The organism is Collinsella aerofaciens (genome assembly GCF_018785265.1).
GTDB lineage: Bacteria > Actinomycetota > Coriobacteriia > Coriobacteriales > Coriobacteriaceae > Collinsella > Collinsella aerofaciens_AI.
In genome coordinates this window covers 57,672-173,014 of sequence record NZ_WQPK01000045.1, presented here as the reverse complement: position 1 = coordinate 173,014, position 115,343 = coordinate 57,672, and the positions used below count along the sequence as shown (strand labels likewise).

The 115,343-nt window shown below is 60.9% G+C and carries 108 protein-coding genes, 1 pseudogene and 1 riboswitch (2 of these 110 cut by a window edge); of the genes and pseudogenes, 17 read left to right on the top strand and 92 right to left on the bottom strand.

Annotated elements, in window-relative coordinates; all coding sequences use genetic code 11:
• The 10 genes from GPK42_RS08225 to GPK42_RS08180 form a co-directional block, all read right to left on the bottom strand.
• On the bottom strand, positions 1-834 hold the 5' portion of the coding sequence (locus tag GPK42_RS08225) for a transketolase family protein (protein WP_215694744.1). The gene continues 108 nt to the left of window position 1, outside the view; 834 of the gene's 942 nt are visible here — the first part of the coding sequence; the start codon lies at positions 832-834; the stop codon falls past the left edge of the window.
• 1 nt (position 835) lies between these two features.
• Positions 836-1,666, bottom strand: a complete 831-nt coding sequence (locus GPK42_RS08220; protein WP_055285663.1) for a transketolase — start codon at positions 1,664-1,666, stop codon at positions 836-838.
• Positions 1,667-1,873: 207 nt separating this feature from the next.
• Positions 1,874-2,764 carry a YitT family protein gene (locus GPK42_RS08215; RefSeq protein ID WP_035137417.1) on the bottom strand — a complete coding sequence of 297 codons (891 nt, stop codon included), beginning with the start codon at positions 2,762-2,764 and terminating at the stop codon, positions 1,874-1,876.
• A 165-nt stretch (positions 2,765-2,929) separates the two neighbouring features.
• Positions 2,930-4,078 (bottom strand): peptide chain release factor 2, encoded by a 1,149-nt coding sequence (gene prfB / locus GPK42_RS08210; RefSeq protein ID WP_215694743.1) that lies wholly within the window; start codon positions 4,076-4,078, stop codon positions 2,930-2,932.
• Positions 4,078-6,885, bottom strand: a complete 2,808-nt coding sequence (secA, locus tag GPK42_RS08205; protein ID WP_215694742.1) for a preprotein translocase subunit SecA — start codon at positions 6,883-6,885, stop codon at positions 4,078-4,080. Before secA ends, prfB begins: the two co-directional genes overlap by 1 nt.
• 309 nt (positions 6,886-7,194) lie before the next feature.
• Positions 7,195-7,620 (bottom strand): 50S ribosomal protein L31, encoded by a 426-nt coding sequence (rpmE, locus tag GPK42_RS08200; RefSeq protein ID WP_006235303.1) that lies wholly within the window; start codon positions 7,618-7,620, stop codon positions 7,195-7,197.
• A gap of 367 nt (positions 7,621-7,987) precedes the next feature.
• Positions 7,988-8,332 carry a hypothetical protein gene (locus tag GPK42_RS08195; RefSeq protein WP_138375117.1) on the bottom strand — a complete coding sequence of 115 codons (345 nt, stop codon included), beginning with the start codon at positions 8,330-8,332 and terminating at the stop codon, positions 7,988-7,990.
• Position 8,333: 1 nt separating this feature from the next.
• Positions 8,334-10,148 carry an ABC transporter ATP-binding protein gene (locus GPK42_RS08190; protein ID WP_215694741.1) on the bottom strand — a complete coding sequence of 605 codons (1,815 nt, stop codon included), beginning with the start codon at positions 10,146-10,148 and terminating at the stop codon, positions 8,334-8,336.
• Between the two features lie 153 nt (positions 10,149-10,301).
• The gene (locus tag GPK42_RS08185; protein WP_117769450.1) at positions 10,302-11,042 is read right to left on the bottom strand and encodes an ABC transporter ATP-binding protein; all 741 of its coding nucleotides are present in this window, start codon (positions 11,040-11,042) and stop codon (positions 10,302-10,304) included.
• 5 nt (positions 11,043-11,047) lie between these two features.
• Positions 11,048-13,270, bottom strand: coding sequence for a hypothetical protein (locus GPK42_RS08180; protein ID WP_215694740.1), 2,223 nt, complete (start codon positions 13,268-13,270; stop codon positions 11,048-11,050).
• Positions 13,271-13,404: 134 nt separating this feature from the next.
• Here GPK42_RS08180 and GPK42_RS08175 point away from each other — a divergent pair, with 134 nt between their 5' ends.
• From GPK42_RS08175 to GPK42_RS08150, 6 genes are all read left to right on the top strand, one after another.
• Positions 13,405-13,917 carry a DUF2975 domain-containing protein gene (locus GPK42_RS08175; RefSeq protein ID WP_006235293.1) on the top strand — a complete coding sequence of 171 codons (513 nt, stop codon included), beginning with the start codon at positions 13,405-13,407 and terminating at the stop codon, positions 13,915-13,917.
• Between the two features lie 9 nt (positions 13,918-13,926).
• A complete protein-coding gene (locus tag GPK42_RS08170) occupies positions 13,927-14,178 on the top strand; it encodes a helix-turn-helix domain-containing protein (protein ID WP_006235292.1) in 252 nt (83 codons plus the stop codon).
• Positions 14,179-14,196: 18 nt separating this feature from the next.
• Positions 14,197-14,904 carry a site-specific integrase gene (locus GPK42_RS08165; protein ID WP_255360342.1) on the top strand — a complete coding sequence of 236 codons (708 nt, stop codon included), beginning with the start codon at positions 14,197-14,199 and terminating at the stop codon, positions 14,902-14,904.
• Between the two features lie 396 nt (positions 14,905-15,300).
• Entirely contained in the window at positions 15,301-15,588 is a 288-nt protein-coding gene (locus GPK42_RS08160; protein WP_006235289.1) for an ACT domain-containing protein, read from the top strand.
• A gap of 77 nt (positions 15,589-15,665) precedes the next feature.
• Complete coding sequence (locus GPK42_RS08155; RefSeq protein WP_118079450.1) at positions 15,666-17,084, top strand: citrate synthase; 1,419 nt, start codon at positions 15,666-15,668, stop codon at positions 17,082-17,084.
• Positions 17,085-17,171: 87 nt separating this feature from the next.
• Positions 17,172-18,014, top strand: a complete 843-nt coding sequence (locus GPK42_RS08150) for a Cof-type HAD-IIB family hydrolase (protein WP_215694739.1) — start codon at positions 17,172-17,174, stop codon at positions 18,012-18,014.
• 110 nt (positions 18,015-18,124) lie between these two features.
• Here the strand turns inward: GPK42_RS08150 and GPK42_RS08145 are convergent, their stop codons facing one another.
• The 4 genes from GPK42_RS08145 to GPK42_RS08130 all read right to left on the bottom strand — a co-directional run bounded on the left by GPK42_RS08145 (position 18,125) and on the right by GPK42_RS08130 (position 24,509).
• Entirely contained in the window at positions 18,125-18,919 is a 795-nt protein-coding gene (locus tag GPK42_RS08145) for a Cof-type HAD-IIB family hydrolase (protein WP_215694738.1), read from the bottom strand.
• Between the two features lie 206 nt (positions 18,920-19,125).
• Positions 19,126-20,946, bottom strand: a complete 1,821-nt coding sequence (locus tag GPK42_RS08140) for an adenine deaminase (RefSeq protein WP_215694737.1) — start codon at positions 20,944-20,946, stop codon at positions 19,126-19,128.
• A 278-nt stretch (positions 20,947-21,224) separates the two neighbouring features.
• Positions 21,225-22,436 carry a tyrosine--tRNA ligase gene (tyrS, locus tag GPK42_RS08135; RefSeq protein WP_215694736.1) on the bottom strand — a complete coding sequence of 404 codons (1,212 nt, stop codon included), beginning with the start codon at positions 22,434-22,436 and terminating at the stop codon, positions 21,225-21,227.
• Positions 22,437-22,532: 96 nt separating this feature from the next.
• Complete coding sequence (locus tag GPK42_RS08130) at positions 22,533-24,509, bottom strand: U32 family peptidase (protein ID WP_215694735.1); 1,977 nt, start codon at positions 24,507-24,509, stop codon at positions 22,533-22,535.
• Between the two features lie 160 nt (positions 24,510-24,669).
• On the opposite strand from GPK42_RS08130, the gene GPK42_RS08125 reads away from it, so the two are divergent.
• Complete coding sequence (locus GPK42_RS08125; RefSeq protein ID WP_215694734.1) at positions 24,670-26,868, top strand: transglycosylase domain-containing protein; 2,199 nt, start codon at positions 24,670-24,672, stop codon at positions 26,866-26,868.
• Between the two features lie 215 nt (positions 26,869-27,083).
• Here GPK42_RS08125 and GPK42_RS08120 read toward each other — a convergent pair whose 3' ends face one another.
• The 23 genes from GPK42_RS08120 to yqeB all read right to left on the bottom strand — a co-directional run bounded on the left by GPK42_RS08120 (position 27,084) and on the right by yqeB (position 41,775).
• Positions 27,084-27,521, bottom strand: a complete 438-nt coding sequence (locus GPK42_RS08120; protein ID WP_215694733.1) for an arginine repressor — start codon at positions 27,519-27,521, stop codon at positions 27,084-27,086.
• A 132-nt stretch (positions 27,522-27,653) separates the two neighbouring features.
• A complete protein-coding gene (locus GPK42_RS08115; protein WP_215694732.1) occupies positions 27,654-28,730 on the bottom strand; it encodes a glycosyltransferase in 1,077 nt (358 codons plus the stop codon).
• A gap of 119 nt (positions 28,731-28,849) precedes the next feature.
• Positions 28,850-29,674: a tRNA pseudouridine(38-40) synthase TruA gene (gene truA / locus GPK42_RS08110; protein WP_215694731.1), complete on the bottom strand. Its 825-nt coding sequence runs from the start codon at positions 29,672-29,674 to the stop codon at positions 28,850-28,852.
• A gap of 92 nt (positions 29,675-29,766) precedes the next feature.
• A complete protein-coding gene (gene rplQ / locus GPK42_RS08105) occupies positions 29,767-30,234 on the bottom strand; it encodes a 50S ribosomal protein L17 (RefSeq protein WP_006235277.1) in 468 nt (155 codons plus the stop codon).
• 30 nt (positions 30,235-30,264) lie between these two features.
• Complete coding sequence (locus GPK42_RS08100) at positions 30,265-31,206, bottom strand: DNA-directed RNA polymerase subunit alpha (RefSeq protein WP_195246761.1); 942 nt, start codon at positions 31,204-31,206, stop codon at positions 30,265-30,267.
• A 32-nt stretch (positions 31,207-31,238) separates the two neighbouring features.
• On the bottom strand, positions 31,239-31,835 hold the full coding sequence (gene rpsD / locus GPK42_RS08095; protein ID WP_006235275.1) for a 30S ribosomal protein S4: 597 nt from the start codon (positions 31,833-31,835) through the stop codon (positions 31,239-31,241).
• Positions 31,836-31,854: 19 nt separating this feature from the next.
• The gene (rpsK, locus tag GPK42_RS08090; RefSeq protein ID WP_006235274.1) at positions 31,855-32,259 is read right to left on the bottom strand and encodes a 30S ribosomal protein S11; all 405 of its coding nucleotides are present in this window, start codon (positions 32,257-32,259) and stop codon (positions 31,855-31,857) included.
• A 14-nt stretch (positions 32,260-32,273) separates the two neighbouring features.
• Positions 32,274-32,648 carry a 30S ribosomal protein S13 gene (gene rpsM / locus GPK42_RS08085; protein WP_022094275.1) on the bottom strand — a complete coding sequence of 125 codons (375 nt, stop codon included), beginning with the start codon at positions 32,646-32,648 and terminating at the stop codon, positions 32,274-32,276.
• A gap of 14 nt (positions 32,649-32,662) precedes the next feature.
• Entirely contained in the window at positions 32,663-32,776 is a 114-nt protein-coding gene (gene rpmJ, locus GPK42_RS08080) for a 50S ribosomal protein L36 (protein WP_006363204.1), read from the bottom strand.
• Positions 32,777-32,923: 147 nt separating this feature from the next.
• The gene (gene infA / locus GPK42_RS08075) at positions 32,924-33,142 is read right to left on the bottom strand and encodes a translation initiation factor IF-1 (RefSeq protein ID WP_035137443.1); all 219 of its coding nucleotides are present in this window, start codon (positions 33,140-33,142) and stop codon (positions 32,924-32,926) included.
• Positions 33,143-33,374: 232 nt separating this feature from the next.
• A complete protein-coding gene (map, locus tag GPK42_RS08070; RefSeq protein WP_006235270.1) occupies positions 33,375-34,163 on the bottom strand; it encodes a type I methionyl aminopeptidase in 789 nt (262 codons plus the stop codon).
• Positions 34,160-34,786, bottom strand: a complete 627-nt coding sequence (locus GPK42_RS08065; RefSeq protein WP_215694730.1) for an adenylate kinase — start codon at positions 34,784-34,786, stop codon at positions 34,160-34,162. Before GPK42_RS08065 ends, map begins: the two co-directional genes overlap by 4 nt.
• An 18-nt stretch (positions 34,787-34,804) precedes the next feature.
• The gene (gene secY / locus GPK42_RS08060; protein WP_117734357.1) at positions 34,805-36,091 is read right to left on the bottom strand and encodes a preprotein translocase subunit SecY; all 1,287 of its coding nucleotides are present in this window, start codon (positions 36,089-36,091) and stop codon (positions 34,805-34,807) included.
• Entirely contained in the window at positions 36,085-36,534 is a 450-nt protein-coding gene (gene rplO, locus GPK42_RS08055) for a 50S ribosomal protein L15 (protein WP_006235267.1), read from the bottom strand. Before rplO ends, secY begins: the two co-directional genes overlap by 7 nt.
• A 3-nt stretch (positions 36,535-36,537) precedes the next feature.
• Entirely contained in the window at positions 36,538-36,720 is a 183-nt protein-coding gene (gene rpmD, locus GPK42_RS08050) for a 50S ribosomal protein L30 (protein ID WP_006235266.1), read from the bottom strand.
• Between the two features lie 2 nt (positions 36,721-36,722).
• A complete protein-coding gene (gene rpsE / locus GPK42_RS08045) occupies positions 36,723-37,247 on the bottom strand; it encodes a 30S ribosomal protein S5 (protein ID WP_006235265.1) in 525 nt (174 codons plus the stop codon).
• A gap of 14 nt (positions 37,248-37,261) precedes the next feature.
• Positions 37,262-37,630: a 50S ribosomal protein L18 gene (rplR, locus tag GPK42_RS08040; protein WP_055252235.1), complete on the bottom strand. Its 369-nt coding sequence runs from the start codon at positions 37,628-37,630 to the stop codon at positions 37,262-37,264.
• Between the two features lie 75 nt (positions 37,631-37,705).
• A complete protein-coding gene (gene rplF / locus GPK42_RS08035; protein ID WP_006235263.1) occupies positions 37,706-38,242 on the bottom strand; it encodes a 50S ribosomal protein L6 in 537 nt (178 codons plus the stop codon).
• 33 nt (positions 38,243-38,275) lie between these two features.
• A complete protein-coding gene (rpsH, locus tag GPK42_RS08030; RefSeq protein ID WP_215694729.1) occupies positions 38,276-38,674 on the bottom strand; it encodes a 30S ribosomal protein S8 in 399 nt (132 codons plus the stop codon).
• Between the two features lie 119 nt (positions 38,675-38,793).
• Positions 38,794-38,979, bottom strand: coding sequence for a type Z 30S ribosomal protein S14 (locus tag GPK42_RS08025; protein WP_022094280.1), 186 nt, complete (start codon positions 38,977-38,979; stop codon positions 38,794-38,796).
• Positions 38,980-39,058: 79 nt separating this feature from the next.
• Positions 39,059-39,616 (bottom strand): 50S ribosomal protein L5, encoded by a 558-nt coding sequence (rplE, locus tag GPK42_RS08020; protein WP_152073525.1) that lies wholly within the window; start codon positions 39,614-39,616, stop codon positions 39,059-39,061.
• Positions 39,617-39,927: 311 nt separating this feature from the next.
• The gene (locus tag GPK42_RS08015) at positions 39,928-40,971 is read right to left on the bottom strand and encodes an XdhC family protein (protein ID WP_215694728.1); all 1,044 of its coding nucleotides are present in this window, start codon (positions 40,969-40,971) and stop codon (positions 39,928-39,930) included.
• Positions 40,972-40,980: 9 nt separating this feature from the next.
• The gene (yqeB, locus tag GPK42_RS08010) at positions 40,981-41,775 is read right to left on the bottom strand and encodes a selenium-dependent molybdenum cofactor biosynthesis protein YqeB (RefSeq protein ID WP_215694727.1); all 795 of its coding nucleotides are present in this window, start codon (positions 41,773-41,775) and stop codon (positions 40,981-40,983) included.
• A gap of 102 nt (positions 41,776-41,877) precedes the next feature.
• On the opposite strand from yqeB, the gene yqeC reads away from it, so the two are divergent.
• The gene (gene yqeC, locus GPK42_RS08005; protein ID WP_215694726.1) at positions 41,878-42,615 is read left to right on the top strand and encodes a selenium cofactor biosynthesis protein YqeC; all 738 of its coding nucleotides are present in this window, start codon (positions 41,878-41,880) and stop codon (positions 42,613-42,615) included.
• 20 nt (positions 42,616-42,635) lie between these two features.
• Here the strand turns inward: yqeC and hydA are convergent, their stop codons facing one another.
• The 5 genes from hydA to dpaL form a co-directional block, all read right to left on the bottom strand.
• The gene (gene hydA / locus GPK42_RS08000; RefSeq protein WP_215694725.1) at positions 42,636-44,003 is read right to left on the bottom strand and encodes a dihydropyrimidinase; all 1,368 of its coding nucleotides are present in this window, start codon (positions 44,001-44,003) and stop codon (positions 42,636-42,638) included.
• An 8-nt stretch (positions 44,004-44,011) separates the two neighbouring features.
• The gene (locus GPK42_RS07995) at positions 44,012-44,626 is read right to left on the bottom strand and encodes a nucleotidyltransferase family protein (RefSeq protein WP_195232232.1); all 615 of its coding nucleotides are present in this window, start codon (positions 44,624-44,626) and stop codon (positions 44,012-44,014) included.
• A gap of 149 nt (positions 44,627-44,775) precedes the next feature.
• A complete protein-coding gene (gene ygeW / locus GPK42_RS07990; RefSeq protein WP_055287465.1) occupies positions 44,776-45,978 on the bottom strand; it encodes a knotted carbamoyltransferase YgeW in 1,203 nt (400 codons plus the stop codon).
• Between the two features lie 201 nt (positions 45,979-46,179).
• On the bottom strand, positions 46,180-47,565 hold the full coding sequence (locus GPK42_RS07985; protein WP_215694724.1) for a YgeY family selenium metabolism-linked hydrolase: 1,386 nt from the start codon (positions 47,563-47,565) through the stop codon (positions 46,180-46,182).
• Positions 47,566-47,639: 74 nt separating this feature from the next.
• Complete coding sequence (gene dpaL, locus GPK42_RS07980; RefSeq protein WP_215694723.1) at positions 47,640-48,854, bottom strand: diaminopropionate ammonia-lyase; 1,215 nt, start codon at positions 48,852-48,854, stop codon at positions 47,640-47,642.
• A 277-nt stretch (positions 48,855-49,131) separates the two neighbouring features.
• Here dpaL and GPK42_RS07975 point away from each other — a divergent pair, with 277 nt between their 5' ends.
• From GPK42_RS07975 to GPK42_RS07965, 3 genes are all read left to right on the top strand, one after another.
• Positions 49,132-49,785 (top strand): helix-turn-helix transcriptional regulator, encoded by a 654-nt coding sequence (locus tag GPK42_RS07975; RefSeq protein ID WP_035137462.1) that lies wholly within the window; start codon positions 49,132-49,134, stop codon positions 49,783-49,785.
• A 123-nt stretch (positions 49,786-49,908) separates the two neighbouring features.
• Positions 49,909-50,895 (top strand): hypothetical protein, encoded by a 987-nt coding sequence (locus tag GPK42_RS07970; RefSeq protein WP_195232244.1) that lies wholly within the window; start codon positions 49,909-49,911, stop codon positions 50,893-50,895.
• Between the two features lie 266 nt (positions 50,896-51,161).
• Positions 51,162-51,252, top strand: a riboswitch (SAM riboswitch).
• 8 nt (positions 51,253-51,260) lie between these two features.
• Positions 51,261-51,683 carry a hypothetical protein gene (locus tag GPK42_RS07965; protein WP_215694721.1) on the top strand — a complete coding sequence of 141 codons (423 nt, stop codon included), beginning with the start codon at positions 51,261-51,263 and terminating at the stop codon, positions 51,681-51,683.
• Here GPK42_RS07965 and GPK42_RS07960 read toward each other — a convergent pair.
• From GPK42_RS07960 to GPK42_RS07930, 7 genes are all read right to left on the bottom strand, one after another.
• On the bottom strand, positions 51,680-52,009 hold the full coding sequence (locus GPK42_RS07960; RefSeq protein WP_252200215.1) for a DUF4143 domain-containing protein: 330 nt from the start codon (positions 52,007-52,009) through the stop codon (positions 51,680-51,682). The two genes, GPK42_RS07965 and GPK42_RS07960, sit on opposite strands and share 4 nt — an antisense overlap.
• 308 nt (positions 52,010-52,317) lie before the next feature.
• Positions 52,318-53,709 carry an AAA family ATPase gene (locus GPK42_RS07955; RefSeq protein WP_215694720.1) on the bottom strand — a complete coding sequence of 464 codons (1,392 nt, stop codon included), beginning with the start codon at positions 53,707-53,709 and terminating at the stop codon, positions 52,318-52,320.
• Between the two features lie 343 nt (positions 53,710-54,052).
• Positions 54,053-56,830 carry a selenium-dependent xanthine dehydrogenase gene (gene xdh, locus GPK42_RS07950; RefSeq protein WP_215694719.1) on the bottom strand — a complete coding sequence of 926 codons (2,778 nt, stop codon included), beginning with the start codon at positions 56,828-56,830 and terminating at the stop codon, positions 54,053-54,055.
• Between the two features lie 12 nt (positions 56,831-56,842).
• Positions 56,843-57,322: a 4Fe-4S binding protein gene (locus GPK42_RS07945; RefSeq protein ID WP_195364342.1), complete on the bottom strand. Its 480-nt coding sequence runs from the start codon at positions 57,320-57,322 to the stop codon at positions 56,843-56,845.
• An 11-nt stretch (positions 57,323-57,333) separates the two neighbouring features.
• On the bottom strand, positions 57,334-60,333 hold the full coding sequence (gene ygfK / locus GPK42_RS07940; protein ID WP_215694718.1) for a putative selenate reductase subunit YgfK: 3,000 nt from the start codon (positions 60,331-60,333) through the stop codon (positions 57,334-57,336).
• 148 nt (positions 60,334-60,481) lie between these two features.
• Positions 60,482-61,837, bottom strand: a complete 1,356-nt coding sequence (gene ssnA / locus GPK42_RS07935; protein WP_215694717.1) for a putative aminohydrolase SsnA — start codon at positions 61,835-61,837, stop codon at positions 60,482-60,484.
• A 195-nt stretch (positions 61,838-62,032) separates the two neighbouring features.
• Positions 62,033-63,427, bottom strand: a complete 1,395-nt coding sequence (locus GPK42_RS07930) for a uracil-xanthine permease family protein (RefSeq protein ID WP_006235052.1) — start codon at positions 63,425-63,427, stop codon at positions 62,033-62,035.
• Between the two features lie 351 nt (positions 63,428-63,778).
• Between GPK42_RS07930 and GPK42_RS07925 the strand changes: the two genes are divergently transcribed.
• Positions 63,779-64,435 (top strand): helix-turn-helix transcriptional regulator, encoded by a 657-nt coding sequence (locus tag GPK42_RS07925; RefSeq protein ID WP_338404350.1) that lies wholly within the window; start codon positions 63,779-63,781, stop codon positions 64,433-64,435.
• 112 nt (positions 64,436-64,547) lie between these two features.
• On the opposite strand, the gene GPK42_RS07920 is transcribed toward GPK42_RS07925, so the two are convergent.
• Entirely contained in the window at positions 64,548-64,925 is a 378-nt protein-coding gene (locus GPK42_RS07920) for a RidA family protein (protein ID WP_035137477.1), read from the bottom strand.
• Between the two features lie 299 nt (positions 64,926-65,224).
• Between GPK42_RS07920 and GPK42_RS07915 the strand changes: the two genes are divergently transcribed.
• Positions 65,225-67,717, top strand: coding sequence for a U32 family peptidase (locus tag GPK42_RS07915; RefSeq protein ID WP_215694716.1), 2,493 nt, complete (start codon positions 65,225-65,227; stop codon positions 67,715-67,717).
• Positions 67,718-67,732: 15 nt separating this feature from the next.
• Positions 67,733-68,392, top strand: coding sequence for an RluA family pseudouridine synthase (locus GPK42_RS07910; RefSeq protein ID WP_338404349.1), 660 nt, complete (start codon positions 67,733-67,735; stop codon positions 68,390-68,392).
• A 342-nt stretch (positions 68,393-68,734) separates the two neighbouring features.
• Here the strand turns inward: GPK42_RS07910 and GPK42_RS07905 are convergent, their stop codons facing one another.
• The 27 genes and pseudogenes from GPK42_RS07905 to GPK42_RS07775 form a co-directional block, all read right to left on the bottom strand.
• Positions 68,735-69,481, bottom strand: a complete 747-nt coding sequence (locus tag GPK42_RS07905) for a DeoR/GlpR family DNA-binding transcription regulator (protein WP_215694715.1) — start codon at positions 69,479-69,481, stop codon at positions 68,735-68,737.
• 3 nt (positions 69,482-69,484) lie between these two features.
• Positions 69,485-70,564 (bottom strand): Gfo/Idh/MocA family protein, encoded by a 1,080-nt coding sequence (locus GPK42_RS07900; protein WP_215694714.1) that lies wholly within the window; start codon positions 70,562-70,564, stop codon positions 69,485-69,487.
• Positions 70,565-71,067: 503 nt separating this feature from the next.
• Entirely contained in the window at positions 71,068-71,373 is a 306-nt protein-coding gene (gene rplX / locus GPK42_RS07895) for a 50S ribosomal protein L24 (protein ID WP_215694713.1), read from the bottom strand.
• A gap of 13 nt (positions 71,374-71,386) precedes the next feature.
• Positions 71,387-71,755 (bottom strand): 50S ribosomal protein L14, encoded by a 369-nt coding sequence (gene rplN, locus GPK42_RS07890; protein ID WP_006235041.1) that lies wholly within the window; start codon positions 71,753-71,755, stop codon positions 71,387-71,389.
• 118 nt (positions 71,756-71,873) lie between these two features.
• Positions 71,874-72,134 (bottom strand): 30S ribosomal protein S17, encoded by a 261-nt coding sequence (gene rpsQ, locus GPK42_RS07885; protein ID WP_006235040.1) that lies wholly within the window; start codon positions 72,132-72,134, stop codon positions 71,874-71,876.
• A 16-nt stretch (positions 72,135-72,150) separates the two neighbouring features.
• Positions 72,151-72,366, bottom strand: a complete 216-nt coding sequence (gene rpmC / locus GPK42_RS07880) for a 50S ribosomal protein L29 (protein ID WP_006235039.1) — start codon at positions 72,364-72,366, stop codon at positions 72,151-72,153.
• Positions 72,367-72,452: 86 nt separating this feature from the next.
• Positions 72,453-72,869: pseudogene (rplP, locus tag GPK42_RS07875) on the bottom strand (50S ribosomal protein L16); the annotation flags it as partial.
• Complete coding sequence (rpsC, locus tag GPK42_RS07870; RefSeq protein WP_006235037.1) at positions 72,869-73,579, bottom strand: 30S ribosomal protein S3; 711 nt, start codon at positions 73,577-73,579, stop codon at positions 72,869-72,871. The gene rpsC and the pseudogene rplP, both read right to left, overlap by 1 nt.
• Before the next feature lie 6 nt (positions 73,580-73,585).
• On the bottom strand, positions 73,586-73,957 hold the full coding sequence (gene rplV, locus GPK42_RS07865) for a 50S ribosomal protein L22 (RefSeq protein ID WP_006235036.1): 372 nt from the start codon (positions 73,955-73,957) through the stop codon (positions 73,586-73,588).
• Between the two features lie 14 nt (positions 73,958-73,971).
• Positions 73,972-74,232: a 30S ribosomal protein S19 gene (gene rpsS / locus GPK42_RS07860; RefSeq protein ID WP_006235035.1), complete on the bottom strand. Its 261-nt coding sequence runs from the start codon at positions 74,230-74,232 to the stop codon at positions 73,972-73,974.
• Between the two features lie 32 nt (positions 74,233-74,264).
• On the bottom strand, positions 74,265-75,095 hold the full coding sequence (gene rplB, locus GPK42_RS07855) for a 50S ribosomal protein L2 (protein ID WP_022094198.1): 831 nt from the start codon (positions 75,093-75,095) through the stop codon (positions 74,265-74,267).
• A gap of 179 nt (positions 75,096-75,274) precedes the next feature.
• Positions 75,275-75,562: a 50S ribosomal protein L23 gene (gene rplW, locus GPK42_RS07850; protein ID WP_022094197.1), complete on the bottom strand. Its 288-nt coding sequence runs from the start codon at positions 75,560-75,562 to the stop codon at positions 75,275-75,277.
• Positions 75,563-76,189: a 50S ribosomal protein L4 gene (gene rplD, locus GPK42_RS07845; RefSeq protein ID WP_006235032.1), complete on the bottom strand. Its 627-nt coding sequence runs from the start codon at positions 76,187-76,189 to the stop codon at positions 75,563-75,565.
• Between the two features lie 46 nt (positions 76,190-76,235).
• Positions 76,236-76,856 carry a 50S ribosomal protein L3 gene (gene rplC / locus GPK42_RS07840; protein ID WP_035137484.1) on the bottom strand — a complete coding sequence of 207 codons (621 nt, stop codon included), beginning with the start codon at positions 76,854-76,856 and terminating at the stop codon, positions 76,236-76,238.
• 459 nt (positions 76,857-77,315) lie between these two features.
• Complete coding sequence (locus tag GPK42_RS07835) at positions 77,316-77,936, bottom strand: histidine phosphatase family protein (RefSeq protein ID WP_215694712.1); 621 nt, start codon at positions 77,934-77,936, stop codon at positions 77,316-77,318.
• A 39-nt stretch (positions 77,937-77,975) separates the two neighbouring features.
• Positions 77,976-79,130: a cation diffusion facilitator family transporter gene (locus GPK42_RS07830; protein ID WP_215694711.1), complete on the bottom strand. Its 1,155-nt coding sequence runs from the start codon at positions 79,128-79,130 to the stop codon at positions 77,976-77,978.
• Between the two features lie 150 nt (positions 79,131-79,280).
• Positions 79,281-80,495 carry a PTS sugar transporter subunit IIC gene (locus GPK42_RS07825; protein WP_215694710.1) on the bottom strand — a complete coding sequence of 405 codons (1,215 nt, stop codon included), beginning with the start codon at positions 80,493-80,495 and terminating at the stop codon, positions 79,281-79,283.
• A 40-nt stretch (positions 80,496-80,535) separates the two neighbouring features.
• Complete coding sequence (accD, locus tag GPK42_RS07820; protein WP_252200213.1) at positions 80,536-82,260, bottom strand: acetyl-CoA carboxylase, carboxyltransferase subunit beta; 1,725 nt, start codon at positions 82,258-82,260, stop codon at positions 80,536-80,538.
• A complete protein-coding gene (locus tag GPK42_RS07815; protein ID WP_117765058.1) occupies positions 82,247-83,590 on the bottom strand; it encodes an acetyl-CoA carboxylase biotin carboxylase subunit in 1,344 nt (447 codons plus the stop codon). The genes accD and GPK42_RS07815 overlap by 14 nt, the downstream gene beginning before the upstream one ends.
• Positions 83,591-83,599: 9 nt before the next feature.
• Complete coding sequence (gene fabZ, locus GPK42_RS07810) at positions 83,600-84,022, bottom strand: 3-hydroxyacyl-ACP dehydratase FabZ (protein WP_006235025.1); 423 nt, start codon at positions 84,020-84,022, stop codon at positions 83,600-83,602.
• A gap of 9 nt (positions 84,023-84,031) precedes the next feature.
• A complete protein-coding gene (gene accB / locus GPK42_RS07805; protein WP_215694709.1) occupies positions 84,032-84,508 on the bottom strand; it encodes an acetyl-CoA carboxylase biotin carboxyl carrier protein in 477 nt (158 codons plus the stop codon).
• 3 nt (positions 84,509-84,511) lie between these two features.
• The gene (gene fabF, locus GPK42_RS07800) at positions 84,512-85,759 is read right to left on the bottom strand and encodes a beta-ketoacyl-ACP synthase II (protein ID WP_215694708.1); all 1,248 of its coding nucleotides are present in this window, start codon (positions 85,757-85,759) and stop codon (positions 84,512-84,514) included.
• 39 nt (positions 85,760-85,798) lie between these two features.
• Positions 85,799-86,572: a 3-oxoacyl-[acyl-carrier-protein] reductase gene (gene fabG / locus GPK42_RS07795; protein WP_215694707.1), complete on the bottom strand. Its 774-nt coding sequence runs from the start codon at positions 86,570-86,572 to the stop codon at positions 85,799-85,801.
• A 30-nt stretch (positions 86,573-86,602) separates the two neighbouring features.
• Positions 86,603-87,529 carry an ACP S-malonyltransferase gene (locus GPK42_RS07790; protein ID WP_138113093.1) on the bottom strand — a complete coding sequence of 309 codons (927 nt, stop codon included), beginning with the start codon at positions 87,527-87,529 and terminating at the stop codon, positions 86,603-86,605.
• Positions 87,517-88,461, bottom strand: a complete 945-nt coding sequence (gene fabK, locus GPK42_RS07785; protein WP_215694706.1) for an enoyl-[acyl-carrier-protein] reductase FabK — start codon at positions 88,459-88,461, stop codon at positions 87,517-87,519. Before fabK ends, GPK42_RS07790 begins: the two co-directional genes overlap by 13 nt.
• Before the next feature lie 2 nt (positions 88,462-88,463).
• Complete coding sequence (locus GPK42_RS07780) at positions 88,464-88,700, bottom strand: acyl carrier protein (RefSeq protein WP_006235019.1); 237 nt, start codon at positions 88,698-88,700, stop codon at positions 88,464-88,466.
• 51 nt (positions 88,701-88,751) lie between these two features.
• Positions 88,752-89,711 carry a 3-oxoacyl-ACP synthase III family protein gene (locus tag GPK42_RS07775; protein WP_215694704.1) on the bottom strand — a complete coding sequence of 320 codons (960 nt, stop codon included), beginning with the start codon at positions 89,709-89,711 and terminating at the stop codon, positions 88,752-88,754.
• A gap of 176 nt (positions 89,712-89,887) precedes the next feature.
• Here GPK42_RS07775 and GPK42_RS07770 point away from each other — a divergent pair, with 176 nt between their 5' ends.
• Positions 89,888-90,664 carry a biotin--[acetyl-CoA-carboxylase] ligase gene (locus GPK42_RS07770; RefSeq protein ID WP_215694702.1) on the top strand — a complete coding sequence of 259 codons (777 nt, stop codon included), beginning with the start codon at positions 89,888-89,890 and terminating at the stop codon, positions 90,662-90,664.
• A 116-nt stretch (positions 90,665-90,780) separates the two neighbouring features.
• Here GPK42_RS07770 and rpsJ read toward each other — a convergent pair whose 3' ends face one another.
• From rpsJ to GPK42_RS07720, 10 genes are all read right to left on the bottom strand, one after another.
• Entirely contained in the window at positions 90,781-91,089 is a 309-nt protein-coding gene (gene rpsJ / locus GPK42_RS07765) for a 30S ribosomal protein S10 (protein WP_022094184.1), read from the bottom strand.
• A 60-nt stretch (positions 91,090-91,149) separates the two neighbouring features.
• The gene (gene fusA, locus GPK42_RS07760; RefSeq protein WP_022094183.1) at positions 91,150-93,249 is read right to left on the bottom strand and encodes an elongation factor G; all 2,100 of its coding nucleotides are present in this window, start codon (positions 93,247-93,249) and stop codon (positions 91,150-91,152) included.
• Between the two features lie 19 nt (positions 93,250-93,268).
• A complete protein-coding gene (gene rpsG, locus GPK42_RS07755) occupies positions 93,269-93,742 on the bottom strand; it encodes a 30S ribosomal protein S7 (protein ID WP_006235013.1) in 474 nt (157 codons plus the stop codon).
• A gap of 73 nt (positions 93,743-93,815) precedes the next feature.
• On the bottom strand, positions 93,816-94,193 hold the full coding sequence (gene rpsL / locus GPK42_RS07750) for a 30S ribosomal protein S12 (protein WP_006235012.1): 378 nt from the start codon (positions 94,191-94,193) through the stop codon (positions 93,816-93,818).
• An 824-nt stretch (positions 94,194-95,017) separates the two neighbouring features.
• Complete coding sequence (locus GPK42_RS07745; RefSeq protein WP_215694700.1) at positions 95,018-99,493, bottom strand: DNA-directed RNA polymerase subunit beta'; 4,476 nt, start codon at positions 99,491-99,493, stop codon at positions 95,018-95,020.
• A gap of 6 nt (positions 99,494-99,499) precedes the next feature.
• Positions 99,500-102,991: a DNA-directed RNA polymerase subunit beta gene (gene rpoB, locus GPK42_RS07740; protein WP_199408647.1), complete on the bottom strand. Its 3,492-nt coding sequence runs from the start codon at positions 102,989-102,991 to the stop codon at positions 99,500-99,502.
• A 287-nt stretch (positions 102,992-103,278) separates the two neighbouring features.
• Complete coding sequence (locus tag GPK42_RS07735; protein WP_006235006.1) at positions 103,279-104,187, bottom strand: UTP--glucose-1-phosphate uridylyltransferase; 909 nt, start codon at positions 104,185-104,187, stop codon at positions 103,279-103,281.
• Positions 104,188-104,501: 314 nt separating this feature from the next.
• Entirely contained in the window at positions 104,502-104,879 is a 378-nt protein-coding gene (gene rplL / locus GPK42_RS07730; RefSeq protein WP_006235005.1) for a 50S ribosomal protein L7/L12, read from the bottom strand.
• A 102-nt stretch (positions 104,880-104,981) separates the two neighbouring features.
• Complete coding sequence (gene rplJ / locus GPK42_RS07725; protein WP_006235004.1) at positions 104,982-105,503, bottom strand: 50S ribosomal protein L10; 522 nt, start codon at positions 105,501-105,503, stop codon at positions 104,982-104,984.
• A 506-nt stretch (positions 105,504-106,009) separates the two neighbouring features.
• Entirely contained in the window at positions 106,010-107,146 is a 1,137-nt protein-coding gene (locus GPK42_RS07720; RefSeq protein WP_215694699.1) for a pyridoxal phosphate-dependent aminotransferase, read from the bottom strand.
• Positions 107,147-107,239: 93 nt separating this feature from the next.
• Here GPK42_RS07720 and GPK42_RS07715 point away from each other — a divergent pair, with 93 nt between their 5' ends.
• Positions 107,240-107,902, top strand: coding sequence for a hypothetical protein (locus tag GPK42_RS07715; protein WP_215694697.1), 663 nt, complete (start codon positions 107,240-107,242; stop codon positions 107,900-107,902).
• A 1-nt stretch (position 107,903) separates the two neighbouring features.
• Here the strand turns inward: GPK42_RS07715 and GPK42_RS07710 are convergent, their stop codons facing one another.
• The 5 genes from GPK42_RS07710 to GPK42_RS07690 form a co-directional block, all read right to left on the bottom strand.
• Positions 107,904-108,467, bottom strand: a complete 564-nt coding sequence (locus GPK42_RS07710; RefSeq protein WP_215694695.1) for a DNA-deoxyinosine glycosylase — start codon at positions 108,465-108,467, stop codon at positions 107,904-107,906.
• Positions 108,468-108,470: 3 nt separating this feature from the next.
• Entirely contained in the window at positions 108,471-109,847 is a 1,377-nt protein-coding gene (locus tag GPK42_RS07705; RefSeq protein ID WP_215694694.1) for an alpha-amylase family glycosyl hydrolase, read from the bottom strand.
• Positions 109,848-110,000: 153 nt separating this feature from the next.
• Positions 110,001-111,197, bottom strand: coding sequence for an MFS transporter (locus GPK42_RS07700; protein WP_215694692.1), 1,197 nt, complete (start codon positions 111,195-111,197; stop codon positions 110,001-110,003).
• 120 nt (positions 111,198-111,317) lie between these two features.
• Positions 111,318-113,678, bottom strand: coding sequence for a ferrous iron transport protein B (gene feoB / locus GPK42_RS07695; protein ID WP_215694690.1), 2,361 nt, complete (start codon positions 113,676-113,678; stop codon positions 111,318-111,320).
• Positions 113,679-114,150: 472 nt separating this feature from the next.
• On the bottom strand, positions 114,151-115,050 hold the full coding sequence (locus GPK42_RS07690; RefSeq protein ID WP_161160737.1) for an alpha/beta hydrolase: 900 nt from the start codon (positions 115,048-115,050) through the stop codon (positions 114,151-114,153).
• Between the two features lie 243 nt (positions 115,051-115,293).
• Here GPK42_RS07690 and GPK42_RS07685 point away from each other — a divergent pair, with 243 nt between their 5' ends.
• Positions 115,294-115,343 carry the start of a PTS sugar transporter subunit IIA gene (locus GPK42_RS07685; protein ID WP_040359007.1) on the top strand. 514 nt of this gene lie beyond the right edge of the window, so 50 of the gene's 564 nt are visible here — the first part of the coding sequence; it begins with the start codon at positions 115,294-115,296; the stop codon falls past the right edge of the window.

The window sequence follows — 115,343 nt, the reverse complement described above, 5'->3', positions numbered from 1 at the left end:
GATCTTCTTGAGCGGCGTCGGGCACTGCTCGCACAGGACGTCGGCAACGGCGCTGCCCAGGCCACCGATCACAGAGTGCTCCTCGACGGTCACGACGTGGCCGGTCTTGGTGGCGCTCTTGACGATCAGGTCGGCATCGATGGGCTTGATGGTGTGCATGTTGATGACCTCGGAGTCGATGCCATCGGCGGCGAGCTGCTCGGCGGCCTCGAGAGCCTCGCCGACCATCAGGCCGCAGGCGATGATGGTCACATCGGAGCCCTCGCGCATGACAATGCCCTTACCCAACTCGAACTTGTAGGTCTCGGGGTCGTTGATAACCGGCGAGGCCAAACGGGCGAAGCGCATGTACACCGGACCGTCGCACTCGTAGGCGGCGCGCGTCACGGCACGGGCCTCGATGTCGTCGGCGGGAACGATCACGGTCATGCCGGGGATGACACGCATCAGGGCGATATCCTCGCAGCACTGGTGCGTGGCGCCATCCTCGCCCACCGAGATACCGGCGTGCGTGGCACCGATCTTAACGTTAAGGTGCGGGTAGCCGATGGAGTTACGGACCTGCTCAAAGGCGCGACCGGCAGCGAACATGGCAAAGGTGCTCGCGAAGGCAACGCGGCCGGTGGTCGCGATACCGGCGGCGACGCCCATCAGGTTGCTCTCGGCAATGCCCACATCGAAGAAACGATCGGGGCAGGCGGCCTTAAACTTACCGGTCTGCGTAGCGGCGGCCAGGTCGGCGTCGAGGACCACAAAGTCATCGTGCTCGTTGGCGAGCTCGACGAGGGCCTCGCCGTAGCTTACACGCGTGGCGATTTTCTTGACGTCTGCCATCCTAGAGCTCCTCTCCGGCGGCCGTGAGCTCTGCCATGGCCTGCTCAAACTGCTCATCGTTGGGGGCCTTGCCGTGCCAACCCACCTGGTTTTCCATAAAGGAAACGCCCTTGCCCTTCATGGTCTCGGCGATAATGGCGGTCGGCTGGCCCTTGGTAGCGCGAGCCTCGGCAAAGGCGGCGCGGATCTGGTCGAAGTCGTTGCCGTCGGCGAGCTCCACCACGTGGAACTTGAACGCGCGGAACTTGTCGGCGAGCGGCATGGGGTCGTTGACCTCCTCGACGGGGCCGTCGATCTGCAGGCCGTTATGGTCGACGATCACGCAGAGGTTGTCGAGCTGCTGGTTGCCGGCAAACATGGCGGCCTCCCAGACCTGGCCCTCCTCGCTCTCGCCGTCGCCCAGCAGGGCGTAGGTGCGATAGTCGTCGCCCCAGTGCTTGGCGGCAACGGCCATGCCCACGGCGGCGGAAATGCCCTGGCCGAGCGAGCCGGTGGACATGTCGACGCCCGGGGTGTCGTTCATGTTGGGATGACCCTGCAGGTGGCTGCCGATATGGCGCAGTGTCTCGAGATCCTCCTTGGGGAAGAACCCACGCTCGGCGAGCACGGCGTACAGGCCCGGAGCGCAATGGCCCTTGGAGAGCACAAAACGGTCGCGATCGGCCTTGCGGGGATCTGCCGGGTCGACGTTCATTTCCTCAAAGTACAGATAGGTCATGATGTCGGCAGCGCCGAGCGAACCGCCCGGATGGCCGGACTTGGCAGCGTGCACGCCGGTGACGATGCCCTTCCTTACCTCGTTGGCAACCTTTTTGAGCTCTTCGTCGCTCATTGTGCCTTCCTTTCATCCTCATTAGACAAAATGCGCACGGCACCGAAGGTAATCCCAACACAGCCGCAATGCACGTACGTCATTCATTATGCTGGAAACTGATGGCTTTACCAGAGTTTTTATCATTATTTGAACAATTTAGCAGGCAGAACCGCTGATGAAACGGTTTATCAATGTGAACGTCTTTTGGATGGAACGCGGTCGACCCTACGCGCTAATGTCCTTGAATCCCTCGCCGAAGGCTTCCGTAACGTCAGCGACCGTCACAATGGCGTGAGGATCGCGCTCGCGCACGATCGTCTTGAGGGTATTGAGCTCTCGACGGCTCACGATGACCATAATCACCGGCTTCTCGGCACCCGAATACATGCCAGTCGCCTTAAACTTGGTACAACCACGACCCAGGCCATACATGATATCGGCAGCGATATCAGGGAACTTGTCCGAGATGATGAGTACCATACGGCGTTTGTTGCCACCATCGACCACGGCATCGATCACGTAGCCGCTAATGACCATCGAAAGGCCTGCATATAGTGCGTTTTCGATTGAAAAGACCGGAGCCGACAGCGCGCATACGGCAACATCGATCGCCATGACGGTCGAGCCCACGGGCAGTGAGGTATTACGCGAGATGATTTGGCCAATCGTGTCCGAACCGCCGGTGTTGGCGCCGGCGCGCAGCACCATGCCGTAACCGATGCCCGTAATAATGCCGCCCCACATGGCAGGGAGCATCAGGTCCGCATCCGCCAGAGGTGCTACAAACGGGGCGAACAGATCGGTAAAGAAGCCCAGCAGCACAAAGCCCGTCGCGGTCTGCACCACGTAGAACATGCCGCCCTCGCGCATAACGACCAGCAGCAGCAAGGCGTTCATCACGATCGTCTGAATACCAACGGGAAGCGATAGGCCGCGCGATGCGCCGACCGCCTGGATAATGGTGGCAAGGCCCGTAACGCCACCGGCAGCAAGGCCGTTGGGAATCAAAAACAGGTCGGTCGCGATGGCGGCCAAGGCACACCCCAACATGATCTGGGGCAAATCGTGAAAGAAGTTCATCGAAAGAATGCGCTTGATGTCCAGACGATATGCCATGCTGCCTCCCTCAAAAAAGCGCACCCCATCGGATGCGCTTTGAACTTCTTCTTGTATTCGATTCTACCGATTCGCCGAACAAAAACCACCCCTGCGCAGGGTTTATTCTGGATACAAACCCGTCCAACCGTTGGGCTTGGCATCGGCTTGAAGCCGCCCGATGTTTTAGACCTCCGAGCCTTCTGCATCGGCGTTGCCGGTGGCCCAGCGATGGTAGCCAATAACAAACGGGTCCAGGTCGCCATCGTCAAGAACGGCCTCGACATTGCTGGTCTCCACGCCCGTGCGTAGGTCCTTGACCATCTGGTACGGGTAGAGCACGTAGCTGCGAATCTGGTTGCCAAAACCGATCGTGGTCTTGGGTCCACGAATCTCATCCAGGGCCTCGGCGCGCTTCTCGAGCTCAATCTCGTACAGGCGAGCCTTGAGGATCTGCATGCACGCGGCCTTGTTCTGGATCTGGCTGCGCTCGTTTTGGCAGGTGACCACAATGCCGCTGGGGAAATGCGTCACGCGCACGGCGGAGTCGGTGGTGTTGACGCCCTGACCGCCCGGGCCGCTCGCGTGGTACACGTCCACGCGGATGTCATCGGGACTGATCTCGATGTCGATATCATCGGGTAGCACGGGGATGACCTCGACGCCGGCAAACGTGGTCTGGCGGCGCTTCTTGTCGTCGGTGGGGCTAATGCGAACCAAGCGGTGGACGCCGGCCTCGGCGCGCAGCATGCCAAATGCGTCCTTGCCCTCGACGGTAAAGGTCGCGCGGTCGATGCCGATGACCTCGGCCGCGGGACAGTCGTTGATGGTGACCTTCCAGCCGCGACGCTGGCAGTACTTCATGTACATCTTAAAGAGCATGAAGGTCCAGTCCTGGGCCTCCAGACCACCCTGTCCAGGCTTGATAGTCACAATGGCATCGCCGTGATCGAACTCACCGGTAAACCAGCTCGAAAGCTCAAGCTCATCGATGGCACGGGCCAGGCGCTCAGCCGTGGCTGTAGCCTCCTCGCGAAGGGCGACGGCGTCGGGGTCATCCCCCATCTCCTCGACAAGCTCCAGCGCGGCGCGGGCATCGGAAAGCTCGCCGCGCGCGGTGTCCACGGCAGCGATATCTTCCTTGGTACGCGCGATCTCCTCCATGGTGGCACGGGCGGCGTCGGCGTCATCCCAAAAGCCAGGGGCAACGCTTTTGGCCTCGAGCTCGGTCACACGGGTACGCTTCTCGTCCAGGTGGAGATACGACTCGACCTCGCCGAGCCGGTCCGCGAACGCGTCCAGCTCGGCGGGCGTTATCTCTAAAGCCTCAGCCATTAACGATTCCTGCCGTGGCAGTACTTAAACTTCTTGCCGCTACCGCAGGGGCACGGGTCGTTGCGGCCCACGTTGACGTACGGATCGTCGCTCTCGGACTTGCGATAAGTGGTCACCTTGCCACCGTTGTTGACGGCAGCCGGACCACCCTGGACAGCCGTGCGGGCCTGCACCTGCGCCTGCTTGCGCAGCACCGAGTCGCCGTTATCACCATCGACCTCGGCAGGACCGGAGAAGCGCGCGCCCTCGAGCGCGGGCTCCTCCTTGTGCTCCACGGCACGCGGGGCAGCCTTGATCTCGATACGCAGAACCGTGCGCAGGTAATCCTCATACATGGTATCGACGAGCATCTGGAACGCGCCGTAGGCCTCGGTCTTGTACTCGACCAGCGGGTCGCGCTGGCCAAAGCCGCGCAGGCCGATGCCGGTCTTGAGGTAATCCATCTCCTGCAGGTAGTTCATCCAGCGGGTATCGATGACGCGCAGCATGACCTGGGTGTTGAGCTCGCGCATCAGGTCCTCGCCCAAGCGCTCGGCCTTCATGTTGTAGCACTTCTCTACGTAAGCCAGGACATCGGCAGCCAGGGCCTCATAATCCTCGTCGGGGAACTTCGGCGTATCGATGTGGCCGGTGAGCTCCACAACCCACTTGCGCAGGCCCTCCAGGTCGCGCTCGCCATCGTGACTGTCCTTGGTGCAGAACTCCTGCACGCAGCGGTACACGGTGTCGTGCATGACCTCGGTGATGTGGTCGGTCAGGTCCTTGCCGTCAAGAATCTTATTGCGCTCGGCGTAGATGACCTGGCGCTGCTTGTTCATGACGTCGTCGTACTCAAGGACACTCTTACGCATGGAGAAATTGATGCTCTCGACCTTGTGCTGGGCGCTCTCGACGGCCTTGGAGATGATCTTGTGCTGGATGGGCATGTCGTCGCCCATGTCGGCCGTGACCATCATCTTGGAGACGCGGTCCATCTTGTCGCCACCGAACAGGCGCATGAGGTCGTCCTCGAGCGACAGGTAGAACTGGGTCTCGCCCGGATCGCCCTGACGGCCGGAGCGGCCGCGCAGCTGGTTGTCGATACGGCGGGACTCGTGGCGCTCGGTGCCGATAACGGTCAGGCCACCGGCGGCAAGCACGCGCTCGCGCTCGGCCTTGCAAGTCTCCTTGGCCTCGGCGTTAAACTGCTCGAGCTGCTCGGGCGTCACGTCCTCCATGGTCAGGCCCTCGTACTCCAGGCGCTCGCGCACCAACTCGTCGGGGTTGCCGCCCAGCAGGATGTCGGTACCACGACCGGCCATGTTGGTGGCGATGGTCACGGCGCCGTAGCGTCCGGCCTGGGCCACGATGTGGGCCTCGCGTTCATGGTGCTTGGCGTTGAGGACCTCGTGTGCGATGCCGCGCTTGGTAAGGGCGGCGGACAGCTTCTCGGAGCTCTCGATGGAGACGGTGCCCACCAGGACCGGCTGGCCCTTGGCGTGACGACGCTCAACGTCGTCGGCAACGGCGTTGTACTTGGCCTGAATGGTGCGGTACACCAGGTCCTCGTGGTCCACGCGCTGCACGGGCTTGTTGGAGGGGATGACCTCGACGGGCAGCTTGTAGATCTCGCGGAACTCGGCATCCTCGGTAAGTGCCGTGCCGGTCATGCCGGAGAGCTTGTCGTACAGACGGAAGTAGTTCTGCAGGGTGATGGTGGCCAGGGTCTGGTTCTCCTCGCGTACGAGCACGCCCTCTTTGGCCTCGATGGCCTGGTGCAGGCCCTCGGAATAACGGCGGCCTTCCATAATGCGGCCGGTGAACTCGTCGACGATCTTGACCTCGCCGTTGGTGACCACGTACTGCTTATCGCGGTGGAACATGTACTGGGCCTTCAGCGCCTGCTGCAGGTGGTTGACCAGCTGGCCAGAGAGATCGGCGTAGATGTCCTCGATGCCCAGGCGGCGCTCGATCTTCTTAAGACCGCGCTCGGTAGCGGCAATGGTGTGCTTGGCCTCATCCATGACATAGTCGCCCGTGGGCTCCACGTCCTCGGTGGCGGTGAGCATGTCGTGCGACACGTCCTCGCCGCGCTCAAGGCCACGCACGGCACGCGCGAAGTCCTTGTAGGTGCTGGCGGACTTGGTGCCGGCGCCCGAGATGATGAGCGGGGTACGCGCCTCGTCGATTAGGATGGAGTCAACCTCGTCGACGATGGCGTAGTTGTGGCCGCGCTGCACACGCTGCTCGGGGCGGGTGACCATGTTATCGCGCAGGTAATCGAAACCGAACTCGGAGTTGGTGCCGTACGTGACGTCGGCCTGGTAGGCCGGGCGCTTGAGCTCGAGCGGCATGTTGTTCTGGAGCAGACCGACGGTCATGCCCAGGTACTTGTAGATGCGGCCCATCCACTCGGAGTCGCGCTTGGCAAGGTAATCATTGACAGTAACGACGTGCACGCCCTTGCCGGCAATAGCGTTAAGATAGCCGGCCAACGTGGAGACGAGGGTCTTACCTTCGCCGGTCTTCATCTCGGCGATGTGGCCCTCGTGCAGTGCCATGGCGCCAATGAGCTGCACGTCAAAGTGGCGCATACCCATGGTGCGCTTGGAAGCCTCACGCACGGTGGCAAAGGCCTCGGGGAGCATGTCGTCGAGCGACTCGCCGTTGGCGTAACGCTCGCGGAACTTATCGGTCTGGGCGCGGAGTTCCTCCTCGGTCATCTTCTCAAACTGGGGCTCAAGACCGTTGATCTGGTCGACGATCTTGTAGTAGCGCTTAAGGTCCTTATCGGATCCAAAGGACAGCAGCTTTGACATGAATCCCATGTGGTTTTCCTTTTTGGCCATCGCCCACGCCGTGCAGCTGCGGACGAGTTAAACACAGATGATTGTACTTTAGCCAAACAAGGCGCGGCCTATACGGTCGAGCTCGACCGCCACGTAATAACTACGACCAACCTGCCACAATGGGACAGGTTAATTTTGGCAGGTCTATCTGGGCAAACGCCGCCTCTCTGCCATGTGGTGCCATGGGGACAGGTTAGTTCGCACTAATTTAAAAAGAAAAAGGGCCGCGCACCCAAATGGATGCACGGCCCTCATGCCATGAATGCGAGTGATTCCGCGGCGAGCTATTTACTCAGCAGCCTCGGTGGTCTCGGCCTCGGCAGCGGCCTCCTCGACGGGAGCCTCTGCGGGAGCCTCGGCGGCCTGCTTGGCAGCCTCCTCGGCAAACTTAGCAGCACGCTTAGCCTTCTCGGCAGCCTTAGCCTCAGCGGCAGCCTTGCGAGCGGCCTCGGCCTCAGCAGCCTTGGCGGCCTTGGCAGCCTTGGCCTCCTCGGCCTTCTTGAGCTGGGCGGCAGCGGCGCCACCGAACTTGTCGGCGAAGCGCTGGACGCGTCCACCGGTGTCGACGAACTTCTGCTGGCCGGTGTAGAACGGGTGGCACTCGTTGCAAAGCTCGACCTTCATCTCGGACACGGTAGCGTGCGTCTTGAAGGTGTTGCCGCAGGAGCACGTCACCGTGCACTCGACATACTGGGGATGGATACCCTGCTTCATGGTAGGACTCCTTATTGGTCAGGCGCTGGTTACCGATCAGCGCATAAGGCGTCTTGGTTTCCGACCAAGACAACAAACTCGGCTATGGTACCACGGCGCCGCGCGTCCCACAAAAGGTTCACGGTCTTTTCGGAACGACACGAATCTGACCCATCGAAACACATCTCCACCGTTCCTTCAACTGGGAAAATGCCGTCCCCGGGGCCTGAGAAGGGCCCCGGGGACGTTCGACTGACTGCGGGAACGGCCTTTCCGCTCAATGTGTTCGGCTGAGATCGGAAATTAACCAAACTGAACTAGGTTCAGTTGACATGGTTAAAAACGAGGGGCGACGCTTTTGCGTCACCCCTCGTCCCGGCCGGTTGCTTTAGTTGTACACACGGTAGTTACACTTGAACTGGGTTATGTGTCCATAGTTGGAGCGGTACCAACCCGACGTATAGCTGATTGCCTCTGCGCCTAGATAGTCGTAGCCCTTGTTGTAGCGAAGCTGACGGTAGGTCGTGTCGTACCCTGCTACGTAAAACGTGTCTCCAGAGAAGGCTTTGTACCGGTCCTTAACCGTCGAAGCCATGTACGCGGGTTCGACATCGCCTTTCTCCCCGTTGAGCGCATAGACGGGTGCCGCGATTCCGCATAAAGCCGTTGCCACGAGGATGGCGTAGACAGCCATGCGCGACGCATTGGACTTCAGCTGTTCAAATAGTTTCATGTCATTCACCTCGCTCGTATGTATCGAGGTATTCCTGCTTGAGCGTCTGCGAGGACGACTTGATCTTTTCCACAAGCGTGCCGGCCTCGATGAAGTAGAACGAGTTGGTAAGGTCTGCCAGGTCGTCGAGCAGGTGGCTTGAGATGAGCACGCTGCGTCCCCGCGCCACCTCGCTGCACATCGCGTCGCAGGAGGTTTTCCGCTTTCCCGGATCGAGGCCGTTCAGCGGTTCATCGAGGATGAGGTACGGGCAATCGGTCGATATCGCCATGGCAAGCTTTACCTGCTGCTTCATTCCTGTCGAGAGTTTACGGGTCGGCTTGTCGAGATATGGGGAGATTCCGAGGGAGCTGCAGAGCGAGTCGATGTCGGTGGCCGATTTCCACGCCTCCCTAACGAAAGCAAGGTGCTCGAGGGACGATAGCGTGGGGTAGAGATCCGTGCCGCCTGAAGAGCTCAGGTAGACGAGTTCTGCGAATTCGGCTGATCGACGTTGGTAGATTCCGTCTGCCGCCAGGCTTCCCGAGCGGATGCGGGTGGGAAATTGGCCCGACAGCGCTTCAAGAAAGGTGGTTTTCCCCGAGCCGTTGGGGGCAATGAGGCCCGCCGCCGTTCCCGGGCTCAGGAAAAGCGATCCGATCGAAAGTATCGTCGTGCTCCCGTATCCCACGCTCACGTCCAGAAGCTCGAGCCCATGGTGCTTTTTCGCGGGTCCAGACTGTTTGGGCGAACGTGTCGCAACGGCGCCGACCGCGAAAAGGACCGCGACGTATACCAGGGCCACGGCAAGCATCGATGCGCCGCCCGAACCGGAGCCAATGAATTCTGTCGGGAAGCATCCTACGTAACCCGTTGCCTCGATAGGCGAGAACACGGCCAGCGGCAGGAACTCGAGCGCGGCATTATGCCCCAGTGCCGAATCGGACAATAACGGGAATGCCGGGGCCGCGACAAGCAACGCGGAGGTAAGGGGGCCCGCGAAGACGCGCCTCGTTGCGGTCGATAGGACGACGGAACAAACGGATATCAAGGTTCCACCCGCGAGCAGCGCGAGAAGTATGGTCGTGAAGACGTTTCCCGCGGTCGTGGTAGTGAGCGCGCCGTTATGGAAGAAGGCGATCGGGTACCCGATCTGCCCGAAGCCGTTTAGGGCCAAGGCGTAAATACTCCCGGGCGCAAGGCCGGCGAGGAGCATCGCGGTCCCCGCGCCAATTATCGAAAACACGGTTTGGATAAGGCGCCGGAATTTGGGCACGGGCGCCTTTGCCGCCAGGGTCCCGGGCCTTGTGGCGCCGAGCACGAGTATCGACGAGAGAAGGAAGGGGATGAAGGGAAGGAAGGACGGCGCCTGGGCAATGGCGTAGGGCAGGAAGGAGAGGAACGGCAGGTCGTTTGCGGAGGCCGGGATATCCGCGATGCCGGAGCTGCTCAGAGCGCGGCAATATGCGAGCTCTGCGTCATTGGTCTCCTGGTCCCCCACGATGGACCCGGATTGGAAGCCCTCGTCCATGAGCGCGTAGTAGCTCTCGGCAGAGTCGAGAAAGGCGGCGTCGGTTTGAGCGGCGAGGGCGGCGTTCGCGTATCTTGCAAGCTCAGCGTCATCTTGCTGCTCTGGCGATAGGTCTGTGCCGCTGGCCTGGGGCGCGCGCGTATTGAATGCGTCGACAAAGCCCTGCATGCCCTGCTTCATAAAGAAGGGGCCGTAGATGGGTGAATTGAACGCAATGGGGACGGAAAAGGCTGCAGCAAGAACGAGCGTGGAAATCCATACGGCCTTGTCTCTTAGGATTAGTTTGAGAAGAAGTCGACAGTACATTCAGAAGCACCTGCATTCCTCAAAGAATCGTTAGATTAAAAGTAACAGATTGAATGAAGATGCGCGCGGCGGGGGCGAGGCGAATGGCTGAACGGTATCGATATGCGGGTTCAACGGTATCACATTGGCCACATAGATTTTTAACTTGCATTTCTACCCGCCCTTTTCGTAGAGTCGCCGATACGTGCTTAGCGCACCCTCGGCGCGTCCGGCAGGCTTTGCGAAATGGGATCCAGGAGACTTCGGCGCAGCATCATCTTGCGGAATGCTTCTAATGAGCCTCCCATCCTTCAAAAACAGAATCTCATCGCACAGCCTATCGACCGAATCCAAGATGTGGGATGACATGATGATGCACGTACCAGAATCGGCCAGCTTCCTGAGAATCTCGGAATGCAAGTCCACCCTGCTGGGGTCGAGCGCGTTCATGGGCTCATCTAATAGAAGGTACCGCGCGCCCGTCGCATACGCAATCGCCAGGGTAAGCTGCTGCTTCATGCCCTGGCTCAGAGTGCGGATCCTCATCTTCGCGAACTCGCCTATCTGCGTTTGTTCCACTATCTCTTCGATATCGCGAGCATGCGGCCACATATCGCAAACCATCTTGAGGTGATCTTCCGCACGCAATCCGGGATACAGCAGCGTCCCCTCACCAGGTGCATAGAAGATCATAGAACGGACCTCTCTCGCACCCGTACCCTGCACCTCATCCAGAACGATGCTCCCGTCCACGCGAGGACCCGGCAAACCTGCCATCGCACGCAGCAACGTCGTCTTTCCATGCCCGTTCGGAGCGACGAGACCGTAGACCGTACCCGGGGCAAACTCAGCGTTCACCGAATCTACGAGCACCTTCTTTCCATAAGAGATCGTCAGCGTTTGAAGGTCAATCATCGAGATCATCCCCTTTCGATCTTTGGAACACTCAGGCGCACCATCAACGGAGATACGGCGCCCAAGACCACCAGCAGAGCGCCCGATGCGCCGACGACCTCTCCAAAAGGCATCGCGTTCGTCCCTCGCCCAAGGAACCCAATCGTCCCCACCTGGGAAGCGGGATCAAACGAGGCGAATGGAGCCAGCAGCGCGACGCCCATGCCCACGCTTTCAACATGAGCGCTCAACGAACCCAACACCAAGAGAACCGCGCAAACCATTCCGGTGACAACGGGGTTGCGGCTAATCGCTGCTGTCAACGCAGCGACGACGGAAATCACGCCGTATGCCATGACCAGCAACGGAATACTGCACAACACCGCCTCCCCCACCATGGACGTTGTCGAAGCTCCCGCCCGAATGAGAGCGACGGGATACTCCGATCCACCCGCACCGTTCTTAATCACGGACACAACGACAGCGGGAACCATCGACACCAAAAGCAGCACCAAGCCAAGCAGGAGAGCCAGCGCAACAGCCGTCAGAAAACGCACATGCGCTGTTACGGGGATCTGGAGAACCAGAAGGGAACGACACTGCAGGTGGGTGCACGCGAGCGATGTGACAACCACGGGCAACAGCAAAAATAAGGAGGGAAGCGCTGCCTGGAGATACGAAAGGAGGATTAATGGGGGCATCTTCGTACTTAACTCGTAAACCTTGGGGTCCGGCAAGTTCGCGATCGACTCAAGCAGAAGGGCGCGCGCCTCCGCACGAGAAGGAGTCTCCGGCTCGATTCCGATCGATTGCAGGAGAGTCGCATCTGCCGCGCCCAGCTCACCTCGAGCGCGCTCGTACGTCGCAAGGCTTCGAAACCCCTCCGCAGGCATAGGCGCGTACACGAAACCCGAAAGAGCATCCCGCATGTCTTCCAGGGCCGCTTTGCCCTCGACGTCCATATTCGCAGCGTTCTGCTCTAGATACCGATCTATTGAACGGAGCTCCCCATCCCTATACCGAACAGCGGAAACGTTATCAGCGTCAGGAAACATCTCGACCAGAGCCGGGGCCAGCATCGTCGTCGACATTGCAATCGCGCATACGGCGAGGGTAGGAGAACGCAGGAGCAGTTTCCCCATCGTTCTTACGTATGCAACGGCGGAGGCACAAGCGCTCGAACGAGTTGCCGTTCTCGATGCAGTGAAGGAACCTCTCTCAAGACAAATCGGGGATATCGGGCACGCGCAGCCGCTCTTTCCAGCAACGCAAAGCAGGCTAATTGCCAGCACCTCGATCCCGATTGCGCATACGAGGGCAATCGCGCCACGCTCGAAGCAAAGTCCAGGCAGATTCACTATCTGCGTTGTCGGGTACGGGCTATAGGCGCCGACGGTCAACTCAGTGTTCGCATACGTAAGGGGATTCAACAGGGCGAACTCACGTAAAGCGATGGATCTTCCGTAATACCCGGGAACCATCGTCACCCCCATCAGGGCACATACGAACACGATTCCAAGCGTAGGGTTATTGGCAATCTTCACGGCAAGGTGAACGACAAGCGAGATGAACGCTGCCACCAAGAATTGCAAGATGGCCGTCTGCGCGAACACCAGCCAAGCCGGTTTGATAACCGGAGTCGCATATTGAATGTAGCCTATCGGATAGAACGGCGAGCCCGGGCCATTCTTCACAAGCGCGGCGATTATCCCTGGAAGATTGATGGCGAGGACGGCAAGCATTGCAAAAACACTCGCCCATACGCTCGATGCAACAAGTCTACCCAGCTCGCCCATCGGTGCCTGGATGATGAGCTTTTCACGTTTGTTAAGACGCACGGCAAGGAACGAGACGGCAACGGCCGTTGCGACCCATAGCAAGTACTCCTTCGATCCGTCATAATAGGTGTACTCTCCATCCGATATCTGCAGAAACGGAAGTAGGGGAGAGAGCGGTGCCAAGATAAGACGTCCCGCGGCAAGAGGGTACAGAAGCGCGGGCATGCTTGATGAAGAGGTATAGACACCGTCCTCCCCCGCATTCACAAGCGCATCCGCATAGGATGCTGACAATTCCTGCTCAACACGGGTTATTCCCGACTCGAGGTATTCGACCCGTCCGTCGATGCCAGCCACGCTCCTGAAGACGGGCAGAGCACAAAGAACCATCAACGCAACAACGACAACACAGAGCGACCTGGAGGAGAGAAGCGACCTAAAGATCGCCTTCGAGATTTTGAGCATATTCATCGCCAACCTTAACCTCATCCAGTCGGAACAGAGGGGCCGAACAAAATGCTCGGCCTTATTACTTGCCTGCAAAGTCAATTTAACATAAACTGTTAAAAAGTAACCTGAGTCTTTTAAATTCTTCGGAGGTTATTATGAGTTCCGACAATCGCACTCCCCGGCTTCATTCCTTCCGCATCGCATGTGCGATAGCCTCTGCGACCCTTTGCGCCACCGCCATCGCACAAGTGGCGTTCTCCTTAAAGCCAGCAATCGAAGTGCTCGACAACCCTGTAATTGCAGACTCCCCCGCGTATCCAGCCCTTGCGATCTCGACATTGGTCCCTGCCGTCATCGGTATCGCTACGACCATCCTCAGCGCCGTTCTCGTGTGGACGATCAAGAGCGGAGACCCCTTCAAGAAAGGGTCTGCGACATGCTTGAAGGTGCTCGGCATTCTCTTCGTTGTTCAAGCTGCCACCAGCCTCTACGCCGGCTCACTCAAAACCTCCGTTTCGATGTTTGGCGGCGAGGGGGCCGTCGGCGCCCAAGAGATCGCTTCATCATTCGATTGGACCTCTCTGGTTCTCGGCATCGTCCTGTTCATGCTTTCCCAGCTCTTCTTGTACGCCCGAGAGCTGTACCTCGACTCCGACGAGATTGCGTAAGGAAACGCCATGCCCGTAATTGTTCGCCTCGACAAGATCATGGCCGAGCGAAAGATTTCCTCGAACGAACTTGCCGAAAGGATTGGAACCACGCCCGTGAACCTGTCCCGTATTAAAAAAGGGCATATTCGCGGCATTCGCTTCAACACACTCGAGCAGCTATGCCTCGCCCTTCGTTGCCAACCCGGAGACCTTCTCGAAGTCATGAGCGAAGAGGATGCCCGAAAGGAGTTCGGACTCGATTGGTCCGCCGAGGATTAGAGGGCGGTCGTACTCGCCCTGCACACGGGGATGCGAATCGGCGAGGTCTGCGGCCTTCGGTGGTGCGATGTGGATTTCGAGACGGGCCTGATCTCGATCAGACACTCGGTGGCGTACGCGAAGGGAATGGGTTCGTTCATCAAGGACACCAAGACCCATGACGCCAGGGGTATCCCCATCGACCCGGTCGGCCTACTCCCCTTCCTGAAGGAGACCCACGAGATCGACTGCGGAAAGCTGCGCTTGCGCGGCCTTACCGGGGCGGTCGAGATCGGGGACTGCTACATCCTGTCGGAGCCGGGCGCGACCTTCGCGACGACAAGCTATATCCGCAGGGCGTTCAAGACGTTCTCGGAGACCAACGGCCTCATGGGCACCAACGACGAGCTGATCACGTTCCACGGCCTTCGCCACACGTTCGCAACGCAGTGGATCCGCCAAGGCGGCGATATCAAGGCGCTCCAATCGATCCTCGGCCACAAGGACGCCATGGCGACGCTCAACGTCTACGCCGACATCGAGCCCATCTCCAAAATCCATAACATGCTGCGCGCCACGCCGTGCCTTTGGCGCGGGCACCTCGGGCCGAGGGTCGATCCGGGTCCCATGTTCCAACAGAGGATCCAGGAGTCCATCGAGACGCTCCAGGCGTTCGGCTACGGCATCACCGAGCCGGACGACCGAAATATCGCCATACGCGACGTGAAGACGAACAGTTGGCTCTAGCTCACCGAGTACGCGGCAGTGCTGGGCCCATCCCAACTGAGGTCACGGTGGTCCGATAGGGGCGCCGCCCGCGGCATGCGCCGCGGAGCGGTATCCCCTACCGAAGGGCGGGGATGCCCTCCGCTTCCAGTTCGGAATCAGCCGTCGGAGGCGTTCGGCTGACTGCGGGAACGGCCTGTCCGCTCAATGTGTTCGGCTGAGATCGGAAATCAACCCAACACGAGCCGGACACGCGCCAGACGGCTCTTCCCCGTACGGCCTTCCCCCTTACGCTCATGTTGCAGGCATGTAACGCCGCAGCGAGCGCGCCTTTTTTGCGCCAGACAGGTACAATGATGAACACTGTACCGTAGCGGAGCGCCCCGCGCGCGCCGCAATCACGCGAAAGGGTTTCCCATGGCCGAGATCTCGTCCTCCCGTATCGTCATCACCGTCCTTGGCAAGAACCGCCCCGGCATCGTCGCCGGCGTCACCCGTGTCCTAGGCGAGGCCAACGTCGACATCCGCGACATCACGCAGTCCATTATCGAGGACATCTTCACCATGACCATGCTGGCCGATACCGCCGAGTCCAAGCTCGACTTCGCCGAGCTGCAGAAGGCGCTGGCCGAGGCCGGCGAGCTTTCGGGCGTCAACGTGTCCATCCAGCGCGAGGACGTCTTCAACTTTATGTACCGCCTGTAGCGAGCAAGCCGCTGGGGATAGCCTGACGCGCGCATGCCCATGCAAGTCACCCCGATGCGGCCCGGAGAGGAGCGCGCATGGCCTACGACGCCAAGAAAATCTATTACCGCTTCGACGACCACCTGAGCCGCCTGGTCTTGGATTACGAAGCGAGCCGCCAGATTTCGCCCGAAAGCGAAAATCTCTACTATGGCCTGCCGACTGACCCTTATGACGAGGGCCTATTTGTTGAGCACAATGTCAAGCGCGGCCTGCGCAATGCCGACGGCTCGGGCGTGGTCGCGGGCCTCACTCGCATCTCGGATGTGCACGGCTACAACAAGGTCGACGGTAAGGTCGTGCCCGATCAGGGCAAACTCACGCTTCGTGGCTACAGCATCGAAGATCTGGTCAACAACGCCCAGGCCGAGAACCGCTACGGCTACGAAGAGGTCGCCTATCTGCTCATTACGGGCTCTCTGCCCACCAAGGAAGAGCTTGACGGTTTTTGCGGACGTCTGGGTGCTTTTAGGCACCTGAGCGACGAATACGTCCGCGAGTTCCCCATGACCACGGTGTCGTCGAGCATCATGAATGTGCTTCAGCGCGCCGTGCTGCTGCTCTACGCCTTCGACGCCGAGCCCGACGCCATTACACCCGAGCACGAAATCGATGTCGCCATCTCCATGCTCGCCCGTCTCCCCCGCATCGCCGCCTTCGCGCATATGGCCTCGGTCGCCAAGCGCCGCGGCTCCGAGGTTCATGTACCGCATCCCACGCCCGGTCTCTCCACCGCCGAGACCATCCTGCAGGTGTTGCGCGGCGGCATGGCATTCACCCGCGACGAAGCCATGCTGCTCGACGTGATGCTCATGCTGCATGCCGAGCACGGCGGCGGCAACAACTCCACGTTTGCCTGCCGCGTACTATCCTCCTCGGCCACCGATCCGTATTCCGCCTACGCCGCGGCCATCGGCTCGCTCAAGGGCCCGCGCCACGGCGGCGCCAACGCCAAGGTCGTGTCCATGCACGAGGACATCCGTGCACATGTCTCCAATTGGGAGGACGAGGACGAGGTCGCAGCCTACCTGGGCAAGATTCTCGACAAGCAGGCCTTCGACGGCACGGGTCTCATCTACGGTATGGGCCACGCCGTCTACACCCTGAGCGACCCGCGCGCCGAGGTCTGCCGCCACTACGCACGTTCGCTCGCTGCCAAGAAAGATCTGGGCGAGGAATTCGCGCTCATCGAGCGCATCGAGCGCCTGGCACCGCAGGTGATGCGCGACCACGGCATGACCAAGCCTATCTGCGCCAACATCGACCTGTACACAGGCTTTATCTACAAGATGCTCGGCGTACCCGAGACGCTTTTTACGCCGCTATTCGCCGTCGCCCGCATGGCCGGCTGGTCGGCACACCGCATGGAAGAGCTCTTCTGCGCGCACCGTATTATTCGCCCGGCCTATCGTCCGGTGATCGAGCCGCTGGAGTACAAGCCGCTCGCCGACCGCTAGGACGCAGACCGTTATAGAACTCGAGCGTGGTCAGGGCATCACCGCCCTCGGCCACGCTTTTTATGCCAGCAGAAAGGGCTGCATCGAATGATTGTTTTTTCCGATATGGATGGAACGCTGTTGACGAGTGACAAGCAGATGAGCGACGCCACCTGGGCGATGCTCGACGAGCTCGCACGTCGCGGCATTGAGTTTGTACCGTGCACGGGACGTCCGCTGTCGGGCATCTTTGAGCCCATCCTCGCCCATCCCGCCGTGCACTATGCCGTCTGTGCCAATGGCGCCAGCGTCTGGCAGCTCGACGACGATGTGCCCACCGATACCTCGCGCGCAACGCGCATCTTGAGCCGACCGCTCGATTGCGGCATTGCCCATCGCATCCACCGCATCGCCGCCGGCCACGATGTGACCTTCGATATCTTCGCGGATGGGCAGTGCTTCCTCCCCCGCTCGCTCTACGCGCGTCTGAATGAGTTCTGCGGCGGCGACCCCCACATCGCGGCTTCGCTCAAGCGCACACGAACACCGATCGACATGGATATCGACAGCAAGATCGACGAGGTCGAGACGCTCGAACGCATCGCCATGTACTGGCACGACCCGGCCGATCGCGACGCCATCGCGGCGGAGCTCGACACGCTCGGAGGCATTGAGGTCACGCGTTCGTACGCCATGAATATCGAGGTCATGGGCGAGGGCGCCACCAAGGGAACGGCCCTCACGTGGCTATGCGAGCACCTGGGCGAGCGTCTCGCCGACGCTTGGGCGTTCGGCGACAACATCAACGACATCCCCATGCTGCAGACAGCGGGCCACGGCATGGCCATGATCAACGGCGAACCCGAAGACCGCGAGGCCGCCGACGCCATCACCGAATACGACAACGACCACGACGGCGTCGCCCGCACCATCATGGCCGCCCTCGCCTAGCAGCATCAACCCGGCAGGGTAGCTAAGTAGTCGTTGGGGACACTCCTCGCGGGGCGCCGCAAAGACTGTCCCCGGCTGCCGACAGAAAAGGAACGTCTCCATCTGCCGAATTAGGCGAGACTCTCCAGCACGCGACGGAGCTCCTGCTGAACGGCGTGGTCGCGGTTGCAGCCTACGACGCGATCGGCAACCGCTTTGAGCGCGGGGCGCGCGTTTTCCATTGCGCAGCCCGTGCCGACAAAGCGAATGATCTCGTAGTCGTTCATCGAGTCGCCAAACGCCATGATCTCGTCGCGTCCAATGCCGTAATGCTCCGCGAGCTGCGCGATGCCCGAGGCCTTCGACACACCGGGCTGCATAGCATCGATCCACGCGTTGCCCGAAGGCGCAAAAGTAAAGAGCTGACCAAGTTCGCGCTGTAGCACGTAGGCGCTGTCCATAACGACACCGTCATCGCAAAAGATACTCGCCTTGATGATATTTACGCTGGGATCGGGCAGCTCCCAAATACGCTCGGCATTGGGAAGGTCCTTATCGACCTCACGCACGAACTTGCACTCGTCATCGAGCAGGAAGGACTTGGTTCGGTCAAAGAGCGCAAGATGCAGATTGGGAAACGTCGCGACTGCTTGGGCGAGCTTTCGAATCGCCAGGTGCGAATACACCTCACGGTCTACCATTTTGCCGTCGGCGTAGACTTGGGCACCGTTAGCGGCGACAAAGTCCATCTTGTCGCGAACGGGCGCAAAGAACTCGCACAGGCGATCGTAGCGGCGACCTGACGATGCGGCAAAATGCACGCCATGCTCGTGTAGCGCCAGAATCAGTTCGTAGGTCTCGGGAGGCACCTGGCTGTTTTCGTCAAGCAACGTGCCGTCCATATCGGATGCAATCAGTTTAAACATGGAAAAGCTCCCTTCGGGCTTGTTGGAATCGAACGTGTATCCAATTCCAACGTACCCAAAGGGAGCTCAGGTAAGACTCCGCGGGCGCAAACGTTACAAGGACCTAGCAAATAGCTCACGCGCGTCAGAGGTCCCACGGTCGCAGCGCCAGGCAACACGTCAAAGAGTGTCGCAGGCGACTAGACGTTTAAGAACGTCCCCGATGACTAGTCGGCGTAGGTGAAGGTTGTGACGTCGAACATGCCCTCGGGGCGGATGCGGAGCGTCGGGATAACCGGCAGGGGCAGGAAGATGATGCCCATGATGGGGTCGAGCGGCGGCTCGATGCCCATGGCGCGCGCCTTGACCATAAAGTCGTCGTGCTGCGCGGCGACATCCTCGGCCGTGCCTTCGCTCATCAGGCCGCCGAGCGCCAGCGGGATGCGCGCCACGACCTCGCCGTTGCGCACCAGCACGTGACCACCCTGGCCCACAGCCTCAACAGCAGCCATCATATCGGCGGCATTGTCGCCCACCACGCATACGTTGTGCGAGTCGTGGCCGATTGTGGAGGCAATGGCGCCACCGGTGATGGTGAAGCCACGCACCCAGCCGCGACCGATATGCTTGCCGACCAGGCCCAGGCCAGCGGGGCCATCGCCGTCGGCGCCCTCGGCCTGCAGCGACACGCCGCGGCCATGGCGCTCGATCAGCATAATGCGACGCAGGCCCTCGGCGCTCTCGGGGCGAGCCATACCCGTGATGGCCTTACCCGGCACCACGTCAATCACGGCCTCGCCCGGCTTAAAGGCATAGTCGAATACGTCGAGCGAAAGCTTCGGCAGCTTAACGGAGGCGCGCAGCTCATCGGCAAGGGCCGCAACCTCGGCCATCTCGGGTGCAATCTCGCCCACAAAGGTACCGTCCTGCGCCACCAGGGCACCGGCGGCATATACGCGATGCGGAGCCGTGGCAAACGTCAGGTCATTGAGCACCAGCAGGTCGGCACGCTTGCCCGGGGCGATGGCGCCACGCAGCTCGTGCGGGTCGCGGCAACCGTGGTCCAGGCCAAACGCCTCGGCCGTGGACAGGGACGCCATAGAGATAGCGACCACGGGGTCGATACCGGCCTCAATCGCCACGCGGCAGGCGTTATCGATCATGCCGGTCGCAAGCGCGTCGGAGGGAGCACGGTCGTCAGTCGCAAAGCAGCAACGGCGGGCACGGGCAGGATTCTCCAGCAGCATCGGCGACAGGTTGGCCAGGTCATGGCTGCACGTACCTTCGCGCAGCATCACGTACATGCCGCGAGACAGCTTGTCGAGTGCCTCCTCGGGAATCGTCGACTCATGGTCAGCGATAATACCTGCTGCGGCATAGGCGTTGAGGTCCTTGCCGGCAACGAGCGGCGCGTGACCGTCAACCTGCTTGGACGGCGTCTGGTTGGCAGCGTCGATTCGAGCGCAGGTCTCGGGATCGGCCATAAAGACGCCCGGCAGGTTCATCATCTCGCCCAGGCCAAAGACATCGCCCGGATGCTCGGCAAAAAACGCCTGCATGTCAGCGGCGGTAATCACAGCGCCTGCTTGCTCATCGGGCAGCGCGGGCACGCACGAGGGCATCATGTACTTGATGGAAATGGGCGCGCGACGGCCGTCCTCGATCATAAAGCGCAGGCCGTCCAGGCCGGAAACGTTGGCGATCTCGTGGCTGTCGGCAATGGCAGTGGTGGTACCGCGCGTCGCCGCCATGCGCGCATACTCGGCAGGGCGGATGTTCGAAGACTCGATATGCAAGTGTCCGTCAATAAAACCGGGGGCAAGATAGCGGCCCTGGCAATCGATGACCTCGGCAGCCTCATACGTACCGGCGGCATCGTCGCGACCATCGTAGAGCACACCGACGATCACGCCATCCTTGACGGCAACGCTACCGGGCGCCACGCGCTGGCCGTACACATCGACAATCTGTGCGTTGGCAAACAGCGTGTCAACGGGCACACGACCCTCGGCGGCCTCGATCACAGATCTCATGACCTCAACGGACATACATACTCCTTTAACCGTAGAAAAAAGCTGCGGAGCGGACAGGCCTTCACCGCAGCAAACCAATAGCCATTGTATACCCAAAAGGAGGCCGCCGATAACACCCCTTCCGCTTAACGGCACTGCCAAATGATCCCTTGGGGACGGAGGAAAACGGATCACCGAGGGGGTCGGTTTGGCCCGGTGATCCGTTTTCCTCCGTCCCCAAGGGATCATCTAAAAAGGCCGCAGTCGGGAATCCCGGCTGCGGCCTTGTTGCACTTGTGAGGTCAACTTGCCCGTTAGATCAACTTAAAGCCCTTGCGCTTGCCCACGGAGAGGGTGTCGCCCAGCTTGAGGGCGCTGGGGTCGATGTTGTAGCTCTTGGGAGCCACGGCCTTGCCGTTGATCTTGACGCCGCCGCCGTCGATGTCGCGACGGGCCTGGCCGGCGCTGGCCGAAAGGCCCAGGTCCTTGAGCAGGCCGGCGAGGTAGATCTGGCCCTCGTCGTTAACAGTCAGCTCAACATGCTTCTCGGGGAAGTCGGCGAGCTGGCCCTCCTTGAACACGCGGTCGAACTCGGCCTGAGCCTCGTCGCCGGCACCGGCGCCGTGGTAGGTGTCGCACAGGTCGCGGCCCAGAGCGCGCTTGAGTTCATAGGGATCGGCGGAGCCGTCGGCCAGAGCAGCGTCGATCTTGTCGACCTCGGCCGGGGTGAGCGAGCTCGCCAGGCGGTAGTACTTGCCGATCATCTCGTCGGGGATGGACATGGTCTTGCCGAACATATCCTTGGGCGCGTCGGTCAGGCCGATGTAGTTACCGTAGGACTTGGACATCTTACGGACGCCATCGGTGCCCTCGAGCAACGGCATGGTGAGCGCGATCTGGGGCTCCATGCCCATCTTCTCCATGAGCTCACGGCCGGCGAGCAGGTTGAAGAGCTGATCGGTGCCGCCCATTTCCACGTCGGCCTTGATCTGCACGGAGTCGTAAGCCTGCATCACGGGATACAGGAACTCATGCAGGGCGATCGGCGTCTGGGACTGGTAGCGCTTGGTAAAGTCGTCGCGCTCGAGAATACGGGCGACGGTGAACTTGGAGCACACCTGCAGCAGGCCGGCCAGATCCATCGACAAGATCCAGTCGCCGTTGTGCACGATGGTGGTCTTCTCGGGATCCAGGATCTTCATGGCCTGGCTCACGTAGGTCTCGGCGTTGGCCTCGATCTGCTCCTGCGAAAGCTGCGGGCGGGTGGAGTTCTTGCCCGAAGGATCGCCAATCAGCGCGGTACCGTTGCCGATGATGAGGGTGACGTTGTGGCCCAGGTCCTGGAACTGACGCATCTTGCGCAGCGGCACGGCGTGGCCCAGGTGCAGGTCGGGGCTGGTGGGATCGACGCCGAGCTTGATGTTGAGGGGCTCGCCCTTCTCAAGCTTCTTGCGAAGGTCGGCCTCGGGGACGATCTGCGCGGCGCCCGAGGTGATGATACGCATTTGCTCGTCAACAGACAGCATTGGGTATCCTCCTTTTGCTATAGCACCCTCGCCGAAAACGGCGGTGCTGGAAGTCCATAAACTCTCTTATGATAACAAACTGACGCGACGCAGCATCTACGACAGGAAAATCCTCGTCCTGCCGCATGCGTCGATGGCAACTGACAGACGCGTACCGTCACGCTCGACCAGATAGCGCACCTGCCGACGACGCAAGCAGTCGCGGCAACGGACCCGCCCCGTCGCATCGGTGGCGCAAACGCCCTCGGCGGTCAGCAGGCAGTGCTCGCACACCATGAGCTCGGGACGGTCGGCGTCGACCGGACCCAAGACGCCGGGTTCAGCAGCCAGCTCGGCGATACGCTCCCTGTCATTGCTGAGCAACTCGGCAGGCAAGTATACCCACCTCGCGCCAAGCCCGCGCAGCCAGGCAAGCGTGACCCGATTGGCGCAGAACACCGGCGCCGCCACGTCAAACGTCGTGCCCAGCTCGCGGGCCATCGCCACCTGTCCCAGATTGCGGCAGACGACGCGCCCGGCATGTTGCATAAGCGCTCGAGTCCGCTCGGCGTCGCCTGCACGGCACACTTCGTCGAGCACCACCGTCGCATCGGACAGATCCCACTCATCGCGCGGATCCAAATCCATCAGCTCCCAGGCAAAGACCATACGAGCAAAAGCCTCATGCTTTGCCGGCTCCGCCGGTCCCGCCAACTCCGTCGGTACATCGCCATCTGCCAGAACGCCCTCAAACGGCAGCACCTCAACGGACTGCTCAGCAGGCGCGACTGCATCTGCCTCGACCCGCATGCGCTCCAACACCGTTGCCGTCTGCCCCAGCACGCCGGCACTGCGAATCAGATAGACCTCGCAGCCCGCGTCCACCTTGCGTTTGCAATGCACGACGATGCGCTCTCCCGCAGCGGCATCCACGGGGCAAGGCACCTGTGGCCAGCGCTTGGGCACATCGGGACGCGCGTCGGCACCCGGGTAAAATCGGATCTCGAGCGTATCGCCCGCCGCCACGGCGGCATCAAGCTCAACCGTCACCTCTTCGTGAGCCACCGCCACCAAGTGGCCCACGCGCACACCCTGGTTGATCGCGCGCTCAAAGCTCATGAGCTCGGCGCCCGAACGACCCCGCAGATACGCATCGGTAAAGCCGCGGTTGAACGACCTTCCCAGCTCGCGCTCAAGCGCCGGCACCGCATCGGCATCCCATGTGCCGTCGCGCAGCATATCGAGCGCCCGACGCCACACCCTCACCACGTTAAAGACGTAGTCGGGATTCTTCATGCGGCCCTCGATCTTGAGCGATGCCACGCCGGCGGCAACAAGCTCGGGCAGATGCGCGATGCCCAGATAGTCACGCGGACAAAGCAGGCGATCCCCTTCGACAGCGACAACACTCTGCCCCGCCTCGTCCACCAAGTCATAGGATAGACGGCACGGTTGCGTGCAGTCGCCGCGCATCGCAGAGCGGCCACGTCGAAGGGCAGAGAACCCGCACGCACCCGAGTATCCAATGCAAATAGCGCCGTGGCAGAACACCTCGATGGGCACGCCAGTAGCGCAAAGCGTCTCAATCTCTGCAACGCTCAGCTCGCGCGCAGTCGTCACGCGCTCAACGCCCAACTCCTTGGCAGCCAACTGCACGGCACCCTCGCTATGAGCGCCCGCCTGAGTGGACAGGTGAATCTCGACCCCCGAAATCGCCGCACGTAGCGCGCAAGCCAGCCCGGCATCGGCCACAATCAACGCATCGGCACCCAACGCGTGCGCATGCGCCCCCAACGCCACGGCGTCGGCAAGCTCATCATCGAACACGAATACGTTGAGCGTCACGTACACACGCACGCCATGGGCATGGGCCACGGCACAACCGCGCGCGAACTCATCATCGTTAAAGCCATGCGCGCTCACTCGAGCGTTGAATCCGTCCAGCCCCGCATAGATGGCATCGGCACCCGCCGCAATCGCCGCGAGCATCTGGTCGAGCCCGCCAGCAGGCGCCAGCAGTTCGGGCAGCGCCACTCCAGCCGCCGCCAACTCGCTTTCGCATTGTCCGCTCGGTTCCATCGGCCGAATCGCCATCGGTAAACTCCTCACCAAGGTATGCATTCACTCTGAAAAATGCCGTCATCCAGCATACACGAGGCCCCGCGTGCCTCGTTTGGTTTATCGTGTAATAACTTATGTCCATCCTGCCCGACGCATACCCGCCGCCTGGCACGACATACTTGGAGGTCAATATATGGGTCCTCGCCAACGACAGGGACACGGTCGCTCTAAGACGCACGCCCTGCCCGTCATCCTGCTCTCGCTTTTGGGCTTTTTGCTCATCGCGGGCGTAGCATTTGGCATCGGCATGATCGGCAATGTCAACCGCTGGCTGTCCGACCTGCCCGACTACACCGACGCCAACGCCTATCTGGTCAGCGAGCCTACCGAAATTGTTGACTGCAACGGCAACAAGATCGCCAGCTTCTATACGCAAAACCGCAAGTCCATCACCAAGGACCAAGTGTCCCCGTACGTGCTGCAGGGCACCGTTGACGTTGAGGACGAGCGCTTCTACGAGCACGGCGGCATCGACCTCTGGGGCATTGCACGCGCATCGGTGGCAACCCTCACCGGCGGCCACGAGGGCGCATCGACCATCACCCAGCAGCTGGTTCGCAACACCATCTTGCAGGAGGAACAATTCGACTCGACCATCGAGCGTAAGGTGCGCGAGGCCTATATCGCCATCAAGATGGAGGATATGTACTCCAAAGACGAGATCCTCATGATGTACCTCAACACCATCTACTACGGCCATGGAGCATATGGCATCGAGGCCGCCGCCGAGACCTATCTGTCCAAAACCGCCGCCGACCTCACCCTGAGCGAGGCCGCGCTGCTGATCGGCCTTCCCAACTCGCCCTCGCAGTACGACCCCACGGTTAATCCCGACTTGGCGCTGTCCCGCCGCAACAAGGTTCTGGACAACATGCTGCGTCTGGGCCACATCACGCAGGAAGAGCACGATGCCGCGCAGGCTGAGCCCATCACGCTTAACGTGACCGAGATTTCGGGCAGTGGCGTCGATGTGTACTCTCAGCCCTACTTTGTCGCCTACGTTAAGCAGCTGCTTGAGCAGGAGTTCTCCACCGACGTGCTCTTTAAGGGCGGTCTGACCGTCAAGACCACCATCGACCCCACCATGCAGCAGGTGGCCGAGGAGGCCGTGCGCTCGCAGCTCGACACGCTTTCGCTCGACGGACTGGACATGGGCATGGTCGTCGTTGACCCCAAGACCGGCTACATCAAGTGCATGGTGGGCGGCTACGACTACAACGCCGACGAGAATCACGTGAACCACGCTACGGCAAAGCGCCCCGTGGGCTCCACGTTTAAGGCCTTTACGCTGGCAACTGCCATCCAAAACGGTATGAACCCCAACGTCACCCTCAACTGCAACTCGCCGCTCAAGGCCAAGGGCACCACGACCGAGGTGCAAAACTACGGCAACCAGAGCTATGGCAACATCACGCTTAAACAGGCAACGGCATACTCATCCAACACCGGCTACATTCAGGTGGCCGAAGCCATCGGCAATGACAAGATCATGTCGCTCGTCAAAAAGCTTGGCATCGATCCCGCCAAGGACAATATCGAGGACGTTCCCGTCATGACGCTCGGCACCGGGTCCATCTCACCGCTCGAGATGGCATCTGCCTACGCAACGTTTGCCAACGGTGGCTACTACCGTCAGCCCATCGCCATTACCGAGATCGACTCGCGTACCGGCTCGGTTCTGTACCAGCACACCGACAATCCCACGCAGGTGCTCACCGAAGGCGAGGCTGCCGCGGTTACCGATGTTCTATCCGGCGTCATGCAGGGCAGCGGCACGGGTGCCGCCGGCGCGCTGAACGTCAACCAGCCCTATGCCGGCAAGACGGGCACCACTGACAACACCACCAACCTGTGGTTCTGCGGCTTCACGCCGCAACTGGCATGCGCCCTGTGGACCGGTTATTCCGCAGGCGAGATTCCCATCCAAAAGTACGGTTCGGACCTGCTGGGCAACAGCACCAACCTGCCCGTCTTTAAGAAGTTCATGAACACCGTTCTTGCGGGCACCGAGCGCGAGGAATTCCAGACCGGAACGGCTCCCACGTACAAGAACAATAACGTCTGGAAGTTCTACGGCACAAACAACAAAAAGAAAGACGAAGAGGATAAAGACGAGGAAAAAGAAGAGGAAGAGACCACAACCACCACAACGACAACGACAACCACGACCACTGAAACCCCGGGCGGTAACACCACCGGCGATAGCGGTACGACAGGTGGCGACGGTGGCGACGGTGGCACGGGTGGCGATGGCGGCACGGGTGGCGACGGTGGCACGCCGACGCCTACCCCCGGTCCTACGCCCACGCCCGACCCCTCTACGGGCCAGTAGGCGCAAAGCGGCATCTGACACCAAGGCGCCCGAGCAGCACGTACGCTGCTCGGGCGCTTCTTTATTTCGACAGATGCCACAAGACGCCACGACGGCCCCGGCTGCAGGACCGATAGAGCAACAGGCACTGGCATGCAAAAGGGCGCTGGCCTTCGTCAACGCCCTCGGCAATTACCTATAGCAACAATCGGCACAGCAGCAGTGCCACGCATCCCCTACTTGTGAGAGTTACTCAGCTTGTTGATGAGCGCTTCAAGGCGTTCGCCGTCCTCGGCCGTCTGCGCAATGACTAAGATCGTGTCGTTGCCGGCAAGCGAGCCAAGCACGTCGGGCAGCTCCGCGGCATCGACCGCTGCGGCAATACCAGAAGCCGCACCGGGCTGTGCCTTGATCATAACCAGATTATCGGTGCGCAGTACGCCGGTAACCAACTCGGAAACCATGCGCTGCAGATGCAGGTCCTCGGCAAGGACATAGATGCCCTCGGGGAGCTTACGCAGTCCCATGTCCGCGATGTCGCGCGAAACGGTCGCCTGCGTGCAATCGAAACCCATGGCGCGAAGCTCGTCTACCAAAACGCGCTGCGTACGTACGTCCTTATTGCGAACAATATCTCTGATGGCATCCTGGCGCCCATTGCGTTTTTTGGCCATACAAAACCTCACTCCAAAAGATGGCGGAGACAATCACTTAGTGATTGAATAGTTTAGCGCTATTTGAGGGTTTTAGTGAATAAGAACGCATTTCGAAACAATTCCATGCAATTAATTTCGAAAATCACGCTACTAGACAGTCCTGACGCCCGAACGATTGAAAAAGGCCGCCAGATGCGTATACAACGCACACCGCATAGGCTTGGCACCAGCTATCGAACCATAGAGCAGACCTAAACCCTGATGATTGCCTTTAAGAGCCGCAACCATCTGACGGGTACGCTGTGCTTCGAGCATATCATGCAAACGGGCCGAACGCTCTATTGAAGACACCCCATGGGGGCTCAGACACAAATTTTCGATGCAGGCAACCAGGCTGGCGTAGTAATACCGCTGGCAGACCAGCTTCAACTGATCGCCACCGCCCGCGACGGCAAGCGAGTCGGCAAGCCTGTCGAGCGCCCCGATATCATCAGAAAGCCTGGCAAACATCGTGGGGTCAAACGTCTCCGTAATCGACGGCGCCACTGCATGAAAACGGGCACGGCCACATCCCGAAACGCGCTTTGCCTGCGAAAGCGCGAACGTCAAAAAAGACACCGTGCGAAACGCATCGCCATGCGCAAGGCACGCCTCAAAGAGGGCGCGATCATACAGCACGCCAGAGGTCTGTCGGATTAAACCATAGGAAACCAATTGGGTCAGGCAAGCCGCCCGGTCCTCATCTTCAGAAACGGATGTCGCGTCCAAAACTCGGGAATGACGTTCGCGGTGAACATCGTAGCGATCGAGCGAAACAGAGGGAAACACGATGTCAGCAGAAGCGTCGCAGGAGCTTTCGACCATCTGCGAAAGGGACTGCGGCGCAAACCACTCATTGGCATTCATCGCAATGATCTGGGAGCCGCGCGAAGCCGCAAAGCCGGCACGCAGGCAGGCACCAGGCGCTGGGTCCTCAACATCAATCAAATCAATATGAATGTCTCTGTCGGCAGCAACTTCGAGCGAATGGCGCACACCGGCTACCACGCCGCGGCAAACGACGACAATCTGCAAATCATAGAGGTCTTGGTTCTGGATGCTCTCGAGAGCGCGCATCGTATAACTGGGCGAACCCTCAACAATCAGGATCACCGAAAGTCGCGGATGCGAACCACGTCGAACCAAGTTTTCCGTCCTCTCGACAGCCAGTAACAAACTGCCGTTCATGGTACACCCCGTCATTAAATGCGGATGGTCGCCCGTCGCGATGCACGTCAAGAACAGATGTTGCACACGCCCCGCTCACAGGCACTGCACACAAAGATCGCCGTCAGGAAGCCACTTCCCTAATCGAGCACCACAAGCTCGGTGGGGTCGTAGTCCACGCCCATAAAGGTAAGACCGCATGCGGGCGCCGTAGGACCGGCAGCGGAGCGATCGCAGGCATCAATTACATCGCGCATCCACTCGGGATCGCGGCGATGCATGCCGATCTCGACAAGGGTGCCCACAATGGTTCGCACCATCGAATGCAAAAACGCATTGCCCTCGATGGTAAACGTGAGGATGTCCTCGCCAAAGGCGACCTCATGGTCAAACTCGGCACGCATTACGCAGCGGTGCGTAGGTTTGCCCACGGCAGAGGCGACCTTGCAAAAGCTCTTAAAGTCCTGCTCGCCCAAAAGCGCAGGGCAGGCGGCCGCCATCGCATCGACGTCGAGGGGATAGCGATGCCACCACACGGCACCGCGTGACAGCACGGGCCGCGCATCACGGTCGGCAATGCGATAGGTGTAAGTACGAGAGCGCGCGTCAAAACGTGCAGAAAAGCCCTTACGAGCCTTGTAGACCTCGTTTATGGCGATATCTTTGCCCAGGAGGGCATCCATAGCCCTCAGCCACCTACGGCGCGTCAAAGCGAGCTCAGCGTCCGTTACAGGCACGCTGATGTATTGGGCCACCGCATGAACTCCGGCATCGGTACGCCCCGCGCACGTCAGATCGATTGGGCGGCGCAGCAACGTCTCGATTGCACGGCGCAGCTCGCCTGCAACCGTCGTCTGGCCCGGCTGCTCGGCAAATCCGCTATAGGAGGAGCCATCGTAGGCCACGCGAAATACAAGGGTGGCGTCGAGCTCGGGGGTCGAATTGAAATCAGACGGCGCAGTCATGGGCGCTCCCAACAAACTAGCAACGGTATTGCGACAAAAAAAGAGGGGTACGCGAACGTACCCCTCGAATATAGCCTATGCAGACAGAATGTCTACTCAGCGGTCTCCTCAGCAGGAGCCTCCTCGACGGCCTCGACCTTCTTGGGAGCAGCGGCCTTCTTGGGGGCCGGAGCAGCCTTCTTGGCCTTAGGCGTGCAAGGCTCGGTGACGAGCTCCATGATAACGATAGGAGCGTTATCGCCCTTACGGTTACCGAGCTTCATGATGCGGGTGTAACCGCCGTTGCGGTCCTGCCACATGCCCTGAGCAGCCTTGTCGAAGATCTCGGCAACGAGCTGCTTATCGCCGAGCTTGGCGATAGCCAGACGACGAGAGTGCAGATCGCCCTTCTTGGCCCAGGTGATGATCGGGTCGACGACCGAACGCAGCGCCTTAGCGCGGGTCTCGGTGGTCTTGATGCGGTCGTTCTCGAAGAGGGCCTTAGCAAGGCTCTTCTTCATGGCCTTGGTGTGGCTCGCATCGGTGCCGAGCTTCAGGCCCTTCTTAACGTTGTGACGCATGGTCTAGTTTCTCCTCAAATATGCGAAGCATTAAGCCTTCAGGCTCAGGCCCATGGACTCAAGCTTGTCCTTCACTTCCTCGATCGACTTAACACCGAAGTTACGGATGTTGAGCAGATCGTTCTCCGAGAACTCAACGAGCTGACGGACCGAGTGAATGCTGGCGCGCTTAAGGCAGTTGTAGGAACGGACGGAAAGGTCCAGATCCTCGATCTGCTTGTCCAGCTCGGCGTTGTCGTTGGTGACCTCGGGAGCGAAGATCGAAGCCTCCTCCTCGACCTCGGGGGTCTCGGCAAGGTTCATAAAGGCGGCCATATGCTGGTTGATGATATTGGCAGCCTGGACCACGGCGTCGCGCGGAGCGATGGAACCGTTGGTCTCGATCTCGAGGACAAGGCGGTCGTAGTCGGTATGCTGGCCGACACGGCAAGCCTCAACGAGCTTGGCGCAACGGGACACCGGCGAGTACAGCGAGTCGACGTTGATCACACCGATGGGATCGTTGTCACGCTTGTTAGCCTCGCCAGAGACATAGCCGCGGCCATAGCCGATGCGCATGCTCATGGTGAGATGGCCACCCTCGGTGAGCGTAGCAATGTGCTGCTCGGGGTTGACCAGCTCAAACTCGGACGGAATAAAGAAGTCCGCACCGGTGACCTCGCAGGGGCCGTCAACCGAGATGGTGGCGGTCGCCTCGTCGGTCGTGCCGAGAGCCCTGAAGACAAGACCCTTGACATTCAGGACGATGTCGGTGACATCCTCGACCATATTAGGGATGGTCATGAACTCGTGCTGCGCACCATCGATCTGAATGGCCTCGACGGCGGCACCCTCGAGCGAGGACAGAAGAACACGACGAAGCGAGTTACCCAGCGTATCGCCGTAGCCACGCTCGAGCGGCTCGACGGAGACACGAGCAGAGGTCTCGTTGATCTCTTCGACCTGAACCTGAGGCCTAATGAATTCTGACATGTATTACCTCCAGCCTCAGCAGCCCGGATGGACTACTTAGAGTAGAGCTCGACGATGAGCTGCTCGTTGATATCACCGCTGATCTGCTCACGCGTCGGCAGAGCGAGCACGTTACCAGACAGCTTCTCGATATCGACCTCGAGCCAGCCAGGGACCTCAAAGCGCTCGGAGGAAATCAGGGCCTCCTTGATGGGGAGGAGGTCACGGAACTTCTCGCCGACAGCGACGACGTCGCCGGCCTTGACGCGGTAGGACGGAATGTCCACGCGCTTGCCGTTCACGGTGAAGTGACCGTGACGGACGGACTGACGAGCCTCTTTGCGGGTGCGAGCGAAGCCCAGACGGAAGACGACGTTGTCGAGGCGAGACTCAAGAATGATCATGAGGTTCTCACCGGTGACGCCGTTCATCTTACGGGCCTTGTTGAAGTAGCCGTGGAACTGCTTCTCCAGAACGCCATAGATGAACTTGACCTTCTGCTTCTCACGCAGCTGCATGCCGTACTCAGATTCCTTGCGACGGCGCTTGGGCTGACGGATAGATTCCTTCTTGCTGCTGTAACCGAGCTCAGCGGGATCGATCCCGAGCTGACGGCAGCGCTTAAGAACAGGAGTCCTGTCGATTGCCATATTGATACGATCCTTTCAGTTACACGCGGCGACGCTTCTTGGGGCGGCAGCCGTTGTGCGGAATGGGGGTCTTGTCCTGGATGCTCGAGACCTCGAGGCCAGCAGCCTGGAGGGAGCGGATGGCGGTCTCACGACCGGAGCCGGGGCCCTTGACGAAGACGGAAACCTTCTTCATACCGTGCTCCATGGCCTGCTTGGCAGCAGCCTCGGCAGCCATCTGGGCAGCGAACGGCGTGGACTTACGGGAGCCCTTGAAGCCCACCTGGCCAGCCGACTTCCAGGAAATGACGTTGCCCTGGGGATCGGTGATCGAAACGATCGTGTTGTTGAACGTAGAACGAATGTGAGCCTGGCCCACGGAAATGTTCTTACGGTCCGCGCGCTTCAGACGGGCAGCGCGAACGTTCTTCTTAGCAGTAGCCATCTATCTAGCGCTCCTTATTTCTTCTTCTTAGCACCGATCTGACGCTTCGGGCCCTTGCGGGTACGAGCGTTAGTGTGGGTGCGCTGGCCGCGGACCGGGAGGCCCTTGCGGTGACGAAGGCCGCGGTTGCAGCCGATGTCCATAAGGCGCTTGACGTTCTGGTTGCGCTCACGGCGGAGGTCGCCCTCAACCATGATCTGATTCTTATCGATATAATCGCGGATGGCGTTAACCTCATCCTCGGTGAGGTCCTTAACGCGCGTGTCCACGTTAACGTTGCACTCGACGCAAATCTTCGTCGCAGTGGTGCGGCCGATGCCGTAAATGTAGGTCAGACCGATCTCAACGCGCTTCTCACGCGGGAGGTCGACACCATTAATACGGGCCAACGTAGTCTCCTCTCTTAACCCTGACGCTGCTTATGACGGGGGTTCTCGCAAATGACGAGGACCTTGCCATGGCGCCTAATGATTTTGCACTTATCGCACATCTTCTTGACCGAAGGACGTACCTTCATCGTTCTTCCTTTCGGTAGCGCTCAAACTACTTCCCTACTATCTACTCGCCCAGCCGCAGGCGTTTAAAACTATGGCTGGTCTTCACACGCAAACCGACCGTAGGTTGAGCTAAGCCTGCAGTCGGAAAAGAGCGTGTATGCGTGTCGCTATTTATAGCGATAGGTGATGCGACCGCGGGTCAGGTCGTACGGGGAAAGCTCCACGACAACCCTGTCACCGGGGAGAATGCGGATGTAATTCATTCGGATCTTGCCAGAAATATTGCACAGAACCGAATGACCGTTCTCGAGCTCGACCTTAAACATGGCGTTGGGCAGCGGTTCCTTTACCGTACCCTCGAGCTCAATTGCGTCTTCCTTCTTCACAAGCAATCATCTTTCTCTAGAAAACGACAGCGATTGAGTATTCTACAACACGTATGCACGCATCGTAATAACTTCGTAATGGCTCCACAACTAAGTGGAACTTGTTACATTTGTAATGTAAAACAAAGCCGTTCCCTGATGCCCAAGATCGCCTTGAAATGAGAAGGCATAGACCTTGGGGTCATGCCTTCGAAATTGAAAGGCGAGGTTGGGCATCAGGGGGCGGCGACTTTTACATTTCTCCGCCTTGGAGCGAACACCAAGCACCTTGGGCATCCGTGGTAAGAATCACCGGGCCGTCATTGGTAATGGCGACGGTGTTCTCGTAGTGCGCGGCGGGCAGGTGGTCGTTGGTCGTAACGATCCAACCATCGGAGCCCGTGCTCACATGATTGGAACCCATCGTAACCATCGGCTCGATGGCGATGACCATACCAGCCTGGAGGCGAACGCCCCTCCCCTTCTTTCCATAGTTAGGAACGTTGGGGTCCTCGTGCATCACGCGGCCAATGCCATGCCCCACGTAATCGCGAAGCACGCCGTAACCGTGAGACTCGGCGAGGGACTGAACAGCATACCCGACGTCCCCGATATGGTTACCGGGAACAGCCTGCTCGATGGCAGCCTTTAGGCAATCGCGCGTAACCTCGCACAGGGCCTTGGCCTCGGGGGTGGGGGTGCCGACGAAAAACGTCCAAGCGTTATCGCCGACCCAACCGTCAACGACAGCTCCCGTATCGATGGAGATGATATCGCCATCGCGCAGGATCATATCGGGGTTGGGAATACCGTGAACCACGGCATCGTTGATCGAAGCGCAAATGGTCCCCGGGAAGCCGCCGTAACCCTTAAAGGCCGGGGTGCCGCCATGCATGCGGATAATCTGCTCGGCAAGCTGATCGAGCTCGAAGGTCGACACGCCGGGGCGAACCATGGCTCCAACGTGGCGGAGCGCCATCTTAGATAGCGCTCCTGCCTTCTTCATCTGCTCAATTTGCGTTGCAGACTTAATCTTGATCATAGACCGAGAGCCTCTTTGACATCCCCGTACACGGTCTCGCGAGCCTGGTCACCGTTGACCGACTTGAGCAGACCCTGACCACGATAGTAGTCGACGAGCGGGCTCGTGGACTTCTCGTAGACGTCGAGACGGTTCTTGATGGTCTCGGGCTTGTCGTCGTCGCGCTGATACATCTCGCCGCCGCACTTGGGGCAGGTGGCATCGGCAGCGGTGCCGGTGTAACCGCAGGCGCGGCAGGTGCGACGCGAAGACAGACGATCGATGATGACCTCGGGGGCCACATCGACCAGAAGGGCGCAGTCGATCTCGCGACCCATGGCGGAGAGCTCGGAATCGAGCGTCACAGCCTGGGCGGTGTTGCGCGGGAAGCCATCGAGGATGAAGCCCTGCTGGGCGTCATCGGCGGCAAGGCGATCCTTGACAAGGTCGATCACGAGCTGGTCGGGAACAAGCTCGCCAGCGTCCATGTACTTCTTAGCCTGAATACCAAGCTCGGTGCCACCCTTGACGGCAGCACGCAGCAGGTCGCCCGTGGAAATGTGAGCGACGCCAAACTCGGCGACGAGCTCCTGTGCGACGGTGCCCTTACCGGCACCCGGAGCTCCGAGCAATACGAGGTTCATGAGCAATCCTCCTCTAGCCTATTTAAAGAATCCATCGTAATCATACATCTTGATCTGGCCTTCGAGCTTATCGACCGTGTCGAGCACGACGCCGACCATGATGAGGATGGACGTGCCGCCAAATGCCTGGATCAGCTGGTTACCCGTGAAGGAGAAGATGATCGAAGGCACGATGGCGATGAGCGCCAAAAAGACAGCGCTGGGAAGCGTGATCTTGTTGAGCGCGTTCTTGATGTAGGCCGCGGTAGCCCTACCCGGACGGACGCCCGGAATAAAGCCGCCCTGCTTCTTAAGGTTGTCGGCCGTGTCATCGGGGTTGAACACCATGGAGGTGTAGAAGTACGCGAAGAACACGATGAGGACAACGTTAAGCACCCAGTTGAGCCAACCGGTCGAAAGCGCAGAGGCAACTGCCTGGATCCAGCCGATGCCGGGGAAGAACACGGCAATCTGGGCCGGGAAGTACAGCAGCGCCGAAGCGAAGATGATCGGCACGACGCCCGCGGTGTTGACCTTGATGGGCAGGTAGGTGGTCTGACCACCCATCATGCGACGGCCCACGACGCGCTTAGCGTAGGAGACCGGGATGCGGCGCTGGCCGCGCTCAAGGAAAACAATCAGCGGGATGACCAGCAAGATGATGGCGCAGATGATCACCATGGTGATGATGCCACCGGCATTGCCCTCGGTGCTGGAGAAGATCGCCTGCGGCAGGCCGGCCATGATGTTCGCGAAGATGATCAGCGACATGCCATTGCCGATACCGCGCTGGGTGATGAGCTCACCAATCCACATGATCAGCATGGCGCCCGCGGTGAGCGTGCCGACGATCATGAGGTCGAAGATGATCTCGGGAGCGCCGGCGCCAGTAAAGCTGATGCCGAAGCTCTTAAAGAGGAAGAGGTAACCCACGGAGTTGAGGATTGCCAGAGCCAGAGTGAGGTAACGCGAATACTGCGTAATCTTGGTCTGACCGACCTCGCCCTCGCGGGCAAGCTCATGCAGGGAAGGCACAACGGCCTGGAGCATCTGGAGGATGATCGAGCTGGTGATGTAAGGCATGATGCCCAGGGAGAACACCGAAACATAGCTCAACGCGCCACCAGAGAAAAGATTCAGGAGGGCCATAGCACCTGCGGCGACCGAATTGTTATCGGTCGAGAAAAGGCCCAGCATCCCCTGGAAGGGAATGCCGGGCACAGGAACGTGCGCACCAATGCGGTACACGACGAGCATAGCTATGGTAAAAAGAATCTTTTCGCGCAATTCTTTGATGCGGAAAGCATTCTTAAGACCATTTAGCACGGCAGCTCGACCTTTCCGCCGGCGGCCTCGATCTTGGCCTGCGCAGAAGCGCTGACCTTGTCGACCTTGACCGTGAACTTCTTGGTGAGCTCACCATTGCCGAGCACCTTGACGGGCTCGAACTCGCTCTTGGTGATGCGAGCGGCCTTAAGAGCGGCACCGTCGATCACAGCGCCGTCCTCGAACTTGCGCTCGAGACGCTCAACGTTAACAGCGGTGTACTCGATACGACGGGGGTTGCGGAAGCCCGGAAGCTTGGGCAGGCGCATAGCCAGCGGAGTCTGGCCACCCTCGAAGCCGGCACCCTTGGTGCCGCCAGAGCGGGAACCCTGGCCCTTCTGACCGCGGCCAGAAGTGGTGCCGTGACCCGAAGAATTGCCACGGCCGACGCGCTTGCGGTTCTTGGTGGAACCGGGCGCGGGAGTAAGATCGTGAAGCTGCATTTGCTACTCCTCTACAATCTCGACAAGGTGCTTGACCTTGAAGATCATGCCGCGGACGGACTCGTTGTCAGCAATCTCGCGAACCTCGCGGATCCTGTGGAGACCGAGGGCACGGACAGTACGGACCTGGTCCTGCTTGCAACCGTTGGTGCTGCGGACCTGCTTGATCTTGATGGTGTCAGCCATGCTTAGTTCTCCTTACCGACGAACATCTCGGAGACCGTCAGGCCACGGCGAGCCGCGACGTCCTCAGGGCTGGAGAGCTCCTTGAGGCCCTCGACGGCAGCCTTGATGATGTTGAGGCCGTTGTCGGTACCGAGGGACTTGGACAGGACGTTCTTGATGCCAGCAAGCTCGAAGAGGGGACGCACAGCGCCGCCGGCGATAACGCCGGTACCCTCGACAGCGGGCTTGATGATGATGCGGCCGGCACCAAAGTGACCGAGAACCTCGTGCGGAATGGTGCCCTGCTCGGTCACCGGCACGTGGAACATGTTCTTCTTGGCATCGAGAGACGCCTTGGAGATGGCCATGGGCACCTCAGCGGACTTGCCCATGCCAACGCCGACGTTGCCCTTGCCGTCGCCAACGACGACGAGAGCGACGAGGCTCATGCGACGACCACCCTTGACGGTCTTCGACACGCGGTTGATGTAAACGACGCGCTCCTCGAACTCGGAGGCCTCGCGCTGCTGCTTCTGATTACGAGCCATGTGCTACATACCTCCTAGAACTCGAGACCGGCGGCACGAGCACCGTCGGCGAGGGCCTTGACGCGGCCATGGTAGATACGGCCACCACGATCGAAAGCGACCTTGGTGATGCCGGCCTCGATGGCACGCTTGCCAACGAGCTGACCGACCTTCTCCGCAGCCTCCTTGTTCGAGGTGTGGGTGCCCTTGAACTCGGCCTCGAGGGTCGAGGCGGAGACGAGCGTCAGGCTGGAGCCCTTGCTGTCGTCGATGATCTGGGCATAGATGTTGGCGTTAGTACGGGTCACGCGAAGACGCGGACGCTCGGCGGTACCCGAGACCTTGCCGCGAACACGACGCTGACGACGCTTGAGGCCTTCCAGCTTCGCCTTATGCTTGTTCATACGTAAACTCCTAAAAAGGTTGATCTTGCCAGCACCTAACGGGGTGCTGGTCTTATGCGAGTGAGTCAGTTACGACTACTTGGCGGCCTTACCCAGCTTGCGGCGGATGTGCTCGCCAACATAGTGGATACCCTTGCCCTTGTAAGGCTCGGGAGGACGATGGCCGCGGATCTCAGCGGCGATCTGACCGACCTGCTGCTTGTTGATACCCTTGACGTTCACGTGGGTGTTGTCGGGAACCTCGAAGGTGATGCCCTCGGGAGCCTCGACGATCACGGGGTGCGAGAAGCCCAGGGAGAACTCGAGGTTCTTGCCCTTCTGCTGCACGCGGTAACCGACGCCGGCGAGCTCGAGCTTCTTCTCGAAGCCCTCGGAAACGCCAACAACCATGTTGTGGATGAGGGCGCGGGTGAGGCCGTGGCGGGCACGGGTCTCACGCTCGTCGTCGGGACGGGAAACGGTGAGGACGTTGTCCTCGACGTTGATAGCGAGCTTCTCAAAGACATCGAGCTCGAGCTGGCCCTTGGGGCCCTTGACGACAACGTTGTTGCCGTTGACTGCCACTTCGACTCCGGCGGGAATCTGGACAGGCTTATTACCGATACGAGACACGGTGATCTCCTTTCCTTCTACCTACCGAGCGAATTACCAGACGAAAGCGATGATCTCGCCGCCGACGTTGTGCTTGCGAGCATCGCGGTCGGTCATAACGCCATGGCTGGTGGAAATAATGGCGGTACCAAGGCCACCGCGGACGCGGGGCATGTCGGCAACGCCGGTGTACTTACGCAGGCCCGGCTTGGAAATGCGGCGGATGCCGTTGATGACCTTAGCCTTCTTGGGACCATACTTAAGCGTGATGTGCAGAGTCTTCTGGGGAACGGTGTCCTCGACATCGTAGCCCTCGATGTAGCCCTCCTCGTGCAGAACACGAGCGATCTCGACGAGCTTCTTGCTGCTCGGCATGGAGACCGTGGCCTTGTTCACAGAGTTAGCGTTACGGATGCGCGTAAGCATATCTGCGATCGGGTCTGTAAGGTTCATACAGATTCTCCTTCGTTCTTGATGAACACGTGCTCTTGGTTCTTCGCCGCCCTTAACGGCAAAGCCTATTTAGCGCGTTTTCCCTGTTCCAAACTGATGCTTGAAACGCTGGTAGTGACTTACCAGCTGGCCTTCTTAACGCCGGGAAGCTCGCCCTTGAGTGCAAGCTCACGGAAGCAGACACGGCACAGGCCGAACTTGCGGTACACAGAGTGCGGACGGCCGCAGCGCTGGCAGCGCGTGTACTCACGAGTAGAGAACTTCTGCTTGCGATTGCACTTGACGATCATCGATGTCTTAGCCACTTATATCCTCCTCACATAGAGTATTGTTCGCCCCAAGCGCCGCCCCCTTGTGGGAACGGCGCTTATAGGGCAGGTGAACCTATTTCTTGAACGGGAAACCGAAGGCGTCCAGAAGGGCCTTGGCCTCCTCATCGGTGTTGGCGGTGGTCACGAAAGTGATGTCCATACCACGCTGGTGATCGACGGAGTCGAAGTCGATCTCGGGGAAGATGAGCTGCTCGGTGACGCCCATGGAGAAGTTACCACGGCCGTCGAAGCTCTTGGCGGAGATGCCGCGGAAGTCGCGGATACGGGGGATCGCGACGGAGGTCAGACGATCGAAGAACTCCCACATACGGTCGCCACGCAGGGTAACCTTGCAGCCGATCGGCATACCAGCGCGCAGGCGGAAGGTAGCGATGGACTTGCGGGCACGGGTGATCATCGGCTGCTGGCCGGTGATGGCGCGCAGGTCGCGCACGGCACCGTCGATGGCTTTGGAATCGGTAGCGGCCTCGCCGACACCCATGTTCACGACGATCTTCTCAAACTTGGGGATCATCATGACGTTCTCGTACTGGAACTTTTCCTGAAGCTGCTGCTTGACCTCGTTGTTGTACTTGGTCTTCAGACGCGGCACATACTTCTCTTCTGCCATTGTTCACTCCTTCTTGGGGTTTTAAGCACGGGGCGTGGCCACGATGGGTTGTCCTCGTGCCTCCTGGCTGCATCCGCGCCGCTCATGGCATTTCGCGGTTTGGACTCGACGCAGCAGGAGCCGACAAAACAATCGGTACTATACGCGCATCGGGAGCGTATTTCCAGAAAAACCTCGTCTGCCTGCACAACTCCACAACTCCCCCGCACAAATGGGTCCCAAAAAGCAGTTGCGGTGAAATAGGGACTGTTGGGCGACCTAACAGGCTTAAACAATCCGTATTTCACCGCAACTTATTGGTGGGGATGCGATTAGCGCTTGCGGGGGACGAGTTTGGTGCGTCGCAGGTGGATCATCTCGGCGGCGATGGAGATGGCGATCTCCTCGGGGTCCTCGGCCTCGATGGCGACGCCGATCGGAAGGTGCAGCTCGTCGATCTGGTCCTGCGTAAAGCCTTCCTGCTCCAGGCGGGCACGCACAAAGGCCGTCTTGCGGCGCGAACCCAGACAGCCCAGGTAGGCAGGCTTGGCGCGCATGGCCTGAATCACCACGTCGATATCGGACTTGTGACCCGCCGTGGCGACGACCACCAGGTCGCGCGGGCCGATGGGGCACTGCTTGCTCAGGCTCTTGTAGTCGACCAGACGACGGTCGTAGACACCGGGCACCCAATCGGGGGTCAGCGTGCCGGGGCGGTCGTCGCACGCCACGACGGCAAAGCCCGCCGCCATGAGCACCCGCGCCGTCGCGGCGCCCACGTGGCCGCAGCCAAAGATATAGGTCAGGCCCTCGGGGCAGAGCGTCTCGATGTGCGCGGGAGGAATCTCGGAGGCGGCGTTAGTGTAGGTGACGTTACTCCCCTCCTCCACCAGTGAAAGCCCGGGGCAGCCCGCAATGGTATGGCGCGATGCCTCGCCATGGTACTCGGCCACATCGCCCTCGAGCGCGCTTGCGATAAACGGCTCAAAGTCAATGACGAAGTCGCCGATGCGTCGATACGCCAAGACGTCGGCAATTTCCTGGAACAACGGTACCTTGGTCTCGTCCAGGTGCAGATAGCACAAGCAGATAGCTCCGCCGCAGATCATGCCGGTATCGGAGTTCTCGCCGCCCATGGTGTAGCGGACCAGACGCGATTTACCCCCGGCCAGCAGCTCGCGCGCCTCATTCAGCGCAAAGAGCTCAATCTTGCCGCCGCCGATAGTGCCCGCCTGGCTTCCATCGGCAAAGACGGTCATCCATGCGCCCACGCCGCGCGGCGACGACCCCGCCGTGCCGGCCACGACCACGAGCTCGCACGTCTCGCCAGCACGCAGGGCGGCAAGCGCCGCATTCACCACATCGAGCTTTTCCATTGCAATTTCCTATCCCTGGAATACACCGATGAGCATGGCGAGTGCCTCGAGCACACCGCCGCCGACCGACGTCGCCTTGTCCGAAATGTAGTTGATATAGCTGGCATCGCCGCGCGGATCGACATCGGCGCATTTAAAGCCCTCAGTCACCTGCACGCCGTTCGCCAAAAGCCCGCGCAGACAGCCATCGATCTGCGTGCACATGGGCGAATCGCCCGCGTAGCCAATCACGTCTCCGGCGCTCACGATGTCGCCGATCGCGCGGTCGGACCGAAACACGCCGGCGGCGGGGCTGTGGATAACGCGCTCTCTTCCATAGCCAGCGATAATGCCCGGCACGCCCGTGTTGGGTTGGGGCGAACCCTGGGTAATGACACGGCCCAGGAAATGCCCGCGCATGGTTTCGACCACGGCGTCGCAGTCAACCGGCGCGGTAAAGCCCGGCCCCACGGCGATGACGGCAGGCGCCATGTCGCGCGTGGTACCCAGGTTGCGCTTAGCCAGAATCGCGTCGACCACGGCAGCGGGTTTCAGCTCGCCGAGCATCTTGGCCTGGGGGTCCACCACAACGGCGACGTCTCCAGCCTCGGTAATTGCAAGCGCCTCTGCCGGCGTCTGTGCCAAGCGAGCGCGAATGCCCTCGACCTCGACCTCGCCCAAGCGAATAGCCTCGCAAAAACTGATTGTGCGGCGGATGCACGTGGGAACCGCGATATCGGCCATAACGACCGACACGCCGGCGCGCACCAAGCGAGCGGCGACGCCCGTGGCGATATCGCCGGCGCCGCGAACATAAACGAGCATTCCCGGGACACCTCCCTGTGCTACGGTTTGAGCAGAGCAAATGCGGTTCGACCGCTACTCTGATGATTATTTATTATCACAGTATTATACGGCGGTGAACAGATGGAAACGACGAGCGGAAACCTTGCCTCCGCGCTCAAGATCGAGCCGGGCATTACCGCAATTATCGGCAGTGGAGGCAAGTCGACCTTGCTGAAGACGCTCGGCCTTGAGCTTATGCGCGCTGGCGGCCGCGTGCTCCTCTGCACCACCACGCATATGCTTCCCGTTGCCGGCGTGCCATGGGACGGGTCGAATCGTCGCCTGGACGCCGCGCCTTGGAAGCCAGGTGCCCCACACGCCCCAGGCTGCACCTGCGAGGCCTGCGCGGGGCTTGCACGCGGAGGCATCTGCCAGGCAGGCATCTTGGACCCGGAGACAGGCAAGCTCTCCGCCCCCGCCGAGCCACTCGGCGAGCTGGCACAGCGCTTTGACTATGTGTTGGCCGAGGCAGACGGTAGCAAGCGACTCCCGCTCAAGGCGCATGCCGCCTGGGAGCCGGTAATTCCCGCCGCCACGGCAAACGTTGTCTGGGTCGTCGGCGCCTCGGGACTGGGCAAACCCGTCGCCGAGGTTGTCCACCGCCCCGAGCTCTTTTGCGAGCGTTGCGGCTGCGAGCTCACCGACACTGCCACCCCAGAGCGCGTCGCCCAGGTGCTCAATGCCGAGCTGCGGATGCTGAACCTCAACAATGCCCGCATCATGCTCAACCAAGTCGACACGCTTGCCGACCCAACGATGGCAGATCGCTTCGAAGCAGCCCTCGGCCGTTCCATCATCACCACCAGCCTCAAAGGGTAGCTAATTTGGCGTCGTCCCCGTTAGCGGGGCACGTAGCGACCGGGCTGAGCTCCGGTGGGCTCGCCATCGCGCGCCACCAGCACGCCGTTGACGTAAACAGCCTTGGCGCGGCCATGTGCCTCAAAACCCTCGAGCGGCGTGTAGTCCACGGCCTGATGCTGCGTCGCGGCGCTGATCGTCCAGCGCGCCTTGGGATCCCACACGCACACGTCGGCATCGGAGCCCTCGGCAAGACAGCCCTTGCGCGGATACATGCCAAAGACGCGCGCCGGGTTCTCGCTCATCAAGCGGCAGAGGTCCTCGGGTCCCAGCTGTCCCTCAAAGCTCGTGGCAATCGCGACGGGACGATGCTCCACGCCGGGCCCGCCGTTGGGAATCGCGCGGAAATCGTCGCGCCCGCGGTCCTTTTGCCCGTGCAGGTTAAAGCTGCAATGATCGGTCGCAATCGTATCGATCTCGCCGGCCACAAGCGCCTCGCGCAGTGCCGCACGGTCACCGGCATGGCGCAGCGGCGGGCTCATCACGTACTTGGCGCCCGCAAAGCCGTCCTCGCCCTGCTCCAGATAGCAGGTGTCGTCAAGCATCAGATATTGGGGGCAGGTCTCGACATAGATATTCTTCTGCCCGCGCGCTTTGGCAGCACGAATGGCCCCGAGCCCCAACTTGGTCGAAAGGTGCACCACGTTGACTGGGGCGTCGCCGGCCAGGTGCGCCAGATACAGCAGGCGGCTCACGGCTTCGGCCTCACACACGTCCGGGCGGCTGAGCGCATGCCCCTCGGGCCCATGAATCCCCTGCTCGTACACGCGCTTCTGCAGCTCATTCACCAGCGTACCGTTCTCGCAATGCACGCACAGTATGCCGCCAATACGCTTGAGCCCCTCGAGCACCTCGAGCGTCTCGGCATCGTCCAGGCGCAAATGATCGTAGGCAAAGTAGGTCTTAAACGACGATACGCCCGCCTCGCGCATAGCCGAAAGATCGGCGCGGTTGCGTTCATTCCACTCGGCGAGTGCCATATGAAAGGCGTAGTTGGCCGTGCAGGTTCCGTCGGCACGGCGATGCCACTCGGCCAAGGCATCGGGCATGGTCACGCCGCGATCAGCCGTCGCGTAGTCCACGATGGTCGTCGTACCGCCGCAGGCAGCCGCACGCGTGCCGGTTTCAAAGCTATCGGCTGTCCAATCCATGCCAGTCCAGCACTGCATGTGCGTGTGGCCGTCGATAAAGCCGGGAAACACCCAGCAGCCCGCGGCGTCCTCGACGGTATCGCCCTCGGCCGGCTCAATCGCCGCGGCAATCCGCACAATCTTGTCGCCCTCCATGGCAAGATCGGCGCGGCGAAGCCCCTGGGGCGTCACGAGCGCGCCGTTTTTGATGATGATCATGTTGCTCCTTATTGATTAATACAGTTGGCCACGCGATCAAAATACGAGCAGGCCGCGATATGCTCCGTTATGCGTCGCTGTCCCTCTGCGGTATCGACATCCCACAGCTCGTAGGCACGCGCCTCGACCAGCACCACGTCGGTACGGTCCTTGAGAATCGAGCCCCCGCCGTCCTTGCCCTCAAGACGCATGAGTGCATCGAATAGTTCCGCCGGAAAGAGCACCGGGCTCGAAGGCTCACCGTTGCACGCCAAACGCACCGGATGTTTGCGGCCACGCTCGTCAAACGCGCGAACCATGGCCTCAAAAGAGTCCGTGCTCACAAGCGGCTGGTCGCCCGGCAAAAAGAGGCAACCTTTCCAGTTGCGTTCGACTCCCCACGAAAGGCCCGCACGGACGCTTTCGCTGCGCAGCTCGCCATCGTGCAGAACGCACGGGCAATGCTTGTCCTCGCAAATCTGAGCGACCTCGGGCCAACGCGTCGAAACCACGACGTCAAAGCCCCGGGGAACCGAATCGATGGCCCGGGCAATCAGCGGCTCGCCATAGATATCGGCAAGCATCTTGTTAGAGCCAAACCGCTTGCCCTCGCCCGAAGCCATAATGACGCATCCAAGTCTCATGGTGATACCTCCCCCGAAACCATCGTACCCATAACTCGCGCCGCGGGCATCCACATCGAAAGCGCTTATCCCGCACGCCCGCGATGCAAAAAAGGGCACCCCGCCGGTTGGCAGAGCGCCCCCTTTACATGGCTTACCTCAACCCGGCTTTAGGCCTGGAGCCAACGGGCGGTGTTGCGCTCGTCGAGGGCCTTGAGGGTAGCGGCGGGATCGGCAACCTTCTGCAGGAACATCATGGCAGCGATGGCGTACGGCTTGTAGCTGGCCTCCTTGTACATGCCCACGCGGTGCATGTCGAAGACGTCGGCGTTAACCTCGCCGTGCTCACAGGAAACACCGGAGATGTCGGCGGGCAGCGGGTGCATAAAGATGGTGTCTTGGCCGTTGGCAGTCTTCTCCATGAGCTCGGTCGTGGAGCACCAGTCCTGATGGGTGGCGTTCTGGGCGAGCAGCTCCTTCTCGAGCGCTGCGATGCCGGCGTCGTCGCCCTCGGCGTACAGGTTGGTGCGCTTCTCCATGGCGGCAAACGGAGCCCAGCTCTTGGGGATCACGATGTCGGCGCCCTCGAAGGCCTCGGCCATGGTGTTGACCTGCTTAAAGGTGGTGCCGGACTCGGCGGCGTAGCCCTTGGCGCGCTCGACGACCTCGGGCATGAGGTCATAGCCCTCGGGGTGAGCCAGGGTGACGTCCATGCCAAAGCGGGGCAGCAGGCTGATCAGCGACTGCGGGCAGGACAGCGGCTTGCCGTAAGAGGGCGAATAGGCCCAGGTGACGGCAACCTTCTTGCCCTTGAGGTTCTCGAGGCCGCCAAACTCGTTGATGAGGTAGAGCATGTCGGCAGAGGACTGCGTGGGGTGGTCGGAATCGGACTGCAGGGAGATGAGCGTGGGACGGTGATCCAGAACGCCGTCCTCGTAGGCCTGCTGCACGGACTCAGAGACCTCGGCCATGTAGGCGTCGCCCTTGCCGATGTACATGTCATCGCGGATGCCGATGACGTCGGCCATGAAGGAGATCATGGTAGCGGTCTCGCGGACGGTCTCGCCGTGAGCAATCTGGGACTTCTTCTCGTCCAGGTCCTGCAGCTCGAGGCCGAGCAGGTTGGCGGCCTTAGAGAAGGAGAAGCGCGTACGGGTGGAGTTGTCACGGAACAGGGAGACGGCCAGGCCCGAGTCGAAGATCTTGGACGAAACGTTGTTCTCACGCAGCTCGCGCAGTGCGTCGGCGACGATGTAGAGAGCCTTGAGTTCATCGGTGGTCTTGTCCCAGGTGTGCAGGAAGTCGCTGCCGTACATACCCTTAAAATCGAGGCCGTTCAGCTGCTCGACGAGCTCGGTAAACTTAGCGTCCATGGAAATGTCCTTTCTAAAGATGAAACGATCGCAGTGAGTAGATGTGCTCCGGCATGCGCGTGTGGCTAGAACATGCAGAGCACCATGACGAGGACCCGCCACCGTTGAGGAAGCATGGGAGATAACGACCGCGGGCCCCAAGTCAACAGGGGGTGCCGGGGACACGAGCGGCCCCCGGCTCAACAAAATCGAGGAATGGGACTAATCGATCTTGTTGTTGGTCAGACCGGCGCGGAACACGGTGGCGTCGCCATCGGCCTGGCTCGGATCGTAGAGGTTCAGGGCAGCCACGTACATGGCGGCAGCGGTGACCAGGTCGTCCTTGTAGGTGACCTCGTTGGGAGCATGAGCCTGAGACTCGGCACCCGGGCCAAAGCCCACGCAGGGGATGCCGTAGCGGCCCTGGATGGAGACGCAGTTCGTGGAGAAAGTCCACTTGTCGCACAGCGGGCGACCGGTACGCTTGTCCATGCTGGGCTCACAGCCGATGCGCTCGTCACCAAACATGGCCTTGTGGGCGTCGACGAGGGCCTTGACGTGCGGAGCGGTCTCCTTGTTGATCCACGTGGGGAAGTAAGCCTCGGTCTCGTAGACCTCGCCGGTCCAGGACGGACGGTCGTACATGTACATGGAGACCTTCACGTCGTCGCCGTACTTCTTGGCGGCCGGCAGGTTGCGGATCTCGTCCAGGCAGGACTCCCAGGTCTCGCCGGCGGTCATGCGACGGTCGATGGAGATGGCGCAGGAATCGGCCACGGCGCAGCGGCTGGGGCTGGTGTAGAAGATCTGGCTGACGGTGCAGGTGCCGCGGCCCAGGAAGCGGGCGTCCTCGAAGTGCTCGGGATTGTACTTGGGGTCGAGCATCTTGACGAGACCCTTGATGTCGGTCGACTCGTCGCACACGTTGTTGTTGAGGGCGCGGACGTCGGCGATGATGTCGGCCATCTTGTAGATGGCGTTGTCGCCGCGGTCGGGAGCGGAGCCGTGGCAGGAGGTACCGTGAACGTCGACGCGGATCTCCATGCGGCCGCGGTGACCGCGATAGATGCCGCCGTCGGTGGGCTCGGTGGAAATGACGAACTCGGGCTTAATGCCGTCCTTGTTGTAGATGTACTGCCAGCACATGCCGTCGCAGTCCTCTTCCTGGACGGTGCCGACGACCATGATCTTGTAGCCCTCGGGGATGAGGCCCATGTCCTTCATCATCTTGGCTGCGTAGGTAGCGGAAGCCATGCCACCCTCCTGGTCGGAGCCGCCGCGGCCGTAGATGATCTCGTCGGTCTCGTAGCCCTCATAGGGATCGGCGTCCCAGTTCTCGATGTTGCCGATGCCGACGGTGTCGATGTGAGAGTCGATGGCGATGATCTTGTCGCCCTCGCCCATAAAGCCCATGACGTTGCCCAGGCCGTCGACCTTGACCTCGTCATAACCAAGGCTCTCCATCTCGGCCTTGATGCAGGCAACAACCTCACCCTCCTCGCAAGACTCAGAGGGATGGGAGATCATAGCGCGCAGGAAGCGAGTCATATCAGCACGATGGGACTCAGCAGCAGCCTTGATAGCGTCGAAATCGAGTTCTTTAGCCATTGTTCATAACCTTTCAAACGAAGGAATCTACCTGTGAGGTGGCGGAGCGATACCTATTTACTCCGCCCCAACGATTAGCAAGTGGGATATTCGCCTTCCCAAACAATGCGGCGATACTGGTCGGGATCGGTGTCGCCCTCGGTGGAGAAGCAGAGCACGGAGCTCGTCTTGTCCAGGCCGATGAGTTCCTTGAGCTCGGCGTACTCGGGATCGAGCATGAGGGTCTCGACCAGGCCGGTGGTCACAGCGCCGGACTCGCCGGAGATGACGCGCGGGTCGCCCTTCTCGGGAGCGCCCAGGGTGCGCATGCCGCGAGCGGTGACCCAGTCGGGGCAGGACACGAAGGCGGTGACGTGGTTGCGCAGGATATCCCAGCCCAGAATGTTGGGCTCGCCGCAGCACAGACCGGCCATGATGGAGGGCATGTCGCCGTCCACGATGCGCGGATCGCCGTCGCCGGCGGCAGCGCCCTTGTACAGACAGGCGGCAGGCGCGCACTCAGCCACGACGAAGGTGGGCGGGTTATCGGGATACAGGTTGGTGAAGTAGCCCACCACGGCGCCGGCGAGCGAACCCACGCCAGCCTGGACAAACACGTGCGTCGGGCGGTTGATGGCCATCTCGCGCAGCTGCTCGGCAGCCTCGGAAGCCATGGTGCCGTAACCCTCCATGATCCAGGACGGGATCTTCTCGTAGCCCTCCCAGGCGGTGTCCTGAACGATGACGCCGCGCTCGCAGGCGTCGGCCTCGGCAGCGGCCATGCGCACGCACTCGTCGTAGTTGACCTCTTCGATGGTCACCGTTGCGCCCTCGGCGGCGATGTTATCAAAGCGGGGCTTGGTGGAACCCTTGGGCATGTGCACGACGGCCTTCTGGCCCAGCTTGTTGGCAGCCCATGCCACACCGCGGCCATGGTTGCCGTCGGTGGCGGTAAAGAAGGTAGCCTGGCCAAAGTCCTTGACCAGCTGATCGGAAGTCAGGTAATCGAAGGTGCACTCGGCAACGTCCTTGCCGGTCTCGTCGGCAATGTAGTTGGCCATGGCAAACGAACCGCCCAGAACCTTAAAGGCGTTGAGGCCAAAGCGATAGCTCTCGTCCTTAACGCACAGGTTGGACAGACCCAGGCGCGCAGCCTGGCCGTCCAGGCGGGCAAGCGGAGTGACGGTGTACTGGGGGAACGACTGGTGGAAGGCGCGGGCCTTCTTCACGTGGTCGAGACTCATGATTCCCAAGTGCTTGTCATCGCTCTTGGGCATCGTGTTGCCCGCCCACTGGATCTTATCGGCCATACGGTGAACTCCTTAAGTCCTCTCTTGCCGGCTCCCGCATACGCGTTTCAGCCCATTCCCATTCATGCGACTGAACTTTTATGTGGATGCCAAACAAAAAGTTTGTTAGCACTGTTCTATCACACTTTTTGATTGGCAAACCTAACAAATTGTTTGTTGCCGTAATCGGTACTTTTTCGCCGCCGAACGGTCATGAATTGCCTTGTTGATGGATTTGTTTGCGAACAGATGTGGTTTATGGCAAAGTGTGCCCAAACTAATTTTTAGGAAGGCACCCATGACCCCCGCACAGATTGAGTTTTACAAGCGCCTCGCACACGGCCTGGCGCTCCAATTTGGCCCCAACTGCGAAGTCGTCGTCCACGATCTGGAGACCGAGGACGTGGACCACTCCATCGTAGTGATCGAAAACGGCCACGTCAGCGGGCGCAAACTGGGTGACGGCCCCAGCCATATTGTGTTTGAGTCCATGCACGAGGGCAGCACCGACGTACACGACCGCGAGCCGTACCTCACTAAAACCACCGATGGCAAGCTGCTCAAGTCCTCGACCATCTTTATCCGCAACGACGAAGGCAAGCCCGTCGGCATTTTGGGCATCAACTTTGACATTACGCTTATGAAGGCTTTTGAGCGTTCGCTCGACGCCTTTACCGGCACCGGCGGCACGGGCTATACCGAGCCCGAGCCCATTACCAAGAACATCGGCGACCTGCTCGAGGACCTGCTGCACGAGTGCGAGCAGTTTGTGGGCAAGCCCGCGGCACTCATGACCAAAGACGAGCGCATTCGTGCCATTGGCTACCTCGACCGTCGCGGCGCCTTCCTCATTTCCAAGTCGAGCGAGCGCGCCTGCGAGTTCTTTGGCATCTCCAAGTACAGCTTCTATAGCTACCTCAATGAGGCCAAGGCGGCGGCCGGCGACAAGTAGGCACTCGCCTGGATTGCCCCTCCCCTTTTGGGTGCGAGTTCTGGAAAGCACGAATCCAAGACCGGGCCGCTTGGGAAGTTCCATATAATCGATGTCATTAGTATTTCGAAAGGATGGAACAGAATGGCGTTGAGCAAGGCATCATGCACCGGTCGCGGATTGATTCCGGCAATTGGTGGACATGTGCACCGCATGTTCGATGAGGGTGAAGACGACCTGTTTTCGCTAAGCCTTGACGACGTGATGGATGATCGCCCGTGGACCGCCGACGAACTCATGGGCGGCGGGGCTCGCCCGTCAAACCCCAATCCCGCACTTGCGCCTAAGCCCGCATCTGCGCCGACTCCTGCGCAGTCGCCCGTTTCGACGCCCGCGCCTACGCCCGCACCCACTTCGGCGCCCACGCCCGCTCCCCGCCCCGCAAGCGACCCGTCCGAGACGGCGGCATTTCTCGCTGCAGCGACGCAGGGCAAATCGGCCGACAGCACCGTTATGTACAACGCCCAGCAGTTACCTGTTCCTGCGGCACGCAAGCTTCCGGTCACAAGGCTCGATGAGCCCGTTGCCCATCAGGTTGCCCACGATTCCTGGGCTGCAGCCGATCTGGATGAGACCTCTACCGGCATGCCGGCGCTCGATGTTCCAGTTAACCCGCTTTTTGCCGCCAACACGGGCGCCGCGGACTATGAGGGCGGTGCGGCATATTCCGATTATTCCGATGACTATGCTGGCAACGGTCGCATCGAGACAGAGGATTATGGCACCGCATCGAGCGATTATCTCAACGATCCGTACGCTGCCACGCCTGCACCGGAATATGACCCGGAGGCCGCGTCCGCACCGGCGTATACCAAAAGCACGGGCGAAGAGCGCTTCGCCGATTATTACGCCAAGGAAAAGGCGCTGCGTTTCTCGGAATTTCCGCAGGCAGTCAAGGTTGCCTTTATCGCCATTGTCATTGCCCTGCTCGGCGTCATTGCGTTTGAGGGATTCCAGCTGTTCCGCGGCCCCACCCAAGCGGAGTCGGAGACCCAGCAAAAAGAGGACGATAACCAGTACCTGGACATCAACACCCTCAAGGGCGACCCCAACGACGAGGACGACGAGTAGCGAGGGCTGAAGGCGGCCGCAGGATCCCGCATCCAGCACCGACTTCTAAGTGCCGTTTTGTCATCCAGCTACACTTTTCCGGATAATTTGCCTATCGAATTTGACACTTTTCCGAAGTTTTAAAGTGCCCATTTCGACACTTTTCCGGATGAAAGCCGAATAATCACTTGGGAAACTAACGCCGTTCACGCGTCATTTCGCAGGCGGCGTTTGATTTCCGTCCGTACACGCTGATAGACTTCCTCTTGCCCGCAAGGAGTGGGCGCGTTTTATCCAGAGTCGGGGTAGAGAGTTGGCTCCACGATCCCGACGCCAACCGGCCAAGAGGCACGGTGGCCCTGCCAACATCGATGAAAGGAGTCCGTATGGACAATTTCTCCGTGCGCAGCGAGCGCAACTTCCACAACCTGACAGCCAAGCCAAAACGAATGCATCTTCTGGACAAGCCGAACGGCTACGCCTCGGCCATGGTCAAGAGCAGGCTCTCCCACCAGATGCGCTTTACGGTGCAGAAACTCGAGGGAGTGCTTTGCACTACCGGCAATCCGCACGTACTGCAGATTCAGCTGCTCGGAGACGACTCGCGCGAGCCGTCTAGCTGGAAGCTCTTTGCCGACGGCGCGTGTGTCGCAAGCGGGTCCGGAGCCTTTGCCCGTGAGTACTTCTGTGAGGGAGCCGAGGTGTTCCTGGACCTGTGCCGCGATGCCGTCGAGGCTGTCGAGCTGCGCCAGTGGAGTCAAAGGGAGTACGAGCTGCTGAGTGCCGTGCGCGGGATTGCAATGATTTAGAAACAGAGCGGTGGCGTTATCGAACTGTCGACGCCGCCGCCTCCCCAATGCCCGTCGTGCTCAACGATCAGATCGACCTCAAGGCCCTTCTCATCTCGGAAATAATGAACACTGTTGTCGACACCGCCGTAGGTGGAAAGGAACACGCGCACGTCGCGCAGGATGAGATTCTCAAAGAGCATCCCCAGCGTTTGCATATCGCCAAGCAGCCGCTCAGGGGTACCCCCCAGCAACGCCGCCGCAAGTGACGGGTCACAGAAGTAGCGCTTGGGGCGCACGCGAACGCGGGCCTTCGAGCGCACATACTGGCCTGCTCTCTCGCGCAAGCTCGTCCGAAAACCCAAGGTTTGCAGGTCACCGCTCCTGCAGCACCAGCGGGCGACGTCATCCTGCGAAATTACGCCATTCTCAATGCAGTTTTTACGCCGTTTTCATTGTAGGTTTTACGCTCGGCATCCTTGGCGCGGCGCTTGCTCAACCACCGGACCAGCGAATTGCCCGGATTCTGGGACGTGCTTTCCGCTCCAGGCCTCTACCGGAAAATGCGTCCCACTCTGAGGCCGAAATCTGGGATGCGCTTTCCGCCAAAGGGAAAGCGCGTCCCATTCCGAGCATCACATCAGAGCGCGCTTGGTTATCTCCGCTCGCACATCTCGGCAAACGAGATCAGCTTGACGTCTCCCCTGCTATCCGCGGCATCCCGACATCCCTGCGTAAAGCCGCTTTTTGAGAATAGTGCATAGCTTTTTCGTTGCCGTCTAAAGAGCTCGCTTCGGTGCACGAGCTTTTGCAGCACGTCTTCGCCCACCGGTTCATTGCGCCATTTGCACTCCGCAAACAGAGCAGTGCCCTCGCCATCGTCAACAATTAAGTCGATTTCTTCCTGCGTATGCGTGCGATTATCCGTCCCCCACCAGCGCCCGACGCTCGCCGGAACCACATCGAGCCGGCCTGCGCGCGCGAGTTCGTACACATATTGCCTGCATATAAGCTCAAAGACCGTACCCATGTAATCCGATACGTGCGACTCAATGCGTTTATACGCCATCTCGGCCATATCGTTTTGAATCAGCCCGATGTTCTGCGGAACAAACTTGTACCAGAACCTAAACATCTGATCGCTCAGCAGATACACGGCTCGCTTATTGCTCGTCTCGTTTAGGGGCAGCTCGCGCTCGACAATCCCAAGCGACGCCAGCTTATCCACATAGCTCTTTACGTTGCTCGCAGGGATTCCCGTAGAGCTCGCAATCTCCGAGATCTTCGAGCGCCCCTGAGCAATTGCTTGCACGATCGCATCATATTGCTCGGGATTGCGGCACTCTTGCATTAGCAGGTTACTCGGCTCCTCAAAGAGATAGCCCGTAGGAGTAAGAAAAAGACGTTTGATGTTGTCCTTGAGCGGTGCGGCAGGATCGACTTTCTCGATATAAGCAGGAATGCCGCCCGTCATACCATAGCAAACTGCAGCGTCTTCGCGACTCATGCTCTGCCACAGGCCGAGGGTCGTCGTAAAATCAAGCGGCATGATCTTAAACTGGGCCGTACGCCTACCGTATAGTGGGCTCTCGTAGCCCAACACCTGTTCCTCCATAAACGAAAGAGACGAGCCGCATAGAATCAGCATGAGCTTGGTCTCTTTGTACAGGTGATCGATCTTGTCTTGCAGCAACGAGCTGATCTCGGGATTCGATTGGGCGAGATAGGGGTACTCGTCAATCACGACAATCAAACGTTCCGTGCGAGCCATGGTAGCCAATGCATCGAACGCCTCGTCAAAACTACGAAACGACACGCCTGCAGCACCAACCGAACCCGCAAGTATCGCCTGGCTAAAGCCGTGCAGATTTGCCTCTGCATTGGTACGACGAGCTTGAAAGTAAATAGCCTTCTTGCCTTGGATGAACTCTGTGATAAGACGCGTTTTACCCACACGACGGCGGCCGTAAATCACGGGCATCTCAAAGGAGCCCGTGCCATACAGTCGATTGAGCTCGGATATTTCCGCTGTTCTTCCGATAAACATAGGGCCATCCTTCCTTTACGTTATAGCTAGCTATATTATACCTTCCTATAATATAGCTAGCTATAACGTAATTCGACAAGCGGAGCACGAAAAGGGGCGGTACATCACCGCACGTGGACCGTTCCGGAAAATGTATCCCGTTCTGGAGCCAAAAACTGGGCCGTAGTTTCCGCCAAGCATGCCATCCGGAAAGCACGTCCCATTCCGAGTGGCAATTCCGGGTCACAGTTTCCGCTCCAAACAAAAGGCCCCGGCTCGCGATGGAGCCGGGGCCAAAAGCGCAGCATATGCAGTTGATGTTGAGCGCGAACAGCTCGTCAGCGATGGCCGTCCGCGCTCTACTCTACCCGCGGTGACGAGCGCGGCTGTACGGCGTATCCACCATGGGCAGATCCGGACGCAGCTTGCCGTCGAATGCGTGGTAGGCGTTCTGCACGGCGGGCGCCGTGGGGATCGTTGCGATCTCGCCGATGCCCTTACCGCCGTATGCCACGGGCAACAGCTCGTCCTTCTCCACGTAAATGGCGTGGATATCCGGAATCTCGGGCGCACGGAACAGCCCGAGCGTGCCGTACCTTGCCTGGGGTACGCAGTCCTTGAGCGGCCAGTCCTCGGTAAGCGCATAGCCCATACCCATGAGCACGCCGCCTTCGATCTGGCCCTGGATGGAGATGGGGTTGACCACCTTGCCGGAATCGTGCGCGGCATAGACCTCGCTCACGCGGCCGTCATCGTCCAGAATGACCACATGCGTGGCAAAGCCGTAGCAGATGTGGCTCTTGGGGTTGGGAACGTCGGCGCCCAGTTTGTCGGTCGGCTCCAGATACACGTAGCCAAACTCGCATCCCTCGAGCGCCTTGATGGCAGCCGCAGGATCCTGAGGATGCATACCCTGGCCGGCGACGAGCTCCTGCGTGTGCAGCTGATAGGCGCGACCGTCGTCATACTCGATCTTGACGCCGTCGCCATGCGCGCTCACGGGAGTATCGGGTGCGGGCTTGCCGGCCTCGATGTCAAGCATGGCATCGCGCAGCAGGAAGGCGGCACCGCGCACGGCCTCGCCGGTCACGACCGTCTGACGCGAGCCAGACGTGGTGCCGGAGTCGGGAGCATTCTCGGTGGAGCACTCGCCGTTGGCGATGCAGCGAAGCGGCAGACCGCAGGCCTCGGCAACGTCCTGCAAAAAGACGGTGTTGCAGCCCTGGCCGATGTCGGACGTGGCGGCATAGACCACGGCCACGCCGTTCTCGATGCGAATCTTGCAGCGGCCGGCATCGGGCAGGCCCACGCCCACGCCGGCGTTCTTCATGGCGCAGGCGATGCCGGCGTGGCCGGGATGCGCATAGTAGGCATCCTTGACCTCGAGCAGTGTCTCCTTAAGCGCCGTGGAGCAGTCGGCAATCTGGCCGTTGGGCAGAACCTCGCCCGGCTCGATGGCGTTGCGGTAGCGAATCTCCCACGGATCCAAACCGACCTTTTCGGCCAGCAGGTCGATCAGGCTCTCGAGCGCAAACTCGGACTGGCAAACGCCAAAGCCGCGGTACGCACCGGCGGGCGGGTTGTTGGTGTAGTAGCCAAAGCCGCGAATGTCGGTGTTCTGGTACTTGTAGGGGCCGACGGCATGCGTGCAGGCGCGCTCGAGCACCGGGCCGCACAGCGACGCGTAGGCGCCGGTATCAAAGTTGATCTCGCAGTCCAGGCCGGTAAAGTTGCCCTCGGCGTCGCAGCCCAGTGTAAAGGTGCCGTCCATGGCGTGGCGCTTGGGATGGAAAGCGAGCGACTCGGCACGCGTGAGCTTGCACTTCACAGGACGCTGGAACTTATATGCGGCGAGCGCAGCCAGGTGCTGGACCGAAACGTCCTCCTTACCGCCAAAGCCGCCACCCACGAGCATGGTCTCGACGACCACGCGCTCGGGTTCGCTATCCCAGCCAAACATGTGGGCACACTCTTTGCGCGTGTCGTAGGCACCCTGGTCGGTCGACTGCACCTTGACGCCGTTCTTGTACGGGAAGGCGACGGCGCACTCGGGCTCCAAGAAGGCATGCTCGGTAAAGGGCGTGGTAAAGCGCTGCGTTACGGTAAACGCGCTTTCGGCCAGCGCCTTGGCGGCGTCGCCGCGCGTCACGTGACGGCTCTGGCACACGTTGTCCTTGAGCTCCACCGTGTTGCCAAAGGCAAAGAAGCTGTCGTGCAGGCGCGGGGCGTCGGCAGCCTTGGCCTCGACAATGTTACGCACGGGCTCCAGCGGCTCGTAATCGATCTTGACGAGCTTCTTGGCCTTCTCGAGCGTCGCCTCGTCCTCGGCAACCACCAGCACGATGGCGTCACCCACGCAGCGAGTGATATCGCCCTGGGCGATCATGACGTCCCAGTCCTGGATAAGGTGGCCGACTTGGTTGACCGGCACGTCCTCGGCGCGCAGGATGCCCACCACGCCGGGCAGAGCCTCGGCCTTGGAAGTGTCGATGGAGAGCACGCGGGCGCGCGGATACTTGGAGCGCACGGCGCTGGCGTAGGTCAGACCTGGCTGATCGAGCTCGTCGATGTCGTCGGGGTACTTGCCCTCGCCGAGTACCTTCTTGCGCACGTCGATGCGGAAGGCGCGCTTGCCCACACCGTAGTCGTCGCCGCGCTCCAAGTCCTCGTCGATCTGCTTTTCGCCGCGGAGCACCGCAGCTGCCAGCGAAATACCCTCGATGATCTTCTTGTAGCCGGTGCAGCGGCAGACGTTGCCACGGATGGCGTACTTGATCTGCTCCTCGGTGGGCTCGGGATCCTCGGCGATGAGCGCAGCGCCCGCCATGACCATACCGGGGATGCAAAAACCGCACTGCACGGCGCCCACGGCGCCAAAGGCGTACACAAATGCCTCGCGCACGTCCTCGGGCAGGCCCTCGACAGTCACGATGTCGCGTCCGGCGGCAAGAGCGGTGGTCAGCACGCAAGCCTTGATGGCCGCACCGTCCACATGGATGGTGCAGGTACCGCACGCGCCCTCGGAGCAGCCGTCCTTGGCGGAGTGAATATGCAGGTCGTCGCGCAGGTAGCGCAGCAGCGGCTTGTTTTGGGTCGTCGTGTGCTCGACGCCGTTAACGGTAAAAGTGAATTCCTGTGCCATGGTGATTCCCTTCTACACGCCGGCGGCGATGCCGGTGCGGTCGTGAATGGCGCCATGCGGGCAGACGACGGCGCACATGCCGCACGATAGGCAGTCCACGCCGTCGATATGGGCGCAGTTGTCCTCGATACGGATAGCGCCAGCGGGGCACTTTTTGGCGCACATGCCGCAACCGATGCAGCTCGTGTCGCAAATCTTGCGAGCGATGGCGCCCTTATCGGTGTTGTTGCAGCGCACCAGGATATTCTGGTAGCCGGGAACGAAGGCAATCACGCGCTGCGGGCACGCCATGCCGCACAGGCCACAGCCCGTGCACTTGGAGCGATCCACGCGGGCGATGCCATCGACCAGCGCAATGGCGCCGTGGGGGCAGGCCGCGACGCAAGCGCCACAGCCAATGCAGCCTTCGCTGCAGCGGGCGTCGCCGCCTGCGGAGGCGCAACCGCTTCCGCAGGCAACGTAGGCCACGTTATGTTGAATGGATTTGGCCATAAGAGACTCGCCTATTTCTTAAGAAGGTACGAATAGTTGTCGCGCACAGCCCTGATGGTCAGGCGGACGGCCTCGGGAAGACCGGTGTTGACGGCATCGACCGAGACGGTGCGGACCGTGCCGGCCACGCGGACCTTAAAGTGGTCCTCGTCCACCGCCAGGAAGCCCTCGTTCTCGGAGTTCTCCATGTCCTGCTCGCTCCAGAACAGGGTGAGCTTGTCCTTGTAGGGACGACCCTCCTGGTAGGGACAGAACACGGCGCAGTTGCCGCACTCGTTGCACATGCCGTCGACATGGACGACCTGATGCTTGGCCAGGCCCGGCACCTTAATGGCAACGTTGGCGCGGTTGGGGCACACGTCGCAGCAGACCTCGCACACCGAGCCGCAGCCCAGGCAGCGGGTCTTGGTGCAGTTGCGCTTGTCGCGGCACAGCGACCCCTTGCGCTCGTAGCAGGTGTCCTCGCGGCCGGCCTGCTCGTTACAGTCGGCGTACTTGTTAAAGTCCACGCCGGCGATGGCACGAGCGACCTCGGCGGCATCGGCGATGGCCTCGACCACGGTGGCAGGACCGCGGCGGCAGTCGCCCGCAGCCCAGACGCCCTCGACGCCGGTGGAGGTGGCGGCAAGGCGGCCGCGACGGTCGTGCTCGACGCCCGCGGCATCGTACAGGCTGGCATCGATGCCCTCGCCCACGGCGCAGATCACCGTGGTGGCGGGAAGCTCGATGGTCTCGCCCGTGGCGGCGGGGCTGCGACGGCCGCTTGCATCCGGCTCGCCAAGCTCCATAACGTCGCAGGTCAGCACGGCGCCGTTGAGCGCCTTAGGTGCCAGCAGCTCGCAGAACTCAACGCCGTCGGCAAGAGCAAGATCGAGCTCTTCCTCGTCGGCGGGCATCTGCTTCTTGGTGCGGCGATACACCAGGCGCACGTTCTTCACGCCGGCCAGGCGCTTGGCCACGCGGGCCGCGTCCATGGCGGTGTTGCCGGCGCCAATGACCACGACGTCCTCGCCCAGCTCGAGCTTCTCGCCCTTCTTGGCGGCCTCGAGGAACTCCAGCACATCGAGCTCGGCGCCCTCGCCCAAGCCCGCAGAGCCGGGCATCCAGGCACCGGTGGCCACGACCACGTCGGTAAAGCCTTGAGCCTTGAGTTCGTCGATGGAATCCACGCGAGCGTTGAGCTGCACCTTGGCGCCAAAGGCTAGGCAGAGCTCGGCATCGTGGGAGATATCGTCGCTCGCGATGCGGAACTCGGGAATCACGTGACGGACCACGCCACCGAGCGAATCGCGGGCCTCAAAGATGGTGACGGGCACGCCGGCACGCGTCAGGAAGAACGCCGTCGCCAGGCCGGCCGGGCCGCCGCCGATAACGGCAACGTTGCGCTCGCCGTCGTTTGCGATGGCCTGGGCACGCAGCTTGGGCAGCACGGCGGTCATGGCCTCGCGGGCGGCCTTGAGCTTACTGGCGCGAATCTGGGCGCCCTCGGGCTCGTAGAACGCACGCTCGCAGGCACAGCCGCAGGGATGCGGGCAGATGGTGCCGGTAATGAACGGCAGAGCGTTGCGCTCGATGATGATGTTGAGCGCGTCCTCGTAGCGGCCCTCGTCAACAGCCGCCAGGTAGGCGGGAATATCCTGCTGGATGGGGCAGCTCGTGCGACACGGCGTGGTAAAGCAGTCGGAAAGCGGGCTCTTGCCGGCAACCTTGCGGTCGGGCAGCGGGCGCAGCGGCTTCTTGTAGAGCGGGTTGGTGAGCGAGTCGTTCTGGATCGCCGTCACGGCCTCGAGAGAGACGCCCTCAAACGGCCTGCCGTCCAGATCGGTGAACTCGCCGGCCATCTGGCTAAAGCGCTCGTAGCCACCGGGCTTGAGCACGTCGGTCGCCAGGGTGACGGGCCAAATACCGGCATCGTACAGGGCGCGGATGTTGTAGGCCGTGGCACCGCCGGAGTAGCTGATACGCAGCTTGCCATCGAACTGCTCGGTAATGCGACGGGCGGCCTCGATGGTCAGCGAGAACAGCGAACGGCCGGACATGTACATCTCGGTGGAAGGCAGCTCGTTCCTCGTCACGTCGACGGGGAAGGTGTTGGTGAGCTTGACGCCAAACTCCAGGCCGCGCTCGGCGCACAGGGCAATCAGGCGCTCGAACATGGGCACGGCGTCGGCCCACTGCAGGTCCTCGCGGAAGTGCGTATCGTCGAAGACGATGTAGTCGAAGCCCAGCTCGTTGAGGCGCTGGCGAGCAAACTCATAGCCCAGCAGCGTGGGGTTGCACTTGATGTAGGTGTTGAGACCCTTCTCGGTAATCAGATAGGTCGCGATGCGCTCGATCTCCGCCGGCGGGCAGCCATGCAGCGTGGACTCGGTAATGGAGTTGGAGACGCGCGCCGGGATGGACTCGACAAACGCGGCATCGACATTCTCAAACTTGTCCAGGTTAGCGAGCGCCCACGTGCGGCACTCGTTCCAAACCTCGGAGCCGCTGGCGTCCTTCATGCCCTCAATGTACGCATCGACCTTGGGGCTCTTGATGCCCTCGAGGTCATAACCCACGGACATGTTGAAGACAAAACCATCCGGGCTGCCCAGGCCGTACTCGCGAGCGATCAGGTGGCAGGCAAACCATGCCTTCACGTACTCGGCAAAGGCCTGCGGAACCTCGAGCTCGGTCGACCACTCGCAGTTGTAGCACTCGTCCTGCGCCACGATGCAGGGCTTGTTCACACACTTGGAGAGCTCCTCGCCGTCCATAACCTGAACGGTCTTGAGCTCAAAGAAGCGGGAACCGGCCACGTAGGATGCCACGATGTTCTGGGCCAGCTGCGTATTGGGACCGGCGGCCGGGCCAAACGGAGTCTCGATGCGCTCGTCAAAAATGGGAAGCGCGCCCTCCTGGTTGGTCGTGACCATCTTGCGCACGCCAAAGACGGCGCCCTGAGTCTTGTGCTCCTCGATGATCCAGTTCATCAGCTGCGAAAACGGGATCGGCCTCATGATGTCGCTCATAATGAGCTCCTCTCTGTAACGCCCGGCGAGACCGCGCGACGGGCGCAAATACGGTGTAGCGCTAGCACAGCGCCGGCGACCCCGCGGAGGCCGCCTATACGCGCGTCGAACGCGGCGAAACATCCGACGCGCGTGAATCTACTTGTAATTAGTAGGTGCGTTCGTTGAGCGTGCTCCAGAGCTTCTTGGACTCAGCCATGGTCCACGCGTTGATCTTGTCCTCATCAATGCCAACGAACTCGCGATCCTTGTACAGGACGCGGCCGTTGATGATGGTGGTGCGGCAGTTTTTGCCCATCATGCCAAAGAGCATGTGGCCGTCGATGTTCTCCTCGCTCAGCGGCGTAAAGGGCTTGTAGTCCATGACGATGACGTCGGCGGCAGCGCCGGCCTCGAGCACACCGAGCTTGCGATCGAAGTACTTGCTGGCCATCTTGGCGTTGTTCTCGAACAGCATCGTCATTGCCTCGCACCAGCCCACGTTGGGCATAGCGGCGTTGTGACGTTGAATGATCAGGAAGACCTTGAGGCTCTCGAGCATATCGTGGGTGTAGGCATCGGTGCCCATGCACACGGGGATGCCGCGGCGGAAGAACTCGAGCACGGGGGCGCAGCCCACGGCGTTGCCCATATTGGATTCGGGGTTGTTGACGAGCCAGGTGCCGGACTCCTTGACGATATCCATCTCGGCAGGCGTCACGTGGATGCAGTGGCCCAGCATGGTGTCGGGACCCAGCAGGTTGTGCTGCAGCAGGCGCTCGACGGGGCTGATGCCGCCGCGGTTGAGGCGGGAATCCCACACGTCGTTCATGCCCTCGCACACATGGATGTGGAAGCCGGTCAGGCCGTTGTTGGCCTCGGCCATCTTATCCATGGTCTCGTCCGAAAGCGTAAAGGTGGCATGTCCGCCAAACATGGCGGCGATCATATGGTTGTCGTTATCGCGACGCTCCTTGGCGGCCCACTGGGCAAATTCGGCGTTCTCGGCAATGGCCTGGTCGCATTTTTCCTGGCCGCGGCGATCGGAGACCTCGTAGCACAGGCACGAACGCATGCCCAGCTCCTGAGCTGCGTCCTTAATGGTAAAGAGGCTACCCGGGATCTCGCAGAAACTCGCATGGTGATCGAAGATCGTGGTGACGCCATCGCGGATGGAGTCCAAAATCGTGGCATAGGCGCTGGCCTTGGTGCCGTCGAGCGTCAGGTTGTCGTCGATCTTCCACCACTGCTGCTCGAGATTCTCCAGGAAGTTGGTGGGGTTGCAGCCCTTAATGGCAAGGCCGCGGGCCAGACCCGAGTAGATGTGGGTGTGGCAGTTGATGAGTCCGGGCATGATGAGGTTACCCCGGGCGTCGACGTACTCGGCATCCGGGTACTTGGCCTTGAGCTCGCACTCGGGGCCCACTTCGACGATCGTATCTCCGTCAATGGCAACCGCACCGTTTGGAATGAACGGGGTCTGAGCGTTGCGGGTAAAGACGGAACCGTTAGCGACCAGAAGCATGGATGCTCCCTTCAACATCAGGGGCGGGGTTTGACACCTCTGACATGGCGGAGTGCGAAGCGCCGGCCTACACCGGAAACGGGCCCTCTCCCGTCAACGCTTCACCAAAGGGACAAACCCTTTGAAGTGCGGCTTGACGCCGCATGACGTCGGCGGACGAGGCGATGCGTCCGCCGACGAATAGCACCGAATTGGTTACTTCTTGCTCTCGGGCAAGACCAGATCCACGGCGGCGTCCTTGGCAGCATCGATGTGCTGAGCCACGACCGGCGTCTGCGGAAGGATCAGGTTAAGGACAATGGCCATGATGGCGGTGGGGGTTACAGCATTGGAGCCGATGACGGTGGGCACCCAGGTGGGCATACCCTCACCGGCAAGGCAACCGCTGGCCATCCAGATACCCAGGCCAAAGACGACGGAGGTACCGACGATGGTGGTAGTGCGCTGCGTGAGGCCCTCGCGGGTGAACATGCGCACGCCGTTCATGGTGATGGTGCCAAAGACGCCGACGGTCGCGCCGCCGATGACGGGCTGCGGGATAGCGGAAAGGACGGCAGAGAGCTGCGGGAACAGGCCGGCGATGGCAAAGACGGCCGCGATGATCACAAAGACCCACTTGTTGACGACCTTGTTGGAGCAGATGATACCCACGTTCTGGCCAAGGGCGCTGGTGGGAAGACCGCCCAGCAGGCCGCCGACCATAGAGGTGAGGCCCTGGGACACGATAGCGCCGGAGAGCTCGCGCTCGGTGGGCATACGGTCGATGGAGCCCAGGCAGGCGGCAGAGACGTCGCCGATAACCTGGATGGCAACCATGGGGAACACGACGGCGAGGGTAATGCAGACCTCGGGATCAAACTCGAGCGCGTAGGGCATGAGCTTGGGAAGGGCGAAGACCTGGGCGGTGGCGACGCTGGAGAAGTCGATCATGCCAAAGGGGATGGAGACGATCATACCAACGATCATGCCAAAGAACACGGATCCCAGCTTGAGCGTGCCCTTGCCAAAGTTGGCGAGCGCAAAGACCACGGCGAAGGTGATAAGAGCGACGCACCAGGCCTGCGGGGTGCCCCACAACGGCGTACCCATACCGCCGGCCATATACTTGACGGCCGTGGGATACAGCGAAACGCCAATGGAGAAGATGACCGTACCGGTCACGACGGGCGGGAACAGCCACTTGATCTTGCTGTAGGCCAGACCAAAGAGGACCGCAACGGCGCCGCCGACGATCTCGCCGCCCAGCAGTGCGCCAAAGCTAAAGCCCGAGGCGCCCATGGCCTGAAGGGCCGGCAGGAACGCGAACGAAACGCCCATGACGATGGGCAGGCCGCCGCCGATGCGACGGAAGGGAGCGAAGGCCTGAAGGGCCGTGTCGATTGCCGAAAGAATGAGCGCAACCTGAATGATGTCGGTGCTCTGCTGGCTATTAAAGCCGTAGACGCCGGCCATGATGACCGCCGGGGTAATGATGCCGGCAAACGATGCCAGTACATGCTGAAGGGCACACGGGATCATTTCCTTAACGGGCGGCATGCCTTCGCGAGTGAACAGGGCTTCAGTGCCGTTCGTAACCGTCTCCTGGGTCATTTGACCACCAATCCTCGAAGTAGTTGTTTTCGCATCTAACGCTCTATTGTGACGCAGTGCGGGGTTGAGGTTGTGCCTTCGTTGCATATCGTATTAAAGATGATTCTCATTCTCAATAATAATTTTTTGTTATCAGACTATTCTTCAGCTGAGATAATGCATTTCCGCAGGTCACGAAAGTGTCTGGTCAAAATAACATCTAACTATTCTTTTGGTCGACCGTTTACCGCCAAATTCCTACCGTTCGTCTGTATTACGCAATGTACCTGCGGATATACGAGATGATGAGCAGCGTGTTACCATGATAAAAAATTGTTATGAACACTTCGATAGAACCCAAAGGAGTTGCCCGTGAACGAGACCGTACGTCGCTTTTTGCCGATGGTCGATTTCCTGGAGCAGATACTCGGCAAAAACAGCGAAATCGTACTGCACGATTTCTCGGATCCCGACCACGCCATCGTCGATATTCGCAACGGCATCGTGAGCGGCCGCAAGGTCGGCGGTCCCGCCACCGATCTGGCACTCAAGATCATGCACGACGCCAAGTATCGCGACCTGCCGTTTATTACGGGCTACGAGGGGCGCGGCGCCGGCGGCAAGACGTTGGAGTCAGCGACATACTTTATCCGCGAGGATAACGAGATCGTCGGCATGCTCTGCGTCAACACCGATCTTTCCACGGTGCGCTCCATCAACGCCATGGCGCAGCAGCTCATGGCGTGCTTCGACGCGGCGCCGACGCGCACGGAGCCCGCCCCTATCGAGGTCGAAAGCCTTTCGGAGTCCACACAGGAGCTCATCGACCGCAGCATTGCCGAGTTGCTGAGCGCGCGCGGGCTGGATGTAGCGTCGCTTGGTCAGAGCGACCGCGTGGACGTCATTCGCCACCTCAACGGCAACGGGGTGTTCATGCTCAAGGGCGCCGTGGCCTGCGCCGCCACCGCGCTGGGCATCTCGGAGCCCAGCGTCTACCGCTACCTGCAAAAAGTTCGCAAGGAGGGCTAACGAGCAAAATGGAGCGCGGCTCCACAAGCGATCCGTCACTTAACAAAAGACCCTGCAGCTCGCACGCGCTGCAGGGTCTTTTTGCATGTCATGTTTAGTTGTTGCCAACGCCTTAGAGAGCGGCGACGACCTCGATCTCGACCAGACCGCCAGCCGGAAGGGCGGCAACCTGGAAAGCGCTGCGCGCGGGGAACGGGGCCTCGAACTTGGAGGCGTAGATCTCGTTCACGGCGGCGAAGTCGGCGATGTCGGCCAGGTAGACCGTAGTCTTGACGACATCGGCAAAGGTGGCGCCGGCGGCAGTCAGCAGGGCCTCGACGTTAGCAAGGGACTGCTTAGCCTGGGCCTCGACGCCCTCGGGCATCTTGCCAGTTGCGGGGTCGATGCCCAGCTGGCCGGACAGGAACACCATGTTGCCGGTCTGGATGCCGGGGGAATACGGTCCGATGGCTGCGGGTGCGTTATCGGAAGACACGACGGTCTTGCTCATGTTTTTCTCCTTACGGTTAACTAGAAAGCGTGAGCGCGGCGTTCGCACCGGGAGGCACAGTTCGGTCTGAACACCGCGCTTGATTGGGATAGTACTCAAGGTTTCCGCGCGATGCAAGATTATTATCAGCTTGCGAGAATATTTTATCGCCCAACGGTCTCCCCGAACCGCTGAACGGTTCTCATGTGGAGCAGCCAGTCCAAGCTGCTGAAGACTTTATCCCGCTTGGAGCACGGGCATAGCCTGCCGCAACGGCGCCACTATACTTTTGAGTATCTGAGCATTTTGAAAGGCAGGATATGACCGCAACCGCCAGTCGAACCACCAACCGCAGACCCGAGCTTTTGGCGCCCGCCGGAGGGCCCGAGCCCTTTGCCGCCGCGCTCGCTGCCGGGGCAGACGCCATCTACTGCGGCATGGGCAGCTTCAACGCCCGCCGCAAGGCAACCAACTTTACCGACGAGGCCTTTGAGCAAGCCTGCCGTGCCGCGCATCTAGCCGGGTCGCGCGTCTACGTCACGGTAAACATCGTCATCAAGCAGTCCGAGATGAGCGATGCGCTGCAACTCATCCATCGCTGCTCCACGCTGGGCGCCGACGCCTTCATTATCCAGGACTGGGGTCTGTTCTTTGAGGTCAAGCGCACCATGCCCGGCATCGAGACACACATCTCGACCCAGGCGAACATCCACGACGACCGCGGAACCCTTTGGTGCCGTGAGCAGGGCGCCGACCGCGTGACTCTCTCGCGCGAGCTCTCCATCGACGAGATCGCCGCCATTCACAACGCCGCGCCCGATGTGGACCTTGAGGTCTTTAGCCACGGTGCCATCTGCTTTTGCTACTCGGGTCTGTGCCTGCTGTCGAGCTTTGCCATGGCGGGCCGCTCGGCCAACCGCGGCATGTGCGCCCAGCCCTGCCGCCTACCCTACAAGCTAATTGACGAGAACGGCCGCTCGCTCTCCCCTGCCGGACGCGAGCGCGCGCTGTGCCCGCGCGACACCAACACTTCGCAGCTTGTTCGCCGTCTGTATGACGCCGGCGCCGCATCGCTCAAGCTCGAGGGCCGCATGAAGGCCCCCGATTACGTGTATTCCATCGTCGACGTGTATCGTCATCAGATTGATGACATGCTGGCCGATGTTTCGACCTCTAAGGATGAGGATGCGGCCCGCCAGCGACAGCTCAAGCGCTGCTTTAACCGCGACTTTACGCACGCCTACCAGGACGGTACCTCGGGTGACGAGATGATGAGCTACGAGCGCTCCAACAACCGCGGCCAGATCGTGGGCACGGTGCTGGGCAGCCGCCCGGCCAACCGCGATGTGCGCGGCCTCAAGCCCGACGACCGCCGTCGGCGCGCCGCCATCGCCCGCATTGAGTTGTTTGAGCCCGTGGGCAAGGGCGACCTGCTGGAGCTTCGCCACGATAACGAGTTTGACCAGTTCCTGACCACCATTGCCGCCGATGATGCCGCCGCCGGTGACATCATCGAGTGCCGCGTGCCTCGCAGCATGCCCGAGGGCTGCCGCGTGCGCGTGATTCGAAGCCAGCGCGCCATTGACGCTGCCGGCGCCGCGCTCAAGCGCGATGTGCTGCGCCGCCGCGCCGTTGATGTAACCGTTGTGGCGCGTTTGGGCGAACCGTTTGCCGTCACGCTTACTTGCTGCGACGCCCCTTCGCTTACGGCCACGGCCACGGGCTTTACCGTCGAGGCCGCCAAGACCCGCGCGGTCGAGGCGTCCGATCTGGTAGAGCATGTGGGCCGCATGGGCTCCTCGCCCTTTGAGTCCGCGAGCTTTGATGTGGCGCTCGATAAGGGCTGCGGCATGGGCTTCTCCGCTGTGCACAAGGTGCGCGCCGCCGCCTGCAAGGCGCTGGAGGAGGCCATTCTGGCACCGTATGACGAGCGTGCCCGCACGCTCGAGCTGCCGGTGCTCGACAAATGTACGCGGCCCATGCCCGAGCACTACCGCGACGAGCCGCAGATCTGCGCCACCGTCACCTCGCTCGAGGCCGCCGAGGCAGCGCGAGCGGAGGGTGCAACGCGCATCTACATGACCACCGACGCGCTCGATGCGGCCGATCTCTCCCCCGCCGATGCGTTTGAGCAGGGCATCGTGCCCGTGCTCGACGAGGTCTGCCGTGCCGTTGACCACGAGCGCGTCGATCCCTGGATCAATGCCGGAGCCACCGTCGCCGTCGGCAATATCTCCGAGCTCGCTGTAGCCGCGCATGCCGGCGCCACGGCCGAGATTCGATCCTGCCTGCCGGTGCATAACACGCCCTGCATGGAGGCGCTTGCCGAGCGCGGAGCCGGTGCGTTTTGGCTCTCGCCCGAGATCACGCTCGACGAGATTGTCTCGCTCGGCGCCGCCGCGCCCGCGACTCTGGGCATCACCGTCTTTGGCCGGCCGCGCGTCATGACAAGCGAGCATTGCATTCTGCAGGTTGCCAACGGCTGCATCCACGATTGCGCCAACTGCCGCCTGCGTGTCCGCAAGCTCTCGCTCAAGAATATCGACGGAAAGGTCATGCCGGTGCGTACCGACATCCACGGCCGCTCTCGCCTGTACGATGCTTACCCCATCGACCTCACGCCGCAGGTTCCTCAGCTGCTCGATGCCGGCGTGCGTCGTCTCATGGTGGACGGAACGCTGCTCGAGACGGATGAGGTGGGCCGTGCCGTCGCCCGCGTCCGTCGTGCCGTCGAGGCGGCTCAAGCCGGCCGCAAGCCCGCCGCCCGCCTGCGCGGCGCTACCTCGGGCTGCATGTTTGTGGGAATTAGCTAACCGAAAGGCTTACACGTGAACGAAGAACCTCAAGTCCTCTACTGCGACGCCTGGCTTATGGCCATCGACAAGCCCGCCGGCATGATCGTCCACGGCGACGGCACCGGCGAGCGCACGCTCACCGACTACGCCAGCGACCTGCTGCTGGCGATGGGCGACGGCTTTGCCGCGACCGACATGCAGCCGCTCAATCGCCTGGACCGTGACACCACCGGCGTGGTGCTGTTCTCGCTCGACAAGCAGACGCAGCCCGCCTTTGACCAGATGGTCATCGACCACGCGTTCGAAAAGCACTATCTGGCGCTCGCCGAGGGCAAGATCGACTGGAACGAAAAGCTCATCGACAAGCCCATCGCCCGCGACCGTCACGACAGCCGCAAGATGCGCGTCGGCGCCAGCGGCAAGCCGTCTCAGACGCGCGTCAAGGTACTCAAGCGTCTTAAGAGTCGCCGTGGCCTGCCCACGCGCTCGTATATCGATGTCGAGTTGCTCACCGGCCGCAAGCACCAAATCCGCGTGCATCTGGCGAGCGAGCGTCATCCCCTGGTTGGCGACGACCTGTACGGAACGCCGCGCCCCTGTGGCCTGATGCTCCACGCCCACAGCGTGTCCTTTACGCATCCCGTAACCGGCGAGCACGTCCACATCGAAGCCCCCTGCCCCTGGGAGCCCTAAACCACCACAATGGGGACAGGCACCTTTGTGGTGGTTTTGCCGCAATGGTTCAACCGCGGTCCCAAAATGTCTCGATCTGTAACAGTTAGAACCCATTTTCCGGTCTATCTGTTACAGATCGAGACATTCAAATCCCCCTTAAGGGAAAATCTCAATCTGTAACACCTAGCCCACTTTTAACGGTCCAGTTGTTACAGACTTAGACAAACCGGCAGACAACGAAAGCGGCAACGCCCGTGATGGACGTTGCCGCTTTTCTATTGAGAAAACTACTCGGTTTTCGTTACTAACCACCACAATGGGGACAGGCACCTTCGTGGTGGTTTTGGCCTTGTCTCGCTGTTAGACAGTGATGACGTTGTCCATTGCCCGGTACTTGGCGGGGACCTCGCCCGCAGTGATAATCGTTGCGTCGCGGAAGTCCGCGAACTTGACGGGCGCCACCATGCCAAATTTACTGGCGTCCGAGATTACAAAGCGTTTGGCGGTATGGCGCATCGAGATACGCTTGACCTGTGCTTCCTCGATATCGGGCGCCGTGAAGCCCTGCTCGGCGGCAATGCCGTTAGCGCCCCAAAAGCCACAGTTGAAGTTGTAGCGGTCTAAGGTTGCCAAGGCATCGGGGCCAACGAGCGCCTCGGTCTCGGGTTTGAGCTCGCCGCCCAACACCACGGTACGCATGCCGCGCAAAGCAAGGTGCTGAGCATGGAGCACGGAATCGGTCACATAGGTGACATCTTCAAGGTGTGGAAGATGCTCGATGAGCCTCAGCGTCGTCGAGCCCGAGTCGATGTATACAAAGCTCTCGGGCTCCACAAGCGCCGCCGCACGGGCGCAGATACGCTCCTTGTCGTCGTTATGGAGGTCGCTGCGCTCATTAAGCGTTAGGTCGCGCGTCACGTGCGCGCGCTCAAGACTCGTCGCTCCACCGTGGACCTTGGCGATGCGATGAGCTCGGTCGAGCGTCTGCAGGTCGCGCCGAATGGTAGACGCCGTCACGCCCAGGGCTTCGGCAAGCTCCGGCACGGTAACCGAGCCGGCCTGCTGCACCATCGACACGATCGCGTTGAGCCTATCTTCCGCAAGCATCGCTTACTCCTCCTCGGGGTACACAACTCCCCAGTCGGCGCGGAGCTTGGTCATAAGCTCCATAACATCAGAAGCATAATCCAGCAGCTCGCGCTTGGAGTCGTCGCCGGCAACGGCCTTCTCCAGGTCGGCCATCTCATAGCACAGGGCGTAAGCCTCGGTGCCGGCGTGGACCTCCTCGCGGTGGCCGTCCGCAGTCCACACGATGGTCGCGTGATCGGCACGCGGATATTCATTGACCTCGATGTAGCACTTGTCGAAGCTGATGACCGAGCGCTTGGGCTGCTTGGAGTGGAGCGTAAGGCTCACGACGCCCAGCTGCTGCTCGGCATTTCGGCAGACGATGCCACCCGCGACGTCAACGCCAGTCTCGCAGGTGTTGCCCAGCGAAACGACCTCAGCGGGCTGGCTCGCCATAAAGAGGCGCATGACAGACAGGGCATACACGCCAATATCGAGCATGGCACCGCCAGCAAGGTTGCGGTTGTAGAAGCGGTTGGTCAGGTCGCCGTACTCCTTATAGCTGCCAAAGTTGAGTTGGGCGAGATTCATGCGGCCGAACTCACCGTCATCCATGCGGCGACGCAGCTCTTGATATAAGGGCATGTGAAGCACCGTGGTGGCGTCCATAAGGACGACGTTGTGATCACCGGCAATGGCGCGGGCCTCGTCGAGCTCGGCGGAGTTGAGGGTAATAGCCTTCTCACAGAGCACGTGCTTGCCGGCTGCCAGAGCGGATCGCAGGTAGGTGATGTGAGTGTTGTGCGGCGTGGTGATATAGACTGCGTCAATGTTCGGATCGGCATAGAGATCCTCGACCGTTTCATAGACCTTCTCAACGCCATACTGCTCTGCAAAAGCTTGAGCCTTGGACAGAGTGCGGTTGGCAACGCCCGCAAGCTTGCGGCCGGCAAGAGCGAGAGACTGGGCCATCTGGTTGGCGATAACGCCGCACCCGATCACAGCCCAACGAAGCTCGGGAGCCGTAAAAATATCGTTGGGGAATCGCTTGTCCTGGACCGAGGCAAATGCCGCCTTAGCGGCTGCTTCGGCGTCGAGCGGAGCCTGTTTGGAATCTGCCATTATGTGCCTCCTGAGGTATCGGAAGTCCTTCATTTCTAACAACTCTATATTCGCACAATTGCGCGCGTATCTGCTCGTGTTTGCGTGCTTATTTGCTTATCGGTCATTATTTAGCCATAGTTGGCAGATGTTTGCGCGGTTATGCGCATTATCGCGCAAGGCTATGCGCGTAAATGCGCATGCGACGATCCTTATGAAACATAAAAGGGCGGAACACCATAGCCATAAAAGACAGAGTAGGCTGTATTACTCCACCCCTCTGGGGGGCGCAGCCATCAAAGGACTGTTCCAAACTGCCGGCAGATAGGGACTTCCCTAACTGCCGGCACATAGGGAACGTCCCCAGCTACCGGCGTTTCAACGGCACTCATTTAAGCCTGTCCCCAATGAATGCCAAGCGACGACCACTCATTTAAGTCTGTCCCCAATGAGTAGGGATAGAAAAAGGCCCGGGTGCCTTGGGGCATCCGGGCCTTTGCTAGCAACTTGATGTTGCGGGCAGCTTAGAACTTGTGGCCGCACTTCTTGCAGACGCGCAGCTTGTTCTTGCCGTCCTTCTCGTGACCGACGCGGGTAACCTTACCGCACTCGGGGCAAACGAGATTGACGTTGGAGGCGTCGATAGGAGCCTCCTGCGAAACGATGCCGCCCTGCTGGTTGGCAGCGTTGGGCTTGACGGCCTTCTTGACGACCGAAACGCCCTCGACAACGACCTTGTTCACGGCGGGGAGAGCACGCAGGACAACGCCCTGCTTGCCGCGATCCTTACCAGAGAGAACCTGGACCTTATCGCCCTTCTTGATATACATATATCTCCCCTAACTACAGGGTCTCGGGAGCGAGCGAGACGATCTTCATGTACTTCTTGTCACGAAGCTCGCGAGCGACGGGCCCGAAGATACGGGTGCCGACGGGCGAACCATCGTTGTTGATGACAACGCAGGCGTTCTCATCAAAGCGAATGTAGGAGCCATCCTTGCGGCGGATCTCCTTAACGGTGCGAACGACGACGCAACGGACAACGTCCTTCTTCTTGACGTTGGCGCCAGGGGTAGCCTCCTGGACAGCACCGATGAACACATCGCCGATGCCTGCATAACGACGCTTGGAACCGCCAAGCACCTTGATGCAGCGAATCTTGCGAGCGCCGGAGTTGTCGGCGACGTTCAGCATGGTTTGCATCTGAATCATGGTAGATGTTCCTCCGAACTAAGAACCGAAGAGAGGTGCGCAGCCTTTATACGGCCCGTGGTATGCAAGCCAGGCATACGCACATCTTCGGAAACGTACAAGTCGTAAGAGCGACTGCTTATTTAGCGCGCTCGACGACCTCGATGAGGCGCCAACGCTTCATCTTGGACATAGGACGGGTCTCCATAACGCGGACGGTATCGCCCACGCCAGCCGTGCACTCCTCGTCGTGAGCGTGCAGCTTCTTGGAGCTGGTCATCATCTTGCCGTACTTGGGGTGACGCTTGCGCTCGGTGATGGTGACAACAATGGTCTTGGCACCGGAGACGGAGGTAACGACACCCGTACGGACCTTACGCGAGTTACGCGAATCAGTCATGTTCTCTCCTTAGGTCCTACTCGGCGACAGCGGACTTCTCCGCTGCGATCTCGCGGGCGCGCTGCTCCGTGAGGACGCGAGCGATGTCCTTCTTCACGGTGTTGACGCGAGCGGTGTTGTCCAGCTGGCTGGTGGCCATCTGGAAACGAAGGTTAAAGAGCTCGGCGCGCATTTCCTTCAGCTTCTCAACGAGCTGAGCGTCCGAGAGCTCACGAATCTCTGCGGGCTTCATTAGTTCTCCTCCTTGGCGGCGGCGGCGTCCTCAGCAGCCCACTTGGCCTCGAGAGCGGCCTCCTCAGCCATCTCCTTCTCGATGCGCTGCTCAGCGTTCTTAGCAGCAACAATCTTGGTCTTGATGGGGAGCTTGTGCTGCGCAAGACGCAGAGCCTCGCGAGCGACCTCCTCGGGAACACCCTTGACCTCGAACATGATGCGGCCGGGCTTGACGACGGCCACCCACTCCTCGGGGTTACCCTTACCAGAACCCATGCGAGTCTCGGCAGGCTTCTTGGTGATGGGCTTATCGGGGAAGATCGTGATGTAGACACGACCGCCACGCTTCATGTAGCGGGTCATGGCAATACGAGCGGCCTCGATCTGACGGTTGGTGATCCAATGGGCCTCGAGAGCCTGGATACCAAACTCGCCGAAATGCAGCTCGGTATTACCCTTGGCCTGGCCCTTCATGGAGCCACGCTGCACCTTGCGGTGAAGAATACGCTTAGGGGCAAGCACTACTGACCCCTCCTCTCGGAGTTACGACGACGAGGACGGGAAGAGCCCTCGAGTGCAGGGTTGGGAACAGGCTGGCCCGGGAGCTTCTCGCCCAGGTAAATCCAGACCTTCACGCCGCAAGCGCCCATGGTGGTGCTGGCGACAGCCGTGCCGTAGTCGATCTTGGCACGGAGGGTGTGCAGAGGCACGCGACCCTCGCGGTACCACTCACGACGGCCCATCTCGGCACCGCCGAGACGACCGGAGCACTGGATACGGATGCCCTTAGCGCCGGCCTTGCGGGCGGACTGGACAGCCTTGCGCATAGCGCGACGGAAGGCAACGCGGCCCTCGAGCTGCTCGGCGATAGACTGAGCAACGAGGTTGGCGTCGAGCTCGGGGCGCTTGATCTCGACAACGTCGACGGAGAGCTGGCCCTTGGAGACGCCAGCGACCTTCTCGAGCTCGGTACGGAGGGTATCGATCTCGGCACCCTTCTTACCGATGACAACGCCGGGGCGAGCAGTGAGGATGATGACCTTCACCTTGTCGCCAGCGCGCTCGATCTCGACGCGGGAGACAGCTGCGCGGGAAAGACGCTTCTCGAGGTACTTACGAATCTCGAGATCGTTACCGAGGGTCTTAGCGTAATCCTTCTCTGCGAACCAGCGGGAGCGCCAGTTCTCGGTGATGCCAAGACGGAAGCCGGTGGGGTAGACTTTCTGACCCATACAGCTTTACGCCTCCTTTCGAGGAGCAACGACGACGGTGATGTGGGAAGTACGCTTCAGAATGCGAGAAGCGGAACCCTTGGCGCGGGGACGGATGCGCTTAAGCGTCGGACCCTCGTCAACATAGGCAGCGGCGACAACCAGGTTGTCGGCACGCAGACCGTTGTTGTTCTCGGCGTTCGCAACGGCGGAACGGAGAACCTTCTCGACATCCACGGCGACGGCGCGGTCGCAGAAGTGGAGGATGTCGAAGGCCTGAGCGACAGGCTTGCGGCGGATCAGATCGACCACCAGGCGGGCCTTGCTGGGGGAAACACGCACGTACTTAGCGACGGCGCGAACCTCGGTGGCCTCAGTTTCAATAGACTTAGTTGCCATTTACGGTTAACCCCCTATTTGGCCTTGTGGCCACGGAACGTACGAGTCGGCGCGAACTCGCCGAGCTTGTGACCAACCATGGACTCGGTAACATACACGGGCACATGCTTGCGGCCGTCGTGGACGGCGATGGTGTGACCAACCATCTCGGGGAAGATGGTGGACGCGCGGGACCAGGTCTTCACGACGTCCTTCTTGCCAGCCTCGTTCATCGCGGTGATACGCGAGAGAAGGCGAGTCTCCACGAACGGGCCCTTTTTGAGACTTCTGCTCATAAGTGCTTTCTCCTAAAACTCGGTATCCGAAATTACTTCTTACGGCGACGAATGATGTGCTGGTTCGAGACCTTCTTCTTCTTGCGCGTACGAAGGCCCTTCGTCGGCTTACCCCAGGGGGTAACGGAGGGACGACCAGAGGTGTGGTTCTTGCCCTCGCCACCGCCGTGCGGGTGGTCGACAGGGTTCATGACGGTACCGCGGACGGTCGGGCGCACGTTCATGTGACGCTTACGGCCGGCCTTGCCGATGACGATGTTGGAGTGATCGGCGTTGCCGACCTCACCGACGGTGGCGCGGCAGGTAACGAGGATGCGGCGCATCTCGGAGGAAGGCATACGGACGATAGCGTACTTGCCCTCCTTACCCATCAGCTGGCAGGAGTTACCGGCGGAACGGGCGATAGCAGCGCCCTTGCCCGGCTGGAACTCGACGGCGTGGATGAGCGTACCGACGGGAATGTCGGCGAGGGGCAGAGCGTTGCCCGGCTTGATGTCGGCGTCAGAACCGGACATGATGGTCTGACCGACCTCGAGGCCCTTGGGGGCCAGGATGTAGCGCTTCTCACCGTCAGCGTAGTGCAGCAGAGCGATGCGAGCGGAACGGTTCGGATCGTACTCGATCGTGGCAACCTTGGCGGGCACGCCGTCCTTGTTGCGCTTAAAGTCGATCACGCGGTAACGACGCTTCACGCCGCCGCCCTGGTGGCGGGTGGTGATGCGGCCGTTGTTGTTACGACCGGCCTTCTTGGGCAGGGGCTCGAGAAGAGACTTCTCGGGCTTGGTGCAGGTGATCTCGGAGAAATCGGAGATCGTCTGCCAACGCCTACCAGCGGAGGTCGGCTTAAGGTGCTTTACAGCCATTACAATCCCTTTCAATAGGAATCCGTTAGCCATCGCAGACAGGGATTCGAGGTTCTGCCTCGGGTGCGATGACACCGGACGTATACACGGTTCCGGGCGTGTCCATTTTATACGCCCAAAACCTTGAGCTCTCGCCTCCCCTATTTGGGAGGCATGAGCTCACTCAACAGCAGCGAGTCTTAGGCCTGGTTGCCAAAGACCTCGATGGTGTCGCCCTCGGCCAGCGTGACGATGGCCTTCTTCCAAGAACGGGTCTTGCCGGCGACATAGCGCACGCGCTTGGTCTTGGGCTTGACCGTCAGGGTGTTCACGCGAACGACCTTGACGCCGAAGATCTCCTCGACAGCGTCCTTGATCTGATACTTGTTAGCATCCTTGGCGACCTCGAACGTGTACTTGTTCAGCTCCATGCCGGAGAAGGAACGCTCGGACACGATCGGACGGATGATGATCTCGTGGGCGGTCATTTATGCAAGCACCTCCCCGAAGTGAGCGGCGATGTCGGCGGGCATCAACACAGCGTTGTTGTTGACGAGATCGTAGGTGTTGGCCTCGTCAGCGGTGATGATGAACGTCTTGGGAATGTTGCGGAACGACAGGTAGGCGTTGACGTCCTCATCGCGAACGATGATGGTCAGACGCTTGCCCTCAAGGCCAAGGGCCTTGAGCATGGCGACGGCAGCCTTGGTGGAAGGCTTCTCGAAGCCGTAGTCGTCGACGAGCACAAGCTCGCCATCGGCCAGCTTGGCGGACAGCGCGGAGCGCATAGCCAGCTTGACCTCCTTGTTGTTCATACGCTTAGCGTAAGAACGGGGCTTGGGGGCGAAGACAACGCCACCGTGACGCCACTGGGCAGCACGGATGGAACCCTGGCGGGCACGGCCGGTGCCCTTCTGACGCCAAGGCTTCTTGCCGCCACCGGAAACCTCAGAGCGGCCCTTAGCGGACTGGGTGCCCTGACGCCAAGAGGCCATCTGGCACTTGACGATGTGGTGCATAACGTGGATGTTCGGCTCGATGCCGTACACCTCAGCGGCGAGCTCGGCCTCGGCGACCTTCTTGCCCTCGCTGTTCTTAACTTCAAACTTTGCCATTTAAGTGTTCTCCTTGGTATGACGCTGGGCTAAATGGGCTGGGCCCTTAGGCCATACGGATGGCGACGAGACCATTCTTGGCACCCGGGACAGCGCCCTTGACCAAGATGAGGTTCTGCTCGGCATCGATGCGGACAACGGAAAGGTTCTTGACGGTAACGCGCTCGTTACCCATGTGACCGGCCATCTTGACGCCCTTGAGGACGCGCGCAGGATAGGCGCACTGACCGATAGAACCGGGGTGACGCTGGAAGTGAGAACCATGCGTCATAGGACCGCGGCGCTGACCCCAGCGCTTGATGCGACCCTGGAAGCCCTTACCCTTGGAGGTACCGATGACGTCGACCTTCTCGACATCAGCGAAATCAGCGACGGTGACGACCTCGCCGACCTTGTGCTCCTCGCCGTTCTCGACGCGGACCTCACGAAGGAAACGGACAGGCTCGACGCCAGCCTTGGCGAAGTGACCAGCCATGGGCTTGTTCACGTTCTTGGCCTTGATGTCGCCGAAACCGATCTGGACGGCGTCATAGCCGTCGGTTGCCTGAGTTTTAACCTGCGAGACAGCGCAGGGGCCAGCCTGGATGACCGTGACGGGAACGACGTTGTCGTCCTCGTCCCAAACCTGGGTCATGCCAATCTTGCGGCCGAGAATCATGCTGATCAAGATATGATCCCAACTCTCGCGTGGTCTTGGGACAATGCGTACACCACCGAGCGTACGCCCCTAGAGGACCACTACTTACACGACGTGCTCTCCAGCCTTGTATTGCGTCCGAACTACCTGACAACCCTATTAAGCAGGCGTTTTGTCCAGCCAGAATACTCCCCTGGTTACACACAGCTGTCTAGTATACACGGCTGCGGGCGTATCCATCGAGATTCATATTTCACTCACATTGTTTACGCAGGTAAAGTGCGTGGCACGTTCCCAGTGTGCGGCGGAGGGGGCGGGCCTGAGACATATTAAGGTTGCTGCTCTACAGTCCTGCTCACGACGGAGAGCACATTAAGTGCCCTCCTGTTCGTGCGGAACTCGTGACAACCTTAATATGTCTCAGGCCCGCCCCCTCCGCCGCACACTGGGAACGCCACGTTGATGTCTGCTAAACCTTGCTCGCTCAGGCTAATGACTTTGTTGAGGGTCCACAATTTGTTGCAAGGTGAACTTGCATTGGGGCGTATCGTCCTCTTCTCGCGCATCATCAAAACCGAAGATCATGATGGCGCAGTTGGGGAGTTTTGTTGGGAGCTCAAAGCCCTCTGGGGCTGCGGCCTTGATAAATTGGCTGCTGGCGCTGCCGTGGCTTACTGCTAGGAGGGTTTCGATGCCCTCGGAGCCCATGAGATTGGTGAGGGCGCCTACCATGCGTTCTTGCAGTGCGCGGCTTCCTTCTCCTCCGAAGGGGACCAGATCCTCGCCCGGATCCCAGACGTCGGTGGGCAGGGCGTCGTGGGGGCCTTCTTCGAAGGTGCCGTAGCTGCGCTCGATGATGCCTTCGCAGGGATCGACTGCTGCGTCCGGGCCAAGGAGCTCGTTTGCGACGAGACTTGCCGTGTCCATGGCTCGGCCCAAAGGGGAGGAGACCACCTTGTCGGGAACGACGTTGTGGGCTTTGAGCCATGCGGCTGCCATTCCCGCTTGTTTGCGGCCCAGGTCGGTCAGCGGTGAATCGCAGCGGCCCTGGACCAGCTTTTTGACGTTGAACTCCGTCTGACCGTGGCGGAGTAGATACAGCTTCTTCATGCTCTCCCCTTCTGCATAACCTGCTTTGCCGGCACAGCCTTACTCGTGGGTATGTCCTACGTAGTCTTCGTCGATCGTAATCTTGGCAATCGACTTGGGGTATTCCGATTCGACCCGTTGTGCCAGCGCGTGCTTTAAGTCTTCGGCACTCATCTGCAGATCCGAGGGACGCACGCAGTCAAAAATCACGTTGGTGTGCGTGGGACCCGGCACGCAGCGCAAATCATGAATCGAAAGGCGGCTATCGATCTCCTGGGCCATTGCGTTGATGCGCAAGCGCATGCTCGCCACCTTGGGATCGTCGGTCACAATGGGATCGTAATGAAGCGTGACAATCATGCCGTCTTCGTTCCTAAACGCCTGCTCGATGTTATCGAGCGTGTCGTGACTTTCCAGCGGGCTGGCCTCGGCCGCCATCTCGGCGTGAGCGCTTGCAAACTTCCTGCCCGGGCCGTAGTCGTGAACCATCAGATCGTGAACGCCCAAAACACCGGGATAGCTCATGATCTTGTCTCGAATGTGCTTGACCAGCTTAGGATCGGGCGTCTGGCCCAAAAGCGGGCTCACCGTATCCTGGATGAGTTCAAAACCGCTCCAGCCAATATAGGCGCCAACGGCAAGGCCGACCCATGCGTCAAGATTGATGTGCGTCACCTGCGAAACAATTGCGCACGCCAGCACGGCGCCCGTAGCAAGGACATCGTTCTTGGAATCCTGGGCGGTCGCATGCAGCGTCTCGGACTCAATGCGATCGCCGAGCTTTTGGTTGAGGGTCGCCATCCACAGCTTAACAACCATCGAAAGCACGAGAACTGCCACCAGGGCAAGCGAGAACTCGACAGGTTCGGGGTGGATGACGCGCTCAACTGAGGACTTCACCAGCTCAACGCCAATCAGCAGCACGAGCGCCGCCACGACCAGACCCGAGAGATACTCGTAGCGACCGTGGCCGTAAGGATGCTCGGGGTCGGCCGGCTTGCTCGCCAGCTTAAAGCCAAGGACACTCACGATGTTCGAGCTGGCATCGGATAGGTTGTTCATGGCATCCGCCACAATCGAAACCGATCCCGAAACCACACCAATTGCGCCCTTCGCAGCACAAAGCGCGACATTGGCGACAATACACACCATGCCCGCTAACGTGCCCACACGCGCACGATCGCCCTGCGCACGCTTAACAATCCACTCGACCATCTACATCCGCCCCCACGGTGCTACTTATATATCTATTGTTCAAACGGATTGTAGTGTAGCCACTTTGTCCCCCAGATACAAAAAGGCCGCGACCCACACGGGCCACGGCCTTGGAATGTGGCAAAGGAATCGTCCTTGTGCCGCACAGGTTTACGCGCTTACTTCGGCCGCGCTCTTAGAGGTTTCGGGCAAATCGGCTCCATCCCCCGCCGCCTGCCCCTTCGCCGGCACCACGCCAAAGCAGTAGCTCAGCGCCGCAGACACCGCAAATGCCACACCGCCGGCAGCGCAGCACCACAGCAGGTTCGAGATGCCGCCCGTGGCAAAGCCAATGACCATGAGGACATTCGTCATGCCGATGGTATAGGCCGTAACGTGCCCCACGGCCGCAACAAGGCCTCCGACGGCACCGCCAATGGCCATGCACGTCAGGCACCTGCCATATTTAAAGCCGCAACCGTACAGCGCCGGCTCGCTTACGCCGCCAAGAACACCCGAGATTGAATAGCCCAGCATGAGGGCCTTCTCGTCCTTATCCGCAACGCGGAGCGACGCGCCAAAGGGCATGCCCCAAACGGCGAACGTCGCCATCGTCGCGGCGATCAGGATGCACGAATCCGTTCCCACACTCATAAACTGCGCATAGGCGAGCGATAGGACAACGTTGCTGACGCCCGCGATCTTTAGGAACTCCCAGCCCGCGGCAAGCCCCATGAGCGTGAGCAGCGACACGATGCCACCGGAATTGCCAAGCATAAACATAAGCTGGCCCAACAGCATGCCCAGATAGCTGCCCGCCGGCGCCGTAATACACAGCGAAACCGGAACCATGACGAGCATGGTCGCAAACGGAACGAACGAAAACGCCACGGCCTTAGGGATAACGCGCCGAAAGAAACACTCCACTCGCCATAGCACGGGCACCGAGATGAGAACCGGAATAACAGTCGTCGTGTAATCGTTGACCGGCGCGGGAAGCAGACCATACACGGAAGTCATCGATGCCCCCGTCGTCGATGCGGCATCGACGAGCTTAAGCAGATCGGGCGCAATCAATACGCCGCCCAGCATCATGCCTAGCTGCTCCGAGCAACCGAGCTGGCGGGCGGCCGCCCAACCAAGATAAATGGGCAAAAAGTAGTAGCCGGCGTTATAGAGCCAACTGTAGAACAGGCGATAGATTTCGGAATCGGCAGACCACAGGCCCAGCATACCTTCGCCCATAATGACGGCAACGGTGCGGAACAACGCCGCGCAGACAATAAACGGCAGCGCCGACATCATGCTTTTGGACAGATAGTCCACCACGGCCATGGCGTTTGATGAGACCGTCGTCGTAAACGAGGTGTTAGAAACTTGTGGCATGGAACGCCTTTCCCAATGTGACATGCGGACTGTCCCTTTGTCACATCGTGCGGTACTGACCGATTGCGCGGTACTTTTCGTAGCGGAGGTTTGTGAGGGTCGCGTCGTCGAGCCGCCCAAGCGTATCGAAGGCATCAAATGCCGAGGACATGACGGCACCGGCGATCTCCTCATGCGACAGGCCCCTATCGTCAACGATGCCGTCGATGATGCCGAGCGCCAACAGATCGGGGGCCGTGAGCTTCAGCGCCTCGGCGGCCTCATTCGCGCGCTCGGTATCCTTCCACAGGATCGACGCACAGGCCTCGGGGCTCACGACCGAATAGGCCGAGCTCGAGAGCATCAGGATGCGGTCGGCCACGGACAGCGCCAACGCGCCACCAGAGCCGCCTTCGCCTGTCACCACCGAGACAATCGGCGTCTTAAGGCCGCTCATCTCCATGAGATTCTGGGCAATCGCCTCGCCCTGGCCGCGCTCCTCGGCACCGATGCCGCAAAACGCGCCCGAAGTATCGACCAGGCACAGAACCGGTCGACCAAACTTTTCGGCCTGGCGCATAAGGCGACGCGCTTTGCGGTAGCCCTCGGGATGCGCCATGCCAAAGTTGCGGCGCATACGCTCTTTGGTCGTGGTGCCGCGCTCGATGGCGATGACCGTCACGGGTCGCCCGTCTTTCCAGCCAATGCCAGCCACCACAGCGGCGTCGTCGCCAAAGTAACGGTCGCCGTGCAGCTCCACAAATCCATCCAGGCCCAGCGAGATCATCTCACCCGCCGTGGCGCGATCTGCCGAGCGGGTCTGCTTGACAATCTCGAGCGCGGTTTTTGGTGCCGTCGAGCGCTTGAACAAGTGTCCCAGCTTTTTGCCGCGGCGACCCGTATGCACGATCTCATGCGGTGCCCCCAGGCCGGGCGCATGCCCCTCGTGCAGCGCCAGCAGCTCGCCCACCGTGAGCGCAATCTCGCCGCGCGGAACAACGGCATCGCAAAAGCCGTGCTCCAGCAAAAACTCGGAGCGCTGGAATCCCTTGGGCAGGCGCTTGTGCATGTTCTGCTCGATCACGCGCGGGCCGGCAAATGCCGTCAGGGCATCGGGCTCGGCCAGGATAATGTCCCCCTCCATGGCAAAACTCGCGGTTACGCCTCCGGTCGTGGGGTCGGTGAGCACCGTAATATACAGGCCGCCCGCCTCGCTGTGGCGCCTAACCGCCGCAGAAATCTTGGCCATCTGCATAAGCGAGGTCACGCCCTCTTGCATGCGCGCACCGCCCGAAACGGTAAAGCCGACAACTGGCAATCCCAGCTCGGTCGCACGCTCAAATGCGCGACAGATCTTCTCGCCCACCACGGACCCCATCGAGCCCATCATAAAGTTGGCGTCCATAAAGAAGAGCGCGGTATCGCAACCGCAGATTTTGCCCCTGCCGCACGCAACGGCATCGCGCTCGCCTGAACGCTCGCTCACGCTCTTGAGCTTATCGGCATAGCCGGGAAACGAGAGGAAGTCCTCCGACGCCAGATTGGCATCCCATTCCTCAAACGTGCCCTCGTCGACCGTCATGCGCATGCGCGCGCGACCGCTCACGCGAAAGTGTTTGCCGCAACGAGGGCAGACCTCGAGGTTGTCGTGCAGGCGTGCCTCATCGATCACACGGCGGCACTCCGGGCACTTGATAAACACGTGGCGCGCGGGAAACTCGGCGCACGACTCGGTCATCGGTCCCTCGAGGACGTTGACCGTCTTCGCTTTTCTATTCATCAGCATAGAGATGCCCCATCAGATCGGTGTGATACATGCCCGACAAGAACTCGTCGTTTGCCAGCACGTCGAGCTGAAGCTCGCTGTTTTCGCTCACGCCCTCAATCACGAGCTCGCCTAGGGCCGAGCGCATCTTGCGAATGGCGCCGTCACGCGTGGGCGCACACACGATGAGCTTGCCGAGCATGGAGTCGTAGTACGGCGGAACTGTCGCACCGGTGAACATGGCCGAATCCCAGCGCACGCGCGGACCACCCGGTACACGCAACGCGGTGACCGTTCCGCATGACGGCAGAAAGTCCGGCGTTTCGGCATTGATGCGGCACTCCATGGCGTGGTTGCGGACCGGCATGTCCTCCTGCTCAAAGGGCAGAGGCTGGCCGGCTGCCACGCGCAGCTGCCACTTGACCAAGTCGGTATCGGTCACAAACTCCGTAACCGGATGCTCCACCTGCAAGCGCGTGTTCATTTCCATAAAGTAGAAATTGCCGTCGTCCGAATACAGGAACTCGATGGTACCGGCTCCTTCGTAGCCGACGGCACGAGCCAAGTCACGCGCTGCCTTGTGCATGCGAGCACGAATGTCGTCGTGTCCGTCGAGGCACGGCGCGGGGCTCTCCTCGATCAGCTTTTGGTTGCGACGCTGCACCGAGCACTCGCGCTCGCCGAGCGAAAACACATGGCCCTGCTTATCGGCCATAATCTGCACCTCAACGTGGTGCGCCGGCGCGACGAACTTCTCCATGTAGCACTCGCCGTCGCCAAAAACGGCCTCGCCCTCGGCACGTGCTTCAATAAAGGCCTTTGCCGCGTCTTCCACGCGCTCGACCTTGCGAATGCCGCGACCGCCGCCACCTGCACGCGCTTTGATGAGCACGGGGCAGCCGATGCGCTCGGCCTCGGCCGTCGCCTCCTCGGGACTTTTGAGCAAATCGCAGCCCGGCACGATGGGCACGCCCGCCGCGGCAGCCGTTCGACGTGCGGCATCCTTGTCGCCCATGCTGTCGATCACCTCGGCCGAAGGACCGACAAACGCCAGGCCATACTTGTCGCAGTCGCGCACGAAGCTCGCCTTCTCGGAGAAAAAGCCATAGCCGGGATGAATTGCCTTAGCTCCCGACTTTACGGCACAGGTGAGCACGGCATCGTCGTTGAGGTAGCTCTCGGCAAGACGCGGGCCACCGATGCAATACGCCTCGTCGGCAAGCTGCACGTGCAGCGCGTCCGCATCGGCCGTGGAGTAAACGGCGACGGTCTTGATGCCCATATCGCGGCACGCGCGGATAACACGGACCGCGACCTCGCCGCGGTTGGCGATGAGCACTTTGTCGAACATGAGCCTTCCTTAACTTTCGTGCATGAGTGCAAAAGACATATCGGCGCGGCAGCAAACCTCACCGTTGACGCTCGCGGTACCCGTCGCAAAGCGGAACGGCCCGCGCGCACGCGTGATAGAGCACACCAGGTCCACCGTGTCGCCCGGGCGCACCGGACGCTTAAAGCGCACCTTGTCCAGGCTCGTATAGAACGGTGTCGCACCGCGCGCTTCCTCATCGCCCATCAGCAGCACGCAGCAGTTCTGGGCGAGCATCTCGCACTGGATCACGCCGGGGACCACCGGGTTTCCCGGAAAATGCCCCTGCAAAAAGTACTCGTCGCCCGTAATCGTGATCTTGCCGTGGGCCTCGTCGCCCACCAGCTCGGCTTCGTCGAGCAAAAGCATCGGCTCGCGATGCGGTAACAGTTCTTTAAGCTCTTCTTTGTTCATGGATATCACCTATCCGATTCTCATGAGGCAGCTTCCAAACTCCACGAGGTCGCCATCGGCCACGCAAATCTCGAGCACCTCGCCATCCGCCTCTGCCGTCACCTCGTTGAGAACCTTCATGGCCTCGATGATGCAGAGAGTCTCGCCGGCTTTGACCTTGGAGCCCACGTGCACAAACGGTTCGTCGCCCGGCGCCGGGGCAGCATAGAAAACGCCGACCATGGGAGCAGTCACCTCGGTGCCCTTGGGCTCCGGTGCAGCGGCAGGCGCCTGCGCGACGGGCTCCGGTGCGGCGGCAGGCATGGCGACAGGGGCCACCGCCGGAGCAGTTACTGCACCCGGCATAGGCATGGGCACGGCAACCGGCTGTGCGGCGCTCGCGCGCTCGAGTTCGACCGCGGTGCCATCGGGCTCCTCAACGCGCACGCGCGTGAGGCCGCGGTCCTCCATCACATCGGCTATCTCGGCAAGTCTTTTGGAATCCATGCTCTAGCTCCTTGCATATCTACGCAGTGCGATGGCGGCATTGTGTCCACCAAAGCCCAGGTTGGTCGAAAGCGCCCAGGTGAGGTCGGCGCGAACCGCTCGATTAGGCGTGTAATCAAGATCGCAGGCGGGATCGGGCGTGCGGTAGTTAATGGTCGGGGGCACCACGCCTTGCTCGAGCGCCATGGCACAGGCCATGACCTCGATGGCACCCGTAGCACCGATCATGTGGCCGGTCATCGACTTAGTCGACGAGACGTGCGCGGCGCGCGCCGCGTCCTCGCCGAGCGCACGCTTAATGCCCGCCGTCTCGGACGAATCGTTGAGCTTGGTCGATGTGCCGTGAGCATTGATGTAGAGACCCTCGGAAGGCCTGACGTCGCCCTCGGTCACCGCCAGCGATATCGCGCGGGCAATACCGGCAGCCTCGGGATCAGGACTCGTGATGTGATAGGCATCATCGGTGTTGCCGTAGCCCACGACCTCGGCATAAATGTGCGCACCGCGCGCCTGCGCATGTTCCATGCTCTCGAGCACGAGCACGCAGGCGCCCTCGCCCATCACAAAGCCGTCGCGGTCTGCATCGAACGGACGGCAGGCCGTCGCGGGATCGGGGTTGGTGGTCAATGCACGGCAGGACGTAAAGCCCGCAACGGCATCGGGGATAATTGCAGCCTCGGCGCCGCCCGCGAGGATCGCGTCGGCATAGCCGTGCTTGATGGCGCGGAACGCCTCGCCCACCGCATGGGCCGAGGTTGCGCACGCGGTCACCACGGGCAGGGTCGGGCCCTTTGCCTTGTGGCGGATTGCGATATTGCCCGATGCCATGTTGGGGATCATCATCGCGATCATATAGGGCGATGCGCGGCGGGGCCCACGTTCGGCAATCGTATGGACGTTGTCGACGAGCGTCGTCATGCCGCCCACGCCCGAGCCCACGTAGACGCCCAGGCGCTCTCGATCGATGGCGCCTTCGACATCAAAGCCCGCATCGCGCATGGCCTCGTCCGAAGCCGCCATCGCAAACTGAACGCAGGGGTCCAGATGCTTTGCATCACGCTTGCCAAAGTACTCGTTGCCGTCAAAGCCCTTGACCTCGGCTGCCACCTTGACGGCAAACGCATCGGTATCGAAGTGCGTGATCGGGCCGATGCCGCACGTGCCGGCGCACATGGCCGCCCAGGTGGCAAGCGCGGTGTTGCCGAGCGGCGACACGGCACCGATACCGGTGATTGCAACTCTCTGTTCCATCATGGTCTCCTCATCCAAGCCGTTCTTCGGCCCTGGTTTCTACATCGCCATTCCGCCGTCGACGCGTATGACTTCGCCCGTAATGTAGGCAGCCGCATCGCTCACTAAAAATCGCACCACACCGGCCACCTCTTCGGGCTGCGCCATACGCTTAAGGGGAATCTGCTCCTCGGTTACCGTACGCACCTTCTCCGGGAGCTTTGCCGTCATATCTGTCTCGACAAACCCGGGGGCGACCGCGTTCACTCGTACACCGCGGGGCGCAAGCTCGCGCGCCACCGCCTTGGTCAGGCCGATCACGCCCGCCTTGGAGGCAGCGTAGTTAGCTTGCCCGGCATTGCCCATCAGGCCCACGACCGAGCTCATGTTGACGACGCAGCCGCCGCGCTGGCGCATAAAGGTCTTGGTGAGCGCGCGCGTCGTGTTAAACGTTCCCTTGAGATTGACATCGAGTACGCGATCGAAGGCGTCATCGCCCATGCGCATGAGCAGGCCATCGCGGGTGATGCCAGCGTTGTTGACGAGCGCCCAAATGGAGCCAAAGTCGTTGAGGACCGCTTCCACGCACGCGTTGACGGCAGCGGGGTCGGCCACGTCGCATTGATATGCGCGTGCCGCGGCACCAGCCGCCTCGCAGGCTTCGCACGTCTCGCGCGCCGCATCGACGCTGCCGGCATAGACGACGGCGATATCAAAGCCGTCCTCCGCCAGACCGACAGCGCAGGCGCGGCCGATACCACGCGAGCCGCCCGTGACCAGTGCCACGCGACGTGAGTCGTTGCGCTCGAGCGTGCCGTTGTTCAAGTTGCCCATGTCATTCCTTTCGGGTTACAGCCCTGTGGACTATGCGAGCTCGTCGGCAATAGCTGCGACCTGCTCGGCCGTCTCGCACGAATACACGCGAACGTCGCTCAGCGTACGCTTGACCAGGCCGGACAGCGTTTTGCCGGGGCCGACCTCAATAAATGTGTCGATGCCTTGATCCTGCAGAGCATGCAGCGTATCGACCCAGCGTACGGCATGGCTCACCTGATTGGCCAAGACATCCGATGCCGTCTGGGGATCCGCCGGATAGGGCGCCGCTGTCATATTTGCCAAAACAGGAATGAGCAACGGGGACGGCGCGTGACCGGCCTCAATATATGCGGCAAGGCCACAGGTCGCCTCGGCCATATAGGGGCTATGAAATGCACCCGACACCGCGACCTTCATGGCGCGGCCGCCAGCCTCTTTTACTAGGACGTCGAGCTCCTGCAGCGCCTCGGGCGCTCCGGCCACAACCGTCTGCTGTGGGCTGTTGTAGTTGACTGGCCAGCAGTCCTCACCGGCCTGTTTTGCCAGGCCCTCGACTTGCGCCGCATCGAGCTTGATGACGGCGCGCATGCCGCCCGGATGGCGCTCGGCAGCCGCGGCCATCAGCGCCGCGCGCTCGCACACGAGCTCAAAGCCCGCTCGCGTATCGAACGCCCCCGCAAAGGTGAGCGCGGCGACCTCGCCCAGCGAGAATCCCGCACAGGCGGCAGGTACCACGCCGCGCTCACGCAGGGCGGCAGCCGCTGCCAGGTCGTGCACGAACACGCAAGGCTGCGTGTTCTCGGTCTGCGAGAGCTCCTCCTTGGAGGCGCTCCGGCATTGCTCGCTGGTCCCCGGGCGCACCTCGTCTGCAATGGCGAACACCTCGGCGGCCGCCGGCGATGTCTCGATCAAGTCGACGCCCATCGCGGGGTGCTGGGCACCCTGGCCGGCAAACAAAAACGCTACGCCACCCATGCGCACGCACCCTTCAGGACGTGCTCGGCGCCATCGACCAGGTCGTCAACGATTTCGCGTGCGCTCTGGCGCTCGTTGACCATGCCGGCAATCTGTCCACACAAAAACGAGCCCTCTTCGTAGTTGCCGTCCTTGGCGGCCTTACGCAGCGCACCGGTTCCCATAGCACCGAGCTCCTCGGCACTCGCGCCGGAACCCTCGCTCTTGGCATAGGCGTTGGTGAAGGGGCTCTTGAGGGCGCGCACCGGATGTCCCGTCGAGCGACCGGTCGCACGCGTCGAAGTGTCGTTGGCCTTCAGGACCATCTCCTTGTACTGCTCCGAGACGGTACACTCATCGGCAACGAGAAAACGCGTGCCCACTTGGACGCCAGCGGCGCCAAGCATAAAGGCGGCCGCCACCCCGCGGCCATCCGCGATACCGCCGGCGGCCACGACGGGAATGTCGACCGCATCGACGACCTGCGGCACCAGTGCCATCGTCGAGGTCTCGCCAATATGGCCGCCCGATTCGGTACCCTCGGCAACAACCGCCGTGGCTCCACGACGTGCCACGAGGCGCGCCAGCGCCACCGAGGCAACGACCGGGATGACCTTGATGCCCGCCTCGTTCCACGCCTTCATGTACTTGGCGGGATTGCCGGCGCCCGTCACGACGACCGGCACTCGCTCGTCAATCACGACCTGTGCAACCTCGTCGGCAAACGGGCTCATGAGCATGACGTTCACGCCAAAGGGCTTATCCGTCCTGGCGCGCAGCTCGTGAATCTGGTCGCGCAGCCAGTTGGCGTCGGCGTTCATGGCCGCGATAATCCCCAAGCCGCCCGCCTCGGATACTGCGGACGCCAATGAGGCGTCGGCAATCCAGGCCATACCGCCCTGGAACACGGGCTTTTCGATGCCGAGCAGATCGCAGAGAGGAGTCTTGAGCATCTCTACTTCTCCAATGCCGCCTCGACCGTATCGGCGAACTCGCCGACCGTCTTGGGGTTCTCCTCGGTATCGAGCTGAATGCCAAACTCGTCCTCGACGGCGACGAGGATCTCGACGGTACCCAGACTGTCGAGACCAATCTCCTCGAGCGTGGACTCGGGCTTCATCTCGACATCGTCAAGACCGGCGGTCTCGCGGATTACGTCGCAAACGCGCTCGAAGGTCTTCTGATCTGCCATGGTAGTTCTCCTTTGGTTGTGCCCTAGGGCGTTTTTATTTCCTATGTGCGACTACTTCCAACGAAGCAGATAGCCACCTATATCCAGACCGGCGCCAAATCCAACCAAGGCGATGGTGTCGCCCGTGTGAAGTGCACCGGCGTTTGCCAGCCGGTCGAGGGCAAGCGGAATGCATGCGCTCGAAATGTTGCCGGTCTCGCGCAACGTGCGAACCACGCGCTCTTCCGGCACGCCCAGGCGCTTGACCGCCTGGCTCAGGATTCGTTCGTTAGCCTGATGGAATACAAAATGATCGATGTCTTCGACCAAAATGCCCGCATCGATCGCAAGCTTATGGACCGTGTCGCAGATGGCGTTGACGCCGAACTTGAACACGCGGCGGCCATTCATGAACAGCACGCTCACGCTATCTGCGGAAGCCTTAAACGGCGAGGTACCGACCAGACCGGGAACGCACAACGTCTCGACGTCGGGCGCCGTCGAAAGCTCAACGGCAAGGGGGTTGTCTCCCCCAGCTTCAATCACTGCGGCGCCTGCCCCATCGCCAAAAAGCACGCAGGTGGCACGGTCGGTCCAGTCGAGCGCGCGCGTCATCTGCTCGGCAGCAACAACAAGCACGCGCTCGGCACGGCTGCGGGCGATATAGCCCTCGGCGACATCGAGCGCAAATACGAAGCCGGCACAAGCCGCCGAGACATCGAAGGCAGGGCACGTCGCGCCCAGTCGCTCAGCAACGGCACACGCCTCAGCGGGAACAAGGTGGTCACCCGTCGTCGTCGAGCAGACGATCAGATCCAGCTGGCTCGCGTCGATTCCGGACACCTGGAGTGCCCGCTCGCTCGCCGCTACGGCAAGGTCGTCAAGTGACTCGGTGGTGCAGACGTGGCGGCTCTTGATACCTGTGCGAGTAAAAATCCACTCATCCGAGGTATCGAGGAACTCAGACAGCTCGTCATTGGAAACGCTGCGCTCAGGAAGCGCCGAGCCTGTTCCAAGAATCGTGAAACCCATCACTAACCTCCTTTGAGTTGTTGACGTGTTTACATCGACCAAGAGAGGATAACGCATTTCAGTCTTTGTTGACGTGTTAACATTAAATTGTCCAAATGCGACAAAGGCTTCACATTGTGTCTATCTCTCGACACCATTGCGCGATTGCCTTATTTACTTAGGAGGTAGCAGCTGTTATGGATTCTCGTTTAACGATAGTCGACGTAACCGGATCGACCAACGATGACCTGCTCGAAGCAGGAAAACAGGGAGCGCCGCACGGCACAGGACTTGCCGCCCGCGCGCAAACGGCAGGACGCGGCCGGCGCGGCCACAAGTGGGATTCATCCGCCGGCAACCTATTGCTTTCGATTGTCCTGCGTCCATGCGTTAATCCCGCAAAGTACTCTGGTCTTGCCGCCGTCAGCGGCCTAGCGGTGCTCGAAGCACTCGAAAAGCAGGGTCTTGCAAACGAGATTGGCCTCAAATGGCCCAACGACCTGGTCGCGCGAGAACGCAAGCTCGGCGGCATTCTGGTCGAGGCCGCACGCGATAACGAAGGCAAACCTTTCGCCGTCTGCGGCATTGGCGTCAATGTGAACTATGTGCCCCAAGAGGTGCCCGATGGCGGCCTGCCGGCAATCGGTCTCTCGGACCTTAACGAAAACGTTCCTGCCGTCGACATGCTCCTCGATGAGGTCTATCACGCAGTCGTGAACGCTGTAGATGCGTGGGCAGAACGCCTCAACGCCATGGAAGAAGACGCCGGACCGCTCGCGCCCGTCCGCGATGACTATGTCGGTCACCTCAATTGGATCGGGGAGCACGTTATCGCCCGCTCCCCCGCTGGAGACGAGCTGGCACGAGGCATATTTAGAACGGTCGACGATTGCGGCCGCGCATGCATTGAGACCGAGAGCGGCTTGTGCGTCTTCCACTTCGAAGAAGCATCCTTGCGCCCCCTGAGCGAATAGGGCGCCGCAGCCGTCGGCTCGGCAGACGAATTCGCTATCCCAAAATCTAAACTCAAAACAAAAGGGCCCCGCTACCGTAACGGCAGCGGGGCCCTTTAAGCTATGAGCGATATCGCTTAAAGCTTGATGTCGATGTCGACGCCAGCGGGGAGGTCGAGACGCATGAGCGAATCAACGGTGCCCGAGGTGGGGTCGAGGATGTCGATGAGGCGCTTGTGAGTGCGCATCTCGAACTGCTCACGGGAGTCCTTGTTCACGTGCGGCGAGCGGATAACCGTGTACAGGTTGCGCTCGGTGGGCAGGGGGACAGGACCGGAAACGCGAGCGCCGGTCTTCTGAGCGGTCTCGACGATGAGCTTCGCGGACTGATCGACGACCTCGTGATCATAGCCCTTGAGGCGAATGCGGATCTTCTGGGTAGCCAACTTAAACCTCCAAAGAGTGCGAGAGATGTTCTCGCGGATTACGTAACAGGGAGCTCGAACTTAGGCGTTCTTGCTCATGACCTCGTCCACGATGGACTTGGGCGCGGGCTCATAAGAGTCGAACTGCATCGTGTAGGATGCACGGCCCTGGGTCTGGGAGCGAAGGTCGGTAGCGTAACCGAACATCTCGCCCAGCGGCACCTTGGCACGGATGAGCTTGCTGTTCTTGCGATCCTCCATGCCCTCGATCTTGCCGCGGCGACCGGAGAGGTTGCCCATAACGTCGCCCATGTACTGCTCGGGGGTCTCGACCTCGACAGCCATGATCGGCTCGAGCAGCTGCGGATCGGACTTCTTGAGGGCGTCCTTGATAGCCATGGAACCGGCGATCTTGAAGGCGGCCTCGGAGGAGTCGACCTCGTGGTAAGAACCGTCGAACAGGGTGACCTTAACGTCGAGGACCGGGAAGCCGGCGATAACACCAGTGTTCAGGGCCTCCTGGATGCCCTTGTCGATGGACGGGATGTACTCCTTGGGCACGACGCCGCCGACGATAGCGTTGACGAACTCGTAGCCGAAGCCCTCCTCCATCTTCTCGAGCTTGATGACGGCGTGGCCGTACTGACCGCGACCGCCGGACTGACGGACGAACTTGCCCTCAGCCTTCTCGACGTCGTGACCAGCGGTCTCGCGGTAGGCAACCTGGGGCTTACCGACGTTAGCGTCAACCTTGAACTCGCGGAGCAGACGGTCGACGATGATCTCGAGGTGCAGCTCGCCCATGCCGGCGATGATGGTCTGGCCGGTCTCGTGGTTGGTGGACACCTGGAAGGTCGGGTCCTCCTCGGCGAGCTTGGTCAGAGCCAGGGACATCTTGTCCTGCTCGGCCTTGGTCTTGGGTTCGATGGCAACGTCAATAACGGGCTTAGCGAACTCGATCTTCTCGAGGACGATCTCCTTGCCCTCGGCGCACAGGGTGTCACCGGTGGTGGAGTTCTTGAAGCCGACGCAAGCGACGATGTCGCCGGCGGCAGCGTCGTCACGGTCGATACGCTCGGCGGCGTTCATCTCGAGGATGCGGCCGAGGCGCTCGCGCTGACCGTTGGAAGCGTTGACCACGTAAGAGCCGGACTCGGCACGGCCGGAGTAAACGCGGACATAGGTGAGCTTACCGACGAACGGGTCGGTCATGATCTTGAAGACCAGGCCGGAGAAGGGCTCGTCGAAGGAAGGATGACGCTGGATCTCCTCGCCGGTATCCGGATCGGTACCGGTGACGGCCTCAACGTCGAGCGGGCTGGGCAGGTAGTCGACGACAGCGTCGAGCAGCTCCTGGACGCCCTTGTTCTTGTAGGCGGAGCCCACGAAGACGAGGTTGAGCTCGTTGGCCAGAACGCCCTTGCGCAGAGCAGCCTTGAGCTCCTCGACGGTGAAGTCCTCCTCCATGAGGATCTTCTCCATGAGCTCGTCGTCAAAGCTGGCAGCAGCGTCGAGGAGCTCCTCGCGCTTGGTGGCAGCGATGTCAGCGAACTCAGCCGGGATCTCGTCCATCGGCTCGGGGTAGGTCATACCCTTCTCGTCGGCCTTGAAGTCCCATGCAGTCATGGTAACGAGGTCGATGACGCCCCAGAAGTTGTCCTCGGCGCCCATCGGGACCTGAGCGGCCACGGCGTTAGCGTCGAGACGATCCTTCATGGTCTCGATAGCGTTGAAGAAGTCAGCGCCCACGCGGTCATACTTGTTGATGAAGGCGATACGGGGGACGTTGAAGGTAGAAGCCTGACGCCAAACGGTCTCAGACTGGGGCTGAACGCCGGCAACGGCGTCGAAGACGGCGACAGCGCCATCGAGGACGCGCAGGCAGCGCTCGACCTCGGCGGTGAAGTCAACGTGGCCCGGGGTGTCGATGATCTGGATGCGGTAGTCCTTACCGTCCTTGTTCCAGAAGCAGGTGGTGGCAGCGGAGGTAATGGTTACGCCGCGCTCCTGCTCCTGAACCATCCAGTCCATGGTGGCAGCGCCCTCATGGACCTCACCGATCTTGTGGGTCTTACCGGTGTAGTAAAGAATACGCTCGGTCGTGGTGGTCTTACCGGCATCGATGTGGGCCATGATGCCGATGTTACGGGTATCGGAAAGCTTGTACTTAGGCTTAGCCATGTTAGTTCCTTACCTTAACTTACCAACGATAGTGAGAGAACGCGCGGTTGGCCTCGGCCATCTTGAAGACGTCCTCACGCTTCTTGACGGAAGCGCCCAGGCCGTTGGAAGCGTCGAGGATCTCGTTGGCGAGACGCTCGGCCATGGTCTTCTCCTTGCGAGCGCGGGAGAAGTTGACGATCCAGCGGATACCCAGAGCGGTGGAACGACGGGAGTTGACCTCCATCGGGACCTGATAGGTAGCGCCACCGACACGCTTGGGCTTAACCTCGAGCGTGGGCTTGACGTTGTCCATGGCCTTCTTGAAGGTAGCGAGAGCGTCGCCACCCTCGGACTTCTCGGCAACGATCTCGAAAGCGGTGTAAACGATGCGCTCAGCGGTGGCCTTCTTGCCGTCAAGAAGGACCTTGTTGATGAGCTGAGTCACCAGGCGGTTGTTGTAAACGGCGTCAGGCTGAACCTCACGACGATTAGCTGCTGCACGACGCGGCATGTGAAATCTCCTTAAGTGTCTACCGTGCGGCGCTTAGGCGGCACACGGCGAAAGTATCAAAACGTTATCTGGCTTATTTGGCCTTGGGGCGCTTAGCACCGTACTTGGAACGGGCCTGCATACGGTTCTGGACCGGAGCAGCGTCGTAGGCGCCACGGATGACGTGATAACGGACACCAGGGAGGTCACGGACACGACCGCCGCGGACGAGCACGATGGAGTGCTCCTGCAGGTTGTGGCCCTCACCCGGGATGTAAGCAGTAACTTCGATGCCGTTGACGAGGCGAACACGGGCAACCTTACGAAGAGCCGAGTTCGGCTTCTTGGGGCTCGTGGTGAAGACGCGGGTGCACACGCCGCGCTTCTGGGAGTTGTGCTGCAGAGCAGCGTTCTTGGACTTCTTGGGCACGGAACGACGGCCCTGGCGAACCAGCTGGTTAATAGTAGGCAAAGCGTACTCCTTCTCGAATGATTCCAGCTTTCTGTAAAGTGCAACGGCTTGAATCGAGGGGTCAGCATCCCCCTACGAAACACGCAGTTCGATAGGATACGTGCCGTTAGCTGTGCCGTCAACAGACCACGCCGCCGGGCGTATCCCAAAATGAGCACATTTCCGCAAAGCCTACACAAAAGGAATCCCCTTGTGTGCGCTGGGGTGGATTCCCGGGCCGGGCGGCACAGGGGTTAAGTTTGCTGCTCTACAGTCCTGGCTCGCACGGAGGCCACATTAAGTGGCCTCCGGCTCGTGCGGAACTCGCGACAAACTTAAACAGCGGGCGGCCCGGTCCGGGAATCCGACGCGCTCGTCGGGGCAACGCCACCTGCCAAATAGGGACAGGTTTATTTTGGTCGGTTTTATCTGGGGAAACGTCGCACTCCAGCGATGATCTGCTCTCATCTGTCGCATGGAAATCGGCGGCGTTTTCGGAAGTATGCGGCAAATTCTGGACCTGCCGAGCACACCGGGGTTTTGCGACAACAAACCCGCAGGTAGAACACTTGAGCATATGCAATGTGGTCGGACTATCGGGATTTTGCCGCATACTTCCGAATCACAACTCAAAATGATCCATTTTCCTCCGTCCCCAACAGATCATTGTGAAACGCAACAGGTTGAGCATACGCAAGCGAGCGGCCCCCAGAGCGTACAAGGTGGCATGAAAAAGGCAGGGCATTGACCTTTTGGTCATGCCCTGCCTTTTGAATGACAGATTGTAGCTCTGGGGGCCGCGCAGCGACGGAGGTCGCCGCCGTTCGTTAGAACGGCGGAACTAGTTACTCCTCGTCGTTGTCCTTGGCCTCTTCGGCGTCATCGGTGTCCACGAGCTGGTTGAGCAGCTCGTCGAGAGAAGCCATGTCCTCGTTGATCGCGCCGTTGGCGGGAGCCTTCTTGTCGTCGATCGGGGCGCCCAGGAGCTCCTCGTCGGCGTCGGCGTGATGCGTCGGAGCGGAGGTACCCAGCAGGATATCGTCCGGACCATCGGGGCTAAAGACCATCTGCAGCAGCTGCGAGAGGTCTTCCTCGTCGGCAACGTCGTCGTTGTTCTCGAGGATGTAGAGCAGGTCGTGGGCCTCCAGGCCGTCACGGAGCTCCTCGATCGCCTTGGCACCGATACCATCGATGCGCAGCAGATCCTCCTCGGACTTGCCGACCAGGTCGCCGACCGTCTCGATGCCGACCTCGCTGAACTTGTTGGTCCAGCGCTGCGACACGCCCAGGTCGTCGAACAGGTACAGGCGAGCCTTCTCGGCGGAGATGGTGTGGCCGTTGCGGGTGAACGAACCGTCAGCACCACCGAACTCGTCGTAGCCGGCCCAGTCGAGCTGCTGCGGGAGCTGCTCGTCCAGGTCCTTGAGCTCAACCGGAGCCCACTCGGGCAGCGACTTGGCGTTGGGCGAAGCCGGGCCGTCGATGTCGACATAGCCGTCGGCCGTGCGATACGTCAGCTTGGCGTTGGCGTACGGCTTGAGGCCGGTACCGGCCGGGATCTTCTTACCGACGATAACGTTGGACTTAAGGTCGAGCAGGTGGTCGACCTTACCCTCGATGGCAGCCTCGGTAAGGACGCCGGCGGTACGGATGAACGAAGCGCTCGACAGCCAGGAGTCGATGTTGGACGCGACCTTGAGCGTACCCAGGATGACGGGCTCAGCCACGGGAGCCTGACCGCCCAGGCGGGCAACGCGCTCGACCTCGTCGGCGAACTCGTAGCGGTCGACGTACTGACCAAGCAGGTACTTGGAATCGCCGGGGTTGGTGATCTGAACGCGACGCAGCATCTGACGTGCGAGCACCTCGATGTGCTTGTCGTTCAGGTCGACGCCCTGGCTTGTGTAGACGTCCTTGACGCTCTCGACGAAGGTGTGCATCGTCGACTCGATGTCGGTCAGCTTGCGCAGGTTGCGGAAGTTGACGAAGCCCTTGGTGATCTGATCGCCGGCGCGAACCTCGCAGCCGTCCTCGATCTCGGGCATAAAGCGCACCGAAGCGGGGACGCGACGCTCGTCGAGGACACGGGTGTGGTCCTCGGAGTCGGTGAGCGTCAGCACGTACTCGGACTTCTCGGGCTTAATCGAGAGGTGGCCGGAGTACGGAGCCAGCTCGGCCTCGCGACCCAGGATCTTCTCGTTGACGTTGCCGACGATATCGAACATACGGCTGACCGTAGGCAGACCCTGCGTAATATCGTCGACGCCAGCGACGCCGCCGGAGTGAATGGTACGCATCGTAAGCTGCGTACCGGGCTCGCCGATGGACTGGGCGGCAATAATGCCGACCGCGGTACCGATGGCGACCGGACGACGGGTGGAAAGATCCCAGCCGTAGCACTTCTGGCACACGCCGTACTTGGAACGGCAGGTGAGCAGCGCGCGAAGCTTGACCTTCTTGAGGCCCGCATCGACCATCTTCTGGATGTCGGCGACCTTCTCGATGTAGCCGTCCTGCTCAAAGAGCACGGTGCCATCGGGAGCCACGACGTCCTCAATGAAGCAACGGCCGACGAGGTCGGTGTTGAGGTCGGTGGTGCCGGGGATGATGAGGTTGTAGGTGACGCCCTCGTGCGTACCGCAGTCCTCCTCGCGGACGATGACGTCCTGGGCCACGTCGACCAGACGACGGGTCAGGTAACCAGAGTCCGAGGTGTGGGATGCGGTATCGACCAGGCCCTTACGGGCGCCGTAGGTCGAAATGAAGTACTCGAGCGGCAGCAGGCCCTCGCGGAAGTTCGCCTTAATGGGAAGGTCGATCGTCTCGCCGGACATGTCTGCCATCAGGCCACGCATGCCGCCGAGCTGACGCAGCTGGGTCTTAGAACCACGGGCGCCGGAGTCGGCCATCATGTAGAGCGGGTTCTCCTCGTCGAACAAGTCGAGCATGAGCGCTGCAACCTTATCGGTACAAGCGGTCCACTCGTTAACGACTTCGATGTGGCGCTCCGTCTCGTTGATGAAGCCCTCCTCGAAGTACTCGTTGATCTGGTCGACGTTGGCCTGGGCGCGATCGAGCAGCTCCTGCTTCTCGGCAGGGATGAGAGCGTCCCACACCGAGATGGTGAGGCCGGCGCGGGTAGCGTAGTGGAAGCCGGAGTACTTGATGGCGTCGAGGATCGGGCCGACCTTGGCCTCGGGGTAACGATCGCAGCAGTCGGCAACCAGCTTGGCCACGTCGCCCTTGACCATCTTGTAGTTCATGAACTCGTAGTCTTCGGGCAGGCACTGGCGGTTGAAGATGATGCGGCCGATAGAGGTCTCGAAGCGCGCGGTCTTGTTGCCGGTGACGTCGTAGTCGACGAACTCGTTCTTGCCGTTCTTGACGCGGAAGATACGGGTGCCGTCCTCGTTGATGACGTTGGCATCGGCAGCGGACACGCGGACCTGGATCTTGGCCTGCATGTCGACCTCGGAGCGGCAGTCATAGGCGTGCAGCGCGTCGTCGAAGCTGGCGAACACGTGGTTCTCGCCGGGCAGGCCGTCGCGGACCTGGGTGAGGTAGTACACACCGATGATCATGTCCTGCGAAGGGATGTTAACCGGCTTGCCGGATGCCGGCGAGCGCAGGTTGTTCGCAGAGAGCATGAGCACGCGAGCCTCGGCCTGAGCCTGGCTGGACAGCGGCACGTGGACAGACATCTGGTCGCCGTCGAAGTCGGCGTTGAAGGGCGAGCAGACCAGCGGGTGCAGGTGGATAGCCTTGCCCTCGACCAGCACCGGCTCAAAGGCCTGGATGGACAGACGGTGCAGGGTCGGTGCACGGTTGAGCAGCACGACGCGGCCGTCGATGACCTCTTCGAGGATATCCCACACAAAGGTGGCACCGCGGTCGATAGCGCGCTTGGCGCCCTTGATGTTCTCGACCTTGCCGAGCTCGACCAGACGCTTCATGACGAAGGGCTTGAAGAGCTCCAGCGCCATGGTCTTGGGCAGACCGCACTGGTGCAGCAGCAGCTTGGGGTCGGTAACGATTACCGAACGGCCGGAGTAGTCGACACGCTTGCCCAGCAGGTTCTGACGGAAACGACCCTGCTTGCCCTTGAGAGCCTCGGCGAGCGACTTGAGCGGGCGACCGCCACGGCCAGAGACCGGGCGACCACGACGGCCGTTGTCGAACAGGGCGTCCACGGACTCCTGGAGCATGCGCTTCTCGTTGTTCACGATGATCGCAGGGGCGTCCAGGTCGAGCAGGCGCTTGAGTCGGTTGTTACGGTTGATCACGCGACGATACAGGTCGTTGAGGTCGGACGCGGCGAAGCGGCCGCCGTCGAGCTGGACCATCGGGCGCAGATCGGGCGGAATGACCGGGATGACATCCAGGATCATGTTCGCGGGGCTGTTGCCGCCCTTCAGGAAGGCGTCAACGACCTCGAGGCGCTTGACGGCCTTCTCGCGCTTCTGCTTCTGGGAGTCCTCGTCGGCGATGATGGCCTTGAGCTTCTCGGCCTCGGAGGGGAGGTCGATGGCGGCGAGCAGGTCGCGGACGGCCTCGGCACCCATACCACCCTTGAAGTACATGGAGTAGTAACGGGTCATCTCGCGGAACAGCGGCTCATCGGAGATGAGGTCGCGCTCGGTGAGCTTCATGAAGGCGTTGAAGGCGTCCGTGCGGAGCTGCTTCTCGTCCTTGCACTCTTCCTCGATGTCGACGATGCCAGAGGCGATCTCCTCGGGGGTCAGCGGCTCCTCGTCGGAGAACTCGTCAAAGTTCTCGGGGTTGCCCTGCTCCTTGAGGGACTCGATCTGGCGGGCGCACTCGGCATCGATCTCCTCCAGATCGGCGGCGAGCTCCTCGCGCAGGTCGTCAGCGTCGGCCTCGCGAGCCTCGTAGTCGACCTCGGTGATGATGTAGCTGGCAAAGTACAGAACCTTCTCGAGGTCCTTGGACTTGATGTCGAGCATACGGCTCATCGGGAAGCTCGTGGGGCTCTTGAAGTACCAGATGTGGGACACGGGAGCGGCGAGCTCGATGTGGCCCATGCGGTCGCGACGCACCTTGGCCGAGGTGACCTCGACGCCGCAGCGCTCGCAAACGATGCCCTTAAAGCGGATGCCCTTGTACTTGCCGCAGGAGCACTCCCAGTCCTTGGCGGGACCGAAAATCTTCTCGCAGAACAGGCCGTCCTTCTCGGGCTTGAGGGTACGGTAATTGATGGTCTCCGGCTTCTTGACCTCACCGTGCGACCAGGAACGGATCTGGTCGGCGGAGGCAAGGGAGATCTTTACCGAGTCAAAATCAGTAGCTTCGAAATCTGCCACAGTCAACTACTCCTTATCAGTGGTCGTGGCGGCGACAGCCTCGGGTGCCTCGGCGGTCTCGGCATCCTGGGCCTCGACGTCGGCGTCAACGCCGGCGAGCGCAGCCAGGTCGTCGAGAGCAGAGGTCTCCTCGGCGGTCACAGGGGCGGAGGCGTCCTCGTCGGCATCGTGCATGGGCTCGATGTCCAGCGCGAGGGAACGGATCTCCTTGACGAGAACCTTGAAGGACTCGGGGATACCCGGAACCGGAACGTTCTCGCCCTTGACGATGGACTCGTAAGTCTTGACGCGGCCCACGGTATCGTCGGACTTGACGGTCAGGATCTCCTGCAGGACGTTGGAAGCACCGTATGCGTACAGTGCCCAAACTTCCATCTCGCCGAAGCGCTGGCCGCCGAACTGGGCCTTGCCGCCCAGAGGCTGCTGGGTAACCAGGCTGTAAGGGCCAGTCGAACGGGCGTGGATCTTGTCGTCGACCATGTGGCCGAGCTTGAGGATGTAGGACGTACCCACGGTAATGGGCTCGCGGAACTCCTCGCCGGTGCGGCCGTCGAACAGACGGGTCTTGCCGCGCTCGTCAAGCTGGGTGACGAACTCGGGACGCATGTGATCGCCAAAGGCAGCGGTGGCCTTGTTGAGCATGTTCTTGTTGGCACGACGAATGACCTCGGCGATCTCGTCCTCCTTGGCGCCGTCGAAGACAGGCGTGGCGGTGAAGAACGGACCGGGGACGTACTTGTCGGAGTCGGCCTGCTCGGTATCCCAACCGCAGGCAGCAGCCCAGCCAAGGTGGCACTCGAGCAGCTGGCCGACGTTCATACGCGAAGGAACGCCCAGCGGGTTGAGGATAACGTCGATCGGGGTACCGTCAGCCATGTAGGGCATGTCCTCGACCGGCAGAACGTTACAGATAACACCCTTGTTGCCGTGGCGGCCGGCGATCTTATCGCCCTGCTGGATCTTACGACGCTGGGCGACGTAGACGCGCACCTGCTCGTTGACGCCGGGGGCCAGATCGTCGCCGTTCTCGCGGCTAAAGCGGACGACGTCGATGACGCGGCCGTAAGCGCCGTGAGGCATCTTAAGGGAGGTGTCGCGAACGTCGTGGGCCTTGGCACCGAAGATGGCGCGCAGCAGGCGCTCCTCGGCGGTCAGAGCGCTCTCGCCCTTAGGCGTGACCTTGCCGACCAGGATGTCGCCAGGGCCGACCTCGGCGCCGATGCGAATAATGCCGTCCTCGTCGAGGTTGGCAAGCATATCCTCAGAGAGGTTCGGGATCTCGCGGGTGATCTCCTCGGGGCCGAGCTTGGTGTCGCGGGCATCGATCTCGTGACGGGTGATGTTGATGGTCGTCAGCAGGTCCTCGGCCACCAGGCGCTCGGACACGACGATACCGTCCTCGTAGTTGAAGCCTTCCCACGGCATGTATGCCACGGTGAGGTTCTGACCCAGTGCGAGCTCGCCATGATCGGTCGAAGGACCGTCGGCCAGGGGCTCGCCCTGCTCAACGGTGTCACCGACGCGCACGAGCGGACGGTGGTTGATGCAGGTGGACTGGTTGGAGCGCTGGTACTTGGCCAGGTGATACTCGTCCATGCCGCCGGCATGCTTGACGATGATCTTGGCGGCGTCGGCAAAGATGACCTCGCCGGCGTTCTTGGCCAGGGTGACCTCGCCGGAGTCCAGAGCGGCGCGACGCTCCATGCCGGTACCGACATAGGGAGCGGCGGGGTGAACCAGCGGCACGGCCTGACGCTGCATGTTGGCGCCCATGAGCGTACGCTTAGCGTCGTCGTGCTCAAGGAACGGAATCAGCGTGGCTGCGACGGAGAGCATCTGACGCGGCGAGACGTCCATGTAGTCGACGTCCTCGACAGGCACGTCGGCGGGAGCGCCGAAGGAGCCGTCGAAGTCGCGGGTACGGGCGATCACGGTGTGCGGACGGACGATCTTGCCCTCGGCATCGGTCGTGATGAACTCGTTGGTCTTGGGATCGAGCGGCGTGTTGGCCGGCGCGATGACGTGCTTCTCTTCCTCGTCAGCGGTCATCCAGTCGATCTGGTCGGTGGCAACGCCGTTCTCGACGCGACGGAACGGAGCCTCGATGAAGCCGTACTCGTTGACGCGGGCGTAGAGAGCGAGCGAGCCGATCAGGCCGATGTTGGGGCCTTCGGGGGTCTCGATCGGGCACATGCGGCTGTAGTGCGAGTTGTGAACGTCGCGGACGGCCGTCGGCACGTTGGTGCGGCGGCTGGAGCCGGACTTGTGGCCGGCAAGACCGCCAGGGCCGAGTGCGGACAGACGGCGCTTGTGGGTCAGACCGGTCAGGGGGTTCGCCTGGTCCATGAACTGCGAGAGCTGCGAGGAACCGAAGAACTCCTTGATGGAGGCCACGATCGGACGGATGTTGATGAGCGACTGCGGGGTAATCTCGTCGATGTCCTGGGAGCTCATGCGCTCACGGACGACGCGCTCCATACGGCTCATGCCGATACGGAACTGGTTGGCGACGAGCTCGCCGACGGTGCGGATGCGGCGGTTGCCGAAGTGGTCGATGTCGTCGACCTTGAAGCCCTGCTCGCCGGCAGCGAGGGACAGGAGGTAGCGCAGCGTCGCGACGATATCCTCGTCGGTGAGCACCGTGACCTCTTCCTCGGTGGTGAGGTTGAGCTTCTTGTTGACCTTGTAACGACCGACGCGGGCCAGATCGTAGCGCTGCGGGTTGAAGAGCAGGCCCTCGAGCAGGCTGCGGGAAGCGTCCACGGTGGGGGGCTCGCCCGGGCGCAGGCGACGGTAGATCTCGATGAGGGCGTCCTCGCGGGTGAGGGCGGTGTCGCGCTCCAGGGTGCGCTTGATCACATCGGAGTTGCCGAGCAGCTCGATGATGTCGTCGTTGGTGACGGCGATGCCAAGGGCGCGCAGGAACATCGTGGCGCTCTGCTTGCGCTTACGGTCGATGGAGACCATGAGCTGGTCGCGCTTGTCGACCTCAAACTCAAGCCAGGCACCGCGGGACGGGATGATCTGGGCCTTGTAGATCTGCTTGCCCGAATCCATCTCGGAGCTGTAGTACACGCCCGGGGAGCGGACGAGCTGCGAGACGACGATACGCTCGGTACCGTTGATGATGAAGGTGCCCTGATCAGTCATCATGGGGAAGTCGCCCATGAAGACGAGCTGCTCCTTGATCTCGCCGGTCTCCTTGTTGGTGAGACGGACGTCGGTCAGAAGCGGGGCCTGATAGGTCATGTCCTTCTCGCGGCACTCCTCAACGGTGTGCGCGGGGTCGCCGAACTGATGCTCGCCGAAGGTAACCTCGAGAACATGGTTCTGGCTCTGGATGGGGCTGGATTCCTTGAACGCCTCACGAAGGCCCTCGTCCTTAAAACGCTCAAAGGATTCCCTTTGAACAGAGATAAGGTTGGGGAGCTCCATGGCCTCCGGGATTTTCCCGAAGCTGACGCGCTTGCGCTCAGTGGCAGTGTATGCGTAGGTCACCAGGTTTTTCCTCCTTCACGGAAATGCTCGGTGGGTTGGCGAGGCATAGCTTCGCCAGTTATCGCAACCTAATAGTTTATCAGGTACCGACCGTTGGGCAAGAAAAGCCTTGACGCGATTGAGTTTTTGGAGTAGCAAAGTTTTTCGACAGAAAATGCGCAGGTAGATGCATGTATATCGAACACCTGTTCATATATTTTCTGTGAACAGAGAGCCGGCAATCGCAGCTCTTATAAAAAACGGGCGCGAACCGAAGTCCGCGCCCGTAAATGTCGATACCCGAAGGCTTACTTGCGCATCAAGCCGCCGCGCTCGTCGATGGCGTCCCAGAAGGCGCCGGCAAAGCGAGGATCGCTTGCGGCCATGAGGGCGTTGGTGGCCATCCAGCCAGACGGGGTGCCGGTGTCGTAGCCCGAGAGCGGGTCGATGACGACAGCGTACATAGCCTCGCGGTCGAGCGAGCGGGCCATGGCGTCAGTGAGCTGAATCTCGCCGCCCTTGCCGGCCTGCTGATCGGCGAGCAGGTCCATGACCAGCGGGCTCAGCAGATAACGGCCGACGATGTACAGGTTGGACGGAGCCGCCTCGGGAGCAGGCTTCTCGACCAGACCGCCGATACGCCAAACGGCACCGGGCTCGTCGTCGGCGGCATTCTCGAAGCCCTCGAGGGAACCCACGCGATCGCCGGCGATGACGCCATAGCGGCTGACTTCCTCGGGAGCGCACGCGGCAACGGCGATAACCGAAGCGCCACCGTGCTCCTTGGAAACGGCAAGCATCTTGTCGCAGATGTCACGGTTGGGCACAACGTAGTCGCCCAGAAGAACCAGGAAGTTCTCCCCTGCCACGGCGTCGGCAGCAGAGCGAATGGCATGACCGAGGCCCTTGGGCTCGTACTGATAACGGAAGTCGACCGGCATGCCGCCCGCGTGGGCAACAGCGTCGGCGTAAGCATCCTTACCGCGCTCGCGCAGCAGATTCTCGAGCGAACGGTCGGGCTGGAAGTAGCTCAGCAGCTCGGGCTTACCGGGAGAGGTAACGATGATGGCGTCGTCGACCTCCTCGGGGTCGAGCGCCTCCTCAACGACATACTGGATGACCGGCTTGTCGAGCACCGGCAGCATCTCTTTGGGCGTGCACTTAGTGCCAGGCAGAAAACGCGTGCCAAGACCGGCGGCGGGGATGATTGCCTTCATGTTATTCAAGGATCCTTTCGCAGGCGCAGAATGCGCCCTGTGCGTGCGGCACGGCGGCCGCAGACCAAATTGCGATACCGAAGTATCTTACCGCCGGAGACATACGTCGCCGTAAGGCAAACGCAATTCTTCAGCAGGTCAACGCAAATTATTGCTCGAATGGTGCAATTTTACGCCCCAGCGGTAACGGGATTGGCGCGGCGAAGGCAGCGGTGTGCTGCGTGCCGAGCAATGGGAATGAAGGGCCAAAACAAAAAAAGACGGGGCTCGCAATGCGAACCCCGTCTGCAAAGAAATCTGGCGAGAGAGCCTGATTACTTGAGGGTGACAGCAGCGCCAGCAGCCTCGAGCTTCTCCTTGGCAGCCTCGGCGTCCTCCTTCTTGGCACCCTCGAGAACAGCCTTGGGAGCGCCCTCGACGACCTCCTTGGCCTCCTTCAGCCCAAGGTTGGTGAGCTCACGGACGGCCTTGATGACCTGGATCTTGTTGTCGCCGAAGCCCTCGAGCACGACGTCAAACTCGGTCTTCTCCTCGGCCTCAGCAGCGCCAGCAGCGGGAGCGGCGACAACAGCGGCAGGAGCAGCGGCGGAAACGCCGAAGGTGTCCTCGATAGCCTTGACGAGCTCGGAAGCCTCGAGAAGGGTCATTTCCTTAAGAGCATCGATGATCTCATCGGTGGTAAGCTTAGCCATTTCTAAGTCCTTTCGGTTTCCGTGCGAATGCACGGAGATCAGTTAAAACACGGCGCGAATGCGCCAGGGGTGCGGCGTTGCCGCCGCGGATGAAAACAGCAACTAGGCTGCCTTCTGCTCGGAGACCTGCTGGATCGAACGAGCGAGACCAGAGGAAACGCCGTTGACGCAGACAGCGATGTCGCGAGCGAAACCGGAGATGAGACCGGCGATCTGGCCGAGAAGCTGATCCTTGGTGGGCAGCTCGGCGATAGCCTTAACATCATCAGCGGAAACGGCCTTGCCGTCGGAGATACCGCCCTTGATCTCAAGGACGCCCTTGGACTTAGCGGAGAAGTCCTTAAGGGCCTTAGCGGCCTCGACCGGCTCGGACTCGTAGAACACATAAGCGACGGGGCCGGCGAGAATCTCGTCGAGCTCGGGCTGCTCCTGGTTCTTGAGAGCGATCTTGACCAGGTTGTTCTTGTAGACCTTCATCTCGGCGCCGCACTCGCGAAGCTGATGACGCAGCTCCTGAGCCTGCTTAACCGTCAGACCGTTGTAGTTGACGACGAACAGACCGGCGTTCTCGGCGATACGGGACTCGATCTCTGCAACCTTGTCGATTTTGTACTGCTGGGGCATGAATTACACCTCCTCGAATTCTTTCCGGGCACGGTCCGCCACAAGGACGTGACGGGGGCATGTCCAAAAAGAAAGCCCCCGCGCTGCATGAGCGACGGGGGCGAGAAGACATATCTACTCGACCACCTCGGCTGGCGGGAAGTCCCATTAAGCTCGCGGGTAAGACCCGTTTGCGCCGGCTGTCTCTGGCAGCGGATTCGTGCGTGAACCGAAAGTATTATGGCGGGGACCCCGGCGTCGGTCAACGGAAAACCGGGCTGCACACAATTCCACCATCCGGCCGCGCCGCCGAAGGCCGGGCGCAAGGTTTTCGCTCGGTCAGGTCCTGGGCTCGCTCGGAAAGCACATTAAGTGCTTTCCGGCTCGTGCGGAATCTACGAAAACCTTGCGCCCGGCCTTCGGCGGCGCGGCCTGCGGTGACTTTGGGGCAGCCCGGTTTTCCGTTGAGCGACGCGCCCCACTCATAATGCTTGGGTCGGTGGGCTGATGTGTTGCGTCCCGTTGGGCTATAAGGTTGAAATGAAGGTGGACAGGCGGCGGAGGCCTTCGTCCAGGTCTTTATCGGAAACGCAATAGCTGAGGCGGACGTGGCCTTCGGTGCCGAAGCAGTCGCCCGGGACTAGGGCTACGTTTGCCTCTTTGATGGCTTTGATGCAGAAGTCTTCGCTGGTTAGGCCGAACTTTTTGATGCTCGGGAAAGTGTAGAAGGCTCCTGCGGGCTCTACTACGTCGAGGCCCATGGCGTCTAAGGCTGCGAGCACGCGTTCGCGACGGGCTCGGTAGACTTTGAGCATGGGGGTTGGGTCGACGGCCAGGGCTCGGGCTGCGGCGTCCATTTCGAAGGAGACAGCACTCGATACTAAGTATTGGTGGGCCTTTGCGATCTCGGCGATGACGGGGGTTGCCGCTGCGAGCCAGCCCAGGCGCCAGCCAGTCATAGCCCAGGGCTTGGAGAAGCTCTCGATGACGACCGTCTGCTCGCGTAGCTCTGGGTGGCGCTGGGCAAAGCGCTCGTAGCCATCCACATAGACCAGACGGTTGTATACGTCGTCGCAGACTACGTAGATGCCCGCCTGCTCCGCTACGCGCGCCACGGCGTCGAGCGATGCCGCGTTGAGGATGCAGCCCGTGGGATTGTTGGGCGTGCAGATGACGATGGCCTTGGTCGCCGGCGTCACGCAAGCACGAAGTGCGTCCTCGTCAATCTGGAATTGCGCGGGCTCCGTATCCAAAAAGACCGCCTTGGCGTGGTTGGCCACGACGATACTCTCGTACAGGCCAAAGGCCGGCGTGGGGATAATGGCCTCGTCGCCGGGGTTGAGCATAGCCATGAATGTTGCCGACAGGGCCTCGGTCGCGCCGTCGGTCAGGATGACCTCGTCGGCGGAAAATGCCAGGCCCGCGTCACCCATATATTTGGACAGTGCCTCGCGCAGGGCGGGACGGCCGTTGTTGGGCGGATAGTGCGTGTCGCCGCGGTCGAGCGAGGCCGTCACCTCGGCGCTAATCACATCGGGCGTGGGAAAATCGGGCTCGCCAAGCGCAAGTGCGATGCACCCCGGGTGCTGGGCGGCGAGCGCATTGATCCGACGGATGCCGGAGGGCTTGAGCGTGGCAAGCGAGGTATTCATGGGCAGACGCATGGCGTTCCTTTCGTAAGGGTTGCACTAGGATAGCGCGGCGGAGCGCCACCAGACGGTGTAACCTAAACGGAAACCAACCGGAAAGGAAGCGGCATGGAGACGACCGCACGCGGCGATGTACCAAAAACGTTGCAAACCATTGCGTATATCAGCATTCCCAATAGCGCCGATCTTGAGTTTTTGCTCTGGGACCTGCAGGATGCCATCGCCGCCTATGCTCAGCTTTCTGGCGCCGTGCTCCCCCGCCCGATCGATTTGGAGGCGGATGATGCCGACGGCGTTGCCGATGGCATCGTACTGGCCATTGAAGATGTGGCTGACGATGAGACGTTGACAGCTATCGAGCAGGCTCTTGAGCGCTTTGGCGGTACGGGAACGCGTGTCTATGCCGCGATTCGAGCCGCGCAAGAGGGCGCTGAGCAGGCGCGTGGGACCGCCGTTCGTCTGTACAAGGCATGCGAGCGCCATGACCAATTGTGGTGCGGCGGAGTTGTCATCTGTGCCGGTGGCGGCATCGCAGCGCTTCACCATTCCCCACGCATGGGTCTCTTACGCCGGCCTTTTTCGGAAGCGATGGATAAGCTCGTAGGCGCCGTTCGCATAGGCTGCTCCATTGAACATGCGCAGCTGCTTGGCGGCGGCGATGCCGGTAGTGTCGACGTCGACGGCATGGTGCGCGTCAAGCCTGCCGTGCCCGCACCAATCTGGCGCGCCATCATCAAACGCCTCGGCACCCATGCTCAATCAAGTATCTAAATTAGAGAGCTGCCCAGTCAACGGCCTCGCGCCAGCGCTCGACAAGGCGTTCCAGGCGCCATGCCGCATTGGCGGGACTTGTCGACGGCAGAACGATGGCCGGCAGCCCCGTGCGCTCTTGCAGGTAGTGCTTGTAGAGCCGCCCTGCCGTGCCGCCGTTACAGACAACGACCTCGATAGGAGCTGCACCGGTAATACGCTCGGCATGCGCCGGAACGATGTTTTTGATGCTCGCGTCGCTTGAGCCCTTAATGTCGCAGCTCTCGATCACATCCCACAGGGCCACGCCGCCGTTCAGCAGCATGGCCCGCTTGGCGGCAATCGAGGCATCGAGCGTCGCGGGCTCGCCGCTTGCCAAAGAGTCTCCCTCGTTGGGCGGCACGGGCGCACCAAGGCACGCGGCCATCACGCGCCAAAAGCGGTTCTGCGGATTGCCATAGTAGAAGGCATTGGCACGCGAGAGCACCGAAGGAAACGACCCCAACACCAAAACGCGCGAGCGCTCGTCAAACACGGGTTCAAACCCATGCTCAATATGCTGATAGCCCTCGTCAGACGCGGCCACGAGCTAGGCCCTCAGCAGATAGCGCACCTCGTAGGGTGCAAGCTCAAGGGTACCCGTCAGCTCGACCGTGGGAGCATCGTCGGCAAGTAGGTCGACGAAGGAGCCGTTGAGTTCGCCGGCTCCAAAGGTATAGGGCTCGTTCACGGCATTGACCGCCACGAGCACCGTCGCGTCGTCGCAGGCGCGCTCAAACAGCAGCTGCTTATTCTGGATCACCACGTTGCGATAGGCACCGTAGTTGAGAGCACGGGCCGCCGCACCGTCTGTCGAGTGCAGGTGCGCGAGCTGCTTGATGAAGGCCGTCAGCTCGTTGGGCGCAGGCTCATCGAGCGCAGGACGTAGCGCCCAATCGCCATCGGGGCCGCCCTTTTCGCCAGTAATCCCCCACTCGCTGCCGTAGTAGACGCATGGAATGCCCGGCATACCAAAGAGCATGCCGTAGGCGGGGCGCAGGCAGGACTTGTCCGTCAGGATGCTCGCCAGGCGCGGCACATCGTGGTTGTCAACAAACGACAGCAGGTGTTTGCCGCGGTAGATGCACCACGGGTCGCCGCCAAACTGGCGGTGCAACGAATGGGCGATCTCGAACATGTTGACCGAGTTAAAGCTGGAGTACAGGCCCTTGTAGCACTCGTAGTTGGTGCAGGAGTCGAGCATCTCGTCGTTGACGATCTGGTTGTAGTCGCCGTGGAGCGTCTCACCAATCAGCACAAAGTCGGGCTTGAGCTCACGGGTAAAAGTATGCAGGCGGCGCATAAAGTCGCGGTCGAGCATATAGGCGACGTCCAGGCGCAGACCGTCGACGCCAAAGACCTCGGCCCAGTGACGCACAGACTCAAGCAGGTAATCGACCACGGCGGGGTTTTGCAGGTTGAGCTTCACAAGCTCAAAATGGCCCTCCCAGCCCTCGTACCAAAAGCCGTCGCCGTAGCACGAGTCACCGTCAAAGCTGATGTGGAACCAATCCTTGTAGGGCGAATCCCACTTGCGCTCTTGCACATCGCGGAAGGCCCAAAAGCCACGGCCCACATGGTTGAAGACGGCATCGAGCACCACGTGGATGCCGTGGGCGTGCAGCGTGTCGCACACGGCGGCAAAGTCGGCATCCCCACCCAGGCGGCGATCAATATGGCGCAGGCTGCGCGTGTCGTAACCGTGGCTATCAGACTCGAGCGGCGGGTTGATGAGCACAGCGCCAACGCCGAGTTCCTGCAGGTAGTCGGCCCACTTGGCGATTTTCATAATGGGAGCATCGGGGTTAGGAACAACGTTGACGGCCTGGGCAAGCTCATCCTCGGCAACGGGCGCGACGTTTTCGCGCGGAGCTCCGCAAAAGCCCAGCGGATAGATCTGATAGAACGTCGCCTCGTATGCCCACATAGCAACCTCCCGGTAAGCTCAACACAACGATATCCATTGTATGCCCGGCTTGCATCCCCTTCCCCAAAATAAGTTGCGGTGGAATAGGGACTGTTTGCCGGGTTTATTGGGCCCAGCAGTCCGTATTTCACCGCAACTGATGAGAGGACGTGATTAGGCGACGACCTTGGCGCGACGGATGGTCGGGAACAGCACGGTGATGGCGAGGATGACGCCCACGACGGCAATCGCCCCGCCCGCGAAGCCGATCCAAGCGATACCGGGACCCGAAACCACGGCGCCGCCGATTGCGGTGCCCGTGCCAATACCGAGGTTAAACAGGCCCGAGAAGATCGACATGGCGACGGCCGACGAATCTGCCGACGTGCACTTGATGAGCTCGGCCTGAAACGCCACGTTAAAGGCCGTGGCGCAGCAACCCCACAGTGCGCAGACGGCAAGCACTGTCACGAGCGACGATGCGGCCGGCCCCATGAGCAGCAGGGCCACCGGCACGCCGGAGAGCGTGATAGCCAAGAACGGGAAGCGATGCCCATCGAACAGGCGGCCAAACAGCCAGCTTCCGAGCAAACCAGAGCAGCCAAACGCCGTCAGCGTCATGGTAATGGCGCCCGCATCGACGTGCGCGACCTGCGCCAGGAAGGGCTCGATATAGCTGTAGCTTGCGTAATAGCCGGTCGCCATGAAGACCGTGACTGCGTAGAGCGCGATGAGGAGCGGGTTCTTGAGCAGCTCGGGCAGCTGTTTGACGGTAAAGCGCTCACCCGCCGGCATGGCCGGGAACACCGCTGCCTGGTAGACGACCGCGATGGCTGAGAGGCCCCCGACCACGGCAAACGTCATGCGCCAGCCCACGGCCAAGCCAATGGCGCGACCGAGAGGCAGGCCAAAGATCTGCGCGATGGACGAGCCCGTAGCGATCATGCTGATGGCGAGCGCGCCGTGGCGAGTGTCGACCAGGCGCGAGGCCATAATCGAGGCGACTGACCAGAACACGGCATGTGCGCAAGCGACCACCAGGCGCGCGCAGACCAGGATGGGATAAGTCGGCGCCACAGCGGACAGAAACTGGCCCAGCGAGAACACGGCGAGCACGCCCAGCAGCATCCGCTTGAACTCGAAGCGCGAGGCAAACACCATGAGCGGCAACGACAGCAGCATGACGCCCCAGGCGTAGACCGAGATCATGATGCCCGCCTGGGCCTCGGTGAGCGAGAACGACGCGGCGATATCAGTCAAAAGGCCGATGGGCATAAACTCCGACGTGTTGAACACGAACGCACAGCAGGTGAGACCGACGAGTGGGAGCCACTGCCTGAGCGTGATGCCGTCTTGCCTTGTCTGAGTCATATATAACGTCTCCAATCGTTTTGAGCGGAGGCGATTATATAGCAACGGCCCCGCATCCGTCAGTACAGAAGCGGGGCCGAAAACAATTCGATACACAGAGGTTGCGCCGTCAATTCATAACTAAGCCAACCCCAGCAATATGCCCGCCGAATGCACGACAAACGCCACGATCCAGGCGACCGTCACTTGAAACGCGAACACGGCAACGGCGTAGCGCGCGCCCAGCTCGCTCTTGACGGCGCCGATGGCTGCCACACAGGGCGGGTACAGCAGCGTAAAGACCAGGAACACATAGGCAGTGAACGGCGAAAACATGGTCGACAGTGCCGCGGGCGAGGTCGCGCCCAAAAGCACCGTGAGGGTCGAGATGACACTCTCCTTGGCGATAAGTCCGGTGACGAGCGCCGTGGATGCACGCCAGTCGCCAAACCCAAGCGGCGTCAGCGCCGGCGCAATGATGCTGCCGAGACCCGCAAGCAGACTCTGCGACTGATCGGCGACCACATTAAAGCGGATGTCGAACGTCTGAAGGAACCAGATGACCACGGTAGCGGCAAAGATAATGGTAAAGGCCTTGGTAATAAAGTCTTTGGCCTTATCCCATGCCAGCATCACCGTCGTCTTGACGCTCGGCAGGCGGTAATTGGGCAGCTCCATGATAAACGGCACCGGGTCGCCCTTAAATGCCGTGCGGTTGAGTACCAAAGCCGCGATACAGCCAACCGCAATGCCGATCAGATAGAGCGAGACCATGGCGGGAACCGTCGCCTGTGGGAAAAACGCCCCGCACAGCAGACCATAGACCGGCAACTTGGCCGAGCAGCTCATGAACGGCGTGAGCATGACCGTCATCTTGCGGTCGTGCTCGGATGGGAGCGTACGGGTCGACATGATAGCCGGCACGGTGCAGCCAAACCCGACGAGCATGGGTACAAAGCTGCGGCCCGACAGGCCAAAACGACGCAGCACCTTATCCATGACAAAGGCGACGCGCGCCATGTAGCCCGAGTCTTCCAGAATGGAGAGGAACAAGAAGAGCACGACGATAATCGGCAGGAAGGTCAGCACACTGCCCACGCCCGTAAGCACGCCGTCGACAGCCAGCGAGCGCACCACGTCGTTGGTGCCGAACGCCTTGAGGCCCGCATCGGCCGAGGCGATGATAGCAGCGATACCGTCCTCCATGAGCCCCTGCAACGCCGCGCCGATCACGCCAAACGTCAGCCAAAAGACGAGGCCCATGATCACCAGGAACGCCGGAATGGCCGTGTAGCGACCCGTCAGGATGCGGTCGATCTTGACGGAGCGCACGTGCTCGCGGCTCTCGTGCGGCTTGACGACGCAGCGCCCACACACGTCGCCGATGAAGCTAAAGCGCATATCGGCCAGCGCGGACAGGCGGTCGGTGCCGGCCTCGCCCTCCATCTGGGTAATGATGTGCTCGATGGCGTCGAGCTCGTTGCGATCCAGGTGAAGCGCCTCGGTCACCAGCTCGTCGCCCTCAACCAGCTTGGTCGCCGCAAAACGCACGGGAATGTGCGCCGTCGCGGCATGGTCCTCGATAAGGTTGGCAATGCCGTGAATACAGCGATGCAGTGCACCGCCGTCTGGGCCATCGGGTGCGCAGAAGTCCAGGCGGCCGGGACGCTCGCGGAAACGCGCCACATGCAGGGCATGGTCCACCAGCTCGCCGATACCCTCGTTGCGTGCGGCGCTAATGGGGACGACCGGCACGCCCAACAGACTCTCGAGCAGGTTGACGTCAATGGCGCCGCCGTTGGTCGTCACCTCGTCCATCATGTTGAGCGCGATGACCATGGGGCGGTCGAGCTCCATAAGCTGCAGCGTCAGGTACAGGTTACGCTCGATGTTGGTGGCGTCGATGATATCGATGATGGCGTCGGGGTTTTCGTCAAGGATGAATTGACGGCTAACGATCTCTTCGCCCGTGTACGGCGACAGCGAATAGATGCCAGGCAGGTCGGTAACGCCCGCCTCGGGGTGGTTGCGGATAGTGCCATCTTTGCGGTCGACCGTCACGCCGGGAAAGTTACCGACATGCTGGTTGGAGCCCGTCAGCTGGTTAAACAGCGTGGTCTTGCCGCAGTTTTGGTTACCGGCAAGGGCAAAATGCAGCGGCGCACCCTCGGGCACGGCCGTCTTTGCCGCGCGGGGCGAATACGTCCCCTCGCCGAGTGCCGGGTGCTCCGTCGTGCCGATTGCGGCGTTAGCGCGCGGACCCGTATCTGTGTCGTGAACACCCACGAGCTCAATCCGTGCGGCATCGTCCTTGCGCAGCGTCAACTCGTAGCCACGCAGGCGAATCTCGAGCGGGTCGCCCATGGGGGCGTACTTCATCATGGTGACTTCGGTGCCCGGTGTTAGGCCCATGTCCAAAATATGTTGTCGGAGTGCCTGGTCGTCCGATGCCACCGATGCGACAACGGCGTCCTTTCCAATCTCGAGCGTATCGAGCTTCACGTCCGTGTTCCTCCCCCGGCGCCCACAGGGCGTTGCATTTTGTTTACCATGACTAACCGTTTGCCATGGCTAACCAATTTTAAGCTTACATGATAGCGTGAACACACAATGACGTTCAATCAGCAGATTGGCGCAATGGGGACAGGCAGGAGAGTTCAGGGCCATAGTTTCCCGATGAGGCCTCTCGGGGAAACTACATCCCAGAATTCTGGCTCGAAACGGGATATGGTTTCCCAAACAGGCCTCTTACGGAAAATGCATCCCGGAATCCCCACTCGAAACGGGACGCACTTTCCCAGTCGAGGCCCTATGGGAAACCGTGTCCCACCTTGAAAGGCAAAACTGGGACGCAGTTTCCGGGCGGGGCATCAAAAACAAAGTTGCGGTGGAATAGTTCCTGGATGGGCTGGTTGATGCCCCAGATCGGAACTATTTCACCGCAAGTTATTGAAGGGCTGGGATGCCCGTCCTCTTACAGATGGCGCTCCAGGAAGCGGAAGGCTAGGCGAATCCAAGGGCGGACCGCCACCTGCTTGTCCTCGTTGTCGACCGCGGTGTTGGCGTTGCCGAGCGAAAGGCCGTGACCACCCTGGTCGAAGACGTGCATCTCGCATGCAACGCCCTCCTCGGCCATGCGCTGCGCAAACGGGTAGACCTGCGCGATCGGCGCCGTCTTGTCGTCGGACACGCCCCACACAAAGGTCGGTGGCATCTGGCGCGAAACATGCGTGGTGGGGCAGATGTCGGCCAGATGCTCGTCAGTTGCCTCGCCGCCCGTCACCATCGACAGGTAGTCGTTGAGCAAATCGCGTCCCGTCTTGCCGCCCGTCTTGGGCACGCGCAAGTCAATGCGCGGATCGCGCGTCTGCATGTCGCGCACATAGGCAAAGTCGAGCAATGGATAGCCCAGCACCACGGCATCGGGACGAATGTCGTCCGGACGCGCCCCGGCAAGTGCCGCGAAGGGGCCGGTCTTCCACTGTGTTGCCAGCGAAGCGCAAATCATGCCGCCAGCAGAAAAGCCCACGACGCACACGCGCTTGGGATCGACATGCCACTCGTCAGCGTTGGCGCGCACCGTGGCGACCATCTTGGCAAGATCTGCCTGGGGGTGCGGAAAGCTCACGTCACCCGTAGAACTCGTGACATAGTTGAGCACAAAGGCCTGGTAGCCGTGATCCAAAAACGCAAACGCCACGGGATCCTGCTCATGCGGAGCGATATGCGTAAACGCACCTCCGCCGCAGATAATCACGGCAGGGCGGCGGCCATTCGGTTTATCGGGCAGCGGCTCGGCACCCAAATACGTAAAGGTCGCCGGATATTCCTCGGTCGGCTCCTCGCCCCACAGCGCATGGTTCTCGACAATCATATGTGCTCCCTTCGCGCAAATTAAGCGCCCTTGTTTTTTGCCTTCAAGCGTACCCCACTTGAACCCGTGGCGCAGAAACACTCCGGCAATAAGTTTCCCTTCAACTGATATATCACATAATCCCAGCTCAGAGGTATCTTTGAGCAGCGTAGAATAGGGGCGTTGACCAAGCCGCGAAACACATATGAAACGTTTCCGGCAAACCAAACGCGCGATATGCGCCTATTTAAGTTGGAGGCAACTATGGGTCTGCTCGATTCGCTTAAGTCCACCTTCACCTCGACCGGCGAGGC

Bases quoted from the DNA above. Each gene is read 5' to 3' on its own strand.
- prfB (WP_215694743.1), bottom strand. From the start codon at position 4,078: ATGGCTGAGGCTTTAGAGATAACGCCCGCCGAGCTGGACGCGTTCGCG.
- GPK42_RS08180 (WP_215694740.1), bottom strand. From the start codon at position 13,270: ATGAATATGCTCAAAATCTCGAAGGCGATCTTTAGGTCGCTTCTCTCC.
- GPK42_RS08065 (WP_215694730.1), bottom strand. From the start codon at position 34,786: ATGAACCTCGTATTGCTCGGAGCTCCGGGTGCCGGTAAGGGCACCGTC.
- tyrS (WP_215694736.1), bottom strand. From the start codon at position 22,436: ATGCTGTCTGTTGACGAGCAAATGCGTATCATCACCTCGGGCGCCGCG.
- GPK42_RS07825 (WP_215694710.1), bottom strand. From the start codon at position 80,495: ATGCCACAAGTTTCTAACACCTCGTTTACGACGACGGTCTCATCAAAC.
- rplD (WP_006235032.1), bottom strand. From the start codon at position 76,189: ATGGCAAAGTTTGAAGTTAAGAACAGCGAGGGCAAGAAGGTCGCCGAG.
- xdh (WP_215694719.1), bottom strand. From the start codon at position 56,830: ATGGCACAGGAATTCACTTTTACCGTTAACGGCGTCGAGCACACGACG.
- GPK42_RS07995 (WP_195232232.1), bottom strand. From the start codon at position 44,626: ATGAGACTTGGATGCGTCATTATGGCTTCGGGCGAGGGCAAGCGGTTT.
- fabF (WP_215694708.1), bottom strand. From the start codon at position 85,759: ATGGAACAGAGAGTTGCAATCACCGGTATCGGTGCCGTGTCGCCGCTC.
- GPK42_RS07770 (WP_215694702.1), top strand. From the start codon at position 89,888: ATGGATTCTCGTTTAACGATAGTCGACGTAACCGGATCGACCAACGAT.
- GPK42_RS08145 (WP_215694738.1), bottom strand. From the start codon at position 18,919: ATGTTTAAACTGATTGCATCCGATATGGACGGCACGTTGCTTGACGAA.
- GPK42_RS07945 (WP_195364342.1), bottom strand. From the start codon at position 57,322: ATGGCCAAATCCATTCAACATAACGTGGCCTACGTTGCCTGCGGAAGC.
- rplE (WP_152073525.1), bottom strand. From the start codon at position 39,616: ATGGCAGAAGAGAAGTATGTGCCGCGTCTGAAGACCAAGTACAACAAC.
- rpsC (WP_006235037.1), bottom strand. From the start codon at position 73,579: ATGGGTCAGAAAGTCTACCCCACCGGCTTCCGTCTTGGCATCACCGAG.
- rpsQ (WP_006235040.1), bottom strand. From the start codon at position 72,134: ATGACTGATTCGCGTAACTCGCGTAAGGTCCGTACGGGTGTCGTTACC.
- GPK42_RS07790 (WP_138113093.1), bottom strand. From the start codon at position 87,529: ATGGGTGGCGTAGCGTTTTTGTTTGCCGGCCAGGGTGCCCAGCACCCC.
- GPK42_RS07920 (WP_035137477.1), bottom strand. From the start codon at position 64,925: ATGAGCAAGACCGTCGTGTCTTCCGATAACGCACCCGCAGCCATCGGA.
- GPK42_RS07970 (WP_195232244.1), top strand. From the start codon at position 49,909: ATGGCGTTGAGCAAGGCATCATGCACCGGTCGCGGATTGATTCCGGCA.
- GPK42_RS08155 (WP_118079450.1), top strand. From the start codon at position 15,666: ATGGCCTACGACGCCAAGAAAATCTATTACCGCTTCGACGACCACCTG.
- dpaL (WP_215694723.1), bottom strand. From the start codon at position 48,854: ATGGCCGATAAGATCCAGTGGGCGGGCAACACGATGCCCAAGAGCGAT.
- GPK42_RS07715 (WP_215694697.1), top strand. From the start codon at position 107,240: ATGGAGACGACCGCACGCGGCGATGTACCAAAAACGTTGCAAACCATT.
- rpsS (WP_006235035.1), bottom strand. From the start codon at position 74,232: ATGAGCAGAAGTCTCAAAAAGGGCCCGTTCGTGGAGACTCGCCTTCTC.
- rplW (WP_022094197.1), bottom strand. From the start codon at position 75,562: ATGACCGCCCACGAGATCATCATCCGTCCGATCGTGTCCGAGCGTTCC.
- accB (WP_215694709.1), bottom strand. From the start codon at position 84,508: ATGGATTCCAAAAGACTTGCCGAGATAGCCGATGTGATGGAGGACCGC.
- fusA (WP_022094183.1), bottom strand. From the start codon at position 93,249: ATGGCTAAGCCTAAGTACAAGCTTTCCGATACCCGTAACATCGGCATC.
- GPK42_RS07690 (WP_161160737.1), bottom strand. From the start codon at position 115,050: ATGATTGTCGAGAACCATGCGCTGTGGGGCGAGGAGCCGACCGAGGAA.
- yqeB (WP_215694727.1), bottom strand. From the start codon at position 41,775: ATGCTCGTTTATGTTCGCGGCGCCGGCGATATCGCCACGGGCGTCGCC.
- rplR (WP_055252235.1), bottom strand. From the start codon at position 37,630: ATGAACAAGCATAAGGCGAAGCTGGAAGGCCTCAAGCGTCGTCAGCGT.
- GPK42_RS08195 (WP_138375117.1), bottom strand. From the start codon at position 8,332: ATGAAACTATTTGAACAGCTGAAGTCCAATGCGTCGCGCATGGCTGTC.
- GPK42_RS08100 (WP_195246761.1), bottom strand. From the start codon at position 31,206: ATGTCAGAATTCATTAGGCCTCAGGTTCAGGTCGAAGAGATCAACGAG.
- GPK42_RS07915 (WP_215694716.1), top strand. From the start codon at position 65,225: ATGACCGCAACCGCCAGTCGAACCACCAACCGCAGACCCGAGCTTTTG.
- GPK42_RS08125 (WP_215694734.1), top strand. From the start codon at position 24,670: ATGGGTCCTCGCCAACGACAGGGACACGGTCGCTCTAAGACGCACGCC.
- rplB (WP_022094198.1), bottom strand. From the start codon at position 75,095: ATGGCTGTAAAGCACCTTAAGCCGACCTCCGCTGGTAGGCGTTGGCAG.
- rpsE (WP_006235265.1), bottom strand. From the start codon at position 37,247: ATGGCTCGTAATCAGAAGCAGCAGCGCGAGGCCTCCGAGTTCGAGGAG.
- GPK42_RS08220 (WP_055285663.1), bottom strand. From the start codon at position 1,666: ATGAGCGACGAAGAGCTCAAAAAGGTTGCCAACGAGGTAAGGAAGGGC.
- secA (WP_215694742.1), bottom strand. From the start codon at position 6,885: ATGGGATTCATGTCAAAGCTGCTGTCCTTTGGATCCGATAAGGACCTT.
- rpsH (WP_215694729.1), bottom strand. From the start codon at position 38,674: ATGAACCTTACAGACCCGATCGCAGATATGCTTACGCGCATCCGTAAC.
- rplX (WP_215694713.1), bottom strand. From the start codon at position 71,373: ATGTATATCAAGAAGGGCGATAAGGTCCAGGTTCTCTCTGGTAAGGAT.
- fabK (WP_215694706.1), bottom strand. From the start codon at position 88,461: ATGCTCAAGACTCCTCTCTGCGATCTGCTCGGCATCGAAAAGCCCGTG.
- GPK42_RS08185 (WP_117769450.1), bottom strand. From the start codon at position 11,042: ATGATTGACCTTCAAACGCTGACGATCTCTTATGGAAAGAAGGTGCTC.
- GPK42_RS07815 (WP_117765058.1), bottom strand. From the start codon at position 83,590: ATGTTCGACAAAGTGCTCATCGCCAACCGCGGCGAGGTCGCGGTCCGT.
- truA (WP_215694731.1), bottom strand. From the start codon at position 29,674: ATGACTGCGCCGTCTGATTTCAATTCGACCCCCGAGCTCGACGCCACC.
- GPK42_RS07780 (WP_006235019.1), bottom strand. From the start codon at position 88,700: ATGGCAGATCAGAAGACCTTCGAGCGCGTTTGCGACGTAATCCGCGAG.
- GPK42_RS08130 (WP_215694735.1), bottom strand. From the start codon at position 24,509: ATGGCGATTCGGCCGATGGAACCGAGCGGACAATGCGAAAGCGAGTTG.
- GPK42_RS07900 (WP_215694714.1), bottom strand. From the start codon at position 70,564: ATGGCAGATTCCAAACAGGCTCCGCTCGACGCCGAAGCAGCCGCTAAG.
- fabG (WP_215694707.1), bottom strand. From the start codon at position 86,572: ATGGGCAACTTGAACAACGGCACGCTCGAGCGCAACGACTCACGTCGC.
- hydA (WP_215694725.1), bottom strand. From the start codon at position 44,003: ATGATCATCATCAAAAACGGCGCGCTCGTGACGCCCCAGGGGCTTCGC.
- rpsG (WP_006235013.1), bottom strand. From the start codon at position 93,742: ATGCCGCGTCGTGCAGCAGCTAATCGTCGTGAGGTTCAGCCTGACGCC.
- GPK42_RS08160 (WP_006235289.1), top strand. From the start codon at position 15,301: ATGGCCGAGATCTCGTCCTCCCGTATCGTCATCACCGTCCTTGGCAAG.
- GPK42_RS07775 (WP_215694704.1), bottom strand. From the start codon at position 89,711: ATGGGTTTCACGATTCTTGGAACAGGCTCGGCGCTTCCTGAGCGCAGC.
- rpmD (WP_006235266.1), bottom strand. From the start codon at position 36,720: ATGGCTGACACCATCAAGATCAAGCAGGTCCGCAGCACCAACGGTTGC.
- rpmE (WP_006235303.1), bottom strand. From the start codon at position 7,620: ATGAAGCAGGGTATCCATCCCCAGTATGTCGAGTGCACGGTGACGTGC.
- rplJ (WP_006235004.1), bottom strand. From the start codon at position 105,503: ATGCCCCAGCAGTACAAAATCGACAAGGTTGCAGAGATCGAGTCCCGT.
- rplO (WP_006235267.1), bottom strand. From the start codon at position 36,534: ATGCAGCTTCACGATCTTACTCCCGCGCCCGGTTCCACCAAGAACCGC.
- GPK42_RS07975 (WP_035137462.1), top strand. From the start codon at position 49,132: ATGACCCCCGCACAGATTGAGTTTTACAAGCGCCTCGCACACGGCCTG.
- GPK42_RS07700 (WP_215694692.1), bottom strand. From the start codon at position 111,197: ATGACTCAGACAAGGCAAGACGGCATCACGCTCAGGCAGTGGCTCCCA.
- rplQ (WP_006235277.1), bottom strand. From the start codon at position 30,234: ATGCGTCACAACGTTAAGAAGGGCCTGAAGCTCGGCACCGATGCGAGC.
- ssnA (WP_215694717.1), bottom strand. From the start codon at position 61,837: ATGCTTCTGGTCGCTAACGGTTCCGTCTTTACCCGCAACGCTCAGACC.
- ygfK (WP_215694718.1), bottom strand. From the start codon at position 60,333: ATGAGCGACATCATGAGGCCGATCCCGTTTTCGCAGCTGATGAACTGG.
- GPK42_RS08140 (WP_215694737.1), bottom strand. From the start codon at position 20,946: ATGTCCGTTGAGGTCATGAGATCTGTGATCGAGGCCGCCGAGGGTCGT.
- rplN (WP_006235041.1), bottom strand. From the start codon at position 71,755: ATGATTCAGATGCAAACCATGCTGAACGTCGCCGACAACTCCGGCGCT.
- rplV (WP_006235036.1), bottom strand. From the start codon at position 73,957: ATGGCAACTAAGTCTATTGAAACTGAGGCCACCGAGGTTCGCGCCGTC.
- fabZ (WP_006235025.1), bottom strand. From the start codon at position 84,022: ATGAACAAAGAAGAGCTTAAAGAACTGTTACCGCATCGCGAGCCGATG.
- GPK42_RS08190 (WP_215694741.1), bottom strand. From the start codon at position 10,148: ATGTACTGTCGACTTCTTCTCAAACTAATCCTAAGAGACAAGGCCGTA.
- GPK42_RS07985 (WP_215694724.1), bottom strand. From the start codon at position 47,565: ATGGCTAAAGAACTCGATTTCGACGCTATCAAGGCTGCTGCTGAGTCC.
- GPK42_RS07720 (WP_215694699.1), bottom strand. From the start codon at position 107,146: ATGCGTCTGCCCATGAATACCTCGCTTGCCACGCTCAAGCCCTCCGGC.
- rpmC (WP_006235039.1), bottom strand. From the start codon at position 72,366: ATGAAGCCCGCAGAGATTCGTGAGCTCTCGGACGCTCAGCTCGTTGAG.
- GPK42_RS07955 (WP_215694720.1), bottom strand. From the start codon at position 53,709: ATGTTTATCGGAAGAACAGCGGAAATATCCGAGCTCAATCGACTGTAT.
- GPK42_RS08120 (WP_215694733.1), bottom strand. From the start codon at position 27,521: ATGGCCAAAAAACGCAATGGGCGCCAGGATGCCATCAGAGATATTGTT.
- ygeW (WP_055287465.1), bottom strand. From the start codon at position 45,978: ATGGACGCTAAGTTTACCGAGCTCGTCGAGCAGCTGAACGGCCTCGAT.
- GPK42_RS08015 (WP_215694728.1), bottom strand. From the start codon at position 40,971: ATGGAAAAGCTCGATGTGGTGAATGCGGCGCTTGCCGCCCTGCGTGCT.
- GPK42_RS07835 (WP_215694712.1), bottom strand. From the start codon at position 77,936: ATGAAGAAGCTGTATCTACTCCGCCACGGTCAGACGGAGTTCAACGTC.
- GPK42_RS08215 (WP_035137417.1), bottom strand. From the start codon at position 2,764: ATGGCATATCGTCTGGACATCAAGCGCATTCTTTCGATGAACTTCTTT.
- GPK42_RS07930 (WP_006235052.1), bottom strand. From the start codon at position 63,427: ATGACCCAGGAGACGGTTACGAACGGCACTGAAGCCCTGTTCACTCGC.
- GPK42_RS07965 (WP_215694721.1), top strand. From the start codon at position 51,261: ATGGACAATTTCTCCGTGCGCAGCGAGCGCAACTTCCACAACCTGACA.
- GPK42_RS07735 (WP_006235006.1), bottom strand. From the start codon at position 104,187: ATGAAGGCAATCATCCCCGCCGCCGGTCTTGGCACGCGTTTTCTGCCT.
- accD (WP_252200213.1), bottom strand. From the start codon at position 82,260: ATGCTGATGAATAGAAAAGCGAAGACGGTCAACGTCCTCGAGGGACCG.
- GPK42_RS08115 (WP_215694732.1), bottom strand. From the start codon at position 28,730: ATGAACGGCAGTTTGTTACTGGCTGTCGAGAGGACGGAAAACTTGGTT.
- rpmJ (WP_006363204.1), bottom strand. From the start codon at position 32,776: ATGAAGGTACGTCCTTCGGTCAAGAAGATGTGCGATAAGTGCAAAATC.
- GPK42_RS07830 (WP_215694711.1), bottom strand. From the start codon at position 79,130: ATGGTCGAGTGGATTGTTAAGCGTGCGCAGGGCGATCGTGCGCGTGTG.
- map (WP_006235270.1), bottom strand. From the start codon at position 34,163: ATGATCAAGATTAAGTCTGCAACGCAAATTGAGCAGATGAAGAAGGCA.
- GPK42_RS08175 (WP_006235293.1), top strand. From the start codon at position 13,405: ATGAGTTCCGACAATCGCACTCCCCGGCTTCATTCCTTCCGCATCGCA.
- GPK42_RS07705 (WP_215694694.1), bottom strand. From the start codon at position 109,847: ATGTGGGCATACGAGGCGACGTTCTATCAGATCTATCCGCTGGGCTTT.
- rplL (WP_006235005.1), bottom strand. From the start codon at position 104,879: ATGGCTAAGCTTACCACCGATGAGATCATCGATGCTCTTAAGGAAATG.
- GPK42_RS08150 (WP_215694739.1), top strand. From the start codon at position 17,172: ATGATTGTTTTTTCCGATATGGATGGAACGCTGTTGACGAGTGACAAG.
- rpsK (WP_006235274.1), bottom strand. From the start codon at position 32,259: ATGGCTACTGCTAAGAAGAACGTTCGCGCTGCCCGTCTGAAGCGCGCG.
- GPK42_RS08170 (WP_006235292.1), top strand. From the start codon at position 13,927: ATGCCCGTAATTGTTCGCCTCGACAAGATCATGGCCGAGCGAAAGATT.
- yqeC (WP_215694726.1), top strand. From the start codon at position 41,878: ATGGAAACGACGAGCGGAAACCTTGCCTCCGCGCTCAAGATCGAGCCG.
- rpsD (WP_006235275.1), bottom strand. From the start codon at position 31,835: ATGGCAATCGACAGGACTCCTGTTCTTAAGCGCTGCCGTCAGCTCGGG.
- GPK42_RS07905 (WP_215694715.1), bottom strand. From the start codon at position 69,481: ATGCTTGCGGAAGATAGGCTCAACGCGATCGTGTCGATGGTGCAGCAG.